This is a genomic window from Streptomyces sp. I05A-00742, from assembly GCF_013055795.1.
Taxonomy (GTDB): domain Bacteria; phylum Actinomycetota; class Actinomycetes; order Streptomycetales; family Streptomycetaceae; genus Streptomyces.
The window spans coordinates 1-86,212 of record NZ_JABETO010000028.1 but is presented as its reverse complement, the minus strand read 5'-3'; the positions used below and the strand labels follow the sequence as shown (position 1 = coordinate 86,212).

Here is an 86,212-nt window from a genome sequence, read left to right as displayed (position 1 = left end):
GGAGATCGTGGCGCTGCTGAGCGAGGAGCCGCCGCGCGAGTACGGCGACGATCTGGCGGGCGCGTGGCGGGCCGCGCGCCGGGGCGGCGACGCGTACGGCACCCGCTGGCGGGCGGAGGCCCGGCGGCTGGAGTCCGCGCTGCGCGGGGCCGCGACGGACCGTCCGGCGGCCCGGTCCGGTGGCGCGCCGCTCGCCGACGACGCCGCAGCGGGCCTGGTCGCCGCGCTGGCGTTCCCCGAGCGGGTGGCGCGGGCGCGCGGCGAGGGCTCGTTCCTGATGGTGTCGGGCACCGGCGCCGATCTGGGCGACGGCTCCCGGCTGCGCAGCGCGCCGTGGCTCGCGGTGGCGGTGGCCGACCGGCCCGTCGCCGCGGCGTCGGCGCGGGTGCGGCTGGCCGCGGTGATCGACGAGGGGACGGCCCGGGCGACGGCCGCAGCGCTGTTCGCCGAGGGCGAGGAGGTGCGCTGGTCCACCGCGCGACGGGACGTCGTGGCCCGGCGCGTGACACGGCTGGGCGCCGTGGAGCTGGCCTCGGCGCCGCTGACCTCCCCGGACCGCGGCCTCGTCCGCGCGGCCCTGCTGGAGGGGCTGCGGACGGAGGGGCCGGGGCTGCTGCGCTGGGGTCCGGAGGCGACGGGCCTGCGGGAACGGCTGGCGTTCCTCCACCGGGAACTGGGCGCGCCCTGGCCGGACGTCTCGGACGAGGCGCTGCTGGCGGACGCGGACGTGTGGCTGGGCCCGGAGCTAGACGCGGCGCGACGGCGCGCCGATCTGGAGCGGGTGGACGCCCGTGCGGCGCTGGAGCGGCTGCTCCCATGGGCGAGCGGGGACGCGGCCCGGCTGGCCGAGCTGGCGCCCGAGCGCATCGAGGTGCCGAGCGGTTCGCGGATCCGGGTGGACTACGGGAGCGGGCAGCCCGTGCTGGCCGTCAAGCTCCAGGAGCTCTTCGGTCTGCGGCGGACCCCGGCCGTGGCGGGCGGCCGGGTGCCCGTCCTGGTCCACCTGCTGTCACCGGCCGGGCGTCCGGCGGCGGTCACGGCGGATCTGGCCTCGTTCTGGCGCGACGGCTACCGGGCGGTCCGGGCCGAGCTGCGCGGACGCTACCCGCGCCATCCCTGGCCGGAGGACCCGTCGACGGCGGAGCCGACCCGGCGGGCCAACGCCCGGCGCCGCTGAGGGCGTCGCCCGGTCAGGGCAGGTAGCGCTCCAGCGCCGCCGCCCCCTTCTCCTCGATGTGCCGCCTGGCGGCCTCCACCCGTTTCGGAGTGACGTCGTGCCCCGAGGCCATGACCAGGTCCTCGGGGTCGAAGGGCCGCTCGCCACCGGTGTAGAACCGCCGCGGCCGGGATGTCGTGGATGCGTCCTCGGGACTCTCCTTCACGGCGAGCCTCCTCTGCTCAGCGGTCCCCTTGACCCGGGGGCCGGCCGTTCGGGTTTCCCTCCATCGTGTGACATCCCACCGGCATTTGCACAACGATCTCCCAGGGGAGTGACAGTGCCGCCCTCCCCCAACGGTGCGGGGAAGGGCGGCACACTGCTCCTGATCAGTGCGCGGCGGATTCCCAGTCGCCTCCGACGCCGACCGACACGTCGAGCGGGGCCCGTAGGCTCACGGCCCCGGCCATCTCCCGGCGGACCAGCTCCTCGACCTTCTCGCGCTCGCCCGGGGCGACCTCCAGCACGACTTCGTCGTGCACCTGGAGCAGCATCCGGGTGGCGAGCCCCTCCTTCTCCAGGGCCTCGGCCACCCGCAGCATCGCGATCTTGACGATGTCGGCGGCGGTGCCCTGGATCGGGGCGTTGAGCGCCATCCGCTCGGCCATCTCCCGGCGCTGGCGGTTGTCGCTGTTGAGGTCCGGCAGGTAGCGGCGACGGCCGAGCATGGTCTCGGTGTAGCCCGTGGCGCGGGCCTCCTCGACGACGCGGCGCAGGTAGTCCCGCACCCCGCCGAACCGCTCGAAGTAGGTGTCCATCAGGCCGCCCGCCTCGCCCGGGGAGATGCCGAGCTGCTGGGAGAGGCCGAACGCCGACAGCCCGTAGGCCAGGCCGTACGACATGGCCTTGATCTTGCGGCGCATCTCCGGGTCGACCTCGGTCTTGGCCACGCCGAAGACCTGCGAGGCGACCGTGGTGTGCAGGTCCTCGCCGGAGGTGAACGCCTCGATCAGGCCCTCGTCCTCCGACAGGTGGGCCATGACGCGCAGCTCGATCTGGCTGTAGTCGGCCGTCATCAGCGACTCGAAGCCCTCGCCGACGACGAAGCAGCGGCGGATGCGGCTGCCGTCGCCGGTGCGCACCGGGATGTTCTGCAGGTTGGGGTCGGTGGAGGACAGCCGGCCGGTGGCCGCCACCATCTGGTTGAAGGTGGTGTGGATCCGGCCGTCCGCCGCCAGGTTGTTGATCAGGCCCTCGACCGTGGTCCGGAGCTTGGCCCGGTCGCGGTGGCGCAGCAGGACCACCGGCAGCTCGTTCTCCGTCTGGGCGGCGAGCCAGGCCAGTGCGTCGGCGTCGGTGGTGTAACCGGTCTTGATCTTCTTGGTCCTGGGCAGGCCGAGTTCCTCGAAGAGGATCTCCTGGAGCTGCTTGGGCGAGGAGAGGTTGAACTCGCGGCCGGCGGCGCGGTGCGCCTCGGCGACCGCCTGCTCGATCTCGCCCAGGTACTCCTCGGAGAGCCGCTCCAGGCGGGCGCGGTCGACCGCGATGCCCTCGCGCTCCATGGCGACGAGCAGGTCGCCGACGGGCAGCTCCAGGTCCCGCATGAGCTCCAGGGCGCCCGTGCCGGCCAGCTTCCGCTCGTAGAAGACGCCGAGGTCGAGCACCGCGCGGGCCTCGACCATCAGTTTCTCGGCCGCTTCCTTGTCGGCGGTGCCCTCGAAGTCGAACGCCTGCTGGCCCGACTCGGCCTTGTCGGGGTCGACGCGCGGCAGGGTGCGGCCGAGCTTGTCCTCGACCAGCACCTCCAGCTCGGTGAGCTGGCGCTTGCCCTTGTTGAAGCGCACCTTGCCGGCCCGCTTCTGGCGGTGGCGGTTGAGCGGGTCCGTCTCGAAGGGCCGGGCCCCCGGCTCGTCCAGGTAGGCGGCGACGGCGGTGTCCATGGTGACGCCCTCGACCCGCCAGCCGCGCTCGGCGAAGACGCGGACGACGCGCTTGCCCATGTGCAGCACCTTGGGGCGGTCCGCGTCGGCCAGCCAGGCGGCGAACGCCTTGTCGTCCGCCTCGGACAGCTCCTCCGGCACGAACCAGCAGGCCCGGTCGTCCGGCAGGGCGAGGGCGACCTCGCGGACGTCTCCGCTGCCCAGCTTCCAGTCGTAGCCGGCCACCACCGCGGCCGGTACGTCCGCCGGGATGTCCGTCAGCCACACGGCCAGTTCGTCCGGGCCCAGCATGCGGCCGTCGAGCTCGATCTCCAGCTCCTCGGCGGCCTCCTCGACGACCGCGGCCGGGTCCGTCCCCCACAGCCGGTCGCGCAGGCTCCGGTTGCGGATCTCCAGCCGGTCCAGCAGCTCCCCGAGGCCGGCGAGGTCGTACGCCTCGCGGACCAGCCCCTCCGGGCCCGTCGACAGCTCGACGTCGCGCACCATCTCGGTCAGGCGGCGGTTGAGCTTGACCGCCTCCAGGTGCTCCCGCAGGTTCTGCCCGGCCTTGCCCTTGACCTCCTCGACCCGCTCCACCAACTCGGCGAAGGAACCGAACTGGTTGATCCACTTCGCGGCGGTCTTCTCGCCCACGCCCGGGATGCCCGGCAGGTTGTCCGACGGGTCGCCGCGCAGGGCCGCGAAGTCCGGGTACTGCGCGGGCGAGAGGCCGTACTTCTCCATGACCTTCTCGGGCGTGAAGCGGGTCAGCTCCGAGACGCCCTTGGTCGGGTACAGCACCGTGACGGCATCGCTGACCAGCTGGAACGAGTCCCGGTCGCCGGTGACGATCGACACCTCGAAGCCCTGCGCCTCGGCCTGCGCGGTCAACGTGGCGATGACGTCGTCGGCCTCGTACCCGTCCACGGCGAACCGCGGCACCCGCATATGGTCCAGCAGCTCGCCGATCAGCTCGACCTGGCCCTTGAACTCGTCGGGGGTCTTCGACCTGGTCGCCTTGTACTCCGCGAACTCCTCGGAGCGCCACGTCTTGCGCGAGACGTCGAACGCCACCGCGAAGTGCGTGGGGCTCTCGTCACGCAACGTGTTCGCGAGCATCGACGCGAAGCCGTACACCGCGTTGGTCGGCTGGCCGCCGGAGGTCGTGAAGTTCTCCGCGGGCAGCGCGAAGAACGCCCGGTACGCCATGGAGTGCCCGTCCATCAGGAGCAGGCGGGGACGACCTCCCCCGGCTGCCTCGGTGCCGGTCGGCTCGGTCGCGTCGGACGGTGTTTTCGATGCCTTTGCTGCCACGCCCCCGATCCTGCCACGACCCACTGACAATCCCCGCCACACCACCGCGGGCACCGGTTGTCAGTGCCTCGTGACAGGATCGTCGAGGCAGGCATACCCGCGACCGCCTCACCGCTCCAGGGGGTACGAGATGGCAGGCACACCACCGACCGGCGACCCCGTCCAGGACGCTCCGGACGTCGGCGCGCCCCGGCACGCGGCGGCGGGGCTCCCCGCCGTGGCCCACTCACTGCGCGCGGCCCAGCGGCAGATGGGCGTCCGGCGCACCGCGCTCACCCTCCTCAAGGTCAACCAGAAGGACGGCTTCGACTGTCCCGGCTGCGCCTGGCCCGAGCCGGAGAAGCGCCACACCGCGGAGTTCTGCGAGAACGGCGCCAAGGCCGTCGCCGAGGAGGCGACGCTCCGCCGCGTCACCCCGGACTTCTTCGCCGCGCACTCCGTCCCCGACCTGGCCGGCCGCAGCGGGTACTGGCTTGGCCAGCAGGGCCGCCTCACGCGGCCGATGTACCTGCCCGAGGGCGCCGACCACTACGAGCCGGTCACCTGGGACCGGGCCTTCGACATCATCGCCGGGGAGCTGCGCGCCCTGGACTCCCCCGACGAAGCCGTCTTCTACACCTCGGGCCGCACCAGCAACGAGGCCGCGTTCCTCTACCAGCTCTTCGCCCGCGAGTTCGGCACCAACAACCTGCCGGACTGCTCGAACATGTGCCACGAGTCCTCGGGCTCCGCCCTCACCGACACCCTCGGCGTCGGCAAGGGCAGCGTCCTGCTGGAGGACCTCTACAAGGCCGACCTGATCATCGTCGCCGGGCAGAACCCGGGGACGAACCACCCCCGGATGCTCTCCGCCCTGGAGAAGGCGAAGCGCGGCGGCACGCGGATCATCACGGTCAACCCGCTGCCGGAGGCCGGGCTGGAGCGGTTCAAGAACCCGCAGAACGCCCGCGGCCTCGCCGGCGCCGGCACCTCCCTCACCGATCTGTTCCTGCAGATCCGGCTCGGCGGCGACCAGGCCCTCTTCCGCCTCCTCAACCGGCTGGTCCTGGAGACCGAGGGCGCCGTCGACACGGACTTCGTCCGCGAACACACCCACGGGTTCGAGGAGTTCGCCGCCCTCGCCCGCACGGCCGACTGGGACGAGACCCTGCGCGCCACCGGCCTGACGCGGGAGGAGATCCACGCGGCCCTGCGCATGGTCCTCGCCTCCCGGCGCACCGTCGTCTGCTGGGCGATGGGCCTCACCCAGCACAAGCACGCGGTCGTCACCATCAAGGAGATCGTCAACCTTCTCCTCCTGCGCGGCGACATCGGCCGCCCCGGCGCCGGTGTCTGCCCCGTGCGCGGGCACAGCAATGTGCAGGGCGACCGCACGATGGGCATCTTCGAACGCCCCGCCCCGGCCTTCCTCGATGCCCTGGAGAGGGAGTTCGGCTTCGCCCCGCCCCGCGAGCACGGGCTCGACGTCGTCCGCGCCATCCGGGCGCTCCGGGACGGACGGGCCAAGGTCTTCCTCGCCATGGGCGGCAACTTCGTCTCGGCCACGCCCGACACCGACGTCACCGAGGCGGCGGTCCGCCGCGCCCGCCTCACCGTTCACGTCTCCACCAAGCTCAACCGCTCCCACGTGATCACCGGCGCGCGGGCCCTCATCCTGCCCACCCTCGGCCGCACCGAGCGCGACCGGCAGCGCGGCGGCGACCAGTTCGTCACCGTCGAGGACTCCATGGGCATGGTCCACGCCTCGCGCGGCCGGCTGGAGCCCGCGAGCCCGCACCTGCTCTCCGAGCCCGCCATCGTCTGCCGGCTGGCCCGCGCCGTCCTGGGCGACACCAGTGCCACGCCCTGGGAGCGGTTCGAGGAGGACTACGGCGCCGTCCGCGACCGCATCGCCCGTGTCGTCCCCGGTTTCGAGGACTTCAACGCCCGTGTCGCCCGTCCCGGGGGCTTCACCCTCCCCCACGCGCCCCGCGACAGCCGCACGTTCCCCACCACCACGGGGAAGGCCAACTTCACCGCCGCGTCCGTCGAGTTCCCGGACGTCCCGGAGGGCCGCCTGCTCCTCCAGACCCTCCGTTCCCACGACCAGTACAACACGACCATCTACGGCCTCGACGACCGTTACCGCGGCATCAGGAACGGCCGCCGGGTGGTCCTCCTCCACCCCGACGACGCCCGCGACCACGGGCTCGCCGACGGCTCGTACGCCGACCTCGTCGGCGAGTGGACCGACGGCACCGAGCGGCGGGCCCCGGGGTTCCGCGTCGTCCACTACCCCACGGCACGCGGCTGCGCGGCCGCGTACTACCCGGAGACCAACGTCCTGGTCCCGCTCGACCACACCGCCGACGGGAGCAACACCCCGGCGAGCAAGTCCGTCGTCATCCGACTCGAACCCACTGAGCGCCCCAGCGGCACCACCTGATAACAAACGTTTACGCGTTTACTTCCAGGTACTTCGCGTGCCACACGTACCTTCGAGCACCAGGGGAGCCGAGCAGCATGGGTGAACAGAGCCGGACCGTCTTTCCGCAGGAGATCATCGACGCCTGGGCCGGCAGCGGCCTGGACCTCCCGGCCCTCTTCTCGGCCGGGCACCTGGGCGAACGCATGGGCGTCCAGGTCGTCGAGGCGTCCCCCGACCGCGTCGTCGGCACCATGCCGGTCGAGGGCAACACCCAGCCGTACGGCCTGCTCCACGGCGGCGCGTCGGCCGTGCTGGCCGAGACCCTCGGCTCCGTCGGCGCCATGCTGCACGGCGGACCCACCCGGATCGCCGTGGGCGTGGACCTCAACTGCACCCACCACCGCGGCCTCCGTTCGGGCATCGTCACCGGCACCGCCACGCCCGTGCACCGTGGCCGCACCAGCGCCACCTACGAAATCGCCGTCACCGACGAGCAGGGCAAGCGCGTCTGCTCCGCCCGCCTCACCTGCGTCATCCGCAACAACGACCAGTCCTGACCCGCCAACTTCACGCACCCGAAGCGGAGTTGATCGTCCCGCCGCCGGTCGCGACGACCGGCGGCGGGGCCGGTGGAGCCCGCCCCGGATCTCCACTTGCGGAATGTGATCTGCGTCATAACAAGACAGTCACATCCTGGACTGCACCTCTGCCCCGCCAGGTCGCACAGCCCTTAGAGTCACGGCCATTCACCACCCCGCCGGGCGGTTCTCGCACACCTCCTCACCCTTCGTCGTTGCCCGGCGAGCGATACGGCACCTCAGCGAAGCCGCCGCGCCAGGGAAAGGACTCACCGTGCGACACCGTCCCTTGCTCTTCCTCACCACGGCACTCACCGCAGGAGCCCTCGCCCTGAGCGCCTGCGGATCACGCGACGACGACAAAGGGGGCGACAACGGCGACAGCGGCGGGAAGAAGACCACCGTGGTGATCGGCCTCGACGCCCCGCTCACCGGCGACCTCTCCGCACTCGGCCAGGGCATCAAGAACTCCGCCCACCTCGCGGTCACCAACGCCAACAAGAGCAACGAAGTCCCCGGCGTCACCTTTGAGTTGACCGCCCTGGACGACCAGGCCCAGCCGACCTCCGGTCAGCAGAACGCCACCAAACTCGCCGGCGACAAGAAGGTCATGGGCGTCGTCGGCCCGCTGAACTCCAGCGTCGCGCAGTCGATGCAACAGGTGGCGCAGTCCAACAACGTGGCCCTGATCTCCCCGGCCAACACCACCCCCGACCTGACCCAGGGCAAGGACTGGAAGAAGGACAACCGCGCCCGCCAGTTCAGCACCTACTTCCGCACCGCCACCACCGACGAGGTCCAGGGCGCCTTCGGCGGCAAATACGCCTACGAGCAGATCAAGGCGCGGACCGCCTACGTCATCGACGACCAGAAGACCTACGGCGTCGGCCTGGCCGCCGCGTTCTCCACCCAGTTCACCTCGATGGGCGGCAAGATCGCCGGCACCGAGCATGTGAACCCCGAGGACCGCGACTTCAAGGCGATCGTCTCCAAGGCCAAGAGCTCGGGCGCCGACCTCGTCTTCTACGGCGGCGAGTACCCCGCCGCCGCGCCCCTGAGCCAGCAGCTCAAGGAGAGCGGTATCAAGGCGCCTCTCATGGGCGGCGACGGCATGTACAGCGCCGACTACATCAAGCTCAACAAGAAGTCCGCGGGCGACTACGCCACCTCCGTCGGCAAGCCCGTCGAACAGCTCGACTCGGCCAAGAAGTTCATCGCCGACTACAAGGCCGCGGGCTACAAGGACCGCTACGAGGCCTACGGCGGCTCCACCTACGACGCCACCTGGGCCATCGTCCAGGCCGTCAAGGCCGTCGTCGCCGACAACGGCGGGAAGCTGCCGGACAACGCCCGGGCCAAGGTCGTCGAGGCCCTCAACAAGGTGAAGTTCGACGGGGTCACCGGATCCGTCTCCTTCGACCGGTACGGCGACACCACCAACACCATGATCACCGCCTACCAGGTCGACGGAAACGCCTGGAAGGCCCGCCACAGCGCCGAGTTCAAGCGCTGACGCCGGCGCGGGCGACCCCGCCCCGCGCCGAAACGATTCCTCCTCGCCACGTGCACCCATCCAACCGGCGCGGTCCCACCGGCCCGCGCCGCCCGCCCGTACCCCGCCCCTTCACGTCCCACCCCAGGAGGCCCGGCGGTGCACGAACTGCCGCAACAGCTGGCCAACGGCCTCATCCTCGGCGCGATGTACGGCCTCATCGCGATCGGGTACACGATGGTCTACGGCATCGTCCAGCTCATCAACTTCGCCCACGGCGAGATCTTCATGGTCGGCGGCTTCGGCGCCCTCACCGCCCACCTCGCCCTCCCCGACGACACCGCGCTGCTCCTGGCGCTCCCCCTCATGATCCTCGGAGGTGTCGTCGCCGCCGTCGCCGTCGCGATGGCCGCCGAACGCTTCGCCTACCGGCCCCTGCGCGGCGCGCCCCGCCTCGCTCCCCTCATCACCGCCATCGGCCTCTCCATCGCCCTCCAGCAGGCCGTCTGGAAGTGGTACCCCGACGCCAAGAAGGCCCGGGTGTTCCCCCAGTTCAAGGGCGAATCCATCAAGATCCTCGGCGCCACGGTCCAGCGCGGCGAGATCTTCCTCCTCATCGCCGCCCCGCTGTGCATGATCGCCCTCGGCCTCTTCGTCGCCAAGACCCGCACCGGCCGCGGGATGCAGGCCACCGCCCAGGACCCGGACACGGCCAAGCTCATGGGCATCAACACCGACCGCATCATCGTCATCGCCTTCGCCATCGGTGCCACGTTCGCCGCGGTCGCCGCCGTCGCCCATGGGCTCAAATACGGCCAGGTCGACTTCCGCATGGGCTTCATCACCGGCCTGAAAGCGTTCACCGCGGCCGTCCTGGGCGGCATCGGCAACATCTACGGCGCCATGCTGGGCGGCGTCGTCCTCGGCGTCGCGGAAGCCCTCGCCACCGGCTACATCGAGGAGATCCCCGGCATGTCCCAGTTCGGCGGCGGTTCCTGGAAGGACGTCTGGGCCTTCGTCCTCCTCATCCTCGTCCTGCTGCTCAGGCCCCAGGGCCTGCTCGGCGAACGCGTCGCGGATCGGGCGTGATGACCATGGCCTCCCACCGCCCGGCATCGGAAGTGCGCCCCGGAGAAAGGCGCCCCGCGGCGATCCCCCTGCCCGCGGGAGCCGCCCGGCTGCTCACCGGGGCGGGAGCCGTCCTCGCGCTCGTCTCCACGTTCCTCGCCTGGACCTGGACCACCGCGTTCCCCGGCAACCTCACCGTCACCGGCTATCCCGGCGGACTCCAGAACATCACCCTGGCCGGTGCCGCCCTGACCCTGCTGCACCTCCTGGCCGGCTACCGCGTCCGGGGGCTCCGCTGGCTCGCCCCCTCGGGCACCACCGCTCCCACCCTCCTCCTGGCCCTCGGCACTCTCGCCGCCACCTGGTACACCCTCGGCGCCATCACCAACGACCTCGGCGGCCTCGTCAACATCGAACCCGGCGGTTTCGTCGCCGGAGGCGCCACCCTGCTCACGGTGATCGGCGCCCTCGCCCTCCCCCCGGCCCGGCCCTATCCGGAGAACACCCCACCCGCCAACCCCTGGCACCGCTTCCGCCACAGTCTCGCCCCCGGCCGGCCGTCCCGGGCCACCGCCCTGCCCGCCTGGGCCGACATCCTCGTCATCGCCGCCGCCTTCGCCCTCGGGCTCCTCCTGTTCACCTACGGCATCGAGGCGGAGTACGGCGAACTCTTCGTCGGCTACCTGCTGCTCGCCTGCGCGGGCCTCGCCGCCTTCGGCCGGTCCGGCCTCACGCAACGCCTCAACTCCCTCACGGCCAAACACCGCAACATCACGCTCACCGCGGCCTTCGTCGCCGCCGCCTGCTTCCCCCTCACCCTCACCAGCGACACCTACACCAACCTCGCCACCAGCATCCTCATCTTCGCCACCGTCGCCCTGGGACTCAATGTCGTCGTCGGCCTCGCCGGCCTCCTCGACCTCGGGTACGTCGCCTTCCTCGGCGTCGGCGCCTACACCGCGGCCCTTGTCTCCGGCTCCCCGGAATCCGCGGCAGGTGTGCATTTCCCCTTCTGGGCAGCCGTTCTCGCGGGCATCGGCACGTCCCTCGTGTTCGGCGTCCTCATCGGCGCGCCCACCCTCCGCCTCCGCGGTGACTACCTCGCCATCGTCACCCTCGGCTTCGGCGAGATCTTCCGCATCACCATGCTCAACCTCAACGGGAAGACCGGCCCCGATGTCACCAACGGCGCCATGGGCATCCCCAACATCCCCGACCTCAAGATCGGCGGCTTCGACTTCGGCGACACCCACGACGTCCTGGGGACGCCCATCGGCCGGTTCGGCAACTACTACCTGCTGATGCTCCTGGCCACCATCGCCGTCGTCCTCGTCTTCCGCCGCGCCGCGGAATCACGCATCGGCCGCGCCTGGATCGCCATCCGCGAGGACGAGACCGCCGCCACCGCCATGGGCATCAACGCCTTCCGCCTCAAACTCCTCGCGTTCGCCCTCGGCGCCGCGCTCGCCGGGCTGGCCGGGACGGTCCAGGCCCATGTCATCACCACCGCCACCCCCGACCAGTACCAATTCGCCGGCACCGTCCCGCCCAACTCCGCCTTCCTGCTCGCCGCGGTCATCCTCGGCGGCATGGGCACGATCACCGGCCCCCTCGTCGGCGCGGCCCTCCTCTACCTCATCCCGAACAAGATGGACTTCATGCAGGACTACCAACTCCTGCTCTTCGGCGTCGCCCTCATCCTCCTGATGCGCTTCCGCCCCGAGGGCATCGTCGCCGACCGCCGGAAGCAGCTCGAATTCCATGCCGACGACGACGCGGCGGACGACGCCCCCGTGACCCTCACCAAAGCGGAGGTGTGACCACCATGACCGCCCCCGCCACCGCCACCACCGCCGCCCCCGTGCTCACGGCCACCGGCGTCACCATGCGTTTCGGCGGCCTCACCGCCGTACGCTCCGTCGACCTCACCGTTCACGAACGGCAGATCGTCGGCCTCATCGGCCCCAACGGCGCCGGAAAGACCACCTTCTTCAACTGCCTCACCGGCCTCTACACCCCGACCGAGGGCACCGTCACCTACCGCGACACCGTCCTGCCCGCCAAACCCCACCTCGTCACCCAGGCCGGCATCGCGCGCACCTTCCAGAACATCCGCCTCTTCCCGAGCATGACCGTCCTGGAGAACGTCCTCGTCGGCCGCCACACCCGCACCTCGGAAGGGCTCTTCTCCGCCCTCCTCCGCAGCCCTGGATTCCACCGCGCGGAGAAGGAGTCCCACCAACGCGCCCACGAACTCCTGGAATTCACCGGCCTCGCGGGCAAGGCCGACCACCTCGCGCGCAACCTCCCCTACGGCGAACAACGCAAACTCGAGATCGCCCGCGCCCTCGCCAGCGAACCCGGGCTGCTCCTCCTCGACGAGCCCACCGCCGGGATGAACCCCCAGGAGACGCGCGCCACCGAACAGCTCGTCCTCGCCATCCGCGACCAGGGCATCGCCGTCCTCGTCATCGAGCACGACATGCGCTTCATCTTCAACCTCTGCGATCACGTCGCCGTCCTCGTCCAGGGCGAGAAACTCGTCGAGGGCAGCGCGCAGACCGTCCAGAGCGACGAACGCGTCATCGCCGCCTACCTCGGCACCCCCTTCGAAGGGGCGCCCGGGGAGGAAGAGGCCGCCGAGGTCGAAGCGGCGGAGGCGGCAGGAGCGGCGGAAGCAGCGGAGGCGCGGGCGGCGGAAGCCACGGAAGCAGTCCACACTCACCGCGAGGAGAACGACCCCCGATGACGGCTCTCCTCGAAGTCCGCGACCTCCGCGTCGCCTACGGCAAGATCGAAGCCGTCAAGGGCATCTCCTTCACCGTCCAGGCCGGAGAGGTCGTCACCCTCATCGGCACCAACGGCGCCGGAAAGACCACCACACTCCGCACACTCTCGGGTCTCCTCAACCCCAGGTCCGGCAGCATCCGCTTCGAGGGCCGACCCCTCACCGGTGTCCCGGCGCACCGCATCGTGGCCCTCGGCCTCGCCCACTCCCCCGAAGGCCGGCACATCTTCCCCCGCCTCACCATCTCCCAGAACCTGCAGCTAGGCGCGTTCCTCCGGAAGGACACCGACGGCATCGCCCGGGACGTCGAGCGCGTCTACCGCCTCTTCCCGATCCTCGGCGAACGCGCCCGCCAGCCCGCGGGCACCCTCTCCGGCGGCGAACAGCAGATGCTCGCCATGGCCAGGGCCCTCATGTCCCGCCCCAAGCTCCTCATGCTCGACGAACCCTCCATGGGCCTCTCGCCGATCATGATGCAGAAGATCATGACCACCATCACCGAGCTCAAGGCCGAGGGGACCACCATCCTGCTCGTCGAGCAGAACGCCCAGGCCGCGCTCACCCTCGCCGACCACGGTCACGTCATGGAGACCGGCACCATCGTCCTCTCCGGCACCGGCGCCGAACTCCTGGGCGACGAATCCGTCCGCAAGGCCTACCTCGGCGAGGACTGACCGGACATGCCAAGGGCCCGCGTCCGCCACCGGACACGGGCCCCTCGGCGGAGCGCCGCTACTGCTGCTCCTTGGCCGCCTTCTTCTCCCGCGCGTCCTCGATGACCGCCTCGGCCACCTGCTGCATCGACATCCGGCGGTCCATCGACGTCTTCTGGATCCACCGGAACGCCGCCGGCTCCGTCAGCCCGTACTGCGTCTGGAGAACACTCTTCGCCCGGTCCACCAGCTTGCGCGTCTCCAGCCGCTGGGAGAGGTCCGCGACCTCCTTCTCCAACGCCTTCAGCTCCGTGAACCGCGATACGGCCATCTCGATCGCCGGCACCACATCGCTCTTGCTGAACGGCTTCACCAGGTACGCCATGGCCCCGGCGTCCCGGGCCCGCTCCACGAGCTCGCGCTGCGAGAACGCGGTGAGCATCAGCACCGGCGCGATCGACTCGGCCGCGATCCGCTCGGCCGCCGAGAGCCCGTCGAGCACCGGCATCTTCACATCGAGGATCACCAGGTCCGGCCGGTGCTCCCGGGCCAGCGCGACCGCTGTCTCCCCGTCGCCCGCCTCACCCACGACGGAGTAGCCCTCTTCCTCGAGCATCTCCTTGAGGTCGAGGCGGATCAGGGCCTCGTCCTCGGCGATCACGACGCGCGTGATGTGCGGAGGGGTGTGCTGCGGCTCGTCGTCGACGGGCGGCTGGGGCTCGGCGGCGCTCACGGGTCTCCTCAGTCCAGGACAGGCGGTGCTCCACGAGCGTACCGAGTGCTGTAGTTTTGAGTACCGGAGGGGTATACACTCTCCTTGCATTACAAGGCCCCGGTAGCCCAACTGGCAGCAGGCAATGGATTCAAAACCCATACAGTGTCGGTTCGAATCCGACCCGGGGCACTTTACCTTTATTTCGAAGGTCGCGCCATTGAGTGCCCACATTGGGAATCTTCACCCTTTGCGGTGAACACCCGCGCGAATCCCAACGCAATGACATCCGCCGCGTCAGGCTCTCGCTCCCATGTACGACCTCGCCACACGCCGCCGGGCCCTCGCCCTCGTCGACCAAGGCTTCAGCCTCAACTCGGTCAGCAAGCAGACTGGCATATCCCGATGCGCGATCCGTCAGTGGCTCACCCGGATCGAGCCCAGGCACTCCAGCCGCTCACTGTGCTCGCTCTGCTGCGCCCATCCCACACCACCCGCCGATGCCCGTGCCTACGCCTACCTCCTGGGGCTCTATCTCGGCAATGGCTGCGTGAGCAGACAACCGAACGGCGGTTACACGCTTCGCATCGTCTGCGCGGACGCGTGGCCTGGCCTCATCGCGGCCTGCAAAACCGCGGTGGAACGGGTGCGCCCCGACAACAGCGTCTACATCGTTCAGCGACGAGGCTGCGTTGCCGTCGCCAGCAGCAGCAAGCACTGGCCATGCCTCTTTCCCCAGCACGGCCCCGGCAAGAAACACGAACGACCCATCTCGTTGGTGCCCTGGCAGCAGCGAATCGTCGATGCGCACCCATGGGACTTCCTAAGGGGCCTCATCCATTCCGACGGCTGTCGGATGACGAACTGGACCACACGCCTCATCGGAGGTGAGCGTAAGCGCTACGAGTACCCCCGCTACTTCTTCACCAACAAGTCCGACGACATCCGGTGGCTGTACTGCGACACCCTCGACAAGGTCGGCGTCATATGGACAGTCACCCGCCGCGACGGCACACCGATCAACATCTCGGTCGCCCGGCGCGCATCCGTCGCCCTCATGGACGCCCACATCGGCCCGAAGTACTGATCCCCCGGGCCTGGCCTACCGCTTCGGCCCGTCGTCCTCCCCGATGTGGTGCACGCGCACGAGGTTGGTCGTTCCCGGGGTACCCGGCGGGGAGCCGGCCGTGATGATGACCATGTCGCCCTTGCGACAGCGCCCGATCCGCAGCAGGTACTCGTCGACCTGACTGACCATCTCGTCGGTGGTCTGCACCATCGGCCCCAGGAAGGTCTCCACGCCCCAGGTCAGATTGAGCTGGGAGCGCGTCGCCGGCTCCGGGGTGAAGGCGAGCAGCGGGATGGGCGAACGGTAGCGGGAGAGCCTGCGGACGGTATCACCGGATTGGGTGAAGGCGACCAGGAACTTCGCCCCGAGGAAGTCGCCCATCTCGGCCGCGGCGCGGGCGACGGCGCCGCCCTGGGTGCGGGGCTTGCTGCGCTCGGTGAGGGGCGGTAGGCCCTTGGCGAGGATGTCCTCCTCCGCCGCCCGGACGATACGGCTCATGGTGCGGACCGTCTCGACGGGGTACTTGCCGACGCTGGTCTCGCCGGAGAGCATCACGGCGTCCGTTCCGTCGATGACGGCGTTGGCGACATCGGACGCCTCGGCGCGGGTGGGGCGGGAGGCGTCGATCATCGAGTCGAGCATCTGGGTGGCGACGATGACCGGCTTGGCATTGCGCTTCGCCAGCTTGATGGCCCGCTTCTGCACGATCGGGACCGTTTCCAGCGGCATTTCGACGCCGAGGTCGCCGCGGGCGACCATGATGCCGTCGAAGGCGGCGACGATCCCGTCGAGGTTCTCGACCGCCTGGGGCTTCTCGATCTTCGCCAGGACGGGGAGGCGGCGGCCCTCCTCGTCCATGACCCGGTGCACGTCGTCGATGTCCCGAGCGCTGCGGACGAAGGAGAGGGCGACGATGTCGGCGCCCGCGGTGATCGCCCAGCGGAGGTCCTCGACGTCCTTCTCGGAGAGGGCGGGGACGGAGACGGCGACGCCGGGGAGGTTGAGGCCCTTGTGATCGGAGACCATGCCGCCCTCAAGGACGACGGTCCTGACGCGCGGCCCGTTGACTTCGGCGACCTCGAGGGTCACGCGGCCGTCGTCGACGAGGATGCGCTCGCCGGGGGTGACGTCGGCGGCGAGGCCGTCGTAGGTGGTGCCGCAACGGTGCCGGTCGCCCAGGATGTCCTCGACGGTGATGGTGAAGTCATCGCCGCGTTCAAGGAGTACGGGACCTTCGAGGAACCGGCCGAGGCGGATCTTCGGACCTTGAAGGTCGGCCAGGACGCCCACGTTCCGGCCGGTCTCCTCGGCGGCTTTCCGTACCCGTTCGTACCGCGCCTCGTGGTCGGCATGGGAGCCATGGCTCAGGTTGAAGCGGGCGACATCCATGCCGGCTTCGACGAGGGCCTTGATCTGCTCGTACGAGTCGGTGGCGGGCCCCAGGGTGCAGACGATTTTCGCTCGGCGCATGGCACGACCTTATGACCTACCGGCCGGTAGCGAATCTGCCCGGCGCAACGGCCCAACGACCGTTGGGTAAAAGCTTGTTGACAACTAGTGAAACGTGCACGGGGGCGCTCCGATGAGCGCCGGGGCGCCCCTCGTCTGCCGGATTCACAGGATCGGCGGGGTCATGGTCAACCGTGCATTGACGTGGGCGTAGACGCTCTGGCGCTGGGGTTCGAGGTCGAGGGCGGCGGGGGCGGCCCCGGCGTAGCCGGCGCCGCGCAGGGAGCCGCCGGAGCGGGATGACGGGGCGATGGGGGCAGGGTGTTCGGCTCCGGTGTCGGCGAGTTCGACGAGGGCGACGAGCTGTGCTCCGAGCGCCTCGGCGTATTCGCGGGCGCGCCGGACGGCGTCGTGGACGGCTTGGCGGCGGGCTTCGCGGTGGGCGGGAGAGTTGGTGCGGAGATCCCACCAGGGCCCGTCGACCCGGGTGAGTTCGAGGTCGGAGAGGCGCGTGGTGAGCTCGCCGAGAATGGTGAAGTCCCCGACGGTGGCGGTGAGGTGGATGTGGCCTCGGTAGGCGCGGATGCGCTCGTGGCGGCCCTTGTCGTTGAGCTGCGGAGTGATGGTGACGGCTCCGGTTTCGATTTTCTCGACGGCGTCGCCATGGGTTTTGAGGAGGTCGATGATGTGATTGTTGCGGCGCGTGAGGTCGTCGAGGGCTTTGTGCCGGTCGGTTCCGCGGGCGCTGATGGTGATTCCGAGGCGGGCGATTTCCGGGTCGACTTCGAGGTGGGCCTCGCCGCGGACGGCGACGCGCGGTGTGTCGGGGGTTCCGTAGGGCAGCGGCTCGGGTGAGGTCATGGGGCCAGGGTCCCAGTCCGCGTTCGTCGGCGGGACTGTCCGGAGTCATCGGATCGCAACCTTGTAAGGGTGTTGCCACGGTGCCCGCCGGGGTCAGAATCTACGCGCGTTGTACCGGGGGCCCGTGGTGAGCGGCCGTCCGGTGTCGTACAGCAATCGCAGCATGTATCGGATGCAGTGAGATCGTCAGGTAAGGGATGGGGAATTCGATGCCGCTCAACCGCAGGCGTTTTCTGGGGCGTACGGCCGCTACGGGAGCGGGGGTGGCCCTGGCCGGGGCGGCGGGCGCCGCGCCTGCGGCGGCCGGGGAGGAACCCTTCGCGGGACACGGGGGCCACGGCCACGGCAGGACGAGGCGGTACGCGTTCACCGTCATGGGCACGACGGACCTGCACGGGAACGTCTTCAACTGGGACTACTTCACCGACGCCGAGTTCGACGACAAGGCGCACAACGACGTCGGCCTGGCGAAGATCTCGACGCTGGTGAAGCAGGTCCGCAAGGAGAAGGGGCGGCGGAACACGCTGCTCATCGACGCGGGGGACACGATCCAGGGCACGCAGCTGGCGTACTACTACGCGCGGGTGGAGCCGATCACCCGGGCGCACGGTCCGGTGCACCCGATGGCGTCGGCGATGAACGCCATGGGATATGACGCGGCGGCCCTGGGGAACCACGAGTTCAATTACGGCATTCCGGTGCTGCGGAAGTTCGAGAAGCAGTGCGACTTCCCTTTGCTGGGTGCGAACGCGCTGGATGCGAAGACGATGCGGCCGGCGTTCCGGCCGTACGTCATCAAGCGGATGCGGACGCCGCACGGGCGGGATGTGCGGGTGGCGATACTCGGTCTGACGAATCCCGGAATCGCGATCTGGGACAAGGCCAATGTCCAGGGAAAGATGGTCTTTCCGGGCCTGGAGGAGCAGGCGGCGAAATGGGTGCCGCGGCTCCGGTCGATGGGTGCGGACGTCGTGATCGTTTCGGCGCATTCGGGTTCGAGCGGTACGTCGTCGTACGGTGACGCGCTTCCCTATGTGGAGAACGCGGCGGCCCTGGTGGCGGAGAAGGTTCCGGGGATCGACGCGATTCTGGTGGGCCACGCGCATGTGGAGGTTCCCGAGTACCGGGTGGTCAACAAGGAGACGGGCCGGCCGGTGGTGCTGTCCGAGCCGTTGAAGTGGGGGCAGCGGCTGACGCTGTTCGACTTCGACCTGGTGTGGGAGAAGGGCGGCTGGCGGGTCGAGTCGGTCGCGTCGAAGGTCCTGAACTCCAACACGGTCGAGGAGGACGCCTCCATCACCGCCCTGGTGCGGGGACAGCACCGGAAGGTGGTGGCGTATGTGAACCAGCGGATCGGCACCTCGACGGCGGCGATGAACGCCGCGGAGGCGCCGTACAAGGACACGCCCATTATCGATTTCATCAACCATGTACAGGCCGAGACGGTACGCGCGGCGCTCAAGGGCACGGCGTACGCGTCGTTGCCAGTGCTGTCGCAGGCCTCGTGCTTCTCGCGGACGGCGGCGGTCCCGGCGGGCCAGGTCTCGGTCCGCCAGGTGGCCGGGCTGTACCCGTTCGAGAACACGCTGGAGGCCCGGGTCCTGACCGGTGCGCAGCTCCGGGAGTATCTGGAGTTCTCGGCGCGGTATTACGTGCGGACGCCGGCGGGCGGGCCGGTGGATCCGGCGAAGCTCACGAACGCCGAGAACATTCCGGATTACAACTACGACGTGGTGAGTGGCCTCTCGTACGAGATCGACGTGGCGAAGGCACCGGGTGCGCGGGTCGGCAAGCTGCTGTTCGACGGGAAGCCGCTGGACGACTCCGCGCAGTTCGTGCTGGCGGTGAACAATTACCGGGCGAGCGGTGGCGGGAATTTCCCGCACGTCGCGCGGGCCAAGCAGGTATGGGCGAATTCCGAGGAGATCCGGAACACCATCATCAGCTGGGTGAAGGCCCAGCAGGTGATCGATGTGTCGCGGTTCGCGTCAGTGGACTGGAAGCTGACGCGGGATGGTGTGCCGCTTTTCTGACGACGGGGTGGTGTGGGGCCGTGGCGTGGGCCGCGGCTCCAGGCCGAACGTGGTGAAGGCGGTGCGGTGGGGCAGCGGGTAGTGGGTGGTGCCCGTGACGGTGTTGAGGATGGTGGCGCTGCGCCAGGCGGCGAGGCCGAGGTCGGAACTGCCGATGCCGTGGGTGTGGGTCTCGGCGTTCTGGACGTGGACGGCGCCCTTGACCAGGGGGTCGAGGACCAGGCGGTGCTGGGCGTCGATGCGCGGCCTGCCGCCGGAGTCGCGGCGGATGTAGGGGTCCAGGGCGGCGAGGAGCCGGTCGACGCGGCGTTCGCGGTAGCCGGTGGCGAGGACGGCGGCATCGGTGGTGAGGCGGGAGCGGGTGCCCTGCTGGGAGTGTTCGAGGTGGAGCTCGACACGGGTGGTGCCGACGCGCCCGGCGGTACGGACGAAGACTCCCGGGGTGAGGGTGACGTCCGGCCAGCCGCCGTGGAGGCTGCGGCGGTAGAGCTCGTCGTGGATGGCGGTCATGGTGGCGGGGTCGATGCCCTGGTGGAGCTGCCACTGCTGGGGCAGCGCCTGGTCCCGGAGGGGCTCGGGAAGGGCGTGGAAGTACTGGCTGTAGTCGGGGGTGAAGTGCTCGCGGCCGAGGCGGCTGGTCTCGGTGGGCGCGAACGCGGGGGTGCGGGCGAGCCAGTGGAGCTTCTCGCGGCCGACGGGGCGGTGGCGGAGGAGGTCGAGGAAGATCTCCGCGCCGGACTGTCCGGAGCCGATGACGGTGACGTGGTCGGCGGCGAGGAGGTCGGCGCGGTGGTCGAGGTAGTCGGCGGAGTGGTGGACGGGGACGCCGTGGGCCTCGACGAGGGGGCGCATGGGCTCGGGGATGTCGGGGGTGGTGCCGATGCCGAGGACGACGTTGCGGGCGTAGGTGCGGCCCAGGGCCTCGGCCTCGCCGTCGCGGTCGAGCTGGGTGTAGTCGATCTCGAAGAGGACGCGTTCGGGGTTCCAGCGGACGGCGTCGATGTGGTGGCCGAAGTGGAGTCCGGTGAGGTTCTCGCTGACCCAGCGGCAGTAGGCGTCGTATTCGGCGCGCTGGATGTGGAAGCGCTCCGCGAAGTAGAAGGGGAAGAGGCGTTCCCGGGTCTTCAGGTAGTTGAGGAAGGTCCAGGGGCTGGCGGGGTCGGCGAGGGTGACGAGGTCGGCGAGGAAGGGGACCTGGATGCGGGTGCCGTCGATGAGCAGACCGGGGTGCCAGCGGAAGGTGTGATTCTCGTCATAGAAGGCCGCGCTGACGTCCTGGACGGGGTGGGCGAGCGCGGCGAGGGAGAGGTTGAAGGGGCCGATGCCGATGCCCGCGAGGTCGAGGGGTGCGTCGGGACCGTGGTCGGGGGTGGGGGGGTTGCTCATGCGGGGGTGCGGCCTTCCCGTGGGCAGCGGCGGGCATAGCCGGACACGTCAGTTATGCCCTGTTTGTTCAGTGCGTGAGGACCGACTCAAGCTACCGGCTGTGCCGTTCCCGTGACGCCTTGTGGGGGATGTTTCCCCCGATGGTGGTACCGCCCGCGCGGGCGCGGAGAGTTGGCGTCGCGCGGGGGCGCGCGGGACCGCGGAGGGGTGCGGGGCGCGGCCCGGGGGCGGCTTCGACTACCCTGCACCTCATGGCCATGATGAACCTCGCTATCGACATCGGACCGCTCAAGCCCGAGCTCGCCCCGCTCGTCCTGGGTCTGGTGCTGTTCTTCCTCGTCTTCGCGGTGATCGCGAAGGGGATCCTCCCCCGGATCAACAAGGTCCTCACCGAGCGTGAGAAGGCCACGGAGGGGCGCTTCGGCGAGGCCGAGGAGACCCGCTCGGAGGCCGAGCGCGTCCACGCCGAGTACCAGGAGCTGCTGGCCGAGGCCCGCCACGAGGCGGCGCGCCTGCGCCAGGAGTCGGTCGAGCAGGGCAACGCGATCATCGCCGAGCTGCGGGCCGAGGGCCAGCGCCAGCGCGACGAGATCATCTCGGCCGGTCACGCGATGATCGACGCGGAGCGCGCGGTGGCCGAGGCCCAGCTGCGCGAGCAGGTCGGCGCACTGGCCACCGAGCTGGCGGGCCGCATCGTCGGCGAGTCCGTCGAGGACTACGCGCGGGAGAGCGGCATCGTGGACCGCTTCCTCGAGGAGCTGCGCACGGCTCAGCCGGCGGACGCCATCGAGGACAAGCGCGGCTGACGCGAGCAGCGTTTTTCGGGCCTGGCGCCCGCACCCCGACCGGGGTGCGGGCGCCTTTGTCATGCGGTGACGCGGTCGCCGGGGGTCATTGTCAGTGGGGTGGTGTTCACTGTGTGTAGCGGACGGTGAGGGCGCGGCGGAGGTCGTCGAGCCGGTCGCGGAGCTGACGGCGCAGTGCGGGGGTCGGCTCCGGGCCGCTCAGGCACTCCTCACCGAGGCGCAGGGTGTCGTGGTCGACGAAGGGACGGGGGAAGCCATGGTTGCCGGCGGCGGTGGCGAGGGCGGTGCCGCGACGGGCGGCGAGTGCCGTGACGTCGGAGTGGTAGCGGTCCCGGTAGGGGCGGGTGAGGTCGAGTTGTCCGTGCTGCCAGAAGCCCTGTGCCGTGGCGGTCCAGAGGTAGGCGGAGAGGGTGTCGCCGTCGTGGAGGGCGTGCCAGGCCGCTTCCTTGGCGGCGGGGTCGGGGAACGCGGCGCGGCAGCGTGCGGCGCCCTCCTGGCCGGTGGCGCTGGGGTCGCCGGCGAGTTCGGCGTCGATGTCCGCCGGAGTGACGGCGCCGAGGGCGGCGAGGCGGGCGAGGACGCGCCAGCGGAGTTCGGGGTCGAGGGCGGGGCCGCCGGGGACGGTCCCGGCGCGGAGCCAGTCGTGGAGGGTGCCGGGGGCGGTGCTGCCGGCGACGAGGGTGCGCACGGCGGTGAGGCGGATGCCCGCGGAGGTGCCGTTCTCCGTGCGGCGCAGGAGGTCGTGGCAGGTGTCGCGGAGGACGGCGAGGGCGTCGTCGCGGCGGTCGGCGGGGAGGTACTGGTCGGCGATCTGGGTGTGGGCGAAGGTGAGGACGCCCTGGACGACGGCGTTGTCGGTCTCGTGCGGGAGGTGGGCGCGGGCGGCTTGGAGGTAGACGTCGGGGGCGATCCGGCCGTCGCGGACCAGGTCGCGGAGGGCGTTCCAGACGACGGCGCGGGTGAGGGGGTCGGGCAGGCCGGAGAGGCCGTGTACGACGGCGTCGTGGGAGGCGGGGTCCAGGCGAACCTTGGCGTAGGTGAGGTCGCCGTCGTTGAGGAGGACGAGGGCGGGCCGGGGGCCCGGGCCGCCGAGTACCGGTGCGGACGCGGGGAGGTCGACTCGGTGCGCTCACGGGCGGTGAGCCGCCCGGGCTCCCGGGGATCCTGGTCGTAGAGGCCGACGGCGATGCGGTGGGGGCGGGTGCCCTCGTGGTCGACGGTGAGCCGCCAGTGGCCGTCTGCGGTGGTGTCGATCCGCGGGGTGAGGGTGTCGACGCCGGTGGTGCGGAGCCACTGCCGGGCCCAGGCGTGGACGTCGCGGTCGGAGGCCCGGGAGAGGGAGTCGATGAAGTCGGCGAGGGTGGCGTTGCCGAAGCGGTGCCGGGCGAAGTGGTCGTTGATGCCGGCCAGGAAGTCCTTCTCGCCCATCCAGGCGACGAGTTGGCGCAGGGCGCCGGCGCCCTTGGCATAGGAGATGCCGTCGAAGTTGAGGAGGGCGGTGCCGGTGTCGCGGACGGCGTCGGCGTCGGGGGCGACGGGGTGGGTGGTCTCGCGCTGGTCGGCGTCGGAGCCCCATGCCTTGCGGCTGATGCCGAATTCGGCCCACGGTCCCGTGAAGTCCATGGCCTCCGTGAGGACTTGGTAGCCCATGTACTCCGCGAAGGACTCGTTGAGCCAGATGTCGTCCCACCACCGGAGGGTGACGAGGTCGCCGAACCACATGTGCGCCATTTCGTGCGCCATGGTGATGGCCCGGTTCTGCCGTTCGGTGTCGGTGGCGGCGGAGCGGAAGACGTATTCGTCGCGGAAGGTGACCAGTCCGGGGTTCTCCATGGCGCCGGGGTTGAATTCGGGGACGAACGCCTGGTCGTAGGAGTCGAAAGGGTAGGGCTCGTCGAAGATCTCGTGGAAGCGGTCGAAGCAGCGGCGGGTGATGTCGAAGAGTTCCTCGGCGTCGGCGTCGAGGTGCGCGGCGAGGGACCGGCGGCAGTGGAGGGCGAAGGGCAGTCCGGCGTGCTCGGTGCGGACGGTGTGCCAGGGGCCGGCGGCGAACGCGACGAAATAGGTGCTCAGGGGCAAGGTGGTGGGCAGCTGCCAACGGCCGTCGGCGGGCGGTCCGACGCGGGTGGCGACGGTGTTGCCGAGGACGGTCCACTCGGGCGGCGCGGTGACCGTGGAGGTGAAGACGGCTTTGAGATCGGGCTGGTCGAAGGCGGCGAAGACGCGCTGGACGTCCTCCAGGAACATTTGGGACCAGAGGTAGGTCTCGCCGTCGGCGGGGTCGGTGAAACGGTGCATGCCCTCGCCGGTGCGGGAGTAGCTCATGTCGGCCTCGACGCGCAGCTCGTGGTCGCCCGGGGTGAGCGAGGTGAGGGGCAGCCGGTTGTCGTCGAGGGAGGTGACGTCGAGGCCTCGACCGTCGAGGGAGGCGCTCAGGAGGGCGGCGGGACGGATGTCGACGAAGGTGTCGCCACCGGCGCGTGCGCTGAAGCGGATCACCGTGATGGAACGGAAGTGTTCCGCGCCACGGGTGAGATCGAGGTCGATGTCATAGCTGTGGACATCGAGGAGTTGTGCCCTGGCCTGCGCTTCGTCGCGCGTCAGTACGGTCATGGCGGCCATGCTGCCGCAGCGCCTCGGCGGCGGGCGAGGCAATATGCCCGTTCCTCTCCGCCGCTCGGCGGAGGGAGATCGTGCCCAGGCACGATCATGTCCGGTCGCCTGCCCGGGAGGCTGGACGCATGGCGACCAACGACTTGCAGCAGCGGCCCGCGCGGCCCCTGAAGACCGACCGGCCCGTACCGCGCTGGGCGCAGCGCACGGCTCGGCTGCTCCCCTGGATGGGACTGCCGGTCTGCCTCTGGCGGTTGCCCATCGGGTTCGACTTCACCATGGGGATGGACATGGATCCCGCACCGTGGCCCCGGTGGTTGGCCGTCGGCTACGTCGTGCTGCTCAGCCTCCTCTCCGAGACGTTCGCGCTGCTGTGTTCGGGCCTCGTGCGCCCCTGGGGCGAGGTGTTCCACGACCGGGTTCCGGTGTTCCGGGGCAGGCGCATCCCGCCGGCGGCGGTGGTGGTACCGGCGACCCTCGCCGGTCTCGCGTTCAGCGCGCTGCTGGTGCAGTGGTTCCTGGTGTCGTTCGAGCTGGCCGGTTTCCACGACATGGCGTACGACAACGTGTGGTGGCATGTCCTGGCGGTGACGGTCAGCGGACTGTGTGCCCTGTGGGGGCCGTTGGTGCTGGCCCTGACCTGGGCCTACTGGCGACGGCGGCGGGACTGCCCGGCGGGCGGCGGACTGCGGGAGGCGGGGGCGGCGGCGGCCGGGTGAGGGGCGCTCGTCGGCCGCGAGGCCGCGAGGCCGCGAGGCCGCGAGGCCGCGAGGCCGCGAGGCCGCGAAAGTTAGGAGGGTTGGGAGGAAGGGGGTGTGGGGGTGTGGGGGTGTGTGACAGCACGGATACCGGGTCGGGCGGGTCACCCGGCCACTGGGATCGGGGCGTCGGCGGTCCGGACCGCCAGTGGTGGGCCATCGGCGAGACGGACCGCCGGCGCCGGGCCGCTCGTCCAGGCGGGAAGGGGCTGCCGCCGGGGCGGGAGGAGGAGCGCCGCAGGCGGTCGTCGGACCGCCCGCAGGGGCGAGAAGAGAATCACCGCCCGGATCGTCGGGCCGCCCGCCGGGACGGGAAGAGAACCGCCGCCAGGTCAGCCGTCGGGCCGCCCGCCGGGGCGAGAAGAGAACCACCGCCGGGCCGATCGTCAGGCCGTTCGTCCGGGTGGCAAGGGAACCGCCGCCCGCCGAGGCGGAAAGGGGCCGCCGCCCGGCCGCCCGCCGAGGCGGGACGGAGACCAGTGCCGGGCCGGCCGGCTCGGTGGGGCGGCCCCGGCCGGGGAGAGGCCGACCGGAGAGGGTCGTCGGTCCGTCCTCGGCGGGGAGCACCGGCAGCCGTCCGTTTCAGGGCAGGGTCCGGGGCCGGCTCCGTGCGCCGGAGGCGGCCGCGCGGTCCGCACGAGAGTTGGGGGCTCCGGCGGAAGGGGAGCGACCCGGGCGGACGCGTGGGCTATGTGCGGGCGATCGTCTCGTGGTGCCGGATCACCTCGGCGATGATGAAGTTGAGGAACTTCTCCGCGAACGCCGGGTCGAGTTTGGCGTTCTCGGCGAGGTCGCGGAGGCGGGCGATCTGCCGGGACTCACGGGCCGGGTCAGCGGGCGGCATCTTGTGCGCGGCCTTGAGGTGGCCCACCTGCTGGGTGCACTTGAAGCGCTCGGCGAGCATGTGGATCACCGCGGCGTCGATGTTGTCGATGCTGTCCCGCAGCCGGGAGAGCTCGGCCCGCACGGCGTCGTCCGGCGTACCCGCGGCGGCGGTGGCGGACGCGTCGGACGGAACCGGGCCCGTACGGCCGGCACCCGGGCTCTCGGAGTTGGTGCTGTCGTTCATATCGACCGACCTTATGCGCAACGGGCGGCCCGCGCCGACCCGATGTTCCGTCCCGCACCACGGGCCGGGGCACCACGGGCCGACGATACGGGCGTCCGACGGGCCGACGGCACGGGCGCCCGCGCATGCCGCCGTGGGCGCCCGCGCCCACTCCCGCGCCGGCCCCGGCCCCGTACGCACCCGCGCCGCCCGCCGGTGCCCCCGCCCTGGTGACGGCGGCCCCGGGCGTGGGCGAGGATGGCCCCGGCCCGGCCGCCCGGTGCGGGCCGACGAGGGCGGGGGCTGCCGTGCCGCACTTCACCGCGGGGGACGACGGGTTCCGGATCGACGGACGCCCGGTGCGGCTGCTCTCGGGAGCACTGCACTACTTCCGGGTGCACGAGGGCCACTGGGCGCACCGGCTGGCGATGCTGCGGGCGATGGGGCTCAACTGCGTGGAGACGTACGTCCCGTGGAACCGGCACGAGCCCGTGGAGGGCCGGACGCACGACGTGGGCGAGCTGGGCCGGTTCCTGGACACGGCCGCCGGGGCGGGGCTGTACGCGATCGTGCGCCCCGGCCCGTACATCTGTGCGGAATGGGAGAACGGCGGCCTGCCGCACTGGCTCACGGGACGGCTGGGGCCCCGGGTGCGGACGAGCGACCCGGAGTACCTGCGCGCGGTGGACGGCTGGCTGGACGCCGTGCTCCCCGAGGTGACCGGGCGGCAGATCGGCCGGGGCGGCCCGGTCGTCCTGGTGCAGGTGGAGAACGAGTACGGCTCGTACGGCAGCGACCAGGAGTACCTGCGTCACCTCGTGGCGCGGCTGCGGACCGCGGGTGTGACGGTGCCGCTGGTGACGTCGGACGGGCCGGAGGACCACATGCTCACCGCAGGGACGGTCCCCGGAGCGCTCGCCACGGTGAACTTCGGGTCGGGCGCGCGGGAGGCGTTCCGGGCGCTGCGCCGGCACCGGCCGGACGGGCCGCTGATGTGCATGGAGTTCTGGTGCGGCTGGTTCACCCACTGGGGTGGCGCGGCGGCGGAGCGGGACGCCGGGGAGGCGGCGGCCGCGCTGCGGGAGATCCTGGAGTGCGGGGCCTCGGTGAACCTCTATATGGCGCACGGCGGGACGAGCTTCGGCGGCTGGTCGGGGGCCAACCGGGCCGGGGAGGAGCACCGCGGCGCGCTGCGTCCGACGGTGACCTCGTACGACTACGACGCGCCCGTCGACGAGTACGGACGGCCGACGGCCAAGTTCCACGCCTTCCGCGAGGTGCTGGCCGGCCACGCCGAGGGGGCGCTGCCGGACGTGCCGCCCGCTCCCCCGGCGCTCGGGGCGCCGGTGCGGGCGGAGCTCACGCGGTGGGCGCCGCCGGGCGAGGTGATGGACGCGCTGGGCGGGGCCGGACGGGAGGCCGTGGTGCCACCGTCGTTCGAGGAGCTGGGGGTGGACCGGGGCGTCGTCCGCTATCGCTTCACCGTCCCGGGCCCGCGCCGGGCGCTGCCGCTGCGGGTGTCCGGGCTGCGCGACCTGGCGGTCGCGTACGTCGACGGGGTGCGGACGGCCGTGCTCGACGACGAGGAGGGGCTGATCGGCGACGTGCCGGGGCCGGCCTCGGTGGAGCTGTGGGTGGAGTCGCTGGGCCGGGTCAACTACGGTCCGCGCCTGGGCGAACGGAAGGGGCTGACGGGCGGGCTGCTGCACGGCGGCCAGTACGTCCACGGCGTACGGGCGCGCGGGCTGCGGCTGGCGGCGCTCACGGAGGAGGGCGCGCTCGCGGCGGTGCGGTGGCGGCCGGCCGGTGGGGAGGAACCGGGGCTGTACCGGGGGACCTTCCTGGTGGCGGGCCCCGGTGACGCGGTGCTCGGACTGCCGGGCTGGGGGCGGGGGTTCGTCTGGGTGAACGGTTTCTGCCTCGGCCGGTACTGGTCCGCCGGCCCGCAGCGCACGCTCTGGGTGCCGGGGCCCGTGCTGCACGAGGGACGGAACGAGCTCCTGGTGCTGGAGATGGACCGGGCGGGCGGGACGTCGGCCCTGCTGGAACCGGTTCCCGGCTGACCGGCCCGCCTCCGTACGGGACCGGCCCCCTCAAGCTGAAGGCCTCCCTCCAGGCCCCTGCCAAGGTCCTCAAAGGCCCTCTCAAGGCCCCCGTCCCGCTGATCACCGGCCGATGACGGTGACCAGCGGGACGGACCCTGTGGAAGGTTTGTTCCCGAGATCGTGCGAAGTGAAGCCGTCCGGACCGGACCAACCGGTCAGATTCTGTCCAGGCGCCTCCGTACGGGTACCCACGCCACCCCCGTACCGGGGTGTGTCGTCCCGGATTCCCCGGGTACCCGGTGGACGGATCCTGTCCCCTGCGGGAGCATCACACCATGATCGCGAAACTGGATTGCACGGTCATCGACTGTCCCGACCCGGCGGCACTGGCCGGTTTCTACGGGGCGGTCCTCGATTGGAAGGTGGACGCGAGCGACCCGGACTGGGTGTGGCTGCGCGGCCCCGACGGCGGTACCCCGCTCGCCTTCCAGAAGGCCCCGAACCACCGGCCGCCGCGCTGGCCGGACCCGGACCACCCGCAGCAGTTCCACCTCGACCTCACGGTCGGCACCCGGGAGGACCTGGAGCGGGCGCAGCGGGAGGTGATCTCCCTCGGCGCACGCTTCCTGCACGACAGCGGCGGGACGACGAGCGGGTACCGGGTGTTCACCGACCCGGCGGGGCATCCGTTCTGCCTGTGCTACGGCGGGTAGCGCGAGACCGGTGACGACGGGTAGAGGGGCCTGTGACGGCGGGCAGCCGGACCGGTGACGACGGGTAGTGCGGGACCGCTGACAGGGCTGCCCCGTCGGCCCGTTCAGCCGTCCGCCTCGCTCCCCCACAGCGCCGCCCGCTCCGGCTCCGGCAGCCAGACGCCACCGCCGCCGCCGTCGCCACCGCCGCGGCCGCCCGGTTCGAGCCCCTTCGGGTGGGGCAGGGCCCGCAGCAGGGCGGCCAACTGGGGGTTGCGGTCGGACCGGTGCCAGATGACGGACCACAGGTGCAGGGGGGCGGGGTCCACGAGCGGGATGCGGCGCACCCGTCCGTCGTGCGGCAGGTCCATGCCCGCCTCCCCCACGGTCACGGCCTGCTCCTCGCGCCGCATGAGTTCGCCGTAGTCGCGGGCGCCCACCGCCGGATCGGCGAAACGCAGGGGGATGCCGAAGTCCTCGCAGAACCGGATCAGATAGCCGCGCCACTCCTCGGCGCCGCCGGGGTCGGGCATGGTGATGCCGGCGTCCCGGAGGTCGGCCGGGCGCAGGTCGGTCCGGTCGGCGAGGCGGTGCCCGGCGAGGACGTAGGCGTGCAGGGGTTCGCAGTGGACGGGCCGGTGGAGGAGGTCGGCGGGCCAGGGCCGGCCGAGGTCGTGGACGCGGCCGAACGCGGCGTCGAGTTCCCGGCCCTGCAGGGCCGGGAGGGCGGCGGCCAGCCCCTGCCGCATGCTGAGATCCACCCGGAGCCCGGGAGTGCGGGCGACGGCCTCCCGGAGCACCCGCAGCGGGGTGAAGCGCTCGGCGAACACTTCGACGCGCAGCGGGCGCACGGCGCCGCGGACGGTCTGGACAGCCGTGTCGAAGGCGGCGAGGGCGTCCTGGGCGAGCGGCAGGAACCGCCGTCCGGCCGGGGTGAGTTCGACGCTGCGGGTGGTGCGTTCGAGGAGGGGCACGGCGAGGGCGTCCTCCAGGCGGCGGACGCGCTTCGACAGCGCCTGCTGCGTGAGGAAGAGCCGGGCGGCGGCCCGTCCGAAGTGCAGGTCCTCGGCGACGGCGACGAAGGCGCGCATGCCGGGGAGGTCGGGTTCCATGGAACCAGCCTCGAATGACAACCCCCGGTTGTCAAAACGCTCGCGAAAGTTGTTGGACGATACCCCTGAGCTGGGGTTTTGCTGATCTCATGACCGCACTCCTCCTTTCCCCCGCCGCGACCACCGCCGCACCGCCCGCACCGCCCGCCGGGGAGCACGTCTACCAGCGGCTGCTGCGCAACCGCGTCATCGTGCTCGGACAGCCGGTCGACGACGACATCGCGAACCGGATCTGCGCCGAGATGCTGCTCCTGTCGGCCGAGGACCGGCACCGCGACATCCACCTCTACATCAACTCGCCTGGCGGCTCGATCACGGCCGGGCTGGCCATCTACGACATCATGCAGTTCATCCCGAACGACGTGGCCACCCTGTCGATGGGCTTCACGGCCTCGATGGGCCAGTTCCTGCTCTGCGCGGGCGCCCCGGGAAAGCGGTACGCGCTGCCGCACGCGAGCATCCTCATGCACCAGCCGTCCGCGGGGCTCGCCGGTTCGGCGTCCGACATCAGGATCCAGATCGAGCAGATGCGGGCGGTGAAGCAGCTGGTCCAGCAGCGCATCGCCCACCACACGGGCCGCCCGGTGGAGCAGATCGAGGCGGACTCCGACCGCGACAACTACTTCACGGCCGAGGAGGCCAAGGAGTACGGCTTCGTCGACCACGTGATCTCCTCGGCCGACCGGCTCGCCGACCTCTGACTTCAGCCCCGGCTCCAGCGCACCTGGGGACGCCGGTCAGGACCCGGCTGCCGGACGGACGAAGCCGTAGGCCCGCTCGACCCTGGCGACGTGCACGGCGAACCGCTCGTACCAGCGCTCGCGCCCGTCCGCCTGGGCCACGAGGTGCTCGGCGTGGTCGCGCCAGGCCAGGATCGCCTCCTCGTCCCGCCAGTACGACACGGTGATCCCGAGTTCGCCCTCACCGCCCGTGGAGTCGATACCGAGGAACCCCGGCTGCTTCCGGGCGAGTTCGAGCATCCGGGCCGCCGTCTCGTCGTAGCCCTCACCGCCCTCGACACGGTTCGAGCTGAAGATGACCGCGTAGTACGGCGGTTCGGGCAGGGCGGCGGGGGCGGGCACGGCCATCGGTTCCTCCGGAGCGGGACGACGGGTCACCGCACGGTCCCGCACACCCGGCCGGTAACGCAACGGGGCGGGCGCGAATGCCCGTCACCATCGGCCGGAAACGACCGGCGAATAGACAGCATCCATACCGTGAGAGGTTTTTTCACAGCGGAAACCGGATCTTCCCCGCTCTTTGCCCTAGGACCAACGGAGGATTGAATTCCGCCTCTGGTTCGCAGCGCCTGACCAGGCAGTTCTTCTACGGTTTCCCTGGCGACGAAAAGCGCGGCAAATACGGGGAAGTTGATTCTTCACGCATTTCCGGGCTGTTCGCGGCGCGGACCGAGTGGCCCCGACGGGCTTGTCCCGTCGGCTGTCGCCACCGATTCCTTCCGCGATTCCTGGAGTTCCCGTATGCGTGTCCCCCGCCTGCTGACAGCGGCCCTGGTGCTGCTCTCGTTCGTCATGCCCCTGGCCACGGACATGTATCTGCCGGCCTTTCCCCGGATGACGGACGACCTGCACACCGACGCGTCCGGCGTCCAGCTCACCCTGACGTCGTTCCTCGTCGGCATGGGCCTCGGCCAGCTGGTGCTCGGTCCGCTGTCCGACCGGCTCGGGCGCCGGCTGCCGCTGCTGACCGGCGGGGCCGTCTGTGTCGCGGCGACCGTGCTCTGCGCCATGGCGCCGTCGCTCGGCTGGCTGGTCGCGCTCCGTTTCGCCCAGGGCTTCAGCGGCGCGGCGGGCGTCGTGATCGGACGTGCCGTGGTCTCCGACGTCGCCGAGGGCAGGACGGCCGCCCGGATGTTCGGCATCCTGATGACCCTGATGGGGATCGCACCGGTCCTCGCCCCCGTCGCGGGCGGCGCCGTCGTCGGGCACGGGGGCTGGCACGGCGTGTTCTGGGTGCTCGCCGGCGCATGCCTGCTCGCCCTGGTCGCCGCCGTCGTCGCCGTCCCCGAGAGCCTGCCCGTGGAGAAGCGCCACACGGGCGGGGGCGCGGCCACCCTCCGGGCCGCGCGCGAGGTCCTGGGCGACCGCCCGTACCTCGGGTACACCCTGGCGTTCGGATTCTCGCTCGCGGTGCTCTTCTGCTACGTGGCCGGGGCCTCCTTCCTCTTCCAGAACGTCCTCGGGTTCGGCCTGGGGCAGACGTCCGCGGCCTTCGCCTCGGTGGGCGTCGTCAGCACCCTCGCGAGCACGGTGATCACCAAGCTCGTCGGCCGGTTCACCGCCGGCGGAATGCTGCGAGCCGGGCTCCGTCTCATGTTCCCGACCGCCGTCGCGCTCTGCCTCGCCACCGTCGCCGGCGGGCTGACGGCACCCGTCGCCCTGGTGCTGCTGGGTCTGCTCTTCGTCCCCATCTGCCTGGTGACGATCAACGCGGTTCCGCTGGCCCTGGCCCGGGTGCCCCGGGCCGCGGGCACCGGTTCCGCGGTGCTGGGCGCCCTGCAGAGCGCCCTGAGCGCGCTGGCCGCGCCGTTGGTCGGACTCGGCGGCCAGGACACCGCGCTGCCGATGTTCCTGTGCATGACGGGCTTCGCGGGGCTCGCGTTGCTGGCATTGCGCCTCACCCGCCACGCCACGGGCCCGGCGGAGCCGGCGGGGGCACCGGCGGCGTAGCCGCGTACGCACCCCGGCCGGCCGGCGCGCGGCGGGGCCGGACATCGGCAGGCAGGCCCCCGCAAGCGCCGCCCGGCCGCCTCACCTCCGCACCTCGCCCCCGGTGGAACGAACGCTCGGCGCCCTCATCTCCGTGGGACGACCGTCCCATGGGCGAACGCCCGGCCCCCCTCACCTCCGCCGCTCCACCGGGAACACCGCCGTGATCAGCCAGCCCCCCTCCGGCGCCGGTCCCGCGGTGAGGCGGCCGCCCATGGCCTTGGCCCGTTCGGCGAGGCCGACCAGGCCGAAGCCGCCGCCGCGGGCCGCTTCGGCGATGGCGGCGGGCCGGCGGCCGTCGTCGGCGATGCGGAGCTCGACGCCCTCGGGGACGCCACGCACCCCGATGCGGACCGCGGTGGCGTCGGCGGCGTGCTTGCGGATGTTGGTGAGGGCCTCGCGGACGACGCGGTGGACAGCGGCGGCGACGTCGCCCGGGAGCCAGCCCTCCATCCCGTGCTCGATGTAGAGCGCGACGGGCGGCCCGGTACGGGTGAACTCCTCGGTGAGGGAGCGGACTTCGGGCAGGCCGGCCACCGGCTCCGTCTCGGGTTCCGTACCCTCGCGCAGGACGCCGACGAGGCGGCGCATGGCCCCCAGCGCCTCCCCGGCGGAGCCCTCGATGCGCTCGAACGCGCGGGCGGCCGCGTCGCCCTCCAGGGAGGTGAAGCGCGCGGCCTGGGCCTGGACGGCGATACCGGTGATGTGGTGGGCGACGAGGTCGTGGAGCTCGCGGGCGAGTTCGAGTCGCTCGGCCGTGCGCACGGCCGCCATGTCGCGGACGCGTTGGGCGGACTGGGCGCGCAGCAGCAGGGAGTACGCGCAGACGACCACCGTCAGCAGGGTGAACACGGCCGTGAACCGGCCCGGTTCGAGGTCGCGCACCGGTGCGGCGAGGGCGGCCAGGGCCAGCGCCGGGCCGAGGACGGCGGCGCGCCGGGCCGCCGAGCGCTGGACGACGTTGGTCAGCAGGACGAGCAGGGCGACGTCCTCGCCCATGCCCCAGACCACCTCGGGGTGCCGGCCGGCCATCAGGACGGCCGAGGTGGTCCAGGAGACGGCGACGGCGACGCCGGCCCGCACGTCGAGCGGGATCCAGGCGTACGGCACGGCGCACAGGCAGACGGCGACGCCCGAGGCGAGCACCACGGCGTGCGGCGGGCTGGGCTGCCGGGCGAGGACGAGCCCCTCGAAGCCGACCAGGCCGAGCAGGAAGAGGGCGAGCACGGCCTTGGCGACGACGGCCCGGCGCGGATGCCGGGCGATCCCGGCCCGGCCGGTCACGTAGCGCCCGTGGCCAGCCCGCTCTCCCAGGCCCAGGCGGCGATCTCGACGCGGTTCCGGGCGTCGAGCTTCAGCTGCACATTGGCCAGGTGGGTCTTGACCGTGGACAGGGAGATGAACAGTTCGGCGGCGATCTCGGCGTTGGTGGCGCCGCGCGCGAGGCAGCGCACGACGTCCTCCTCGCGCTCGGTCAGCGGCTCGGAGGGCTCCCTCGGCGTACGGACGGCGTTGCCGCCGTCGGTGGCCGCGGGGGCCAGGTCGCGGAGCAGCCGGACGGTGATGGCGGGCGAGATGAGGGAGTCGCCGACGGCGGCGGCGTGGACCGCCTCGACGAGCATGGCCGGGCTGGCGTCCTTCAGGAGGAATCCGGAGGCGCCGTTGCGCAGGGCGGAGTGGACGTACTCGTCGAGGTCGAACGTGGTGACGATGACGATGCGGGGGCGGCCGCCGCGCTCCGGCTCCGCGGCGGTGAGGGCGGAGAGCCGCCGGGTGACCTCCAGCCCGTCCAGCTTGGGCATGCGGATGTCGAGGAGCAGCACGTCGGGCCGGTACGCCTCGACGGCGGCCAGGGCGGCCTCGCCGTCCACGACGTCGGCGACGACGTCGATGTCGGGCTGGCTCTCCAGGATCATCCGGAAGCCGGTGCGGACCATCTCCTGGTCGTCCGCGATGACGACGGTGATCGCCATGACGTCCCCTCCGCCGGGGTGGCTGTCGGTACGGTGCGCCGGGGCGGGCGCCGGTGGGTCCGGAACCGGTGGGCCGGGCCTGATGGCCCGGAACCGGTGATCCGGAACTGATGGTCCGGAACCGGTGGCCCGGACCTGGTGGCCCGGAACCGGTGATCCGGAACCGGTGATCCGGGTCCGGTGGTCCGAAACCGGTGGTCCGGAACCGCCGGTCCGGAACCGCCGGCCCGGAACCCGTGGCCTGAGTCCGTGGGCCGAGTCCCATGACCCGAGCCCGGTGGCCCGGAACCGGGACGGGACCGCCGGCATGCCCGGCGTCCCTCCATGTCACCGGGGGTGCCGTGCGGCCGCAACAGCAAGCGCGGCGACGGGCGGCGGGCACGGCTCCGCCGGGTCTCCCCGGTCAGGCCTCCGGACGGGCGGCGCGGCGGCGGCTCAGGAGCCGCACCCCGTACGCTCCCCCGCCGACCGCCAGCAGCGCGCCGCCCGCGACGAGCGGCGTGCCGACGTCGTGCCGGCCCTTGACGGTCTGGCCGGCCTGCACCATGCGGCGCACGGGGTTGCTGGCCGCCACGTGCCGCTTGGCCTGCCGGACCTGCTTGGCCTTCCTGGCCTGCTTCACCGGCCGGGCCTGCTTGGCCTGCTTGACCCGCTTGCCCTCCAGGACCAGCGCGCCCTGTCCGGCCTTTCCTACCTCTCCCACCTGTCCTACCTGTCCGATCTCTCCCGCCTGCCCCACCCGTCCGGTCCCGTTCGCCCGCCGGATCTGTTCGGCCGGCCGGAGCGGTGCCGGGCGCGACACGCCGGAGTGCTCCCGGTGGGTGACGCGGAGCTCCCGCTCACGGTGGTTCGCCCGGCGGTCGCCGGTTCCCGCGGCCGGGTGACCGGTGGCCTCCCGCCGGACGACGGCGGGGTCGGCGGCCGCCTCGCGGGAACCCCCGTCACGGACGACCGCGCGGTCGCCGCCGGTGCGGTCGCGCTGCCCGTGGTCCGCGGCCTCGGCGCCGGTCACCGGCAGGAACGCCGCGCCCGCGGCGGCGAGAAGGGTGACGGCGGCGATGCGGGTCCTGGCGGGCACGGCTGTGCCTTTCTGTCGGTGTGCGGCAGTGCGGCACGTGCCGCGGCCGCGCACCCCGGACGTCCCGTCGCGGGACCGCGGAGTGCGCGTGATCCACGTTACGGGCCTTCATGCCCCGCACACCTCGACCGGCCGGGCCATTCCCGTCCCGTCCCGTCTCGGCCGAAAGGATGACGGCGGCCCGCCGCGCGTCATACCGGAGTCGCGCGGGCGGGCCGCCGCCGGACGGACCGGAGGGTCAGTGCCGGATCAGCCGAGGCTCGCGGCGCCCGCCGCGATGTCCTTGGCGAAGGTGCTCACCTGGGTGTACACGCCGGGGTAGCGGGGCCGGGCGCAGCCGGTGCCCCAGCTGACGATGCCGACCTGGATCCAGGCCCCCGCGTTGTCCTTGCGGAACATGGGCCCGCCGGAGTCGCCCTGGCAGGTGTCCACGCCGCCCTTCTCGACGAACCCGGCGCAGATCTCCTCGCCGGGTATGAGGCTGCTGCCGTACGCCTTGCCGCAGGTGGCGTCGTCGACGAACGGCACGTCCGCCTTGCGCATCTTGGTCTGCTGTCCGCCGCCCTCCCGGGTGGCGCCCCAGCCGGCGACGGTGAAGGTGCCCGAGTCGTAGGCGGTGGTGTCGGCCGTCTTGAGGGTGGGCAGGTCGACGGGCCGGGCGAGTCTGATCAGCGCCCAGTCCTTGCCGGAGCCGTTGTAGCCGGGGGCCTGGAGGACCCGGGTGGACTTGACCTTGACCGCCTGCGCGGAGTTGAGGTCGACGACGCCGGCCGTCACGGTGATGGAGGTGTCCGCGCCGCTGCCGTTCACGCAGTGGGCGGCGGTGAGGACGATCTGCTTGGTGTAGAGGGCGCCGCCGCAGCCCATGGAGAGGCGGACCATCCAGGGGAACTCGCCCTGCTGCGCGGGGACGCCGCCGACGACGCCCTGGCCGGGCCCGGAGGCCGGTTCCTGCGCCTGGGCCCCGCCGGGCTGGAGACTGAAGGCGGCGAGGGCCACCGCGCCGACGGCAAGGGTCCTCTTCAAGGCCGTGAGGTGGGTGCTCAAGGGGGGTCCTTTCGTGGAGGGTTGACCACGATTTGCCAGGTTCATGACAAGCTGCCGATGCTCGCCCCGAAGCGGAACCTGGTGAACGCGGTGTGGTGAGTATCGGAGCGGACGGGGGCGACGGCAAGGACGCTTCAGGCCAGTGCGGGCCATGGGACACAAGCGGAGGCCCGGCGCCGTACCCGCCCCGCGCCCCCGCCCGTACAGTGGAGGACGGCGGGGGCCGGCGGAACCACGGGGGTGGTGACGGGTGAGCACGGACGTCGAGATCCAGCACGGCTTCCCGCACCTGGACACGGTCCACTCCGCGATCACCGCGCTGTACCGGCGGCTCTCCTGCGACACCCTGCGCACCTTCGCGCTCAGCGTCCCGCCGTCCGACGTCGCGTTCTCCGACGACGAGGACCCCTACCTGGGCGTCCAACGGGTCGCCGGCGTCATGGTGCGGCAGCTGCGGCTCCCGGACGCGCGGATGATCGTCTCCTTCCGCGACATGCGGCACGCCGGGAACGTCGAACTCGCGGCAGGGCCCGAGTACTTCATCGAGCTCAACTCCCGCTTCAAGAAGCACCGCAGGGACATCGGCGCGGCCCTGGCCCACGAGGTGACCCACGTCTACCTGCACCGGCTGGGACTCGCGTTCCCCGGCACCCGGGACAACGAGATCCTCACCGACACCGTCGCCGCCTACCTCGGCGCCGGCTGGCTGCTGCTCGACGCGTACCGCGAGGACGCGCTCACCACGCAGAAGCTCGGCTATCTCACCCCGGAGGAGTTCGGCTACGTCCTGGCCCAGCGCGCCGAGGTCTTCGCCGAGGACCCCGCCCTCTGGTTCACCAGCCCGCGCGCCCACGACGCCTACGTCCAGGGCGCGGCACGGGCCCGCCGGGAGGCGCGGCGCCCGCCGCTGGCGACGGCGGGCCGGCTCGGACGGCACCGCTACGCGCGGGACCGGCGGGCGGCCGAGCGGGGCACGGGCCCGGCCGCGCTCCCCGCCGGGTACGCGTTCGAGGGGCGCGATCCGCAGCGCGTCAGCTTCCCCTGCCCCACCTGCCACCAGCGGATCCGGGTGCCGGTCAGGGGACGGCTGCGGGCGCGGTGCGGGCTGTGCGGGAGCGTGCTGGAGTGCGAGACGTGACGGTCGTTGACGGGTGCGTTCCACTTCAGCGGCGCTCTACCCACCGCCGCGTAAACCCGCCGCCAGCTCGCTCGTCGACTTGTGCACCACCGTGGGAGCCATCCCGGCGGGCCACGCCTGGACCAGGTACTCCTCGCCGAGGTCGGCCCAGGCCGGGTAGTCGCGGTTCCGGCCCGACACCCGGATCCGGTACGTGCCGGGCCCGGAGATGATGATCTCCGGCAGCTCGCCACTCTCCTCCGGATCGGACTCCCCGACCTCCATCGCGTGACTGTTCCACCGGACGGACACCTCGGCGACGTCGTCCCACCCGTCCGTCTCCACAGCGGGCGGACCATCCCAGGTCTCCGCGGTGACGGTGATGAACTGGCACTCCTCGGCGCAGCGCACCGAGGCCGCGCCGCCCTCGGGGTTGACGTCGACCAGCCCGGTCGCGGAGTAGTCGGGTTCGAACTCCTCCAGGGTCTCGGGGTCGATGATGCGGAACGCGTACGTCTCGTCGACGAACAACTGCTCGCTGCGCAGCCGCCGTATGAGGAAGGGCCCGCTCACCCCGTCCCCCACCACTTCCGCAGCACCTTCTCCGCCGGCTTCCCGTGCGGCGTGTAAGCGAGCTTCTTCGGCGTCTCCCCGGTGTCCGGCCAGTCGTCCCACATCCACCAGCAGACCCCGGCCCACCACTTCTGGCCGTCGAAGGCGGCCAGCAACGCCTCGTAGCCGGCGGCCTGTTCGGCGTCGCCCCGGGCCGTGCTGACGGTCCAGGAGTACGGGGCCGTCGTGGACCCCTTCTGGCTGACGTAACCGGCCTCGGTGAACAGGATCTTGCGCCCCTGCTCGGCGGAGAAGGCGGCCAGTTCCTTCACCACCGGCTGCCACGCCTGGCGCAGCTTCGCCACGTCGGTGGTGGGCTTCTCGCCGAGCGGCCAGTAGGCGTCGATCCCGATGAGGTCGAGGTCCTTCCAGAACGGGATCTTCTGGTACTCGTCGTAGTTGGCCGCGTAGGTGAGCCGGCCCTTGTAGGCGGAACGGACGGCGGAGACGGCCTTCTTCCAGTGCGCGCCGTCCTCGGAGGTGCCGGCGAGTTCGGTGCCGACGGAGAACTGCTCCGCGCCGGTCTCGGCGGCGAGCTTCGCGTAGTGGGTGATGAAGCGTTCGTACGCCGTGAACCAGGCATTCCGGTCGTCGGGCCGGATGCCGGAGCGGTCGCCGCCGTCCTTCAGGTCCACATGGGGCTTGATCATGGTCTTGAGGCCGGCGTCGTGGGCGAGGCGCACGATGTGGCGCAGGCTCGCGTCGTCGGCGGTCTCGTCGGTCGGGTGGATGTCCGACTCGCCGATGCCGTCCTGGTACCAGGTCGGGGTGAACGTCACCCACCGGGCGCCGGTGGCGGCGATCTGCCGCAGATACGTTTTGGCCTCGGGACTCTCGTAGTCCTTCTTGTTCCAGGCCGGAAGGGTGATCCCCTTCAGCGCGGCCTCCTTCCGGTCGTCCGGGCGTTTGCTGCCCCCTCCGCCCGCGGTGCCGCCGGGCGTGTGACGGGGGGTTTCGGTGGATTCCTCGGAATCGTTGGCGGAGCACCCTGCGAGGAAGAGGGCGGCCGCGGCCGCCAGCGCGACGACCGCCCTCTTCTTCGCGCTCACTGGTTCAGGTCCGTGGGGCCGACGAAGGTGTACCCGAGGGCGCGGATGCCCTCGACCGTCTGCTGGAGCGGGGCCGTCCCGAAGTACGGGTGGTAGAAGAAGCTGGCCACGCCGTCACGGACGGCCAGGTTGGCCCTGGCCGAGGCGATCAGGTCGGCGGGGAGCCGGGCCGGGTGGTTGTTGTACGGCTCGGGCTCGTAGTTGCCGAGGTTCTCCGGGAGGACCGTGGTGCCGTACACGTCCTTGACGGCGTACGGGAAGAACTGGCCGATGTAGCGACCGGAGTTGGTGGGGGCACCGGTCAGTGTGCCTGTGAAGTACAAGGATCTCTCCAGTCGGGCGGAGAAGTTCTGACCGAGGACACGGTAGTCGGTGGCGGAGGCCGCGTAGTGTGGCGTTGTCCACAGTGCCGGCCTCGGCAGTCCGGCCGCCGCGAAGGCCGCCAGGGCGGACGTAACTCGCGTTTGTGCCCAGGCAGTTGAGTCCTGAGCCGTCGGCCCGTCGTAGACGACGTTGTCCGAGGCGTCGACGTGGGCGCGGAAGAACTCGAAGTCGTCCCCGGTGACTCCGCTGTACGGGTTGTTCACATTGCTGTACTGGTGGGTGTAACCGTGGTCCATCAGCACCGCGCCGCGCGCGAGCATGTACTTGAGGGCCGAGACGACCCCGGGACTCTGGGCGAGTGTGACCGTCTCCGGCCTGCCGCTGTTGTACGTGCCCTTGGGGTCCGTGTAGACGGGGATGACGTTGATCCCGTAGGGGATCTTCTGCGAGAAGAGGTAATCCGCCGCCTTGCGCAGGTCGTTGGGGTCGGACTTGGGACTGATGTCCTCCAGCCGGACGAACGCGCGGTGCCGTTCTGCGGTGCCCGGCGCGAGCCCGTCGAAGAGCAGGTCCTCGAAGGCGATCACGCGGTCGCTCTCGGAGACGTACGTGAAGGGGATCTCCCCGACGTAGGTCAGATTGCCCGAACGGATCGCCCATGGGCTGGCGTTGCCCGAATTGGCGTCCCTGGCCTGGGCCAGCTGGGTGACCTGCGGGTATCCGGGCCCGGTCGCGAGCGCGGGGTGCAGCACCCCGCCGTCGAAGCCGGCCGGGATCTTCCGGGTGAGCTGCCGGCCCTTGTAGGTCACCTGGGTGATGTTCCCCACGGTGCCCCCGCTCTCGTAGAACGAGGCGGTGGGGTCCCAGCCGTAGCGCTGCTTGAAGGTGCTGACGCCGACGGCGTTGGCCATGCCCCAGATGTTGTCCCCGACCCAGGTCACGGGGCGCGTCGTGGCCAGGGCGTCCTGGTAGAACGCGGCCGGGACGGCGTCGGGGACGGGCCCGCCGTAGTACGTCGAGCCGACGTAGAGCGTGGCCGTGTACTGGTTGACCATCCCCGCGGTGTACGCCGAGACCGGCTTGGCGGTCACGGTCCCGAAGTGTCCCGCGAGGTTGGCGACGGCCATGGCGTACAGCTCGCCCAGGTACCCGTAGGGGCCGGCGCTGTCGTAGAGGACCAGCGCGGAGGCACCGCCGGGGACCGCGGCCGGCAGCTTGGCGGCGGCGGTGACCACGGTGGGGCCGGACGTCCCGGAAACCCCTGACGTCAGGGGGGCGACCGCGGGAACCGCGGCGGTCTTCGGGGGCGTCGTACCACTCGGCACCGTAGGGGTCGTACGGGTCGGGCGGCTGACGACGAGCTTGCCGGACCGGCGCAGCCGGTCGTTGGCCAGCCGTGCGGCCTTCCAGGCCTTGAGGTCCTGGGTGCCGGCCTTGGAGAGCGCGGCGGGCCCGGTGCCCTGCAGGGCGTGCGGCGGACGGTGCCGGTCCGCCGGAGTTCCGGCGGCTCCGGCGCCTTCCGAAAGAGTGAAGCCGCCCAGCAGGGCGGCCACTATCGAAAGCGCGAGCGAAATTCGGGGCTTTCCCCGTCTCCTCCTGGAAATTCTCATCCCATTCCCCCCTGTTGCCGTTCCGGCGTCCTGGATTTCCACGCCGACAGTTGGCAGATTCTGCTGGGGTCACCAGCGGCTGTCAATACATTCCCCGGAACCTTGCAATCCGTCCGGCATTCCCCGGAGTTCTCCACCGGGGCGCCACGGAGAGGTCCGCCGCATTCCGGTTCCCGAATGGTTCAGACCGCAGGTCACACCAGCCCCAAACCCGGCGCGAGCTGCCAGAACTACCCACCGGTCACAAGAATTTACACCCTGGAATTCTCCGACTTCCCTGATGTATGACCGGCCCGATCGGCAGGTCTGGTACGTTCCCAGCGCACGCCTCGCAGGAGGCGGAAAATGGGGGGGAACCCATGTACGGAAAACCAGCCCTGGGCACCGTTGTGCCCTTGGCCGGGCTGACGGCCGCACCGGAAGTGCTGCCGGGACTGCCCTACGCGAGAGGCCTCCAGGAAGCGGCCGGAACCGGATTCCTGCTCTACTGTTCGATAGCCGCCGTCCTGATTTTGCTGAAATGCTGGTACCGGATACGGAACTCCGGTGACCGTTCATGACGGGCGGCCTCCGGACCGGTGACGTCCTGCTCTGGTCGAGCATCGCCATCATCGTGATGGCCGGGTGCTACAACACCTCCCTGTTCCTCATCTCCCGACGCCGCTTCCGCCGCTCGCGGGGCCCGCGGGAGCAGCGCTTCTACGTCTTCCTCCTCGCCTGCCTCAACGAGGAGAAGGTGCTCGCCGAGAGCCTGGCGCGCATCACCGCCCTGCCGGCCCGCAACACCCTGGCCCTGGTCATCGACGACGCCTCCGACGACCGCACGGCCGACATCGCCCGCGCGGCCTGCGCCGCCGCCCCGGGCAAGGTGCACCTGCTGCAACGGCACCTGCCGAACGCCCGCAAGGGCAAGGGTGCGGCCCTCAACGCCGGTATCGCACACCTGCGTTCCTCCGGGCTCCTGGACGGCCGCGACCCACGCGACGTCATCGTCTGCGTCGTGGACGCGGACGGCCGGCTCGACCAGCACGTGGTCCAGGCCGTCGACCCGTACTTCGACAACCCGCGCACCGGCGGCACCCAGATCGGCGTGCGGATGTACAACCGCAACAAGGGCCTGCTCGCCCGGCTCCAGGACATGGAGTTCGTCATCTACGGCGACATCTTCCAGAGCGCCCGCCGGTACATCGGCAGCGTCGGCATGGGCGGCAACGGCCAGTTCATGCGGCTGGCCGCGCTGGACTCCCTCATGGGCCCGGACGGCGCCGGCCCGTGGAGCGACTCCCTGACCGAGGACCTGGACCTGGGCGTCCGGCTCATCGCCCGCGGCTGGACCAACCAGCACTGCACCTCCGCCGCCGTCTCCCAGCAGGCCGTCCTCGACGTCCGGCGGCTGGTGCGGCAGCGGTCGCGCTGGTTCCAGGGCCACCTCCAGTCGGCAGGGCTGGTCCCGCTGATCGTCCGCGAGGTGCCCACCCGGGCCGCGGTGGACCTGCTCTACCACCTCTCCAGCCCGGTGCTGATCCTGCTCACCTCGCTGCTGCCGGTGTCCTTCCTCGTCGCCGTCGTCGGCACCGTCATCGGCTCGATCGAGGCGGGCCGGCCGCTGATCTCCCCGATGTGGGTGATCGGCCCGTACATCCTGTCGTTCACCGCCGCCTACGCCTACGGGTGGGTCTACTCCCGGCGCGAACAGGGCCTCGGCCTCGCCCGCGCGGTCCTGCTGTCCCACGTCTTCATCTTCTACGGCTACATCTGGTTCGCCGCCGGATGGTGGGGCCTCTGGCGCATGCTGACCGGCAAGCAGACCTGGCTGAAGACGGCGCGCACCTGATCCCCACGCCTCACCGCATCAGCGACAACCGGCCCTCCGGGCCGGCACACACCTCACGGAGGACCGCATGTCCCCGAATCTGATCGGCGCGCCGGTGCGTGCCATGCTCGTCCTCGGGACCCGCCCCGAAGCCATCAAACTCGCCCCCGTGGCCCGCGCCATGGCGGCCTCCCCGCTGTTCGAACCGCTCGTCGTCACCACCGGGCAGCACCGCGAGATGCTGCACCAGATGCTCGACCTGCTCCAGGTGCCCGCCCGCACCGAGCTCGACGTGATGCGCGACCGCCAGCAGCTGTCCACCCTCACCGCCCGGCTCGTGGACGGCCTCGGCGAGGTGGTCCGCGCGCAGCGGCCGGACGTCGTCCTCGTCCAGGGCGACACCACCACCGCGCTCACCGGTGCCCTCGCCGCGTTCTACGAGCACGTCCCCGTCGCCCATGTCGAGGCCGGGCTGCGTACCGGCGTCCTCGACAACCCGTTCCCCGAGGAGCTCAACCGCCGGCTCATCGGCCGCGTCGCCCGCTGGCACTTCGCCCCGACGGCGCGCGCCGCCGGGCATCTGACCGCCGAGGGCGTGCCCGCCTCCGAGGTGTTCACCACCGGCAACACCGTCATCGACAACCTGCTGTGGGTGCTGGCCGAGGGCACCGGCCGGAGCCGGTTCACCACCGGCCTGCGGCGCGTCCTGCTCACCCTGCACCGCCGCGAGAACCAGGGCGACGTCATGTGCGGCATGGGCCGGGCCGTACGCCGGCTCGCCGACCGCGGCGACGTCGAGATCCTGCTCCCGCTGCACAAGAGCCCCGCCGTCCGCGACGCGCTGCTGCCCGAGCTGACCGGCCACCCGCACATCCGCGTCGTCGAACCCCTTGGCTACCTCGACTTCTCCGCCACCCTCGCCGCCTGCGACCTGGTCCTCACCGACTCCGGCGGCATCCAGGAGGAGGCCCCGACCCTCGGCAAGCCCGCCCTCGTCCTGCGCACCACCACCGAACGGCCGGAGGCCGTCGACGCGGGCGCGGCACGGCTGGTCGGCACCGTGCCCGACGCGATCCTGGCGGCCACCGAGCGGCTGCTGGACGATCCGGAGGAGTACGCCCGCATGGCGGCGGCCGGAAATCCGTTCGGTGACGGCCACGCGACCGAACGGATCATCGCCCAGCTCGCGGAGGACTTCGGGGCGGACGCGGACATCCCGCCCGGAGATCCGGTGATCGCCCGCCTCCCCGAGGGTCCGGGGTCATACTCGACGGCATGACGAGAGTTCACCGGCTGCTCGCCCTGGCCGCCCTCGCCGTCGCCGCCCTCGTGGGCATCGGCTTCGCGGCGGACGCCCTGTGGGGCGGCGGGGGCGCACCGGAACGCCCGTGGGCCGAGGGCTCGGTCCACGGGCCCTGGCGGTCGGTGTTCGACGGCCACGGCACGAACATCGGCCGCCACGACGGCCTCGCCCTCTCCCCCAAGCCGGCCCGCCGGGACGACGAGACCCACGCCGGCCTCGTCGTCTCCACCGCGACGTACGAGAACGTCGACTACGAGGCCCGCATGCGCACCGTCGCCCAGCTCCGCACCCCGAAGCCCAACCCCTGGGAGGTGCCCTGGCTGCTCTGGGCCTACACCGACCCCGAGCACTTCTACTACGTCACCCTCAAGCCCAACGGCTGGGAACTCGGCAAACGCGACCCCGCCTACCCCGGCGGCCAGCGCTTCCTCGCCACCGGCCCCGGAAGCTTCCCCCTCGGCCACACCTCCACCGTCCGCGTCGCCCAGCGCGGCCCCCGCATGGAGATCAGCGTCGACGGCCGCGGCCTCGTCGCCTACGAGGACCGCGAACGCCCGTACCTGAAGGGCAGCGTGGGGGTCTACACGGAGGACGCCCGGGTGGTGTTCAGCGAGGTGGTGGCCCGGTCGGCGGGGTCGTGAGCCACCGACGCGGTCGTGGCGCTCACGTCTCCAGGACGTACCACTGCCGCACGGACCTCCCCCGCAGGTAGAGGCGCCGCCCCCGTCCGACGACGTCGGCGCACCGGGTGAGGGGCGTGCCGTCGGGGAGGGTGAGCCGGGCCTCTTCGAGGAGACGGAGGGTGCCGTCGGAGGCGCGGCAGCGGTGCAGCAGGTCGGGGCCGCGGCCGGCGCCGAGGAGGGTGAGTTCGCCGTCGTGGACGGCGATGCCCCGGGGGCGGGTGGCCGGGGCCGTCCAGGGGTGGAGCGGCAACGGTGGGCGGTTTACATGGCGGGTACTCTGCCGACCGTCGGCATCGTCGTTGCGCGCGACCAAAGACGGCTGGCTACGCGGCCGGGGTGGTCCTGTCGTAAACAGTGGTGGATTCGTGCGCATAAATCGGGCAAACAGTCGCTCAGGCCGCCCCTGTCCACCACTTCCCCAGCAGACCACCGCCGATGCCCCACCCAGCCCGTCCGGCGTTTGAGGACAACCGCGCGGAGCGCGGTTGTTGGGGGTGTGGGGGCGGAGCCCCTGCACGAAACGGTGAAAGGGCGGGTCCGGGGCGCACCCAACTCAGCTGAGCCATACGGAACTTGCGCTATCGGACACCGCCCGACCGACCGCCACCACTAAGAAATCACCTCACGGGCGGACGGTCATGGAACTCCCATGATTCCAACGGCCCGTGTCCGTCGGCCCACCGGGTCCGGGTCTCCCCGGACGGTGGACCGGCGGAACGGCGGCGCCGCTCAGGCCAGATGCACCTCAAGCGCCGCCCGCACCCCGGACTCCACCGCCCCCTCGATCCACGACGGCTTGACCGAGGTGTGGTCGCCGGCGAACCGCAGCGGCCCCTCGGGCGCGCGGATCGCGTCGAGGAGTTCCGTGTGCTGGCCCGGCAGCAGCACGGACGCCTCGCCGTACGCGTACGGGTCGCGCAGCCAGCTCTGGGTGCGGCCGGCGCCGGTGTAGAAGACCTCGACGCGCTGTCCGTAGATCTGTTGGAGGCCGCAGAGGGCGTGCGGGTAGCGGGCCTCGTCGTCGAGGGAGTCCCAGCGCGAGGCGTCGTCGGCCCAGCAGTACGAGGCGAGGACGACGCCGCCCTCGCTGCCGGGCACCGGATGGGAGGGGTTGATCATGAACCGGTTGGGGTTGTCGGAGATCGAGCCCCCGCCGACGATGTGCGCCGCCTCGGGCTGGTCACGCCCGGCCCAGTAGTTGGCGGCGTAATGGGCGCGCTGGGCGGGACTGATGTGGCCGTGCGGAACGGAGTCGTGCGCCCCGAGCAGGCTTCCGTCGGCGGGTGCCTTCCCGTCGCGGTACTTCTTGTACAGGCCGGGGCGCACCGATTCGAGCTCTCGCTCCCAGTCGTCCTCGGTGAACTCCCACCAGCGGCGGGAGAATTCGAGAAGAACCTTGGTCGCGCTGTCGTAGTGCAGCTCGGTGACCGCCCGCCGTTTGCCGTACGACATGAGCGGCCTGACCTGGACGTGCCGCAGCCCGGTGAACGGCACGGTGACGATCGCGAGGTCGCCGGTGAACTGTTCGCGGACGACCTTGCCGTCCCGCCCCTCGGACACCGTGTCGATCCACACGCGCGGCCCGTCCTCGCGGACGTGCGAGGCACCGTCGGCCCCGGGCCGGTCCGGGGACCAGTACTCGATGCGCGTCGCCCGCCGGTCGAGGCGCAGCACGTCGCGCACCTTGCCGAGCAGCGCGTCGGGCAGGGTCGCGGTGCCGCCGACGAGCTCCCAGAACTCGGTGTCCGGGCTGATCAGCGACTGGCTGATGAAGCTGTGGACGAAGGAAAGGGGCAGCCGGGACGTCAGGTTCTCCAGCGTCCCGACGAGGTCCATGGTGCGCTCGTCGAAGCCGGCCTCCTCGGTCAGGAACCGGTACATCGACCAGTCCCCGTACTTCTGGATCACCTTCGCCCAGCCCCGCACCCGTTCGGGCAGCGGCTTGTCGACCCGCTTGCCGCCCTCCCCGGCCGTGCTGAACTCGTCGCGCACCGGGTCCAGGGCGCGGCGCAGGATCGTCGACGAGGGCGTGTCCCAGAGCTCGCGCGGGACGCCGAACGAACGGTTGATCTTCCGGGGCGCCTTCGCGTACTCGGAGCGGCGCATCCGGACGCCGTTGACGTGCAGCCAGGCGTGGTTGACGGGTTTGCCCTGCCCGTCGACGTCCACGAGGTAGAAGCGCCTGCGCTTGACCCCGAGCCCGTCGATCAGGCTCATCACCAGCGGATGGCTCCCCGGGATGCGCATGGCCCCGGCCTCCGCGTACTGCCGCGGGTCCGCGAACGGCTGCGCCGCGTGCTCGTGCCCGCCTTTACGGAACGTCTTGATCCGCCCGCCCACCCGGTTGCCGTTGGCCTCCAGCAGCGTCACCTGGTGCCCCGCCCGCTTCAGCAGCCACGCGGCCACCATCCCGGCCGGCCCCGCGCCCACCACCAGCACCTTCCTGGCCGTTCTCTTGCCGGTACGCGGCAGTCCGTCGTCGAGGATCTTCCGGTACTCCGGCACCAGCGGCCGGTCCTGGTCGTCGAGCACCAGCAGGGCCCGGGCCACCTCCATGCAGGTGTCCCAGTCCGCGGTGGACTTCGGCCGGCACACGGGCGGCGCAGGCGCTGCGGGCGCGGCGGGTGCGGCGGCGGCCGGGACGGCGGCGTTCGGGCCGAGCGCGGCGACGCTCGCGACCGTCCCGGCGGCGGCCGCGAACTGCCGTCGGGACACGGGTGATTGACCGGCGGGTGCGGGGAGTTCATCCATGCGTCCTGCATAGGGCGCGACGGCGCGGGTGTGACAGACCGATCAACGGCGCTCACCTGAACGTGTGAGCGTGACGGCGCTCGACGCCCCTCTACGCGCCCCCCGGCTGCAACTACCAGTCGTGTGCCGGTGGTTTGGAGCACTGGCTGACTCGACCGCTCATAGCCCGCTACGTAATGGCCGCCCACCTGGGGGGTTTCCGGGTAACTACTGCCGAATCAGGCAACGTTCACCCTGTCGCTCGCCCCGTGTGAGGAGGCCCCCTACACTGCCGACACATGAATTCGATCTTCCAGGTTTCGCCTCATTCCCCGCTGGCGACGGCTGTTTCCGAGGACTGGGGTCTACTCCCTCTGCGCGTCCCAGCCGGCTGGGTCGTCCACTACAACCAACTGTGGGCCCGACGCCTGCCGGATGGAAGGGTCGAGACCAACGACTCCGAGGACCTGTATTGGGCGCGTACCGCACGACCGCCGTGGCTGACCGCACAGGAGGCAATAGATCGGGGCGGCTTGCAGGCTCGGGAGATCAACATCGACGTCGGCTGGTACGACGACCGCGGCTTCCGCATTTATGTCCTCGACCCTGGCTGGGACCATGAGCGAGCCTCCTACGCCACCACCGACCTCGACGCGCTCGTCACCACCCTTGAGGAATGGATGGGAGACATCGCCGAGCGCGGGGTACTCCCCAAGTCGTGAACCCATCAGCTGGATCGCTTGAGGCGTCGGATGACGGGGCGGCCGTCCCGGTCATGGCGGTCTGTCGCTCAGCGGGTCAGCATACGGAGCGTGACTACGGGGAGGGGACACGAATATGGACGAATTTCTGGTCGAGTTCTGCCGAAGCGGCACTTTCGGCCCTCTGACCCTGGGGATGTCACCACCGGACATGGTGCAACGGATCGGGGAGCCCGAAAGAATCAAGAACGCGCTGGGCGATGACTGCTTCCAGCGGTACCGCTACGCCGCGCTCGAACTCGGCATGAGGTGTTTCAGCAAGGACCCCAAGACCCGGCGCGGGGCGGGACCGGACCTTGCACTCGCCTCCATCCGCATCACCTTCAGCGGCGATGAACCAGTGACCCTGCCTGAGGCGATCACAGGGAGACCCATCGCATCCGCCGCATCGCTACAGCTGACGGAAGCGCATCGCCTTCTCACCGAGCGCGGCGTCGAGGTGACTCGCGACCACCGGCACGTGCTGAGGCGGCCCCTCGACTCAGCACTCGTCCTGGTGATCAGCGATGAGGACGGGTACGTATCGGAGATGACTCTCGACTGGTGGCCCAGGCCGGGCGGCTGGTACTACTCCGAAGAGGACGTGACGGGAGCCCGGCATTCCGGTCCCCCGGGTCCGTAGCCCCGGTGCGGACCCGGCCGGCCGGCCTGCGCCCGGCGGTCCGTACCGCCGGGCGCCCCGGAACTACCAGGTGTGAGCCACGTCCACGATCAGCTTGTCGCCCGACCGCTCCACGCGGAACGGCAGCTTGGCACGGGTGCCGATGGCGACCTGGGTCTGACCCTCGAAGCTGGCACCGTACTTGGTGTCCTTGAAGGTCTTGTAGCCGGTGATGTCGACGCCGGGGAGCGTCTGACCGGCCTTGCCCGGGTAGCTGGCCTTGCCGGTGGCCGGGTCATAGCTCGGGGCGGAGACGTAGACCTGGAGGATGGCACCGCCGTTGACGGGGATCGGGTCGCCGGAGCCGTCCTGGTGGAAGGCGTCGACGTAGCCGACGTGGTAGCCGAGGCCGGTGGAGGCGCTGTTGAGCTCGAAGACCATGCGGTCGTAACAGGTGTTGCTGCCGGTCCTGATGTTCTTCAGGGGCTTGTAGTCGTTACCCGTGGCCTTCTTGGTGGTGCTGCCCCAGCCGGTCTGGCACGCGTCCGTGGCGGTCGGGGTCGCCTGGGCGGTCGCGGCGCCGGCCGTACCGGCCGTACCGGTCAGGCCGACGCCCGCCAGTACGAGAACCGCGGCCGCAGTCGTCAACCGTCGCATGAAATGGCCTCCTTGAGAGTGAAAACACTGACAGGTGATAGGACCATCGAACGCCTGTTCTACGCCACTCGGAGGACGCGATCCGGCCACCACAGCCACCAACTCGGCTTGAAACAGCGGCTTTTAACGTCAGAACGGGCCCCCGACAAACGTCGGGGGCCCGTCATCTGCCTTGTGCGAACGGGTAGTTGAACGTCAGACCGTCAGCGCCCGGTCCGTCGGACGGATCGGAGCGGGCAGGGTGCTCGCCCCCGTCAGATAGTGGTCGACGGCGCGGGCGGCGGAGCGGCCCTCGGCGATGGCCCAGACGATGAGGGACTGACCGCGGCCCGCGTCGCCGGCGACGAAGACGCCGGGCACGTTGGTCGCGTAGGAACCGTCGCGGGCGATGTTGCCGCGGGCGTCCAGCTCCAGGCCGAGCTGCTCGACGAGGCCGTTCGCGCGATCGGTGCCCGTGAAGCCCATGGCCAGGGTGACGAGCTGGGCGGGGATGCGCCGCTCGGTGCCCGGCTTCTGCTCCAGCTTGCCGTCCTTGAACTCCACCTCCACCAGGTGCAGCCACTGCACGTTGCCGTCCTCGTCGCCCTCGAAGCGGGTCGTCGACACGGAGTAGACCCGCTCGCCGCCCTCCTCGTGGGCCGAGGTGACCTTGTACAGCATGGGGAACGTCGGCCAGGGCTGGCCGGACGGCCGCTCCTCCCCCGGGCGCGGCATGATCTCCAGCTGGGTGACGGAGAGAGCACCCTGCCGGTGCGCCGTGCCGACGCAGTCGGCGCCCGTGTCGCCGCCGCCGATGACGACGACGTGCTTGCCCTCGGCGGTGACGGTGGGCGCGACGTAGTCGCCCTCCTGCACCTTGTTGGCGACGGGCAGGTACTCCATGGCGAAGTGGACGCCCTTCAACTCCCGCCCGGGAACGGGGAGATCGCGGGACTCCGTGGCACCCGCCGCGACGACGACCGCGTCGTAGCGGCCGCGCAGCTTCGCGCCGTCGATGTCGCGGCCGATCTCCACCTCGGTGCGGAACTTCGTCCCCTCGGCCCGCATCTGCTCGATGCGCCGGTTGATGTGCCGCTTCTCCATCTTGAACTCGGGGATGCCGTACCGCAGCAGCCCGCCGATGCGGTCGGCGCGCTCGTACACGGCGACGGTGTGACCGGCCCGGGTGAGCTGCTGGGCGGCGGCGAGTCCGGCCGGGCCGGAACCGATGACGGCGACGGTCTTGCCGGAGAGGCGCTCGGGCGGCTGCGGGGTGACGTCCCCGGCCTCCCAGGCCTTGTCGATGATGGTGACCTCGACGTTCTTGATGGTGACGGGCTGCTGGTTGATGCCCAGCACGCACGCCGCCTCGCAGGGCGCCGGGCAGAGCCGCCCCGTGAACTCGGGGAAGTTGTTGGTCGCGTGCAGCCGCTCGCTGGCCGCCTGCCAGTCGCCGCGCCAGGCGTAGTCGTTCCACTCGGGGATGAGGTTCCCCAGCGGACAGCCGTTGTGGCAGAAGGGGATGCCGCAGTCCATGCAGCGGCCGGCCTGCTTGCTGATGACGGGGAGCAGCGAGCCGGGGACGTACACCTCGTTCCAGTCGCGGACGCGCTCCGCGACGGGACGGGTGCGGGCGACCTCGCGCCCGGTGGTCAGGAAGCCCTTCGGATCAGCCATGGGTCGCCGCCTCCATCATCTTCTCGTGGGTCTCGGTCTCGGAGAGACCGGCTCGCTCGGCGGCGTCCTTGGCGGCGAGCACTGCCTTGTACGTGGGCGGGACGACCTTGCGGAAGCGGGCCGCGGCGGTGTCCCAGTCGGCGAGGAGGCCGGCCGCGACGGTGGAGGCGGTCTCCTCGTGGTGGCGGCGCACCACGCCGTGCAGCCACCGCAGATCGGCGGCGTCGAGGGGTTCGACGGCTCCGGCCAGCTCCTTGTTGACGTTGCGCGGGTCGAGGTCGACGACGTAGGCGACGCCGCCGGACATACCGGCCGCGAAGTTCCGCCCGGTGCGGCCGAGGACGACGGCCCGGCCGCCGGTCATGTACTCGCAGCCGTGGTCGCCGACGCCCTCGGAGACGACGGTGGCGCCGGAGTTGCGGACGCAGAACCGTTCGCCGACGCTGCCGCGGAGGAACATCTCGCCGCCGGTGGCGCCGTAGGCGAGGGTGTTGCCGGCGATGGTGGAGTACTCGGCGAGGTGGTCGGCGGCCCGGTCCGGGCGGACGACGATCCGGCCGCCGGAGAGGCCCTTGCCGACGTAGTCGTTGGCGTCGCCCTCCAGCCGCAGGGTGATGCCGCGCGGCAGGAACGCGCCGAAGGACTGGCCGGCCGAGCCGGTGAAGGTGATGTCGATGGTGTCGTCCGGCAGTCCGGCGCCGCCGTACCGCTTGGTCACCTCGTGGCCGAGCATGGTGCCGACGGTCCGGTTGACGTTGCGGACCGGGACCTGGGCGCGGACCGGCTGGGCCTCCTCCGCGCCGACCGTGTCGAGCGCGTCGGCGGCCAGCTTGATCAGCTGGTTGTCGAGCGCCTTGGCCAGCCCGTGGTCCTGGGCGACGGCGCGGTGCCGGGCGGCACCCTCGGGCAGGTCCGGGACGTGGAACAGCGGCTCCAGGTCAAGACCTTGGGCCTTCCAGTGGCCCACGGCCCGCCCGGTGTCGAGGAGTTCGGCGTGCCCGACGGCCTCCTCCAGGGTGCGGAAGCCCAGTTCGGCGAGGAGCTCGCGGACCTCCTCGGCGATGAACTCGAAGAAGTTGACGACGAATTCGGCCTTGCCGGCGAACCGCTCGCGCAGCACCGGGTTCTGGGTGGCGATGCCGACCGGGCAGGTGTCCAGGTGGCAGACGCGCATCATGACGCAGCCGGAGACGACGAGCGGCGCGGTCGCGAAACCGAACTCCTCGGCGCCGAGCAGCGCGGCGATCACCACGTCCCGGCCGGTCTTGAGCTGGCCGTCGGCCTGGACGACGATGCGGTCGCGCAGGCCGTTGAGCAACAGCGTCTGCTGGGCCTCGGCGAGGCCGAGCTCCCAGGGGCCGCCCGCGTGCTTGAGGGAGGTCAGCGGGGAGGCGCCCGTACCGCCGTCGTGGCCGGAGATGAGGACGACGTCGGCGTGCGCCTTGGACACACCGGCCGCGACCGTGCCGACACCGACCTCCGACACCAGCTTCACATGGATGCGGGCGGCCGGGTTGGCGTTCTTGAGATCGTGGATGAGCTGGGCGAGGTCCTCGATGGAGTAGATGTCGTGGTGCGGCGGCGGGGAGATGAGCCCCACACCCGGCGTCGAGTGCCGCGTCCTGGCGACCCACGGGTAGACCTTGTGGCCGGGCAGCTGGCCGCCCTCGCCGGGCTTGGCGCCCTGCGCCATCTTGATCTGGATGTCGTCGGCGTTGACCAGGTACTCCGAGGTCACCCCGAACCGTCCGGAGGCCACCTGCTTGATGGCGGACCGGCGCGCCGGGTCGTACAGCCGCTCCGGGTCCTCGCCGCCCTCGCCGGTGTTGGACTTGCCGCCCAGCCGGTTCATGGCGACGGCCAGGGTCTCGTGGGCCTCCCGGGAGATGGACCCGTAGGACATGGCGCCGGTGGAGAACCGCTTGACGATCTCGGCGACGGGCTCGACCTCGTCCAGCGGGACGGGCTGCCGGCCGCTCCTGAACGAGAAGAGGCCGCGCAGCGTCATCAGCCGCTCCGACTGCTCGTTCACACGCCCGGTGTACTGCTTGAAGATGTCGTAGCGCCGGGCGCGGGTGGCGTGCTGGAGGCGGAAGACGGTGTCGGGGTCGAACAGGTGCGGCTCGCCCTCGCGCCGCCACTGGTACTCGCCGCCGATGTCCAGCCGGCGGTGGGTCGCGGGGATGCCGGTGGCGGGGTACGCCTTGGCGTGCCGGGCGGCGACCTCCCGGGCGACGACGTCCAGGCCGACGCCGCCGATCTTCGTGGCGGTGCCGTGGAAGTAGGCGTCGACGAAGGCCTCGTCCAGGCCGACGGCCTCGAAGACCTGGGCGCCCCGGTAGGAGGCGACGGTGGAGATGCCCATCTTGGACATCACCTTGAGGACGCCCTTGCCGAGCGCCTTGATGAGGTTGCGGATGGCGTCCTCGGGCGCGGTGTCCGGCAGGAAGGTGCCCGCCCGGACGAGGTCCTCGACGGACTCCATGGCGAGGTACGGGTTGACGGCCGCCGCGCCGTAACCGATGAGCAGCGCGACGTGGTGCACCTCGCGGACGTCCCCGGCCTCGACCAGCAGCCCGACCTGTGTGCGCTGCTTGGTGCGGATGAGGTGGTGGTGGATCGCCGAGGTGAGCAACAGCGAGGGGATCGGGGCGTGTTCGGCGTCGGAGTGCCGGTCGGAGAGGACGATCAGCCGGGCGCCGCCCGCGATGGCCGCGTCGGCCTCCGCGCACATCGCGTCCAGCCGGGCGGCCAGCGCCTCGCCGCCGCCGGAGACCCGGTAGAGGCCGGAGAGCGTGGCGGCCTTGAGGCCGGGCAGGTCGCCGTCGGCGTTGATGTGGATGAGCTTGGCCAGCTCGTCGTTGTCGATGACCGGGAACGGCAGGGTCACGCTGCGACAGGACGCGGCCGTCGGCTCCAGGAGGTTGCCCTGCGGGCCGAGGGACGAGATCAGCGAGGTGACCAGCTCCTCCCGGATGGCGTCCAGCGGGGGGTTGGTGACCTGCGCGAAGAGCTGGGTGAAGTAGTCGAAGAGCAGCCGGGGACGCTCGGAGAGCGCGGCGATCGGCGAGTCCGTGCCCATCGAACCGATGGGCTCCGCGCCGGACGTGGCCATCGGCGCGAGGATGACGCGCAGCTCCTCCTCGGTGTAGCCGAAGGTCTGCTGGCGGCGGCTGACCGAGGCGTGGGTGTGCACGATGTGCTCGCGCTCGGGGAGGTCCTTGAGCTCGATGAGCCCGGCCTCCAGCCACTCCTTGTACGGGCGCTCGGCGGCGAGACCGGCCTTGATCTCGTCGTCCTCGATGATCCGGTGCCCGGCGGTGTCGACCAGGAACATCCGGCCCGGCTGGAGCCGGCCCTTGCGGACGACCTTGGCGGGGTCGATGTCCAGGACGCCGACCTCGGAGGAGAGGACGACCAGCCCGTCGTCGGTGACCCAGTACCGGCCGGGGCGCAGCCCATTGCGGTCGAGAACGGCGCCGACGAGGGTGCCGTCGGTGAAGGTGACACAGGCCGGGCCGTCCCAGGGCTCCATCAGCGTGGAGTGGTACTGGTAGAAGGCGCGCCGGTCGGGGTCCATCGAGGCGTGGTGCTCCCATGCCTCGGGGATCATCATCAGGACGCTGTGCGGCAGCGAACGGCCGCCCAGGTGCAGCAGTTCCAGCACCTCGTCGAAGGAGGCGGAGTCCGAGGCGTCCGGGGTGCAGACGGGGAACATCCGCTCCAGGTTCTCCCCGGGGCCGAACAGGCCGGAGGCCAGCTGGGATTCGCGGGCGCGCATCCAATTGCGGTTGCCGTTGACGGTGTTGATCTCACCGTTGTGCGCGACGAAGCGGTAGGGGTGCGCGAGCGGCCAGCTGGGGAAGGTGTTGGTCGAGAAGCGGGAGTGGACCAGGGCGATGGCGGTGGCGAACCGGCGGTCGGACAGGTCCGGGAAGAAGGGCTCCAGCTGGCCGGTGGTCAGCATGCCCTTGTAGACGATCGTCCGGGCGGACAGCGACGGGAAGTAGACGCCCGCCTCGCGCTCGGCCCGCTTGCGGAGCACGAACGCCTTGCGGTCCAGGGCGATGCCGGTGCTCCCGCCCTCATCCGCCACGAACAACTGCCGGAACTCCGGCATCGTGGCCCTGGCCGAGCTGCCCAGCAGCTCGGGGGCGACCGGGACGCCGCGCCAGCCGAGGACGGTCAGCCCCTCCTCGACGGCGATCGTCTCGATCCGCGAGACGGAGGCCTCGGCGTCGGCACCGGCGCCCGTCGGCAGGAACGCGATGCCGGCCGCGTACGCGCCCTGCTCCGGCAGGGCGAAGTCCACGATCGCGCGGAAGAACGTGTCCGGGATCTGGACGAGAATGCCGGCACCGTCCCCCGAGTCCGGCTCGGAGCCGGTGGCGCCGCGGTGCTCCAGGTTGCGCAGGACGGTGAGCGCCTGTTCCACCAGGGCGTGGCTCGCCTCGCCGGTCAGTGTCGCGACAAAGCCGACGCCGCAGGCATCGTGCTCATGGCGAGGGTCGTACATCCCCTGCTGAGCGGGGTGGGATGCAGAACGCATCGGCGCTCCCGTCGTCTTGGCATTCATGGCGGTGCATGGTGCCGAGGGACGACGTTGGCCCTCCGCGAAATTTCGTGCAGGTTACATGATGGCTCGCTTCTCGCAAAGCGGAAGCTGGATTCCACAATGTGGACAACAGGGGCGGGATCCGCCTCGCCGCGCACAGCGTGGGCCGCACTGCCCACGGGCGCTTGTGAATGTGTGCCCTGTCGTCGGAGGGTTGAAACCGCGCCGGAATCTGCTCGTTATGCGGCTGCCCGCATAAAGCATCACCCGACGGCCGTACCGAAGGCAATACCCAGGAGATAGGTCACACCCGCCGCCGCACCGCCCAGCAGCAGCTGCCGCAGCCCGCTGAACCACCAGCTCCGCGCCGTCACCCGGGCGACCACCGCGCCGCACGCGAACAGCCCCAGCAGCGCCAGCAGCACCGCCGGCCACAGCTGCGTCGCCCCCAGCAGGAACGGCAGGACGGGCAGCAGCGCGCCCAGCGCGAACGAACCGAACGACGCGACGGCCGCGGTCATCGGCGACGGCAGGTCCGACGGGTCGATCCCCAGCTCCTCCCGCGCATGGATCTCCAGCGCCTGCTCCGGATCCCTGGACAGCTGCCGCGCCACCTCCCGCGCCAGCCCCGGCTCGACCCCCCGCGACTCGTACAGCGCGGCCAGCTCCTCCAGCTCGTCCGTGGGGTGCTTGCGCAGCTCCCTGCGCTCCACGTCGAGCTCCGCCAGCACGAGTTCGCGCTGCGACGCCACGGACGTGTACTCGCCGACCGCCATCGAGAACGCGCCGGCCGCGAGTCCGGCGAGCCCGGTGATCACCATCGTCTTCGCCGATACCGCGCCGCCCGCCACGCCCGTCATCAGCGCGAGGTTGGAGACCAGGCCGTCCATCGCCCCGAAGACGGCGGGGCGCAGCCAGCCGCCGTTCACGTCGCGGTGCGTGTGGTTGTCGCGGTGGGCTATGTGTGTGGCCGCGACGGTGTCGAGGACAGCCATGGTGGTGTGGTGCTCCTTCGCCCTGGGGCGGGCCTGTGTGCCCTGATCCCGATGAGTTCGAAGGTACGCACGATTCGGGGTGCGCGCTAGCAAGGAAGGCCGAACTTACCTCGCTGACCTGGGGGTTTGCGCCCCGGCCCCGCCCTTTCACCGTTTCTTGCGGGGGCAAGCCCCCGCACCCCCTGAGCGCGCCTGCGGCACGCGTCCTCAATCGCCGGACGGGCTGACTACAGCCCGTTGGGGGTGCCCCCTCTGGGGGAGATTGAGGACAACCGCGCGCAGCGCGGTTTCAGGGGGTCCGGGGACCTCCCCGGGAAACGGCGAAAGGGCGGGACAGGGGCAACCCCCATCCCGCCCCGCCACCGACAAGCTCAGAGTTTCTTGGCCGACTTCGGCCGAGGAGCGTCCTCGACCTCCCCTTCGGACTCGGCCGCGCCCGGCTCCACCACGGCCTCCCGCCCAGGAACCCGCCTGGCGGAGATCACGATGTACGCCACCGCCGCCAGGAACACCAGAATCGACGTCCACCCATTGAGCCGCAGCCCCAGCACATGATGCGCGTCATCCACCCGCAGGTACTCGGTCCAGAAACGCCCGACCGTATACGCCGCGACATACAGCGCGAACGCCCGCCCATGCCCCAGCTTGAACCGGCGATCCGCCCAGATCACCAGGGCGGCGACCCCGAGGCACCACAGCGACTCGTAGAGGAAGGTGGGATGGTACGTCCCGGCGACCCGCCCGATCGCCGGATCGGCGTCGATCTTGAGGGCCCAGGGGACATCGGTCGCCTTCCCGTAGAGCTCCTGGTTGAACCAGTTGCCCCAGCGCCCGATCGCCTGGGCGACGGCGATACCGGGGGCGACGGCGTCCGCCCAGGCGGGCAGGGGGATGCCGCGGCGGCGGCAGCCGATCCAGGCGCCGACGGCGCCGAGGGCGACGGCGCCCCAGATGCCGAGGCCGCCCTCCCAGATCTTGAAGGAGTCGACCCAGTTCCGGCCCTCGCCGAAGTACAGCTCGTAATCGGTGATCACGTGGTAGAGCCGGCCGCCGACGAGGCCGAAGGGCACGGCCCAGACGGCGATGTCGGCGACGGTCCCGGCCCGGCCGCCGCGCGCGGTCCAGCGCCGGTTGCCGATCCAGACGGCGGCGAAGACGCCGAGGATGATGCAGAAGGCGTAGCCGCGCAGCGGGACCGGCCCCAGGTGGATCACGCCGGTCGACGGGCTGGGAATGTATGCGAGATTCATGGCACCACCGACGCTACCCTGCCCGGGCGCGCCACCGGCAACCCACCCGGGACAACAGCTGCGTAACGGGCCCCGTGTCCCGCACGCGCCGCAGGGCGACCTGAGGACCTCAGGGCCTCAGTGCTTCTTCTTCGCCGCCGCCACGGTCATCTCGCGCAGCTTCGCCGCGGTCAGCGGATGGGCGGGGTCGCCGTAGATGCTCTTGCCGTCGAGCAGGACGGTCGGCGTGGCCTTGTAGGCGCCCTTGCGGAACGCCTCGTGGGCCTTCTTCACCCAGCTCTTGTGCATGCCGTCGTCGACGCACTTCTGGAAGCCGGGGGTGTTCAGCCCGGGGACCTGGTCGGCCAGCTCGTACAGCCGGGAGCTGTCGGCGAAGTCGTCCTTCGTCTCCGGCGGCTGGTTCTTGTAGAGGACGTCGTGGTAGGCGGCGAACTTCCCGACGTCCTGCGCGCACGCGGCGGCGTTGGCCGCGTGGAGCGAGCCCTCGCCGCCCAGGTTCCGGTCGATGAGGGTGACGATGTGGTACTCGGTCTTGAGCTTGCCCTCCTGCTCCAGGTCGCGGACCGTGTCCCGGTACGCGTTCTCGAACAGGGCGCAGGCCGGGCAGCGGAAGTCCTCGTAGACGGTGAGGGTGGCCTTGGCGGCCTTCTTGCCCACGGGGATGGTGGAGCCGTCCTTGCCGAGGGCCCCCTGCGGCGGCAGCGGCGGCCCCGACGCCTCCTCCTTCTTCTCCCCGCCCGAGCTCGCGACCACGGCCGCGACGCCGGCGCCGGCGCCCAGCACCCCCACCACCGCCAGCCCCGCGATCATGGCCCGCCTGCGTTTGTCGCGGGCGGCGTCCCGCTCGCGCTGTTCCTGCAGCCGCTCGCGGGCGCTGCGCTTTCCCTCGCTGTTCTTCTGGTTCACGTCCCCGTACAACGAACCGGGGGTGCGCCCCAGCGCACCCCCGGTCACAGGTTCCTTCGAACGGGTTACTCTCCGTACCCCGGCACGTATACCCCGGCACGTATACCCCGGGACGTGCACCCCGGCCCGTACCCCGGCGCGGGCTCAGCCGCGCTTGCGGACCCCCTCGGCGAGCTCTCCGGCGAGCGCCCGCACGGCGGTCAGACCCGCCTCGGTGTCGGGGGCGTCCAGCAGCCGCTTGACGAACGCCGAGCCGACGATGACGCCGTCGGCGAACCCGGCGACCTCGGCGGCCTGCGCCGCGTCGGAGACGCCCAGGCCGACGCAGACCGGCAGGTCGGTCACCGCGCGGGTGCGGCCCACCAGTTCCTCGGCCTCCCGGCCGACGGACGCCCGGGTGCCGGTGACGCCCATGAGCGAGGCCGCGTAGACGAAGCCGCTGCCGGCCGCCGTGATCCTGGCCAGCCGCTCGTCCCGGCTGCTCGGGGCGACGACGAAGACCGTCGCCAGGCCGTGCTGCTCGGCGGCCTTGCGCCAGGTGTCGGACTCCTCGACCGGCAGGTCGGGCAGGATGCAGCCCGCTCCCCCGGCCGCGGCGAGATCGGCGGCGAACCGCTCGGTGCCGTAGCGGTCGACCGGGTTCCAGTAGGTCATGCAGAGGATGGGCGCGCCGGTCGCCCGGTGCACCTCGCCGACCGTACGGATCACATCGGCGATCCGCAGACCGCCGCGGAGCGCGATGTCGTCGGCGGTCTGGATGACGGGGCCGTCCAGGACCGGGTCGCTGTGCGGGAGGCCGACCTCGACGATGTCGCAGCCGCCCTCGATCATCGCGGTCATGGCACGGACGCCGTCGTCCACGGTGGGGAAGCCGGCCGGCAGGTAGCCCACGAGCGCGGCACGGTTCTCCGCCTTCGCCGTCGCCAGGACGTCGTTCAACAGCCCGATGTTTCCAGTCACTTGGCCGCCCCCTCGTCGTAGAGCCCGAAGTAGCGGGCCGCCGTGTCCATGTCCTTGTCGCCCCGCCCCGAGAGGTTGACCAGCAGCAGGCCGTCCGGCCCCAGCTCCCGCCCGACCTCCAGCGCCCCCGCGAGCGCGTGCGCGCTCTCGATGGCCGGGATGATGCCCTCGGTGCGCGAGAGCAGGCGCAGCGCCTGCATGGCCTCGTCGTCGGTGACGGCCCGGTACTCGGCCCGCCCGGTGTCCTTCAGGTAGGAGTGCTCCGGTCCGATGCCGGGGTAGTCCAGGCCCGCCGAGATGGAGTACGGCTCGGTGATCTGGCCGTCCTCGTCCTGGAGGACGTACGAGCGCGAGCCGTGCAGGATGCCGGGGGTTCCGGCGGTGAGGGTGGCGGCGTGCTCGCCCGTCGGCACGCCGTGGCCGCCGGGCTCGCAGCCGATGAGGCGGACGCCGGTGTCGGGGAGGAAGGCGTGGAAGAGGCCGATGGCGTTGGAGCCGCCGCCGACGCAGGCCAGTGCGGCGTCGGGGAGCCGGCCGGCGCGCCGGAGGATCTGGCGGCGGGCCTCGACGCCGATGACCCGGTGGAAGTCGCGGACCAGGGCCGGGAAGGGGTGCGGTCCGGCGACCGTGCCGAAGAGGTAGTGGGTGCGGTCGACGTTGGCGACCCAGTCGCGGAACGCCTCGTTGATGGCGTCCTTGAGGGTGCGGCTGCCGGACTTCACGGCGATGACCTCGGCGCCGAGCATCCGCATCCGGGCGACGTTGAGGGCCTGCCGCTCGGTGTCGACCTCGCCCATGTAGATGGTGCACTCCAGACCGAAGAGCGCGCAGGCGGTGGCGGTGGCGACGCCGTGCTGGCCGGCGCCGGTCTCGGCGATGACGCGGGTCTTGCCCATCCGCTTGGTGAGCAGCGCCTGGCCCAGCACGTTGTTGATCTTGTGCGAGCCGGTGTGGTTGAGGTCCTCGCGCTTGAGGAACACCCGGGCGCCGCCCGCGTGTTCGGCGAACCGCGGCACCTCGGTGAGGGCGCTGGGGCGCCCGGTGTAGTTGACCATCAGCTCGTCGAGCTCGGCGGCGAAGGCCGGGTCGGCCTTGGCCTTCTCGTACTCGACGGCGACCTCGTCGACGGCGGCGACGAGCGCCTCGGGGATGAACTTGCCTCCGAAGGCGCCGAAGTAGCCGGTGGCGCTGGGAACTTGGCCTTCGGGATCGGGAACGAAGAACTCAGAGGACACGGAGGTACTCCTGGGTACGGGAAACGGGCGACGGGCGGCCGCGCGGGATCCCGCCCGCGCCGCACCCGCCGGTGGAGTCGGCTACAGCGAAGCTGCCCGACGCCATCGGCGCCCGTTGACCTGCCCCGGTTCGCACCCGATGTGGTACCGGACGCGGCGTCCGCGTACGCGCCGCGCGGGCGCGCGGCAGCCCCGGGGGCGGCACCCCCGGGCCAGTCGCGCGTACGCGGTCATACGGGTCTCAGCTCCTGCCGTGCCGCAGGGCCGGGTGGGCTCCGGCGGCGACCAGGTCGGCGACGGCGCCCTTGGGGTCGCGGCCGGTGACCAGGGACTCGCCGACGAGGACCGCGTCGGCCCCGTCGTTGGCGTAGGCGATGAGGTCGTGCGGCCCGCGCACCCCGGACTCGGCGATCTTGACGATGCCGTCGGGGATCTCGGGGGCGACCCGGGCGAAGGTGCCCCGGTCCACCTCCAGCGTCCTGAGGTCGCGCGCGTTGACGCCGATGACGCGGGCGCCGGCGGCCACCGCCCGCTCGACCTCCTCCTCGTCGTGCACCTCCACCAGCGGGGTGAGCCCGATGGACTCGGCCCGCTCGATGAGGGAGACCAGGGCCTCCTGCTCCAGGGCGGCGACGATCAGCAGGGCGAGGTCGGCCCCGTAGGCCCGGGCCTCCCACAGCTGGTAGGCGGTGACGATGAAGTCCTTGCGCAGGACGGGGATGTCGACCTTGGCGCGGACGGCCTCCAGGTCGGCGAGCGACCCCCCGAAGCGGCGCTGCTCGGTCAGCACGCTGATGACCGAGGCGCCACCGGCCTCGTAGTCCGCGGCGAGCCCCGCGGGGTCGGCGATCGCGGCCAGCGCGCCCTTGGAGGGGCTGGAGCGCTTGACCTCGCAGATCACGGCGACGTTCTCGCCGCGGAGCGCGGCGGCGCCGTCCCTGGCCTGCGGTGCCTTCGCGGCCCGCTCCTTGAGCTCGTCGAGGCCGACGCGCGCCTGCCGTTCCGCGAGGTCGGCACGGACTCCGTCGATGATCTCGTCGAGCACACTCACGCGAGCGGCCCCCTTCCGGGCTCGGATGATCTGGGCCGATGCGGTTCGTACTCACCTCACCAGCACACTGTGATGGTACTTGCCGTCGGACGCAGGTCGCGCATCCGGTTGACGGCGGCGTCGGGGCGGACCGCCTCCTCAGGGGGCGAGCACCGCCCCGCAGGGCAGGTTCCGCACCACGGTGAAGGCCAGGACCAGGGCGCCCGCCGCCCACCGGTGGGAGGGCCGCGGGGCCACGGGCATACCGCCGTCGCGGCGCACCGCGCGGACGCACCAGACGGCCCAGAGCACGGCGAAGACGGCGTAGCCCAGGACGGCCAGGGCATTGGCGCGCAGGGCGGCCGGGAGGTCGCCGTGGACGAGGGCGTGCAGGCCCCGTAGGCCCCCGCAGGCGGGGCAGAGGAGGCCGGTGCAGCGCAGCAGCGGGCAGGCGTAGGGGCCGGGCCCGGAGAGGTCCGCCGCCCCGACGCCGGCCGCCGCGGCGGCCAGTCCGGCGGCGACGCCCAGCGGTACGCCCAGCCGGCGGACGGACGGATCGGTGGCCCGGCCGGGGCCGGGCGCGGACTCGCTCACCCCGCCAGTCTCCGCCGGGACACACGAAGGCGCAGCTCAGGGCGGCTCGTACAGGTGAGTACGGGCGGACGCCCCGGGCCGCGCCGGGTGCGGGAAGCGGACGACCGGATGGTCAGCCGTTCTGCGGCTGTGCCTTCGGCCGCGAGCCCGTCTTGGGGGCCTGGCCGAGGCCCATGAGACGCATGATGCCGCCGACGACCGCGCCGAGGAGGGTCAGGGCGACCCCGGCCCAGAAGCCGACCGGATTGGCCATCACGATGAACGCACTCGCGACGCAGAAGCCGATGAAGGAAATGATGACACCGGTCCAGGCGGCCGGGGTGTGTCCGTGTCCGTGACCCGACATGAGTTTGACTCCTCGTTGCTGGGGGTCTCTGAATCGCGCCTGCGGGCGCATAACCCTCGCGGTCATTGTCCCTGACGGCCCGTGACCGGCTCGACGTGGGGTGGCCCTCCGCGCCGCTAGCGGGACGCGGCGTCGCCGGTGGGGTCCTCCCCGCGGTCGAGGGCCTTCCAGATCTCCTCGGGCCGCTCCGGGTCGGGCGCCCTGCGCGGGCGGCGGGGGCGCGGGGTGCCGTCGCGCTCGTAGCGGCCGGACATCGCGGGCCAGTCGCGCCCGTAGCGCAGCGCGAGCAGCCCGGCGAGCAGCAGCAGGACGCCGCCGGCCAGGGCCACCCAGGGCCAGGGGGTGTGGGTGACGTGCTCGACCGTGGCACTGGAGAGGCCGGTGGTCCTGGCGGCCTTGTCCTCCAGGGCTCCCGTGTCGGAGCTGCCGGTGATGCTGCCCACGACGACGCCCGCGCCGCACAGCGCGAGCAGGGCGGCGACCAGCAGCCGCCCGGCCCGGCGCACGGCGAAGACGGCGACGAGCGCCGCCAGGCCGACGATGGCCAGGGCGCCGGGCAGGCCGGTGATGTCCTGGCCTCTGGCCTGCTCCAGGGCGGCGTCCTGCGCGCCCGCCGCGGTGCCCTCGACCCAGGTGCGCCCGCCCGCGAGCAGCACGAGCGCGGCACCGGCGGCCGTGAGGAACAGGGCGGCGGCGACGCTGCGCCGGGCGCTGCGGCCGGGGGCCGGCGCGGACTCGGTGCGGGGGCGGGGGTGGGGTACGGCTGCGCTCACGCTTCCACTATCCCCTGCGCCCCCGCGCCCCGCGCAGCCGGGGTCACGCCGGTGCCCCCGGCCGGGTGAGCCGTCCGGCGGCGTGTACGGCCCGCAGCACCGCGGCGGCCTTGTTGCGGCACTCCATGTCCTCGGCCACCGGGTCGGAGTCGGCGACGACGCCCGCGCCGGCCTGGACGTAGGCGGTCCCGTCGCGCAGCACGGCGGTGCGGATGGCGATGGCCGTGTCGGAGTCCCCGGCGAAGTCCAGGTAGCCCACGCAGCCGCCGTACAGGCCGCGGCGGGAGGGTTCGAGCTCCTCGATGATCTGCATGGCCCGCGGCTTGGGCGCGCCGGAGAGCGTGCCGGCCGGGAAGCAGGCGGTGAGCACGTCGAACGCCGTACGGCCGGGGGCGAGGCGCCCGGTGACGGTGGAGACGATGTGCATGACGTGGCTGTAGCGCTCGATCGACATGAAGTCGACGACCTCGACGCTGCCCGGTTCGCAGACCCGGCCGAGGTCGTTGCGGCCGAGGTCGACGAGCATCAGGTGCTCGGCGCGTTCCTTGGGGTCGGCGAGCAGTTCCTCGGCGAGGGCGGCGTCGGCCTGCGGGGTGGCGCCGCGCGGGCGGGTGCCGGCGATGGGGTGGACCATGGCCCGGCCGTCCTCGACCTTGACCAGTGCCTCCGGGCTGGAGCCGACGACCTCGAAGCCGTCGAACTGGAAGAGGTACATGTACGGGCTCGGGTTGGTCGCCCGGAGCACCCGGTAGACGTCCAGGGCGGAGGCCGCGCACGGGGTCTCGAACCGCTGGGAGGGCACCACCTGGAACGCCTCGCCCGCCCGGATGCGCTCCTTGATCTCCTCGACCGCCACTTGGTAGTCCGCGCCGCCCCAGCGGGCGGCGAACTCGGGCAGGTCGGCCGGGGGCAGCACGGTGGGATGGGTGGGCACCGGCCGGTGCAGGTCGGCCGTCATCGCGTCGAGGCGGGCCACGGCGTCCGCGTACGCCTCGTCGACGCCCGTCTCCAGGTCGTTGTGGTTGATCGCGTTGGCGATCAGCAGGACCGTGCCGTTCCAGTGGTCGAGGACGGCGAGGTCCGAGGTGAGCAGCATGGTCAGCTCGGGCAGTCCGAGGCCGTCCCGCTCGCCGTGGTGGTCGCCGATCCGCTCCAGGCGGCGGACGATGTCGTAGCCCAGGTAGCCGACCATGCCGCCGGTGAAGGGCGGCAGCCCGGCGCCCTCGATGAGGTCGCGCGGGGTGTGCAGGGCCTCCACGGTGGCGCGCAGGGTGCGCAGCGGGTCCCCGTCGGTGGGGACGCCGACCGGCGGGGTGCCCAGCCAGTGGGTCTCCCCGTCGCGGACGGTGAGGGTGGCGGCGCTGCGCACCCCGACGAACGAGTACCGGGACCAGGTGCGCCCGTGCTCGGCGGACTCCAGGAGGAAGGTGCCCGGCCGTTCGGCGGCGAGCTTGCGGTAGAGGGCGACGGGCGTGTCGCCGTCGGCGAGGAAGCGCCGGGTGACCGGGATGACCCGGCGGTCCTTGGCGAGGGCCCGGAAGGTGTCGGCGTCGGGCAGGACGACGGCGCCGTCGGGGGCCGGGGCGGGGCCGGAAGCGGTGGTGGCAGCCATGGCAGCGGAGCCTACTGGCCCAGGGGCAGGTCACCGGCGTCGAAACAGGTGCGCGTCCCGGTGTGGCAGGCCGGGCCGGTCTGGTCGACCTTGACGAGGAGGGTGTCCGCGTCGCAGTCCAGGGCCACGGACTTGACGTGCTGGACGTGCCCGGAGGTGTCGCCCTTGACCCAGTACTCGCGGCGGCTGCGGCTCCAGTAGGTGCAGCGGCCGGTGGTGAGGGTGCGGTGCAGCGCCTCGTCGTCCATCCAGCCGAGCATCAGCACCTCGCCGGTGTCGTACTGCTGGGCGATGGCGGGGACCAGGCCGTCCGCGCTGCGCTTGAGGCGCGCGGCGACGGCGGGGTCGAGCGCGGAGCTGCCGGGGGATGCGGGTGAGGCGGAGGAGGCGCCGGTCGAGGAGGGGGAACTGGAAAGGGCGTTGCCGGTCATGGATTCATTGTGCCGCTCATGGGACCGGTCGCATGAATGTCCGAGCCATACGGCATGCTTCCGTCATGACCTCACCGCCTCCCCCGCCTCCCTCGAACCCGCCGCAGCCGCCCGGGGGCGGCGGCGGCTTCGGACCGCCGACGGGCTTCGGGCCACCGCCGGAGCAGCCCCCGCCGTACGGCGGCGGGCAGCCCCCGTACGGCCAGGGGCAGCCTCCGTACGGTCCGGGCCCGGGACAGCCGCCGGGCTACGGCCCGGGTCCCGGTGGCCCGGGTGGCCCCGGCGGTCCCGGTGGTCCGTACGCCCCGTACGGGTCGCCCGGGGCTCCCCCGCCGTCCTCCGGGGGCGGCGGCGCGAAGATCGCCGCGATCGTGGTGGGCGTGGTGCTGGTCGTCGGCCTGGTCGTCGGCGGCATCATCCTCAGCAACAAGAACGACAAGGACGACGAGAAGCCCGTGGCGAAGGGCTCGTCCACGCCCAGCGCCCCGGCGAGCGACGAACCGTCGTCCAGACCGTCGTCCCTGCCCACCCTGCCGCGCCTCCCGGACCCGGCGTCGCCCTCCGCGGAGCCGTCTCCCTCGGGCTCCTCGTCGATCGTGGTGCCCATGGTCGTCGTCAAGCCCGGCGAGTGCTTCGACCACCCCGCGATGACCCCGTCGGCCACCCGGGTGGAGAAGAAGTCCTGCACCGGCAGCCACGACGGCGAGGCGATATCCAACCGGACCCTCAGCAACTCCCTCTCCAGCGAGCCGGAGATCCAGACCAGGGCCCTGGGGCTCTGCAAGCCGGACGCCGAGCGGCGGCTGCGCGCCATGAACGACGGCCGCAGGTACTACTACTTCGCGCTCTACCCGAACCAGCGGACGTACCTGCTGACCGGTGAACGCCGCGTCACCTGCTGGATCGCCCGCAGCGACAAGCCGGACGGCCCCAAGCTGACCGCACCGCTGCCGGAATAGCCGGAACAGGAGGTCCGCCCTCACCCGGGCGCGGCGCCGTGGCACGGCGGCGGCCACGACCGTAGGCTGCCGCCATGTCGACCCATGCACAGCGCGAACGCCTGCTTCTCGCGGATCTGTTGGAGACCGCGGGTCCGAACGCCCCGACGCTCTGCCAGGGGTGGAGCGCCCGCGATCTCGCCGCGCACGTCGTCGTGCGCGAACGCCGCTCGGACGCCGCCGCCGGCGCCCTCTTCAAGCCGCTGGCCGCCCGCCTCGAACGGGTCCAGTCCGAGTTCGCCGCCAAGCCCTACGAAGAGCTCATCCAGCTCATCCGCACCGGGCCGCCCCGCACCTCCCCCTTCGCCCTCAAGCAGATCGACGAGGCCGCCAACACCGTCGAGTTCTACGTCCACACCGAGGACGTCCGCCGCGCCCAGGCCGACTGGACGCCCCGCGAGCTCGACCCCGTCTTCGCCGACGCCCTCTGGGCCCGCCTCGAAAAAATGGCCCGCGTCCTCGGCCGCAAGTCCCCCGTCGGCCTCGTCCTCCGCCGTCCCGACGGCCGTACCGCCGTCGGGAACCGGAGCGTTCCCGTGGTCACCGTGACCGGGGAGCCCGGGGAGCTGACGCTCTTCGCCTTCGGGCGGCAGGGGGAGGCTCGGGTGGAGCTGGAGGGGGACGAGGTGGCGAAGGCGAAGCTGATGGCTGCGCGGCTGGGGATTTGAGGGTGCCCCGGTCCCGCCCTTTCACCGTTTCTTGCGGGGGCAAGCCCCCGCACCCCCACCGGGCCTATTCAGCCCGTCCGGCGTTTGAGGACAGCGCGCGCAGCGCGCTTCGGGGGTGCGGGGGCGCAGCCCCTGCAAGAAACGGTGAAAGGGCGGGTCCGGGGCAAACTCACCGCACAGGATGCCCCGCATCCCGCAGCGCCCCCTTCACCTCCCCGATCCGCAGATCACCGAAGTGGAACACCGACGCCGCAAGCACCGCATCCGCACCGGCAGCCACCGCCGGCGCGAAATCGGCAAGCTTGCCGGCCCCACCACTGGCAATGACGGGTACCGACACATGCCGCCGCACAGCGGCAATCATCTCCGTGTCGTACCCATCCTTCGTCCCGTCAGCGTCCATCGAGTTGAGCAGGATCTCCCCCGCCCCGAGCTCCGCCGCCCGATGCGCCCACTCGACCGCGTCGAGCCCGGTCCCCCGCCGCCCACCGTGCGTGGTGACCTCGAAGGACCCGGACGCGGTCCGCCGCGCGTCGACGGAGAGCACGAGGACCTGCCGTCCGAACCGCTCGGCGATCTCCCGCACGAGATCGGGCCGTTCGATGGCGGCGGTGTTGACGCCGACCTTGTCGGCACCGGCACGGAGCAGCTTGTCGACGTCGTCGGCGGTGCGGACGCCGCCACCGACGGTCAGCGGGATGAAGACCTGCTCGGCGGTGCGGCGCACCACGTCGTAGGTGGTCTCGCGGTTGCCGGAGGAGGCGGTGATGTCGAGGAAGGTGAGCTCGTCGGCGCCCTCCTGCCCGTAGAGGCGGGCCATTTCGACGGGATCGCCCGCGTCGCGCAGGTTCTGGAAGTTGACCCCCTTGACGACGCGGCCGTTGTCCACGTCCAGGCAGGGGATGACTCGGACGGCGAGGGTCACGCCGATGCTCCTCTGAATGCTTCTACTTCTACTTCGACCAGGACGCGCGAGTCGACGAAGCCGGACACCACGACCATGGTCGCGGCGGGCCGGACGCCGTCGAAGAGCTCCTTGTGGGCGCGGCCGACCGCGTCCACGTCCCGCGCGTGAGTGAGGTACATCCGGGTGCGCACGACGGACTCGGGGCCCAGGCCGAACTCCTTCAGCGCGTCGAGCGCGTTGCCGAAGGCGGCGAGGGCCTGCTCGTACGGGTCGCCCTCGCCCTGGAGGACGCCGTTCACCAGCGGCATCGTCCCGGCGACGTGCACCCGGTCCCCGGCCGCCACGGCACGCGCGAAGCCGATGGACGCTTCCCAGGGACTGTCTGTCTGCACGCGCTGCGGAGCCGGGGTTTCGCTCATACGGACACTGCCTCCAGGGCCTCTTCCAAGGTGAACGCCTTGGCGTAGAGGGCCTTGCCGACGATCGCTCCTTCGACGCCCTCAGGTACCAGGGTCACGATTGCCCGCAGATCGTCAAGGGAGGAGACGCCGCCGGAGGCCACGACGGGCTTGTCGGTGGCGGCGCAGACGTTCTTCAGCAGCTCCAGGTTGGGGCCCTGGAGGGTGCCGTCCTTGGCGATGTCGGTGACGACGTAGCGGGCGCAGCCCTCGGAGTCGAGGCGGGCCAGCGTCTCGTAGAGGTCGCCGCCGTCGCGGGTCCAGCCGCGGCCGCGCAGGGTGGTGCCGCGGACGTCGAGGCCGACGGCGATCCGGTCGCCGTGCTCGGCGATGACGCGGGCCACCCACTCGGGGCTCTCCAGCGCGGCGGTGCCGAGGTTGACGCGGGTGCAGCCGGTGCCGAGGGCGGCGGCCAGCGAGGCGTCGTCACGGATGCCGCCGGAGAGCTCGACCTTGATGTCCATGGCGCGGACGACCTCGGCGATCTGTGCCCGGTTGTCGCCGGTGCCGAAGGCGGCGTCCAGGTCGACGAGGTGCAGCCACTCGGCCCCGGCGCTCTGCCAGGCGCGGGCGGCGGCCAGCGGGTCGCCGTACGAGGTCTCGGAGCCCGACTCGCCATGGACCAGCCGCACGGCCTGGCCGTCACGGACGTCGACGGCGGGGAGGAGTTCGAGAGTGCTCACAGGGTTCCGATCCAGTTGGTGAGGAGCTGGGATCCGGCGTCGCCGGACTTCTCGGGGTGGAACTGGGTGGCCCACAGCGGGCCGTTCTCGACGGCGGCGACAAACGGTTCACCGTGCTCGGCCCAGGTCACCAGGGGCGGCCGGATGGCCTCGTTGGTGACGTCGAGGGTCCACTCGCGGACGGCGTAGGAGTGGACGAAGTAGTACCGGGTGTCCGCGTCCAGTCCGGCGAAGAGCGTGGAGCCCTCGGCGGGCGCGACCGTGTTCCAGCCCATGTGCGGGACGACGGGCGCCTTCAGCGGCTCGACCGTGCCCGGCCACTCGTCCAGGCCGTCGGTCTCGACGCCGTGCTCGATGCCCCGGGCGAAGAGGACCTGCATCCCGACGCAGATGCCCATCACCGGGCGGCCGCCGGACAGCCGGCGGCCGATGACCCACTCCCCGCGGGCGTCCCGCAGCCCCTGCATACAGGCCGCGAACGCGCCGACGCCGGGGACGAGGAGACCGTCGGCGTTCATCGCCCGGTCGAAGTCGCGGGTGATCTCGACATCGGCGCCGACATGCGCGAGGGCCCGCTCGGCGGACCGGACATTGCCGAACCCGTAATCGAAGACGACGACTTTCTTTGCGCTCATGACCACAGGCTTTCGATCCGCATCACTCCGGCGGTCAGAGCCATCGCGGCCCCGATGCCGAGCAGCACGATGACGCCCTTGGGCATGCCCTGCTTGACGAAGGAGACGATGCCGCCGATGAGGAAGAGCCCGACCAGGATCAGCGCGGTGGAGATGCCGTTCACAGCGCGCCCTTCGTGGAGGGGAGAATTCCGGCGGCCCGCGGGTCGCGCTCGCACGCGTACCGCAGCGCCCGCGCCAGCGCCTTGAACTGGCACTCCACGATGTGGTGCGCGTTGCGCCCGTACGGCACGTGGACGTGCAGGGCGATCTGCGCCTGGGCGACGAAGGACTCCAGTATGTGCCGGGTCATCGTCGTGTCGTAGGTGCCGATCATCGGCGCGATGTTCTCGGGCTCGGTGTGCACCAGGTACGGACGGCCGGAGAGGTCGACGGTCACCTGGGCCAGCGACTCGTCCAGCGGGACCGTGCAGTTGCCGAAGCGGTAGATGCCCACCTTGTCGCCGAGCGCCTGCCGGAAGGCGGCACCCAGCGCGAGGGCGGTGTCCTCGATGGTGTGGTGGGTGTCGATGTGCAGGTCGCCATCGGTCTTGACGGTGAGGTCGAACAGGCCGTGCCGGCCGAGCTGGTCGAGCATGTGGTCGTAGAAGCCGACACCCGTCGACACGTCGACCTGTCCGGTCCCGTCGAGGTCTATCTCGACGAGGACGGACGTCTCCTTGGTGGTCCGCTCGATGCGACCCACGCGGTGGTTCATCGGTTCTCCTTCATGACGGTGCGCACCGCGTCGAGGAACGCGTCGTTCTCCTCGCGGGTGCCCGCGGTGACCCGCAGCCTGCCGGGCACGCCGTTGTCCCGGACCAGGACGCCCCGGTCGAGGATGGCCTGCCAGGCCGCGTGCGCGTCCTCGAACACCCCGAACTGCACGAAGTTCGCGTCGGACGCGGTCACTTCGCAGCCCATGGCGCGCAGCTCGGCGACCAGGCGGTCGCGTTCGGCCTTGAGCTGCTCGACATAGCCGAGCAGCGTGTCCGTGTACTCCAGCGCCGCGAGGGCGGTCGCCTGGGTGACGGACGAGAGGTGGTACGGCAGCCGGACCAGCTGGACGGCGTCCACCACCGCGGGATCGGCGGCCAGGTAGCCCAGGCGCAGCCCGGCCGCGCCGAACGCCTTGGACATCGTCCGCGAGACGACCAGGTTCGGCCGGCCCTCGATCAGGGGCAGCAGCGAGGGGCGGTGGCTGAACTCGCCGTACGCCTCGTCGACCACGACCATCGACGGCTTGGCCGCCTGCGCCGCGTCGTACAGCCGCAGCACGGTCTCCGCGTCGACGGCGGTGCCGGTGGGGTTGTTGGGCGAGCAGACGAAGACGACGTCGGGCCGGTGCTCGGCGATGGCCCGCTCGGCGGTCTCGACGTCGATGGTGAAGTCGTCCCGGCGCGGGCCGGAGAGCCAGCCGGTGCCGGTGCCGCGGGAGATCAGGGCGTGCATCGAGTACGAGGGCTCGAAGCCGATCGCGGTGCGGCCGGGTCCGCCGAAGGTCTGGAGCAGCTGCTGGATGACCTCGTTGGAGCCGTTGGCGGCCCAGATGTTCTCGCGCGCGACCTTGTGGCCGCCGGTGCGGGTGAGGTACTCGGCGAGCCGGGTGCGCAGCTCGACCGCGTCCCGGTCGGGGTAGCGGTTGAGGTGCCGGGCGGCCTCGGCGACGCGCTCGGCGATACGGGCGACCAGGGGCTCGGGCAGCGGGTGCGGGTTCTCGTTGGTGTTCAGGCGGACGGGGACGTCGAGCTGGGGGGCGCCGTACGGGGACATGCCGCGCAGTTCGTCCCGGATAGGGAGGTCGTCGATCCTTGTCACTTGCCGTTCGGAACCTTCCGTTCGCTGCGCTGGTCCGGTTCGCCTCCGGCAAAACGCGCCTTGAGCGCCGCGCCGTGCGCCGGCAGGTCCTCCGCCTCGGCCAGTGTCACCACGTGGTGGGTGACCTCGGCGAGCGCGTCTCGGCTGTAGTCCACGACGTGGATGCCGCGCAGGAACGACTGCACGGACAGGCCGGAGGAGTGGCAGGCGCAGCCGCCGGTGGGCAGGACGTGGTTGGAGCCGGCGCAGTAGTCGCCGAGCGAGACGGGCGCGTACGGCCCGACGAAGACCGCTCCGGCGTTGCGGACCCGGGCGGCGACGGCGGAGGCGTCGGCGGTCTGGATCTCCAGGTGCTCGGCGGCGTAGGCGTCGACGACGGCGAGGCCCTGGTCGAGGTCGTCGACGAGGACGATGCCGGACTGCCGGCCGGCCAGCGCCTCGGTGATGCGCCCGGTGTGCTTGGTGGCGGCGACCTGGGTCTTCAGCTCGGCCTCGACGGCCTCGGCGAGCGCCTCGGAGGGCGTGACGAGGACGGCGGCGGCCAGCGTGTCGTGCTCGGCCTGGCTGATCAGGTCGGCGGCGACGTGCGCGGCGTCGGCGGTGTCGTCGGCGAGGATCGCGATCTCGGTCGGACCGGCCTCGGCGTCGATGCCGATCCGGCCCTTGAGCAGCCGCTTGGCGGCGGCGACCCAGATGTTGCCGGGGCCGGTGACCAGCTGCGCGGGCCGGCACTCGTCGGTGCCGTAGGCGAACATGGCGATCGCCTGGGCGCCGCCGGCCGCGTACACCTCGTCCACGCCGAGCAGGGCGCAGGCGGCGAGGATGGTCGGGTGCGGGAGACCGCCGAAGTCCTTCTGCGGCGGGGAGGAGACCGCCAGCGAGGCGACACCGGCCTCCTGCGCGGGCACCACGTTCATCACGACGGACGACGGGTAGACGGCGTTGCCGCCCGGCACGTACAGGCCGACGCGCTCGACGGGCACCCAGCGCTCGGTGACCGTGCCGCCGGGCACGACGGTGACGGTCTTGTCGGTGCGGCGCTGCTCGCGGTGGACGAGGCGGGCGCGGCGGATGGACTCCTCCAGGGCGGCGCGCACTGCCGGGTCGAGTTCGGCCAGGGCCCGCTCGATCGCCTCCGGGGCGACGCGCACCCGGTCGATCGTCACGCCGTCGAACTTCTCCGCGTAGTCGATCAGTGCCGCCGTCCCGCGATGATGCACGTCCTCGCAGATGGGCCGCACCTTCTCCAGGGCGGCCTCGACGTCGAGTTCGGCTCGGGGCAGCAGGTCGCGGTCGATGGTGCCGTCGGTGACGGCGCCGCCGCGCAGATCGATTCGGGAGATCACATGGCCAATTGTCTCAGACCCGTCCCGCCGCACCGCTCTCCGTACCACCCAGTGATACGCCGGCCGGGAATCGATCTTCACTCCATGGCGGCCGGGCCGGGCACCTGAAGGAGGGCCGACAAAGTTTGCGCACTGTGCGTGTTCAAGCTGTCACCCACCGGGCATCGAGCCAGTACGTACATGAGGTCCGGTACGTCCAGAGGTACGGGTGCCCGCACCCGAGCACTCACGAGGGAGGGAACCGTGACCACGTCGCCCGACGGGGAACCGCCCCCCGGCCTGGAGCTCACCGCCGCGGAAGAGGGCATGTGGCGGGCCTTCCGCACCGGCACCACCCACGACCTGCGCACCCCCCACCCCGAGCAGAACGACCCCGGCGGACCGTGGACCTGGGGCCCCGACCGCAGCGTGCGCGCCGGGGTGCTCGCCCTGCTGCTGCTCGACGGCCCGCCCGCGCTGCCCGGCCGGGTGCCGGCGCTCAAGCTCAACGGGGTGCAGATCACCGGTCTGCTCGACCTCTCCGGCGGCACGGTCGTGCCCTACGTCGAGATGCAGAACTGCCGCTTCGAGCAGCAGGTACTGCTGCCCGAGTGCCGCTTCACCACGCTACGGCTGGTCGGCTGCGCCCTCCCCCGGCTGGAGGCCGCCCGGCTGCACACCGAGGGCGATCTGCACCTGCCGCGCTGCGTCGTCCGGCGCGGCATCCGGCTCACCGACGCCCGGGTCGGCACCGACCTGCTGCTCAACCAGGCCGTGGTGCGCCGTGACCGGCGCGGCGTGTCCATCGCCGCCGACGGGCTGACCGTCGGCCAGGACCTCCAGGCCGAGCTGGCCCGGGCCTACGGGGAGCTGAGCCTGCGCGGCGCGAAGATAGGCGCCTCGCTCAGCCTGCGCGGCACCACCCTGAGCAACCCCTTCGGCCGCCGGGCGCTCAACGCCCCGCAGCTCACCGTCGAGCGGACCGTCTACCTCACGCCCGCCGCCGACGCGGGCCCGGTCATGTCGGGCGCCACTCCCCCGTACGGCATCTCCCCCTCCACCCCCGAGCACGGGACACGGCTGCGGAGCTTCAGCTGCGAGGGCGGGATCCGGCTGGACGACGGCCGGTTCGGGGACGCCGTGGACTTCAGCCGGGCCCGGCTGGTGATGACGGGCGACCAGGAGCTGTCGCTGCGCCGGGTCCAGACGCCGGAGCTGCGCTTCCTGGGCGAGCGGCCGGAGAGCGGGCGGGTGGTGCTGTCCGGCGCCCGGGTGGTCAACCTGGTCGACCGCTGGGACAGCTGGCCCGGTCCCGGCGGGCTGGTGATGGCCGGGTTCTCGTACGAGACGCTGATACCGCACGGCTCCTTCCCGCTCGCCCGGCGGCTGGAGTGGGTGGCCGCCGCCACCCCCGAGTACGCCCCCGAGCCCTACGAGTGCCTGGCCGCCGCCCTGCGGGACAGCGGCGAGGACACCGACGCCCGCGCGGTGCTGCTCGCCAAGCAGCGCCGCCGCCGTGAGACGCTGCCGGTGGCCGGCAAGGCGTGGGGCTATCTCCAGGACTGGACGGTCGCCTACGGGTACCGCCCCGGCCGGGCGGCGCTGTGGATGGCCGTGCTGTGGGCGCTCGGCACGCTCTGGTTCTCCGACCATCCGCTGCCCCCGGTGAAGCCGCAGGAGGGCGCCCCCACCTGGAACGCGGCGCTCTACACCCTCGACCTGCTGCTGCCCGTCGTCGACCTCGGGCAGGGCACGGTCTGGAAGACCAGCGGCGCGGGGCAGTGGCTCGCCGCGGTGCTCGTCCTGGTCGGCTGGGTGCTGGCCACCACGGTGGCGGCGGGCGCGTCCCGGCTGCTCCGGCGGCAGTGAGGACCGCGGGGACACGATCCCGGGGACGGGAAGCGGAAGGACGGGAGCACACTCCGCCCCACAGGGCCTAGGCTTACCGGCTGTGACCACCGCGCGCCTCCCGATCTTTCCCCTGAACTCGGTGCTGTTCCCGGGCCTCGTCCTCCCCCTGAACGTCTTCGAGCAGCGGTACCGCGCGATGATGCGCCACCTCGCGGCACTGCCCGAGGACGCGCCGCGCCGCTTCGGCGTCGTGGCCATCCGCGACGGCCTGGAGGTGGCGCACAGCGCCCCGGGCCTGCCCGACGGGCCCCGTCCGGAACCGGGTCCCGCGACGGGCTTCGGCTCCGACCCCATGGCGGCCTTCCACGCCGTCGGCTGCGTCGCGGAGACCGCCACCCTGCGGGAGCGCAGGGACGGCACGTACGAGGTCCTCGCCACCGGCACCACCCGCTTCCGGCTGCTGTCCGTCGACGCCTCGGGCCCCTTCCTGACAGGTGAGGTGGAGGAGCTGGAGGAACGTCCCGGCGAGGGGGCCGGCGCACTCGCCGAGGGCGTGCTGCGGGCGTTCCGCGCCTACCAGAAGCGGCTGGCGGGGGCGAGCGAGCGGTCCCTGGCCGGCCGGGCGGACATCCCCGAGGAGCCGTCCGTCCTGTCCTACCTGGTCGCCTCGGCGGCCATGCTCGACGTCCCGGCCAAACAGCGGCTGCTCCAGGCGCCCGACACGGCCTCCCGGCTGGCGGAGGAGCTGAAACTGCTGCGCACCGAGACCGCGTTGATCGGTAAGCTCCCCTCGCTGCCGGCGGTGGACTTCACCCGGCAGCCGACCAGCCCCAACTGAGCGGAGGCGACGGCACGGTGGCACGGAAGGCCGGGAAACCGGGAAGGGCGGGAGCCCCCTCCGGCGGCACTCCCGCCGTCGTCGCCCTGGAGAAGGCGGGCGCGCGCTTCTCCCTGCACGCCTACGCGCACGACCCCGCCACCGCGTCCTACGGGCAGGAGGCCGCCGACGCGCTCGGCGTCGACCCCGGACGGGTCTTCAAGACCCTCGTGGCGGAGGTGGACGGTGCCCTGACGGTGGCCGTCGTCCCCGTGACCGGCTCGCTCGACCTCAAGGCCCTGGCCGCGGCGGCCGGCGGCAAGCGCGCGGCGATGGCCGACCCGGCGGCCGCCGAGCGCGCCACCGGCTACGTCCGCGGCGGCATCTCCCCCCTGGGCCGGCGCAAACGCCTGCCGACGGCCCTGGACGCGTCCGCGCTCGCCCACCCGACGATCCATGTGTCCGCGGGACGCCGGGGCCTGGAGGTGGAGCTGGCACCCGAGGTGCTGGTGGAACTGACGGGCGCCAAGGTGGCGGAGATCGCCCGGGAGGCGTGAGGGTTCGTCCTCCCGTGAGCCGGGACGACCCGCCCTCTGGACGCCGCCGCCGTCCCGCGCTACGACAGGAGCGCCGATGCGGCACCCGACCGTCCAGGAGAGGGAACGCATGTCCAAGCGCACCCGCAAGCGCAAGTGGCGACTGAGGAAGAACCGGGCGAACCACGGCCGCAGGCCGGCCTGACCGACCCCGCGGACGGCCGGCGGACGGGCTCAGCCGTCGGCCGTCCCCGGGCCGGTACCCGCCTCCCACGGCGGGGCCGGTTCCGGGTCCCGCGGTCCGAACACCGCTGTCAGCAGCAGGTGGACCGCCATCGCCGCCAGCGGAAAGGCCAGCAGCATCCCCTTGGCCCCGAGCCGCAGCGGCGCGTCGAAGACAACACCCTTGCCGACGGACTTGGCGCGGGCCACCACGTCGGAGCCCGGACCCAGCCAGACGCCCAGCCGCCAGGCGAGCAGCGACGCCAGCAGCGCGCCCACCGCGAGGGCGACGACCACACCGATGCCGCCGGCCCGCCGGAACCAGAACACGAGGGCCGCGCTCACCGCCCCGAAGCCCAGGCCCAGCAGGGCGAACGTGCCGTCCGCGCCGATCGCCTGCTCGCCCTCCGAGTTCCGCAGGAACACCGCCCTGCCGTCGGAGATCAGCGGCACGTGCGGCGCCAGCCACACCCACAGCAGCCCGAACAGCGCTCCGGAGACCGTCACGGCCGCCGCGACGACGGCCGACGCCGGCAGCTCGGCGCGCACCGCTTCGGCGAAGGACGCCCCTGCGGTCCGGTCGTCGTGCGTGGCCGGGGTTCCGCGGCCGGGTGGGGGCTGGTCGTGCGGGGGCGGCGTCAGAGGTGCGGTCACCCCGCCATCGTGCCAGGTCGTGGCCGCGGCGTCGGCGGCAGGACGGGACGCGCGGCGCGTCCCCCGGGCCCCGCGTGTCACCGCACTGCCGCCCGGCGGTACGCCCAGGTGGCCACGGCCAGCGAGACCACGCCGACGGCCGCGCACACCCCGAGGTCCCCGGCCACGAGCAGCCAGTCGGGCCGCGCGTCGAAGCTCCGGGCGAGCGCCTCCACGCCGTAGGTGGACGGCAGCAGGTCGCGGGCCAGGGCGATCGGCGTCGGCATGTGCGAGGCCGGCAGCACGCCGAGCAGCAGCGCCGCCGACATGCCGAGCTGTCCGAGGAGCGTCGCCAGCTCCTGCCGCGGCGCGAGCAGCCCGAGGGCCGCGCCGAGTCCGGCCAGGGCCGCCCCGGAGAGCGGGATCACCGCGACGAGCACCCACAGGTGCGCCAGCGGCAGCTTGAACAGGACGCTGCCCACGACAGCCGTGACGGCCGTCCCGGGCACGGTGAACGACGCGTACGCGCCCGCCGCCCCCAGCACCACCGCGGCGGGCGGCACGGGCAGCGTCGCGTAGTGGTCCAGGCCGCCGCTCGCGCGCAGCTGGCCGAAGTACTGGGCCAGCAGGTTGAGCGCGACGAACGCCACCACCAGCACGCTGGAGCCGGCCACGACGGCCCGCGCCTCGTCGCCGCCGTCCACGACACCGCGCATCAGGATCATGATGCCGACGGACTGGAAGGTCGCCACGAACAGCAGCGGGATCCGCGCCACCCGGGCGCGCGAGAGCTGCGCCCGGTAGACGGCGGCCAGCGCGGGCAGCAGCCGCGCACGCGGTGCCAGCGGGGCGGGTTCCCCGCCTTCCCCGCCGACGGACCGGGGCCGGACCACGCCCCGCTCCCGGACCTTCCCGGACACCGCTTCTGCGGACACAGCACTCACGCGGAACGACTCCTGTTCGGTACGGGCGGGACGGCGGACGACCGCGGATGCCTGTGGCCCCTCAACCCTTCACCAGCCCCTCCGCTCGGCCGCCCAGCGCGAGGTAGACGTCCTCCAGGCTGGGCGTGGCCAGGGTGAAGTCGTCGAGCGCCGCGAACGCGGGACCGCCGGTGACGGCCGCGACCGCGGCCCGCGCCTCGGCGTGCCCGAGCCGCAGCGACCAGCGGCGGCCGGTCTCGGTGGCGGTGTCGCGGAGCGCCGCGACCTCGGGGACGTCCAGCGGCGGCGCGTCGCGCCAGACGAGGTCGAGCCGCACCTCGGCGGCGACGAGCTCCTTGAGCCCGGCGGGCGTGTCGCAGGCGATGATGCGGCCGCGCTCCAGCACGGCGACCCGGTCGAGGACCGTCTCGGCCTCGATCACGTTGTGGGTGACGAGCAGCACCGTGGCACCGTTCTCGGCGCGCCGCCGGTCGACGGCCGCCCACACGGCGCGGCGGGCCACGGGGTCCATCCCCGTGGTCGGCTCGTCCAGGACGAGCAGCGGGCGTTCACCGACCCGCGTGGCGGCGAAACAGGCGAGCCGGCGCTGCCCGCCCGAGAGCTTCTTCAACGCCCGGTTCGCGAGCGGCTCCAGACCCAGCTCCTCCAGCACGGCATCCCGCTCCGCCCGCGCCTCCCGCAGCCCCAGCCCCCGCAGCCGCCCCGTCGTCTCCGCCGCCAGCGCCACCGTCAGCTCGTCCAGCGCGCTCGACTGCTGCCCGAGATACCCCACCAGCCGCGCCGCCCGCTCCGGGTGCCGCACCAGATCGTGCCCCAGCAGCTCCACACTGCCCTCGTCCGGGCGGAGCAGGCCCGTGAGCTGCCGCACCAGCGTCGTCTTGCCCGCCCCGTTCGGGCCGAGCAGCCCGAAGATCTCACCGCGGTGGACATCCAGATCAATGCGGTCGCTGGCGCGAATCTCCCCCGAGTACGTCTTGACCAGACCGCGCACGGAGCACACCACCGGCTCCCCGGCGTGTCCTGCCGCCTGCTTCGCGCCCATCCTCACGAGCTATGAGGGTACGCGTACGGCGGGTGGCGACTGCGGCGGGGGTGTGGGGTGTTGCCCCCGAGCGCGCCTGCGGCGCGCGTCCTCAAACGCCGGACGGGCTATCTCAGCCCGTTGGGGGTGCCCCCTCTGGGAGAGTTTGAGGACAACCGCGCGGAGCGCGGTTTCAGGGGGTCCGGGGGCTCGCCCCCAGGAATCGGCGAAGGGGCGGGACCGGGGCACACCCCCCACCTAATCGCCGGCAGGCGCATGCTCCGCAGCCGTCCGAGCATCGATCTCCCGCCAGAACCCGGCCCGGATCGCATACCGGTCCCGCTCGTCGATCTGATCGTCCTTGTGCGCGAGCAACCCGAACCGCGCCGCGTACCGCAGCAACTCCCCATCGATCCGATGCGGAATACGCGGGTACTCGGTGGACAGATGCTGAAGGTGCACGGAATCGGTGATGCGCTCGGTCCAGCGCCGCGCGAAGACCTGACCGACCTCGAAGGGGTCACCACCGACGGTGGTGATGTCCTCCTCGCGGTCGGCCCAGCGCTGCTCGGCACTGGTGAGCTGGGCGAGCGTCGGCAGGGCGGCGATCTCGGGAGTCTCCCCGGAGCCGTTGCCGCCGGTGCCCCGGTCGACCATGCCGCGGTCGGAGGACCAGCGCAGGGTGGCGTTGGGGTGGCCGAGGGCGGACGACGTGGCGGCGGCCGCGGCCGGCCCGGCGGGCCCTTTGCCGAGGACGGCGAGGTCCTTGGGCGTGGGGACGGTCCGGCCGCCGGGCCCGTCGGTGCGCTCGGCGGCGGGGACGGGGGCGGCCCGCACCCCGTTGCGGACGGGCTCGCGCGGCTCGGCGGGGGCGGCCGGGGCGCCGACCCGCTCCCCCCCGCCGGAGGTCTCGGGCAGCGGCGCGGAGAGGATCGCCGCGATCTCGGGCTCGGCGGCGGGGGCGGGGGCGCAGGGCCCGGTGAGCTCCCGGGCCCGGACGGCCCGGGTGATCCAGGTGCGGTCGAGGACGCGCCGTTCGTCGGCCTCGGCGACGAGGTCCTCGGACTGGTTGTAGTCACCGTCGGCGGCCTGGACGGCCCAGAGGTGGACGGCGACGCCGTGCTCCTTGGCGGACATCAGGCCGGGCAGCAGATCGCCGTCGCCGGTCACCAGGACGATGTCGGAGCAGGCCCGGTTGCGGGCGAGCTCGGTGAGCTCGGCGTGCATGGCCGCGTCGACGCCCTTCTGGGCCCAGCGGCCGTCGGTGCGGGTGAGGGCACCGAGCCGGACGGTGACCCGGGGCATCACGCGCAGCCTGCGGTGCTCGGGCTGGGGGACACGGTCGGGGGCGCCGTCGAACCAGTAGATCCGCAACAGGGGGCGCTGGGTGTCGTCCTCGGCGCGTTCGCGCAGGCCCTGGATGAGGGTCGTATGGTCGACGGTGATGCGTGACCGGGCGGGCTCCCCGGCCAGGAGGCTCGCGGCGGCGCCCAGCAGGTACCCGGCGTCCACCAGGACGACGCAGCGGTCCACGGTGCACCTTCTCTCCGTATGTCCAGCATTGTCCGGAACGTCTGGATGTGTAGCCGCCCCCGGCACGGCAGTGCCCCGGATGTCACATGGCTTTCCCAGGAGTCTGCCCGACCGCACGGGGGTTATCAGTCCGAACTGGATCATCGGCGTGGCGGACACGGGGTGCGGCCGAGAAGTATCCCTGTCACACATGGTTATTGGCCGAAATGCGCGTTCCGTCGGCACGTGCCAGGGTGTTGTGCGGAAACACCCGGGGGGCATCCGGAGTGGAGGCAGAGCAGTCATGGCCAAGAACAAGAAGCAGGACCGGAGCCAGCAGAAGGCCACGCAGGCGGAGCGCGGGCAGCAGCAGGCGCAGAAATCGGCCATGGAGGCCCAGTCGTCACGGGTGACCCCCGCCGACGTCGCGCACAAGAGCCGGCAGAAGCGCTTCGGTCACAACTGACCGGCGCTTCGATGCGTTTGAGGGCGCGCCCGCATCCCGCGGGCGCGCCCTCCGTCGTACGGGCGGTCAGCCCGCCAGGCAGGACGGGCCGAGCAGCTGCTTCAGGTCACCGAAGAGCGCGGGGTCGGGGTTGACCCGGTGCCGGTCCAGGCGCAGCACGGTGGTCTTGCGCGCCCCCTGGAGCTTGATCCGCACCTCGGTGGAGCCCCGGTGGTGGGTGAGCACCTGCCCCAGCCGCTCGACCAGCGGCGGGGTGACCTTCACCGTGGGGATGGAGATGATCACGGGCGCGTTGGTGCCCGCGTTGGACAGGTCGGGGACCATCAGCTCCATGGCGACCAGGCGGGGGATGTCCTCGCGCTTGTCCAGCCGGCCCTTGACGAAGACGACGGCGTCCTCGACCAGCTGGGTGGAGACCAGCTGGTAGGTGGCCGGGAAGAACATGCAGTCGATGGAGCCGGCCAGGTCCTCGACGGTGGCGATGGCCCAGGCGTTGCCCTGCTTGGTCATCTTGCGCTGGAGGCCGGAGATGATGCCGCCGATGGTGACGATCGCGCCATCGGCGTAGTCACCGCCGGTGAGCTGGCTGATCCCGGCGTCGGCCTTGTCGTTGAGGACGTGCTCGATGCCGAACAGCGGGTGGTCGGAGACGTAGAGACCGAGCATCTCCCGCTCCTGCGCGAGCAGGTACGACTTCTCCCACTCGACGTCGGAGAACTCCACGTCGAGCCCGAAGCCGGGTTCGCTGCTGTCCTCCTCGCCCATGCCGCCGAACAGGTCGAACTGTCCTTCGGCCTCCTTGCGCTTCACCTGCACCACGTTGTCGATCATCGGCTCGTAGTGCGCGGTGAGGCCCTTGCGGGTGTGCCCCATCTCGTCGAAGGCACCGGCCTTGATCAGCGATTCGACGGTGCGCTTGTTGCAGACGACCGCCTCGACCTTGTCCAGGAAGTCGGGGAACGAGGTGTACTTCCCCTTGGACTTCCGGCAGCGGATGATCGAGTCGACGACGTTGGCGCCGACGTTCCGGACGGCGGTGAGGCCGAAGAGGATCACGTCGTCGCCCTGCGCGGCGAAGTTGGACTCGGACTCGTTGACGTTCGGCGGGAGCACCTTGATGCCCATGCGGCGGCACTCGTTGAGGTACGTCGCCGACTTGTCCTTGTCGTCCTTGACCGAGGTGAGCAGCGCCGCCATGTACTCGGCCGGGTGGTTGGCCTTGAGGTAGGCGGTCCAGTAGGAGACCAGGCCGTACGCGGCGGAGTGGGCCTTGTTGAAGGCGTAGCCGGCGAAGGGGACCAGCACGTCCCACAGCGCCTGGATGGCCTCGTCGGTGTAGCCCTTGTCGCGGGCGCCCTTCTGGAAGAGGACGAAGTTCTTCGCCAGCTCCTCGGGCTTCTTCTTGCCCATGACGCGGCGGAGGATGTCGGCCTCGCCGAGCGAGTACCCGGCGATGATCTGGGCGGCCTTCTGGACCTGCTCCTGGTAGACGATCAGGCCGTAGGTGACGGCCAGGACCTCCTGGAGCGGCTCCTCCAGCTCCTTGTGGATCGGCGTGATCTCCTGCTGCCCGTTCTTGCGCAGCGCGTAGTTCGTGTGCGAGTTCATGCCCATCGGGCCCGGCCGGTACAGGGCGGACACGGCGGAGATGTCTTCGAAGTTGTCGGGCTTCATCAGCCGCAGCAGGGACCGCATGGGCCCTCCGTCGAACTGGAAGACGCCGAGGGTGTCACCGCGCTGGAGCAGCTCGAAGGTCGTGGGGTCGTCGAGCGGCAGGCTGAGGAGATCGATGTCGATCCCCTTGTTGGCCTTCACCATCTTGACGGCGTCGTCCATGATCGTGAGGTTGCGCAGGCCGAGGAAGTCCATCTTCAGCAGGCCGAGCGACTCACAGCTCGGGTAGTCCCACTGGGTGATGGTGACGCCGTCGGAGTGCCTGACCCAGACCGGGACGTGGTCGGTGATCGTCTCGCTGGACATGATCACGCCGGCCGCGTGCACACCCATCTGGCGGACCAGGCCCTCGACGCCCATGGCGGTGTCGATGACCTTCTTCACGTCCGGCTCGTTCTCGTACATCGACCGGACCTCGCCGGCCTCGCTGTAGCGCGGGTGCTTGGGGTCGGTGATGCCGGAGAGCGGGATGCCCTTGCCGAGGACGTCGGCGGGCATCGCCTTGGTGATGCGGTCGCCCATCGCGTAGGGGTAGCCCAGGACGCGGGCGGAGTCCTTGATCGCGTTCTTGGCCTTGATGGTGCCGTAGGTGCCGATCATGGCGACCTTGTCGGCGCCGTACTTCTCGGTGACGTACCGGATCACCTCGGCGCGCCGGCGCTCGTCGAAGTCGATGTCGACATCGGGCATCGAGATGCGCTCGGGGTTCAGGAACCGCTCGAAGATCAGACCGTGCGGGATCGGGTCGAGGTCGGTGATGCCGAGCGCGTACGCGACGATCGAGCCGGCCGCGGAGCCACGGCCGGGACCGACGGCGATGCCCTGCTTCTTGGCCCACATGATGAAGTCGGCGACCACGAGGAAGTAGCCCGGGAAGCCCATCGAGATGATGGTGTCCATCTCGTACTCGACCTGCTTCATGCGGTCCTCGGGGATGCCGCCCGGGAAACGGCGGTGCATGCCCCGCAGGGTCTCCTCGCGGAACCAGGTGACCTCGGTGTAGCCCTCGGGGATGTCGAACTTGGGCATCAGGTTCCGGAACTGGAACATGCCCTCGGTGTCGACCTGTTCGGCGACCAGCCGGGTGTTGGCGCAGCCCTCCTGCCAGGCGTCCGAGGAGTCGATGGCGTACATCTCGTCCGTGGACTTCAGGTAGTAGCCCGAGCCGTCGAAGCGGAAGCGGTCGGGGTCGGAGAGGTTCTTGCCGGTCTGGATGCACAGCAGGGCGTCGTGCGCGGTCGCCTCGTGGGCGTAGGTGTAGTGCGAGTCGTTGGTGACCAGCGGCGGGATGCCCAGCTCCTTGCCGATCTTCAGCAGGTCCTCGCGGACCCGGCGCTCGATCTCGATGCCGTGGTCCATCAGCTCCAGGAAGTAGCGGTCCTTGCCGAAGATGTCCTGGTACTCGCCCGCCGCCTTGCGGGCCTCCTCGTACTGGCCGAGGCGCAGCCGGGTCTGGAGCTCACCGGAGGGGCAGCCGGTGGAGGCGATCAGCCCTTCGGACCACTGGGCGATGGTCTCCTTGTCCATCCGGGGCCACTTGGTGAGCCAGCCCTCGGCGTAGGCGTCCGAGGACAGCCGGAAGAGGTTGTGCAGACCGGTCTTGTTGGCCGCCCAGATGGTCTTGTGGGTGTAACCACCGGAGCCGGAGACGTCGTCCCGCTTCTGGTGGGGCTGGCCCCACTGGATACGCCGCTTGTTGCGCCGCGACTCGGGCGCCACATACGCCTCGATGCCGATGATCGGCGTGATCTCCGCCTTCTTGGCCTGGTGGAAGAAGTCGTACGCGCCGTGCAGGTTGCCGTGGTCGGACATGGCGATGTGCGTCATGCCCATCTCTTGACAGGCGTTGAACATGTCCTTGAGCCGCGCGGCACCGTCCAGCAGCGAGTACTGGGTGTGGACGTGCAGGTGCGTGAAGGGCGGCTTGCTCACGGTGGAGGACCTCCGGCGGGGCGGTTGGGGGAGCGGGACGACTCGGCAGTCCTGAAGGTTACCGGCCCGCTCCGACAGCCACGGCGGCCACGGTGGCCGCCCACGGCACGGGCGATACGTCGAACTTATTTTCGAGCACGAAGCACCCTTTAAACAGCGCTTACGGCAGAACATGCCAGACTCGAATTCATGGACATATCGGCGACGGGACCGCGGGCCCTGCGCGCGGCCCTGTTCACGGCCGTGTGCCTGCTGCTGGCGGCGTCCTGCCAGGTCCTGCTCTCCGGCCGGCCCCTGCCCCTGCCGCTCCTCGGCGCGGTGGCGGCCGGCGTCCTCGCCCTGGCCTACGCGCTGGCCGGGCGGGAGCGCGGGTACGGGCGGATCGCCGCCCTCCTCGTCCCCCTGGAACTGGCCGTCGGCACCCTGCTCCGCACCGGGCAGGACACCTGTTACGACGGCCGGGGCCGTCCCCTCCCCGGCGCGCTCGCCGTGATCTGCGGCGGAGGCGGCACGGGCGGCTCCCTCGCCCGGTTCGCCGGACCCGGCACGTCCCCCTGGCTGCTGCTCGCCGGGCACCTGGCCGCCGGCCTGCTGGCCGCCGCCTGGCTGGGCCGCGGCGAGGCCGCCCTCGGCCGGCTGCTGCGGGCCACCGGGGCGGCGGCCTTCCGGCCGCTGCGGCTCGCG

At 71.7% G+C, this 86,212-nt stretch carries 75 protein-coding genes, 1 tRNA gene and 1 pseudogene; 30 read left to right on the top strand and 47 right to left on the bottom strand.

Going from position 1 to position 86,212, the window contains the following annotated elements:
• Positions 1-1,177 (top strand): ATP-dependent helicase C-terminal domain-containing protein (locus tag HN013_RS23505; RefSeq protein ID WP_283247664.1); only part of this gene is annotated, 1,177 nt, incomplete at its 5' end.
• A gap of 13 nt (positions 1,178-1,190) precedes the next feature.
• Here HN013_RS23505 and HN013_RS23500 read toward each other — a convergent pair.
• Together HN013_RS23500 and polA are read right to left on the bottom strand one after the other, a co-directional pair.
• Positions 1,191-1,382, bottom strand: coding sequence for a hypothetical protein (locus HN013_RS23500; protein ID WP_171169428.1), 192 nt, complete (start codon positions 1,380-1,382; stop codon positions 1,191-1,193).
• Between the two features lie 163 nt (positions 1,383-1,545).
• Positions 1,546-4,389, bottom strand: a complete 2,844-nt coding sequence (polA, locus tag HN013_RS23495; RefSeq protein WP_171169426.1) for a DNA polymerase I — start codon at positions 4,387-4,389, stop codon at positions 1,546-1,548.
• Positions 4,390-4,519: 130 nt separating this feature from the next.
• Between polA and HN013_RS23490 the strand changes: the two genes are divergently transcribed.
• From HN013_RS23490 to HN013_RS23460, 7 genes are all read left to right on the top strand, one after another.
• Positions 4,520-6,814, top strand: a complete 2,295-nt coding sequence (locus HN013_RS23490) for an FdhF/YdeP family oxidoreductase (protein ID WP_171169425.1) — start codon at positions 4,520-4,522, stop codon at positions 6,812-6,814.
• 77 nt (positions 6,815-6,891) lie between these two features.
• Positions 6,892-7,353, top strand: coding sequence for a PaaI family thioesterase (locus tag HN013_RS23485; RefSeq protein ID WP_171169423.1), 462 nt, complete (start codon positions 6,892-6,894; stop codon positions 7,351-7,353).
• Between the two features lie 310 nt (positions 7,354-7,663).
• A complete protein-coding gene (locus tag HN013_RS23480) occupies positions 7,664-8,887 on the top strand; it encodes a branched-chain amino acid ABC transporter substrate-binding protein (protein WP_171169438.1) in 1,224 nt (407 codons plus the stop codon).
• Positions 8,888-9,025: 138 nt separating this feature from the next.
• On the top strand, positions 9,026-9,955 hold the full coding sequence (locus HN013_RS23475; RefSeq protein ID WP_171169421.1) for a branched-chain amino acid ABC transporter permease: 930 nt from the start codon (positions 9,026-9,028) through the stop codon (positions 9,953-9,955).
• 5 nt (positions 9,956-9,960) lie between these two features.
• The gene (locus HN013_RS23470; protein ID WP_171169440.1) at positions 9,961-11,754 is read left to right on the top strand and encodes a branched-chain amino acid ABC transporter permease; all 1,794 of its coding nucleotides are present in this window, start codon (positions 9,961-9,963) and stop codon (positions 11,752-11,754) included.
• A 5-nt stretch (positions 11,755-11,759) separates the two neighbouring features.
• Complete coding sequence (locus HN013_RS23465; RefSeq protein WP_171169419.1) at positions 11,760-12,683, top strand: ABC transporter ATP-binding protein; 924 nt, start codon at positions 11,760-11,762, stop codon at positions 12,681-12,683.
• Positions 12,680-13,396 (top strand): ABC transporter ATP-binding protein, encoded by a 717-nt coding sequence (locus HN013_RS23460; RefSeq protein WP_171169417.1) that lies wholly within the window; start codon positions 12,680-12,682, stop codon positions 13,394-13,396. The genes HN013_RS23465 and HN013_RS23460 overlap by 4 nt, the downstream gene beginning before the upstream one ends.
• 58 nt (positions 13,397-13,454) lie before the next feature.
• Here the strand turns inward: HN013_RS23460 and HN013_RS23455 are convergent, their stop codons facing one another.
• Entirely contained in the window at positions 13,455-14,108 is a 654-nt protein-coding gene (locus tag HN013_RS23455) for an ANTAR domain-containing response regulator (RefSeq protein ID WP_171169415.1), read from the bottom strand.
• 96 nt (positions 14,109-14,204) lie between these two features.
• Between HN013_RS23455 and HN013_RS23450 the strand changes: the two genes are divergently transcribed.
• A tRNA-Leu gene (locus HN013_RS23450) sits at positions 14,205-14,279 on the top strand.
• A 121-nt stretch (positions 14,280-14,400) separates the two neighbouring features.
• Positions 14,401-15,174 (top strand): helix-turn-helix domain containing protein, encoded by a 774-nt coding sequence (locus HN013_RS23445; protein WP_171169413.1) that lies wholly within the window; start codon positions 14,401-14,403, stop codon positions 15,172-15,174.
• Positions 15,175-15,189: 15 nt separating this feature from the next.
• Here the strand turns inward: HN013_RS23445 and pyk are convergent, their stop codons facing one another.
• Together pyk and HN013_RS23435 are read right to left on the bottom strand one after the other, a co-directional pair.
• Positions 15,190-16,626, bottom strand: coding sequence for a pyruvate kinase (pyk, locus tag HN013_RS23440; RefSeq protein ID WP_171169411.1), 1,437 nt, complete (start codon positions 16,624-16,626; stop codon positions 15,190-15,192).
• Between the two features lie 144 nt (positions 16,627-16,770).
• Positions 16,771-17,466: an SIMPL domain-containing protein gene (locus HN013_RS23435; RefSeq protein WP_171169409.1), complete on the bottom strand. Its 696-nt coding sequence runs from the start codon at positions 17,464-17,466 to the stop codon at positions 16,771-16,773.
• Between the two features lie 209 nt (positions 17,467-17,675).
• Here HN013_RS23435 and HN013_RS23430 point away from each other — a divergent pair, with 209 nt between their 5' ends.
• Positions 17,676-19,499 carry a bifunctional UDP-sugar hydrolase/5'-nucleotidase gene (locus tag HN013_RS23430; RefSeq protein WP_171169407.1) on the top strand — a complete coding sequence of 608 codons (1,824 nt, stop codon included), beginning with the start codon at positions 17,676-17,678 and terminating at the stop codon, positions 19,497-19,499.
• On the opposite strand, the gene HN013_RS23425 is transcribed toward HN013_RS23430, so the two are convergent.
• Positions 19,455-20,885: a lysine N(6)-hydroxylase/L-ornithine N(5)-oxygenase family protein gene (locus tag HN013_RS23425; RefSeq protein WP_171169405.1), complete on the bottom strand. Its 1,431-nt coding sequence runs from the start codon at positions 20,883-20,885 to the stop codon at positions 19,455-19,457. The two genes, HN013_RS23430 and HN013_RS23425, sit on opposite strands and share 45 nt — an antisense overlap.
• A 251-nt stretch (positions 20,886-21,136) precedes the next feature.
• Here HN013_RS23425 and HN013_RS23420 point away from each other — a divergent pair, with 251 nt between their 5' ends.
• Positions 21,137-21,691 (top strand): F0F1 ATP synthase subunit B, encoded by a 555-nt coding sequence (locus tag HN013_RS23420; protein WP_171169403.1) that lies wholly within the window; start codon positions 21,137-21,139, stop codon positions 21,689-21,691.
• Between the two features lie 106 nt (positions 21,692-21,797).
• On the opposite strand, the pseudogene pepN reads toward HN013_RS23420, so the two are convergent.
• Positions 21,798-24,304, bottom strand: a pseudogene (gene pepN, locus HN013_RS23415) (aminopeptidase N).
• A gap of 128 nt (positions 24,305-24,432) precedes the next feature.
• Between pepN and HN013_RS23410 the strand changes: the two are divergent.
• Complete coding sequence (locus tag HN013_RS23410) at positions 24,433-25,023, top strand: hypothetical protein (protein ID WP_171169401.1); 591 nt, start codon at positions 24,433-24,435, stop codon at positions 25,021-25,023.
• Positions 25,024-25,750: 727 nt separating this feature from the next.
• Here HN013_RS23410 and HN013_RS23405 read toward each other — a convergent pair.
• The gene (locus HN013_RS23405; RefSeq protein WP_212764701.1) at positions 25,751-26,131 is read right to left on the bottom strand and encodes a chorismate mutase; all 381 of its coding nucleotides are present in this window, start codon (positions 26,129-26,131) and stop codon (positions 25,751-25,753) included.
• Between the two features lie 287 nt (positions 26,132-26,418).
• On the opposite strand from HN013_RS23405, the gene HN013_RS23400 reads away from it, so the two are divergent.
• Complete coding sequence (locus tag HN013_RS23400; RefSeq protein ID WP_171169399.1) at positions 26,419-28,173, top strand: beta-galactosidase; 1,755 nt, start codon at positions 26,419-26,421, stop codon at positions 28,171-28,173.
• A 317-nt stretch (positions 28,174-28,490) separates the two neighbouring features.
• Positions 28,491-28,868, top strand: a complete 378-nt coding sequence (locus HN013_RS23395; protein ID WP_171169397.1) for a VOC family protein — start codon at positions 28,491-28,493, stop codon at positions 28,866-28,868.
• 104 nt (positions 28,869-28,972) lie between these two features.
• Here HN013_RS23395 and HN013_RS23390 read toward each other — a convergent pair whose 3' ends face one another.
• Complete coding sequence (locus HN013_RS23390; protein ID WP_171169395.1) at positions 28,973-29,959, bottom strand: LysR family transcriptional regulator; 987 nt, start codon at positions 29,957-29,959, stop codon at positions 28,973-28,975.
• Between the two features lie 89 nt (positions 29,960-30,048).
• Here HN013_RS23390 and HN013_RS23385 point away from each other — a divergent pair, with 89 nt between their 5' ends.
• Positions 30,049-30,660, top strand: a complete 612-nt coding sequence (locus HN013_RS23385) for an ATP-dependent Clp protease proteolytic subunit (RefSeq protein WP_171169393.1) — start codon at positions 30,049-30,051, stop codon at positions 30,658-30,660.
• Between the two features lie 36 nt (positions 30,661-30,696).
• On the opposite strand, the gene HN013_RS23380 is transcribed toward HN013_RS23385, so the two are convergent.
• Positions 30,697-31,047, bottom strand: coding sequence for an antibiotic biosynthesis monooxygenase (locus HN013_RS23380; protein ID WP_171169391.1), 351 nt, complete (start codon positions 31,045-31,047; stop codon positions 30,697-30,699).
• A gap of 393 nt (positions 31,048-31,440) precedes the next feature.
• Between HN013_RS23380 and HN013_RS23375 the strand changes: the two genes are divergently transcribed.
• Positions 31,441-32,649: a multidrug effflux MFS transporter gene (locus HN013_RS23375; protein WP_171169389.1), complete on the top strand. Its 1,209-nt coding sequence runs from the start codon at positions 31,441-31,443 to the stop codon at positions 32,647-32,649.
• 171 nt (positions 32,650-32,820) lie between these two features.
• On the opposite strand, the gene HN013_RS23370 is transcribed toward HN013_RS23375, so the two are convergent.
• From HN013_RS23370 to HN013_RS23355, 4 genes are all read right to left on the bottom strand, one after another.
• On the bottom strand, positions 32,821-33,972 hold the full coding sequence (locus HN013_RS23370) for a histidine kinase (protein ID WP_171169387.1): 1,152 nt from the start codon (positions 33,970-33,972) through the stop codon (positions 32,821-32,823).
• A complete protein-coding gene (locus HN013_RS23365; RefSeq protein WP_171169385.1) occupies positions 33,969-34,661 on the bottom strand; it encodes a response regulator transcription factor in 693 nt (230 codons plus the stop codon). The genes HN013_RS23370 and HN013_RS23365 overlap by 4 nt, the downstream gene beginning before the upstream one ends.
• A 403-nt stretch (positions 34,662-35,064) precedes the next feature.
• Positions 35,065-35,739, bottom strand: coding sequence for a hypothetical protein (locus HN013_RS23360; protein ID WP_171169383.1), 675 nt, complete (start codon positions 35,737-35,739; stop codon positions 35,065-35,067).
• A 249-nt stretch (positions 35,740-35,988) separates the two neighbouring features.
• Positions 35,989-36,786 (bottom strand): serine protease, encoded by a 798-nt coding sequence (locus tag HN013_RS23355; protein WP_249375298.1) that lies wholly within the window; start codon positions 36,784-36,786, stop codon positions 35,989-35,991.
• A 250-nt stretch (positions 36,787-37,036) separates the two neighbouring features.
• Between HN013_RS23355 and HN013_RS23350 the strand changes: the two genes are divergently transcribed.
• On the top strand, positions 37,037-37,924 hold the full coding sequence (locus tag HN013_RS23350; RefSeq protein WP_171169379.1) for a hypothetical protein: 888 nt from the start codon (positions 37,037-37,039) through the stop codon (positions 37,922-37,924).
• Between the two features lie 36 nt (positions 37,925-37,960).
• Here the strand turns inward: HN013_RS23350 and HN013_RS23345 are convergent, their stop codons facing one another.
• Genes HN013_RS23345 through HN013_RS23335 form a run of 3 tightly spaced genes read right to left on the bottom strand, consistent with a single transcriptional unit; the run spans position 37,961 to position 41,441 of the window.
• The gene (locus tag HN013_RS23345) at positions 37,961-38,476 is read right to left on the bottom strand and encodes a hypothetical protein (protein ID WP_171169377.1); all 516 of its coding nucleotides are present in this window, start codon (positions 38,474-38,476) and stop codon (positions 37,961-37,963) included.
• Positions 38,473-39,564, bottom strand: coding sequence for a glycoside hydrolase family 113 (locus tag HN013_RS23340; protein WP_171169375.1), 1,092 nt, complete (start codon positions 39,562-39,564; stop codon positions 38,473-38,475). The genes HN013_RS23345 and HN013_RS23340 overlap by 4 nt, the downstream gene beginning before the upstream one ends.
• Complete coding sequence (locus HN013_RS23335) at positions 39,561-41,441, bottom strand: polysaccharide deacetylase family protein (RefSeq protein ID WP_312018695.1); 1,881 nt, start codon at positions 41,439-41,441, stop codon at positions 39,561-39,563. The genes HN013_RS23340 and HN013_RS23335 overlap by 4 nt, the downstream gene beginning before the upstream one ends.
• A 613-nt stretch (positions 41,442-42,054) precedes the next feature.
• On the opposite strand from HN013_RS23335, the gene HN013_RS23330 reads away from it, so the two are divergent.
• The 3 genes from HN013_RS23330 (at position 42,055) to HN013_RS23320 (ending at position 45,255) form a co-directional block, all read left to right on the top strand.
• The gene (locus HN013_RS23330; protein ID WP_171169371.1) at positions 42,055-43,332 is read left to right on the top strand and encodes a glycosyltransferase; all 1,278 of its coding nucleotides are present in this window, start codon (positions 42,055-42,057) and stop codon (positions 43,330-43,332) included.
• A 67-nt stretch (positions 43,333-43,399) separates the two neighbouring features.
• Positions 43,400-44,590: a non-hydrolyzing UDP-N-acetylglucosamine 2-epimerase gene (gene wecB / locus HN013_RS23325; RefSeq protein ID WP_171169369.1), complete on the top strand. Its 1,191-nt coding sequence runs from the start codon at positions 43,400-43,402 to the stop codon at positions 44,588-44,590.
• Positions 44,587-45,255: a calcium-binding protein gene (locus HN013_RS23320; protein WP_171169367.1), complete on the top strand. Its 669-nt coding sequence runs from the start codon at positions 44,587-44,589 to the stop codon at positions 45,253-45,255. The genes wecB and HN013_RS23320 overlap by 4 nt, the downstream gene beginning before the upstream one ends.
• Before the next feature lie 22 nt (positions 45,256-45,277).
• On the opposite strand, the gene HN013_RS23315 is transcribed toward HN013_RS23320, so the two are convergent.
• The gene (locus HN013_RS23315) at positions 45,278-45,547 is read right to left on the bottom strand and encodes a hypothetical protein (protein ID WP_171169365.1); all 270 of its coding nucleotides are present in this window, start codon (positions 45,545-45,547) and stop codon (positions 45,278-45,280) included.
• Positions 45,548-46,026: 479 nt separating this feature from the next.
• Positions 46,027-48,048 (bottom strand): FAD-dependent oxidoreductase, encoded by a 2,022-nt coding sequence (locus HN013_RS23310; protein ID WP_171169363.1) that lies wholly within the window; start codon positions 48,046-48,048, stop codon positions 46,027-46,029.
• Between the two features lie 278 nt (positions 48,049-48,326).
• Between HN013_RS23310 and HN013_RS23305 the strand changes: the two genes are divergently transcribed.
• Positions 48,327-48,749, top strand: a complete 423-nt coding sequence (locus HN013_RS23305; RefSeq protein WP_171169354.1) for a hypothetical protein — start codon at positions 48,327-48,329, stop codon at positions 48,747-48,749.
• 115 nt (positions 48,750-48,864) lie between these two features.
• Positions 48,865-49,410 carry a hypothetical protein gene (locus tag HN013_RS23300; RefSeq protein WP_171169352.1) on the top strand — a complete coding sequence of 182 codons (546 nt, stop codon included), beginning with the start codon at positions 48,865-48,867 and terminating at the stop codon, positions 49,408-49,410.
• A gap of 63 nt (positions 49,411-49,473) precedes the next feature.
• On the opposite strand, the gene HN013_RS23295 is transcribed toward HN013_RS23300, so the two are convergent.
• The 15 genes from HN013_RS23295 to hisI all read right to left on the bottom strand — a co-directional run bounded on the left by HN013_RS23295 (position 49,474) and on the right by hisI (position 66,389).
• A complete protein-coding gene (locus HN013_RS23295) occupies positions 49,474-50,046 on the bottom strand; it encodes a hypothetical protein (protein ID WP_171169351.1) in 573 nt (190 codons plus the stop codon).
• A gap of 195 nt (positions 50,047-50,241) precedes the next feature.
• The gene (locus HN013_RS23290) at positions 50,242-51,702 is read right to left on the bottom strand and encodes a glutamate synthase subunit beta (RefSeq protein ID WP_171169349.1); all 1,461 of its coding nucleotides are present in this window, start codon (positions 51,700-51,702) and stop codon (positions 50,242-50,244) included.
• The gene (gene gltB / locus HN013_RS23285) at positions 51,695-56,218 is read right to left on the bottom strand and encodes a glutamate synthase large subunit (RefSeq protein WP_171169434.1); all 4,524 of its coding nucleotides are present in this window, start codon (positions 56,216-56,218) and stop codon (positions 51,695-51,697) included. Before gltB ends, HN013_RS23290 begins: the two co-directional genes overlap by 8 nt.
• A gap of 302 nt (positions 56,219-56,520) precedes the next feature.
• Positions 56,521-57,252 (bottom strand): VIT1/CCC1 transporter family protein, encoded by a 732-nt coding sequence (locus HN013_RS23280; RefSeq protein ID WP_171169347.1) that lies wholly within the window; start codon positions 57,250-57,252, stop codon positions 56,521-56,523.
• Positions 57,253-57,623: 371 nt separating this feature from the next.
• Positions 57,624-58,502: a prolipoprotein diacylglyceryl transferase gene (gene lgt / locus HN013_RS23275; protein ID WP_171169345.1), complete on the bottom strand. Its 879-nt coding sequence runs from the start codon at positions 58,500-58,502 to the stop codon at positions 57,624-57,626.
• Between the two features lie 117 nt (positions 58,503-58,619).
• Positions 58,620-59,408: a thioredoxin domain-containing protein gene (locus tag HN013_RS23270; RefSeq protein WP_171169432.1), complete on the bottom strand. Its 789-nt coding sequence runs from the start codon at positions 59,406-59,408 to the stop codon at positions 58,620-58,622.
• Positions 59,409-59,552: 144 nt separating this feature from the next.
• Entirely contained in the window at positions 59,553-60,368 is an 816-nt protein-coding gene (trpA, locus tag HN013_RS23265) for a tryptophan synthase subunit alpha (RefSeq protein ID WP_171169342.1), read from the bottom strand.
• The gene (trpB, locus tag HN013_RS23260) at positions 60,365-61,603 is read right to left on the bottom strand and encodes a tryptophan synthase subunit beta (RefSeq protein WP_171169340.1); all 1,239 of its coding nucleotides are present in this window, start codon (positions 61,601-61,603) and stop codon (positions 60,365-60,367) included. Before trpB ends, trpA begins: the two co-directional genes overlap by 4 nt.
• Before the next feature lie 81 nt (positions 61,604-61,684).
• Positions 61,685-61,837, bottom strand: coding sequence for a tryptophan biosynthesis modulator TrpM (gene trpM, locus HN013_RS34220; RefSeq protein ID WP_398980566.1), 153 nt, complete (start codon positions 61,835-61,837; stop codon positions 61,685-61,687).
• 7 nt (positions 61,838-61,844) lie between these two features.
• Positions 61,845-62,654 (bottom strand): indole-3-glycerol phosphate synthase TrpC, encoded by an 810-nt coding sequence (gene trpC / locus HN013_RS23255; protein WP_171169338.1) that lies wholly within the window; start codon positions 62,652-62,654, stop codon positions 61,845-61,847.
• A 138-nt stretch (positions 62,655-62,792) separates the two neighbouring features.
• Positions 62,793-63,227: a DUF2752 domain-containing protein gene (locus tag HN013_RS23250; RefSeq protein ID WP_171169337.1), complete on the bottom strand. Its 435-nt coding sequence runs from the start codon at positions 63,225-63,227 to the stop codon at positions 62,793-62,795.
• Positions 63,228-63,339: 112 nt separating this feature from the next.
• A complete protein-coding gene (locus HN013_RS23245; protein ID WP_171169336.1) occupies positions 63,340-63,573 on the bottom strand; it encodes an HGxxPAAW family protein in 234 nt (77 codons plus the stop codon).
• Between the two features lie 116 nt (positions 63,574-63,689).
• Positions 63,690-64,346: a TIGR02234 family membrane protein gene (locus tag HN013_RS23240; protein WP_171169335.1), complete on the bottom strand. Its 657-nt coding sequence runs from the start codon at positions 64,344-64,346 to the stop codon at positions 63,690-63,692.
• A 43-nt stretch (positions 64,347-64,389) separates the two neighbouring features.
• Positions 64,390-65,958: an anthranilate synthase component I gene (locus HN013_RS23235; protein WP_249375296.1), complete on the bottom strand. Its 1,569-nt coding sequence runs from the start codon at positions 65,956-65,958 to the stop codon at positions 64,390-64,392.
• 11 nt (positions 65,959-65,969) lie between these two features.
• Positions 65,970-66,389 carry a phosphoribosyl-AMP cyclohydrolase gene (gene hisI / locus HN013_RS23230; RefSeq protein WP_171169333.1) on the bottom strand — a complete coding sequence of 140 codons (420 nt, stop codon included), beginning with the start codon at positions 66,387-66,389 and terminating at the stop codon, positions 65,970-65,972.
• A 65-nt stretch (positions 66,390-66,454) separates the two neighbouring features.
• Here hisI and HN013_RS23225 point away from each other — a divergent pair, with 65 nt between their 5' ends.
• Positions 66,455-67,348: a hypothetical protein gene (locus HN013_RS23225; protein ID WP_171169331.1), complete on the top strand. Its 894-nt coding sequence runs from the start codon at positions 66,455-66,457 to the stop codon at positions 67,346-67,348.
• Between the two features lie 74 nt (positions 67,349-67,422).
• Positions 67,423-68,055 (top strand): TIGR03085 family metal-binding protein, encoded by a 633-nt coding sequence (locus HN013_RS23220; protein ID WP_171169329.1) that lies wholly within the window; start codon positions 67,423-67,425, stop codon positions 68,053-68,055.
• Positions 68,056-68,224: 169 nt separating this feature from the next.
• Here the strand turns inward: HN013_RS23220 and hisF are convergent, their stop codons facing one another.
• From hisF to hisD, 8 genes are read right to left on the bottom strand one after another with little or no spacing between them, the layout of a single operon-like run.
• A complete protein-coding gene (gene hisF / locus HN013_RS23215; RefSeq protein ID WP_171169326.1) occupies positions 68,225-68,980 on the bottom strand; it encodes an imidazole glycerol phosphate synthase subunit HisF in 756 nt (251 codons plus the stop codon).
• Positions 68,977-69,381, bottom strand: a complete 405-nt coding sequence (locus HN013_RS23210) for a RidA family protein (protein ID WP_171169324.1) — start codon at positions 69,379-69,381, stop codon at positions 68,977-68,979. The genes hisF and HN013_RS23210 overlap by 4 nt, the downstream gene beginning before the upstream one ends.
• Positions 69,378-70,103 (bottom strand): bifunctional 1-(5-phosphoribosyl)-5-((5-phosphoribosylamino)methylideneamino)imidazole-4-carboxamide isomerase/phosphoribosylanthranilate isomerase PriA, encoded by a 726-nt coding sequence (priA, locus tag HN013_RS23205; RefSeq protein WP_171169322.1) that lies wholly within the window; start codon positions 70,101-70,103, stop codon positions 69,378-69,380. The genes HN013_RS23210 and priA overlap by 4 nt, the downstream gene beginning before the upstream one ends.
• Entirely contained in the window at positions 70,100-70,738 is a 639-nt protein-coding gene (gene hisH, locus HN013_RS23200; protein WP_171169320.1) for an imidazole glycerol phosphate synthase subunit HisH, read from the bottom strand. Before hisH ends, priA begins: the two co-directional genes overlap by 4 nt.
• A complete protein-coding gene (locus HN013_RS23195) occupies positions 70,735-70,902 on the bottom strand; it encodes a hypothetical protein (protein WP_171169318.1) in 168 nt (55 codons plus the stop codon). The genes hisH and HN013_RS23195 overlap by 4 nt, the downstream gene beginning before the upstream one ends.
• Entirely contained in the window at positions 70,899-71,495 is a 597-nt protein-coding gene (gene hisB, locus HN013_RS23190) for an imidazoleglycerol-phosphate dehydratase HisB (protein WP_171169316.1), read from the bottom strand. The genes HN013_RS23195 and hisB overlap by 4 nt, the downstream gene beginning before the upstream one ends.
• Positions 71,492-72,595 carry a histidinol-phosphate transaminase gene (locus tag HN013_RS23185; protein WP_171169314.1) on the bottom strand — a complete coding sequence of 368 codons (1,104 nt, stop codon included), beginning with the start codon at positions 72,593-72,595 and terminating at the stop codon, positions 71,492-71,494. Before HN013_RS23185 ends, hisB begins: the two co-directional genes overlap by 4 nt.
• Positions 72,592-73,941 carry a histidinol dehydrogenase gene (gene hisD / locus HN013_RS23180; RefSeq protein ID WP_171169312.1) on the bottom strand — a complete coding sequence of 450 codons (1,350 nt, stop codon included), beginning with the start codon at positions 73,939-73,941 and terminating at the stop codon, positions 72,592-72,594. Before hisD ends, HN013_RS23185 begins: the two co-directional genes overlap by 4 nt.
• Before the next feature lie 243 nt (positions 73,942-74,184).
• Here hisD and HN013_RS23175 point away from each other — a divergent pair, with 243 nt between their 5' ends.
• From HN013_RS23175 to ybaK, 3 genes are all read left to right on the top strand, one after another.
• A complete protein-coding gene (locus HN013_RS23175; protein WP_171169310.1) occupies positions 74,185-75,789 on the top strand; it encodes an oxidoreductase in 1,605 nt (534 codons plus the stop codon).
• Positions 75,790-75,871: 82 nt separating this feature from the next.
• Positions 75,872-76,609: an LON peptidase substrate-binding domain-containing protein gene (locus HN013_RS23170; RefSeq protein WP_171169308.1), complete on the top strand. Its 738-nt coding sequence runs from the start codon at positions 75,872-75,874 to the stop codon at positions 76,607-76,609.
• A 17-nt stretch (positions 76,610-76,626) separates the two neighbouring features.
• Positions 76,627-77,145, top strand: coding sequence for a Cys-tRNA(Pro) deacylase (gene ybaK, locus HN013_RS23165; protein WP_171169306.1), 519 nt, complete (start codon positions 76,627-76,629; stop codon positions 77,143-77,145).
• A gap of 213 nt (positions 77,146-77,358) precedes the next feature.
• Here ybaK and HN013_RS23160 read toward each other — a convergent pair whose 3' ends face one another.
• From HN013_RS23160 to HN013_RS23145, 4 genes are all read right to left on the bottom strand, one after another.
• Positions 77,359-78,000, bottom strand: coding sequence for an ABC transporter permease (locus tag HN013_RS23160; protein ID WP_171169304.1), 642 nt, complete (start codon positions 77,998-78,000; stop codon positions 77,359-77,361).
• A 77-nt stretch (positions 78,001-78,077) separates the two neighbouring features.
• The gene (locus HN013_RS23155; RefSeq protein ID WP_171169303.1) at positions 78,078-78,923 is read right to left on the bottom strand and encodes an ABC transporter permease; all 846 of its coding nucleotides are present in this window, start codon (positions 78,921-78,923) and stop codon (positions 78,078-78,080) included.
• A 61-nt stretch (positions 78,924-78,984) separates the two neighbouring features.
• Positions 78,985-79,923 carry an ABC transporter ATP-binding protein gene (locus HN013_RS23150; RefSeq protein WP_398980581.1) on the bottom strand — a complete coding sequence of 313 codons (939 nt, stop codon included), beginning with the start codon at positions 79,921-79,923 and terminating at the stop codon, positions 78,985-78,987.
• 279 nt (positions 79,924-80,202) lie between these two features.
• Positions 80,203-81,477, bottom strand: coding sequence for an NYN domain-containing protein (locus HN013_RS23145; RefSeq protein WP_171169299.1), 1,275 nt, complete (start codon positions 81,475-81,477; stop codon positions 80,203-80,205).
• A gap of 283 nt (positions 81,478-81,760) precedes the next feature.
• Between HN013_RS23145 and HN013_RS23140 the strand changes: the two genes are divergently transcribed.
• Positions 81,761-81,922 carry a hypothetical protein gene (locus HN013_RS23140; protein WP_171169297.1) on the top strand — a complete coding sequence of 54 codons (162 nt, stop codon included), beginning with the start codon at positions 81,761-81,763 and terminating at the stop codon, positions 81,920-81,922.
• Between the two features lie 66 nt (positions 81,923-81,988).
• Here HN013_RS23140 and dnaE read toward each other — a convergent pair whose 3' ends face one another.
• Complete coding sequence (gene dnaE / locus HN013_RS23135; protein WP_171169295.1) at positions 81,989-85,528, bottom strand: DNA polymerase III subunit alpha; 3,540 nt, start codon at positions 85,526-85,528, stop codon at positions 81,989-81,991.
• 189 nt (positions 85,529-85,717) lie between these two features.
• On the opposite strand from dnaE, the gene HN013_RS23130 reads away from it, so the two are divergent.
• On the top strand, positions 85,718-86,212 hold a 495-nt coding region (locus HN013_RS23130), incomplete at its 3' end, for a hypothetical protein (protein WP_171169293.1).

What these genes read in the sequence shown, in the direction of transcription:
- HN013_RS23490 (WP_171169425.1), top strand. Translation starts at nt 4,520, where the DNA reads ATGGCAGGCACACCACCGACCGGCGACCCCGTCCAGGACGCTCCGGAC.
- HN013_RS23485 (WP_171169423.1), top strand. Translation starts at nt 6,892, where the DNA reads ATGGGTGAACAGAGCCGGACCGTCTTTCCGCAGGAGATCATCGACGCC.
- HN013_RS23470 (WP_171169440.1), top strand. Translation starts at nt 9,961, where the DNA reads ATGGCCTCCCACCGCCCGGCATCGGAAGTGCGCCCCGGAGAAAGGCGC.
- HN013_RS23465 (WP_171169419.1), top strand. Translation starts at nt 11,760, where the DNA reads ATGACCGCCCCCGCCACCGCCACCACCGCCGCCCCCGTGCTCACGGCC.
- HN013_RS23460 (WP_171169417.1), top strand. Translation starts at nt 12,680, where the DNA reads ATGACGGCTCTCCTCGAAGTCCGCGACCTCCGCGTCGCCTACGGCAAG.
- HN013_RS23445 (WP_171169413.1), top strand. Translation starts at nt 14,401, where the DNA reads ATGTACGACCTCGCCACACGCCGCCGGGCCCTCGCCCTCGTCGACCAA.
- pyk (WP_171169411.1), bottom strand. Translation starts at nt 16,626, where the DNA reads ATGCGCCGAGCGAAAATCGTCTGCACCCTGGGGCCCGCCACCGACTCG.
- HN013_RS23435 (WP_171169409.1), bottom strand. Translation starts at nt 17,466, where the DNA reads ATGACCTCACCCGAGCCGCTGCCCTACGGAACCCCCGACACACCGCGC.
- HN013_RS23430 (WP_171169407.1), top strand. Translation starts at nt 17,676, where the DNA reads ATGCCGCTCAACCGCAGGCGTTTTCTGGGGCGTACGGCCGCTACGGGA.
- HN013_RS23425 (WP_171169405.1), bottom strand. Translation starts at nt 20,885, where the DNA reads ATGAGCAACCCCCCCACCCCCGACCACGGTCCCGACGCACCCCTCGAC.
- HN013_RS23420 (WP_171169403.1), top strand. Translation starts at nt 21,137, where the DNA reads ATGGCCATGATGAACCTCGCTATCGACATCGGACCGCTCAAGCCCGAG.
- HN013_RS23410 (WP_171169401.1), top strand. Translation starts at nt 24,433, where the DNA reads ATGGCGACCAACGACTTGCAGCAGCGGCCCGCGCGGCCCCTGAAGACC.
- HN013_RS23405 (WP_212764701.1), bottom strand. Translation starts at nt 26,131, where the DNA reads ATGAACGACAGCACCAACTCCGAGAGCCCGGGTGCCGGCCGTACGGGC.
- HN013_RS23395 (WP_171169397.1), top strand. Translation starts at nt 28,491, where the DNA reads ATGATCGCGAAACTGGATTGCACGGTCATCGACTGTCCCGACCCGGCG.
- HN013_RS23390 (WP_171169395.1), bottom strand. Translation starts at nt 29,959, where the DNA reads ATGGAACCCGACCTCCCCGGCATGCGCGCCTTCGTCGCCGTCGCCGAG.
- HN013_RS23385 (WP_171169393.1), top strand. Translation starts at nt 30,049, where the DNA reads ATGACCGCACTCCTCCTTTCCCCCGCCGCGACCACCGCCGCACCGCCC.
- HN013_RS23380 (WP_171169391.1), bottom strand. Translation starts at nt 31,047, where the DNA reads ATGGCCGTGCCCGCCCCCGCCGCCCTGCCCGAACCGCCGTACTACGCG.
- HN013_RS23375 (WP_171169389.1), top strand. Translation starts at nt 31,441, where the DNA reads ATGCGTGTCCCCCGCCTGCTGACAGCGGCCCTGGTGCTGCTCTCGTTC.
- HN013_RS23365 (WP_171169385.1), bottom strand. Translation starts at nt 34,661, where the DNA reads ATGGCGATCACCGTCGTCATCGCGGACGACCAGGAGATGGTCCGCACC.
- HN013_RS23330 (WP_171169371.1), top strand. Translation starts at nt 42,055, where the DNA reads ATGACGGGCGGCCTCCGGACCGGTGACGTCCTGCTCTGGTCGAGCATC.
- wecB (WP_171169369.1), top strand. Translation starts at nt 43,400, where the DNA reads ATGTCCCCGAATCTGATCGGCGCGCCGGTGCGTGCCATGCTCGTCCTC.
- HN013_RS23320 (WP_171169367.1), top strand. Translation starts at nt 44,587, where the DNA reads ATGACGAGAGTTCACCGGCTGCTCGCCCTGGCCGCCCTCGCCGTCGCC.
- HN013_RS23310 (WP_171169363.1), bottom strand. Translation starts at nt 48,048, where the DNA reads ATGGATGAACTCCCCGCACCCGCCGGTCAATCACCCGTGTCCCGACGG.
- HN013_RS23305 (WP_171169354.1), top strand. Translation starts at nt 48,327, where the DNA reads ATGAATTCGATCTTCCAGGTTTCGCCTCATTCCCCGCTGGCGACGGCT.
- HN013_RS23300 (WP_171169352.1), top strand. Translation starts at nt 48,865, where the DNA reads ATGGACGAATTTCTGGTCGAGTTCTGCCGAAGCGGCACTTTCGGCCCT.
- HN013_RS23295 (WP_171169351.1), bottom strand. Translation starts at nt 50,046, where the DNA reads ATGCGACGGTTGACGACTGCGGCCGCGGTTCTCGTACTGGCGGGCGTC.
- HN013_RS23290 (WP_171169349.1), bottom strand. Translation starts at nt 51,702, where the DNA reads ATGGCTGATCCGAAGGGCTTCCTGACCACCGGGCGCGAGGTCGCCCGC.
- gltB (WP_171169434.1), bottom strand. Translation starts at nt 56,218, where the DNA reads ATGTACGACCCTCGCCATGAGCACGATGCCTGCGGCGTCGGCTTTGTC.
- HN013_RS23280 (WP_171169347.1), bottom strand. Translation starts at nt 57,252, where the DNA reads ATGGCTGTCCTCGACACCGTCGCGGCCACACACATAGCCCACCGCGAC.
- lgt (WP_171169345.1), bottom strand. Translation starts at nt 58,502, where the DNA reads ATGAATCTCGCATACATTCCCAGCCCGTCGACCGGCGTGATCCACCTG.
- trpM (WP_398980566.1), bottom strand. Translation starts at nt 61,837, where the DNA reads ATGACCGCGTACGCGCGACTGGCCCGGGGGTGCCGCCCCCGGGGCTGC.
- HN013_RS23245 (WP_171169336.1), bottom strand. Translation starts at nt 63,573, where the DNA reads ATGTCGGGTCACGGACACGGACACACCCCGGCCGCCTGGACCGGTGTC.
- HN013_RS23235 (WP_249375296.1), bottom strand. Translation starts at nt 65,958, where the DNA reads ATGGCTGCCACCACCGCTTCCGGCCCCGCCCCGGCCCCCGACGGCGCC.
- hisI (WP_171169333.1), bottom strand. Translation starts at nt 66,389, where the DNA reads ATGACCGGCAACGCCCTTTCCAGTTCCCCCTCCTCGACCGGCGCCTCC.
- HN013_RS23225 (WP_171169331.1), top strand. Translation starts at nt 66,455, where the DNA reads ATGACCTCACCGCCTCCCCCGCCTCCCTCGAACCCGCCGCAGCCGCCC.
- HN013_RS23220 (WP_171169329.1), top strand. Translation starts at nt 67,423, where the DNA reads ATGTCGACCCATGCACAGCGCGAACGCCTGCTTCTCGCGGATCTGTTG.
- HN013_RS23210 (WP_171169324.1), bottom strand. Translation starts at nt 69,381, where the DNA reads ATGAGCGAAACCCCGGCTCCGCAGCGCGTGCAGACAGACAGTCCCTGG.
- hisH (WP_171169320.1), bottom strand. Translation starts at nt 70,738, where the DNA reads ATGAGCGCAAAGAAAGTCGTCGTCTTCGATTACGGGTTCGGCAATGTC.
- hisB (WP_171169316.1), bottom strand. Translation starts at nt 71,495, where the DNA reads ATGAACCACCGCGTGGGTCGCATCGAGCGGACCACCAAGGAGACGTCC.
- HN013_RS23140 (WP_171169297.1), top strand. Translation starts at nt 81,761, where the DNA reads ATGGCCAAGAACAAGAAGCAGGACCGGAGCCAGCAGAAGGCCACGCAG.